At 66.7% G+C, this 114,155-nt stretch carries 102 protein-coding genes, 3 tRNA genes and 1 pseudogene (2 of these 106 only partly in view); 44 read left to right on the forward strand and 62 right to left on the reverse strand.

The annotated features are described in order from the left end of the window. On the forward strand, positions 1–147 hold the 3' portion of the coding sequence (locus ACK3BB_RS13905; RefSeq protein WP_428925243.1) for a hypothetical protein. 90 nt of this gene lie to the left of the window's left edge; the window shows 147 of its 237 coding nt (coding positions 91–237); the start codon falls outside the window, past its left edge; the stop codon is at positions 145–147. A gap of 524 nt (positions 148–671) precedes the next feature. Here ACK3BB_RS13905 and ACK3BB_RS13910 read toward each other — a convergent pair. Continuing rightward, entirely contained in the window at positions 672–1,295 is a 624-nt protein-coding gene (locus ACK3BB_RS13910; protein ID WP_428925244.1) for a helix-turn-helix domain-containing protein, read from the reverse strand. 66 nt (positions 1,296–1,361) lie between these two features. Here ACK3BB_RS13910 and ACK3BB_RS13915 point away from each other — a divergent pair, with 66 nt between their 5' ends. The 5 genes from ACK3BB_RS13915 to ACK3BB_RS13935 all read left to right on the forward strand — a co-directional run bounded on the left by ACK3BB_RS13915 (position 1,362) and on the right by ACK3BB_RS13935 (position 7,379). Further along, positions 1,362–2,879, forward strand: a complete 1,518-nt coding sequence (locus ACK3BB_RS13915) for a class I adenylate-forming enzyme family protein (RefSeq protein WP_428925245.1) — start codon at positions 1,362–1,364, stop codon at positions 2,877–2,879. Next, a complete protein-coding gene (locus tag ACK3BB_RS13920; protein WP_428925246.1) occupies positions 2,876–3,610 on the forward strand; it encodes a DsbA family oxidoreductase in 735 nt (244 codons plus the stop codon). Before ACK3BB_RS13915 ends, ACK3BB_RS13920 begins: the two co-directional genes overlap by 4 nt. Before the next feature lie 10 nt (positions 3,611–3,620). Then, positions 3,621–4,319, forward strand: a complete 699-nt coding sequence (locus ACK3BB_RS13925; RefSeq protein ID WP_428925247.1) for a potassium channel family protein — start codon at positions 3,621–3,623, stop codon at positions 4,317–4,319. Between the two features lie 104 nt (positions 4,320–4,423). Next, positions 4,424–5,632, forward strand: coding sequence for a multidrug effflux MFS transporter (locus tag ACK3BB_RS13930; protein WP_428925248.1), 1,209 nt, complete (start codon positions 4,424–4,426; stop codon positions 5,630–5,632). Positions 5,633–5,717: 85 nt separating this feature from the next. Next, positions 5,718–7,379 (forward strand): hypothetical protein, encoded by a 1,662-nt coding sequence (locus ACK3BB_RS13935; RefSeq protein WP_428925249.1) that lies wholly within the window; start codon positions 5,718–5,720, stop codon positions 7,377–7,379. A gap of 83 nt (positions 7,380–7,462) precedes the next feature. Here ACK3BB_RS13935 and mfd read toward each other — a convergent pair whose 3' ends face one another. Both mfd and ACK3BB_RS13945 read right to left on the reverse strand, forming a co-directional pair. Then, positions 7,463–10,918, reverse strand: a complete 3,456-nt coding sequence (mfd, locus tag ACK3BB_RS13940) for a transcription-repair coupling factor (protein ID WP_428925250.1) — start codon at positions 10,916–10,918, stop codon at positions 7,463–7,465. A gap of 40 nt (positions 10,919–10,958) precedes the next feature. Continuing rightward, positions 10,959–11,483, reverse strand: a complete 525-nt coding sequence (locus ACK3BB_RS13945) for a component of SufBCD complex (RefSeq protein ID WP_428925251.1) — start codon at positions 11,481–11,483, stop codon at positions 10,959–10,961. A 477-nt stretch (positions 11,484–11,960) separates the two neighbouring features. Here ACK3BB_RS13945 and hemB point away from each other — a divergent pair, with 477 nt between their 5' ends. Continuing rightward, on the forward strand, positions 11,961–12,953 hold the full coding sequence (gene hemB / locus ACK3BB_RS13950) for a porphobilinogen synthase (protein ID WP_428925252.1): 993 nt from the start codon (positions 11,961–11,963) through the stop codon (positions 12,951–12,953). 341 nt (positions 12,954–13,294) lie between these two features. After that, a complete protein-coding gene (locus tag ACK3BB_RS13955; protein ID WP_428925253.1) occupies positions 13,295–13,873 on the forward strand; it encodes a YSC84-related protein in 579 nt (192 codons plus the stop codon). 100 nt (positions 13,874–13,973) lie between these two features. Here ACK3BB_RS13955 and ACK3BB_RS13960 read toward each other — a convergent pair whose 3' ends face one another. The 12 genes from ACK3BB_RS13960 to ACK3BB_RS14015 all read right to left on the reverse strand — a co-directional run bounded on the left by ACK3BB_RS13960 (position 13,974) and on the right by ACK3BB_RS14015 (position 26,000). After that, positions 13,974–14,678: an ABC transporter ATP-binding protein gene (locus ACK3BB_RS13960; protein ID WP_428928740.1), complete on the reverse strand. Its 705-nt coding sequence runs from the start codon at positions 14,676–14,678 to the stop codon at positions 13,974–13,976. Beyond that, on the reverse strand, positions 14,675–15,433 hold the full coding sequence (locus ACK3BB_RS13965; RefSeq protein WP_428925254.1) for an ABC transporter ATP-binding protein: 759 nt from the start codon (positions 15,431–15,433) through the stop codon (positions 14,675–14,677). Before ACK3BB_RS13965 ends, ACK3BB_RS13960 begins: the two co-directional genes overlap by 4 nt. Further along, complete coding sequence (locus tag ACK3BB_RS13970) at positions 15,430–16,713, reverse strand: branched-chain amino acid ABC transporter permease (protein WP_428925255.1); 1,284 nt, start codon at positions 16,711–16,713, stop codon at positions 15,430–15,432. The genes ACK3BB_RS13965 and ACK3BB_RS13970 overlap by 4 nt, the downstream gene beginning before the upstream one ends. Continuing rightward, complete coding sequence (locus tag ACK3BB_RS13975; RefSeq protein WP_428925256.1) at positions 16,710–17,666, reverse strand: branched-chain amino acid ABC transporter permease; 957 nt, start codon at positions 17,664–17,666, stop codon at positions 16,710–16,712. The genes ACK3BB_RS13970 and ACK3BB_RS13975 overlap by 4 nt, the downstream gene beginning before the upstream one ends. A gap of 84 nt (positions 17,667–17,750) precedes the next feature. Further along, entirely contained in the window at positions 17,751–18,995 is a 1,245-nt protein-coding gene (locus ACK3BB_RS13980) for a branched-chain amino acid ABC transporter substrate-binding protein (RefSeq protein WP_428925257.1), read from the reverse strand. A gap of 413 nt (positions 18,996–19,408) precedes the next feature. Further along, positions 19,409–20,218: an IclR family transcriptional regulator gene (locus ACK3BB_RS13985; RefSeq protein ID WP_428925258.1), complete on the reverse strand. Its 810-nt coding sequence runs from the start codon at positions 20,216–20,218 to the stop codon at positions 19,409–19,411. A gap of 6 nt (positions 20,219–20,224) precedes the next feature. Next, positions 20,225–21,253 (reverse strand): phosphotransferase family protein, encoded by a 1,029-nt coding sequence (locus tag ACK3BB_RS13990; RefSeq protein ID WP_428925259.1) that lies wholly within the window; start codon positions 21,251–21,253, stop codon positions 20,225–20,227. A 9-nt stretch (positions 21,254–21,262) separates the two neighbouring features. After that, positions 21,263–21,925 (reverse strand): histidine phosphatase family protein, encoded by a 663-nt coding sequence (locus tag ACK3BB_RS13995; RefSeq protein WP_428925260.1) that lies wholly within the window; start codon positions 21,923–21,925, stop codon positions 21,263–21,265. Between the two features lies 1 nt (position 21,926). After that, positions 21,927–22,949, reverse strand: coding sequence for an NAD(P)H-dependent flavin oxidoreductase (locus tag ACK3BB_RS14000; protein WP_428925261.1), 1,023 nt, complete (start codon positions 22,947–22,949; stop codon positions 21,927–21,929). After that, entirely contained in the window at positions 22,949–24,145 is a 1,197-nt protein-coding gene (locus ACK3BB_RS14005; protein WP_428925262.1) for an acetyl-CoA C-acyltransferase, read from the reverse strand. Before ACK3BB_RS14005 ends, ACK3BB_RS14000 begins: the two co-directional genes overlap by 1 nt. Positions 24,146–24,224: 79 nt before the next feature. Then, on the reverse strand, positions 24,225–25,163 hold the full coding sequence (locus ACK3BB_RS14010) for an SDR family NAD(P)-dependent oxidoreductase (protein ID WP_428925263.1): 939 nt from the start codon (positions 25,161–25,163) through the stop codon (positions 24,225–24,227). Between the two features lie 12 nt (positions 25,164–25,175). Continuing rightward, positions 25,176–26,000, reverse strand: a complete 825-nt coding sequence (locus ACK3BB_RS14015) for an SDR family oxidoreductase (RefSeq protein WP_428925264.1) — start codon at positions 25,998–26,000, stop codon at positions 25,176–25,178. 257 nt (positions 26,001–26,257) lie between these two features. On the opposite strand from ACK3BB_RS14015, the gene ACK3BB_RS14020 reads away from it, so the two are divergent. Further along, positions 26,258–27,253, forward strand: a complete 996-nt coding sequence (locus ACK3BB_RS14020) for an NADPH:quinone oxidoreductase family protein (RefSeq protein ID WP_428925265.1) — start codon at positions 26,258–26,260, stop codon at positions 27,251–27,253. Here the strand turns inward: ACK3BB_RS14020 and ACK3BB_RS14025 are convergent, their stop codons facing one another. Continuing rightward, positions 27,254–27,919: a histidine phosphatase family protein gene (locus ACK3BB_RS14025; RefSeq protein WP_428925266.1), complete on the reverse strand. Its 666-nt coding sequence runs from the start codon at positions 27,917–27,919 to the stop codon at positions 27,254–27,256. A gap of 185 nt (positions 27,920–28,104) precedes the next feature. Between ACK3BB_RS14025 and ACK3BB_RS14030 the strand changes: the two genes are divergently transcribed. From ACK3BB_RS14030 to ACK3BB_RS14045, 4 genes are all read left to right on the forward strand, one after another. Then, on the forward strand, positions 28,105–29,103 hold the full coding sequence (locus tag ACK3BB_RS14030) for an NADP-dependent oxidoreductase (RefSeq protein ID WP_428925267.1): 999 nt from the start codon (positions 28,105–28,107) through the stop codon (positions 29,101–29,103). 44 nt (positions 29,104–29,147) lie between these two features. Further along, positions 29,148–29,627 (forward strand): MaoC family dehydratase, encoded by a 480-nt coding sequence (locus tag ACK3BB_RS14035; RefSeq protein ID WP_428925268.1) that lies wholly within the window; start codon positions 29,148–29,150, stop codon positions 29,625–29,627. 113 nt (positions 29,628–29,740) lie between these two features. Continuing rightward, positions 29,741–30,184 (forward strand): type II 3-dehydroquinate dehydratase, encoded by a 444-nt coding sequence (aroQ, locus tag ACK3BB_RS14040; protein ID WP_428925269.1) that lies wholly within the window; start codon positions 29,741–29,743, stop codon positions 30,182–30,184. 5 nt (positions 30,185–30,189) lie between these two features. Next, on the forward strand, positions 30,190–30,945 hold the full coding sequence (locus ACK3BB_RS14045) for a LuxR family transcriptional regulator (protein ID WP_428925270.1): 756 nt from the start codon (positions 30,190–30,192) through the stop codon (positions 30,943–30,945). A 655-nt stretch (positions 30,946–31,600) separates the two neighbouring features. Here ACK3BB_RS14045 and tsf read toward each other — a convergent pair. The 6 genes from tsf to ACK3BB_RS14075 form a co-directional block, all read right to left on the reverse strand. Beyond that, on the reverse strand, positions 31,601–32,476 hold the full coding sequence (gene tsf / locus ACK3BB_RS14050) for a translation elongation factor Ts (RefSeq protein ID WP_428925271.1): 876 nt from the start codon (positions 32,474–32,476) through the stop codon (positions 31,601–31,603). Positions 32,477–32,614: 138 nt separating this feature from the next. Then, positions 32,615–33,412, reverse strand: coding sequence for a 30S ribosomal protein S2 (gene rpsB / locus ACK3BB_RS14055; RefSeq protein ID WP_428925272.1), 798 nt, complete (start codon positions 33,410–33,412; stop codon positions 32,615–32,617). A gap of 414 nt (positions 33,413–33,826) precedes the next feature. Further along, entirely contained in the window at positions 33,827–35,062 is a 1,236-nt protein-coding gene (locus ACK3BB_RS14060) for a M10 family metallopeptidase C-terminal domain-containing protein (protein ID WP_428925273.1), read from the reverse strand. Positions 35,063–35,203: 141 nt separating this feature from the next. Next, on the reverse strand, positions 35,204–36,037 hold the full coding sequence (locus tag ACK3BB_RS14065) for a lysophospholipid acyltransferase family protein (RefSeq protein WP_428925274.1): 834 nt from the start codon (positions 36,035–36,037) through the stop codon (positions 35,204–35,206). Next, positions 36,034–36,813 (reverse strand): GNAT family N-acetyltransferase, encoded by a 780-nt coding sequence (locus tag ACK3BB_RS14070; protein WP_428925275.1) that lies wholly within the window; start codon positions 36,811–36,813, stop codon positions 36,034–36,036. The genes ACK3BB_RS14065 and ACK3BB_RS14070 overlap by 4 nt, the downstream gene beginning before the upstream one ends. Positions 36,814–36,971: 158 nt before the next feature. Further along, on the reverse strand, positions 36,972–37,124 hold the full coding sequence (locus ACK3BB_RS14075) for a DUF3553 domain-containing protein (RefSeq protein WP_428928741.1): 153 nt from the start codon (positions 37,122–37,124) through the stop codon (positions 36,972–36,974). Between the two features lie 58 nt (positions 37,125–37,182). Between ACK3BB_RS14075 and ACK3BB_RS14080 the strand changes: the two genes are divergently transcribed. Then, the gene (locus tag ACK3BB_RS14080; RefSeq protein ID WP_428925276.1) at positions 37,183–37,779 is read left to right on the forward strand and encodes a histidine phosphotransferase family protein; all 597 of its coding nucleotides are present in this window, start codon (positions 37,183–37,185) and stop codon (positions 37,777–37,779) included. Positions 37,780–37,884: 105 nt separating this feature from the next. Here the strand turns inward: ACK3BB_RS14080 and ACK3BB_RS14085 are convergent, their stop codons facing one another. The 8 genes and pseudogenes from ACK3BB_RS14085 to ACK3BB_RS14120 all read right to left on the reverse strand — a co-directional run bounded on the left by ACK3BB_RS14085 (position 37,885) and on the right by ACK3BB_RS14120 (position 45,077). Further along, entirely contained in the window at positions 37,885–39,150 is a 1,266-nt protein-coding gene (locus ACK3BB_RS14085) for a glutamate-5-semialdehyde dehydrogenase (protein ID WP_428925277.1), read from the reverse strand. Between the two features lie 107 nt (positions 39,151–39,257). Then, positions 39,258–40,364, reverse strand: coding sequence for a glutamate 5-kinase (gene proB, locus ACK3BB_RS14090; protein WP_428925278.1), 1,107 nt, complete (start codon positions 40,362–40,364; stop codon positions 39,258–39,260). Next, positions 40,352–41,386 (reverse strand): GTPase ObgE, encoded by a 1,035-nt coding sequence (obgE, locus tag ACK3BB_RS14095; RefSeq protein WP_428925279.1) that lies wholly within the window; start codon positions 41,384–41,386, stop codon positions 40,352–40,354. The genes proB and obgE overlap by 13 nt, the downstream gene beginning before the upstream one ends. Before the next feature lie 218 nt (positions 41,387–41,604). Further along, entirely contained in the window at positions 41,605–42,141 is a 537-nt protein-coding gene (locus tag ACK3BB_RS14100) for a GNAT family N-acetyltransferase (RefSeq protein ID WP_428925280.1), read from the reverse strand. Between the two features lie 258 nt (positions 42,142–42,399). Next, positions 42,400–42,669 carry a 50S ribosomal protein L27 gene (gene rpmA, locus ACK3BB_RS14105; RefSeq protein ID WP_428925281.1) on the reverse strand — a complete coding sequence of 90 codons (270 nt, stop codon included), beginning with the start codon at positions 42,667–42,669 and terminating at the stop codon, positions 42,400–42,402. An 18-nt stretch (positions 42,670–42,687) separates the two neighbouring features. Further along, positions 42,688–43,077: pseudogene (gene rplU, locus ACK3BB_RS14110) on the reverse strand (50S ribosomal protein L21); the annotation flags it as partial. Between the two features lie 312 nt (positions 43,078–43,389). Then, positions 43,390–44,235, reverse strand: a complete 846-nt coding sequence (locus tag ACK3BB_RS14115; protein ID WP_428925282.1) for a hypothetical protein — start codon at positions 44,233–44,235, stop codon at positions 43,390–43,392. Beyond that, entirely contained in the window at positions 44,235–45,077 is an 843-nt protein-coding gene (locus ACK3BB_RS14120) for a DUF2059 domain-containing protein (RefSeq protein ID WP_428925283.1), read from the reverse strand. Before ACK3BB_RS14120 ends, ACK3BB_RS14115 begins: the two co-directional genes overlap by 1 nt. 267 nt (positions 45,078–45,344) lie before the next feature. On the opposite strand from ACK3BB_RS14120, the gene ACK3BB_RS14125 reads away from it, so the two are divergent. The 4 genes from ACK3BB_RS14125 (at position 45,345) to ACK3BB_RS14140 (ending at position 50,298) form a co-directional block, all read left to right on the forward strand. Then, positions 45,345–46,802, forward strand: coding sequence for a calcium-binding protein (locus ACK3BB_RS14125; protein WP_428925284.1), 1,458 nt, complete (start codon positions 45,345–45,347; stop codon positions 46,800–46,802). Between the two features lie 51 nt (positions 46,803–46,853). Beyond that, on the forward strand, positions 46,854–48,308 hold the full coding sequence (locus ACK3BB_RS14130; protein WP_428925285.1) for a calcium-binding protein: 1,455 nt from the start codon (positions 46,854–46,856) through the stop codon (positions 48,306–48,308). Between the two features lie 87 nt (positions 48,309–48,395). Continuing rightward, a tRNA-Ser gene (locus ACK3BB_RS14135) sits at positions 48,396–48,485 on the forward strand. Between the two features lie 514 nt (positions 48,486–48,999). Then, entirely contained in the window at positions 49,000–50,298 is a 1,299-nt protein-coding gene (locus tag ACK3BB_RS14140) for a DEAD/DEAH box helicase (protein ID WP_428925286.1), read from the forward strand. Between the two features lie 204 nt (positions 50,299–50,502). Here ACK3BB_RS14140 and ACK3BB_RS14145 read toward each other — a convergent pair whose 3' ends face one another. The 3 genes from ACK3BB_RS14145 to ACK3BB_RS14155 form a co-directional block, all read right to left on the reverse strand. Further along, complete coding sequence (locus tag ACK3BB_RS14145) at positions 50,503–50,982, reverse strand: potassium channel family protein (protein WP_428925287.1); 480 nt, start codon at positions 50,980–50,982, stop codon at positions 50,503–50,505. Positions 50,983–51,222: 240 nt separating this feature from the next. After that, positions 51,223–53,592 (reverse strand): arylsulfatase, encoded by a 2,370-nt coding sequence (locus tag ACK3BB_RS14150; RefSeq protein ID WP_428925288.1) that lies wholly within the window; start codon positions 53,590–53,592, stop codon positions 51,223–51,225. 296 nt (positions 53,593–53,888) lie between these two features. Beyond that, positions 53,889–53,965, reverse strand: a tRNA-Arg gene (locus ACK3BB_RS14155). Positions 53,966–54,271: 306 nt separating this feature from the next. Between ACK3BB_RS14155 and ACK3BB_RS14160 the strand changes: the two genes are divergently transcribed. After that, a complete protein-coding gene (locus ACK3BB_RS14160) occupies positions 54,272–55,786 on the forward strand; it encodes a peroxidase family protein (RefSeq protein ID WP_428925289.1) in 1,515 nt (504 codons plus the stop codon). Positions 55,787–55,791: 5 nt separating this feature from the next. On the opposite strand, the gene ACK3BB_RS14165 is transcribed toward ACK3BB_RS14160, so the two are convergent. The 10 genes from ACK3BB_RS14165 to ACK3BB_RS14210 form a co-directional block, all read right to left on the reverse strand. Beyond that, positions 55,792–56,811, reverse strand: coding sequence for a methyltransferase (locus ACK3BB_RS14165; protein ID WP_428925290.1), 1,020 nt, complete (start codon positions 56,809–56,811; stop codon positions 55,792–55,794). 182 nt (positions 56,812–56,993) lie between these two features. After that, the gene (locus tag ACK3BB_RS14170; RefSeq protein ID WP_428925291.1) at positions 56,994–58,214 is read right to left on the reverse strand and encodes a cysteine desulfurase; all 1,221 of its coding nucleotides are present in this window, start codon (positions 58,212–58,214) and stop codon (positions 56,994–56,996) included. Continuing rightward, a complete protein-coding gene (locus ACK3BB_RS14175; protein WP_428925292.1) occupies positions 58,207–58,797 on the reverse strand; it encodes a Yip1 family protein in 591 nt (196 codons plus the stop codon). The genes ACK3BB_RS14170 and ACK3BB_RS14175 overlap by 8 nt, the downstream gene beginning before the upstream one ends. Further along, complete coding sequence (locus tag ACK3BB_RS14180) at positions 58,794–59,279, reverse strand: YIP1 family protein (RefSeq protein ID WP_428925293.1); 486 nt, start codon at positions 59,277–59,279, stop codon at positions 58,794–58,796. Before ACK3BB_RS14180 ends, ACK3BB_RS14175 begins: the two co-directional genes overlap by 4 nt. A gap of 1 nt (position 59,280) precedes the next feature. Beyond that, positions 59,281–60,561, reverse strand: coding sequence for a Fe-S cluster assembly protein SufD (sufD, locus tag ACK3BB_RS14185; RefSeq protein WP_428925294.1), 1,281 nt, complete (start codon positions 60,559–60,561; stop codon positions 59,281–59,283). Beyond that, positions 60,561–61,316, reverse strand: a complete 756-nt coding sequence (gene sufC / locus ACK3BB_RS14190) for a Fe-S cluster assembly ATPase SufC (RefSeq protein WP_428925295.1) — start codon at positions 61,314–61,316, stop codon at positions 60,561–60,563. Before sufC ends, sufD begins: the two co-directional genes overlap by 1 nt. Positions 61,317–61,338: 22 nt before the next feature. Beyond that, a complete protein-coding gene (locus ACK3BB_RS14195) occupies positions 61,339–61,650 on the reverse strand; it encodes a heavy metal-binding domain-containing protein (RefSeq protein ID WP_428925296.1) in 312 nt (103 codons plus the stop codon). A 75-nt stretch (positions 61,651–61,725) separates the two neighbouring features. Next, a complete protein-coding gene (gene sufB, locus ACK3BB_RS14200) occupies positions 61,726–63,258 on the reverse strand; it encodes a Fe-S cluster assembly protein SufB (protein ID WP_428925297.1) in 1,533 nt (510 codons plus the stop codon). Positions 63,259–63,299: 41 nt separating this feature from the next. Next, positions 63,300–64,346, reverse strand: a complete 1,047-nt coding sequence (locus tag ACK3BB_RS14205; RefSeq protein ID WP_428925298.1) for a cysteine desulfurase family protein — start codon at positions 64,344–64,346, stop codon at positions 63,300–63,302. 191 nt (positions 64,347–64,537) lie between these two features. Next, a complete protein-coding gene (locus ACK3BB_RS14210) occupies positions 64,538–64,999 on the reverse strand; it encodes an Rrf2 family transcriptional regulator (RefSeq protein ID WP_428925299.1) in 462 nt (153 codons plus the stop codon). A gap of 185 nt (positions 65,000–65,184) precedes the next feature. On the opposite strand from ACK3BB_RS14210, the gene ACK3BB_RS14215 reads away from it, so the two are divergent. From ACK3BB_RS14215 to ACK3BB_RS14250, 8 genes are all read left to right on the forward strand, one after another. After that, positions 65,185–65,838, forward strand: a complete 654-nt coding sequence (locus ACK3BB_RS14215; RefSeq protein ID WP_088647857.1) for an alpha/beta hydrolase — start codon at positions 65,185–65,187, stop codon at positions 65,836–65,838. Beyond that, entirely contained in the window at positions 65,838–66,083 is a 246-nt protein-coding gene (locus ACK3BB_RS14220; RefSeq protein WP_428925300.1) for a hypothetical protein, read from the forward strand. The genes ACK3BB_RS14215 and ACK3BB_RS14220 overlap by 1 nt, the downstream gene beginning before the upstream one ends. A gap of 304 nt (positions 66,084–66,387) precedes the next feature. Then, positions 66,388–67,602: an NADP-dependent isocitrate dehydrogenase gene (locus tag ACK3BB_RS14225; RefSeq protein ID WP_428925301.1), complete on the forward strand. Its 1,215-nt coding sequence runs from the start codon at positions 66,388–66,390 to the stop codon at positions 67,600–67,602. Positions 67,603–67,675: 73 nt separating this feature from the next. Further along, on the forward strand, positions 67,676–68,164 hold the full coding sequence (locus ACK3BB_RS14230) for a hypothetical protein (protein ID WP_428925302.1): 489 nt from the start codon (positions 67,676–67,678) through the stop codon (positions 68,162–68,164). A 695-nt stretch (positions 68,165–68,859) separates the two neighbouring features. Continuing rightward, positions 68,860–69,474: a YitT family protein gene (locus tag ACK3BB_RS14235; RefSeq protein WP_428925303.1), complete on the forward strand. Its 615-nt coding sequence runs from the start codon at positions 68,860–68,862 to the stop codon at positions 69,472–69,474. A 319-nt stretch (positions 69,475–69,793) separates the two neighbouring features. After that, positions 69,794–70,123: a DMT family transporter gene (locus tag ACK3BB_RS14240; RefSeq protein WP_428925304.1), complete on the forward strand. Its 330-nt coding sequence runs from the start codon at positions 69,794–69,796 to the stop codon at positions 70,121–70,123. 114 nt (positions 70,124–70,237) lie between these two features. Continuing rightward, entirely contained in the window at positions 70,238–72,058 is a 1,821-nt protein-coding gene (typA, locus tag ACK3BB_RS14245; protein ID WP_428925305.1) for a translational GTPase TypA, read from the forward strand. A gap of 116 nt (positions 72,059–72,174) precedes the next feature. After that, positions 72,175–72,756, forward strand: coding sequence for a VOC family protein (locus ACK3BB_RS14250; RefSeq protein ID WP_428925306.1), 582 nt, complete (start codon positions 72,175–72,177; stop codon positions 72,754–72,756). Between the two features lie 9 nt (positions 72,757–72,765). Here the strand turns inward: ACK3BB_RS14250 and ACK3BB_RS14255 are convergent, their stop codons facing one another. From ACK3BB_RS14255 to recA, 3 genes are all read right to left on the reverse strand, one after another. Next, the gene (locus tag ACK3BB_RS14255) at positions 72,766–73,053 is read right to left on the reverse strand and encodes a DUF1330 domain-containing protein (RefSeq protein WP_428925307.1); all 288 of its coding nucleotides are present in this window, start codon (positions 73,051–73,053) and stop codon (positions 72,766–72,768) included. Further along, entirely contained in the window at positions 73,053–75,728 is a 2,676-nt protein-coding gene (gene alaS, locus ACK3BB_RS14260) for an alanine--tRNA ligase (RefSeq protein ID WP_428925308.1), read from the reverse strand. Before alaS ends, ACK3BB_RS14255 begins: the two co-directional genes overlap by 1 nt. 102 nt (positions 75,729–75,830) lie before the next feature. Beyond that, positions 75,831–76,898, reverse strand: coding sequence for a recombinase RecA (recA, locus tag ACK3BB_RS14265; RefSeq protein WP_428925309.1), 1,068 nt, complete (start codon positions 76,896–76,898; stop codon positions 75,831–75,833). A gap of 195 nt (positions 76,899–77,093) precedes the next feature. On the opposite strand from recA, the gene ACK3BB_RS14270 reads away from it, so the two are divergent. Continuing rightward, positions 77,094–77,687, forward strand: coding sequence for a gamma-glutamyl kinase (locus ACK3BB_RS14270; protein WP_428925310.1), 594 nt, complete (start codon positions 77,094–77,096; stop codon positions 77,685–77,687). On the opposite strand, the gene ACK3BB_RS14275 is transcribed toward ACK3BB_RS14270, so the two are convergent. The 3 genes from ACK3BB_RS14275 to guaB form a co-directional block, all read right to left on the reverse strand. Then, positions 77,688–79,994: an ATP-binding protein gene (locus ACK3BB_RS14275; protein WP_428925311.1), complete on the reverse strand. Its 2,307-nt coding sequence runs from the start codon at positions 79,992–79,994 to the stop codon at positions 77,688–77,690. Positions 79,995–80,128: 134 nt separating this feature from the next. Then, positions 80,129–81,304 carry an RsmB/NOP family class I SAM-dependent RNA methyltransferase gene (locus ACK3BB_RS14280; protein ID WP_428925312.1) on the reverse strand — a complete coding sequence of 392 codons (1,176 nt, stop codon included), beginning with the start codon at positions 81,302–81,304 and terminating at the stop codon, positions 80,129–80,131. 7 nt (positions 81,305–81,311) lie between these two features. Further along, positions 81,312–82,760, reverse strand: coding sequence for an IMP dehydrogenase (gene guaB, locus ACK3BB_RS14285; RefSeq protein WP_428925313.1), 1,449 nt, complete (start codon positions 82,758–82,760; stop codon positions 81,312–81,314). Positions 82,761–83,266: 506 nt separating this feature from the next. Here guaB and ACK3BB_RS14290 point away from each other — a divergent pair. Beyond that, complete coding sequence (locus tag ACK3BB_RS14290) at positions 83,267–85,318, forward strand: ASKHA domain-containing protein (protein WP_428925314.1); 2,052 nt, start codon at positions 83,267–83,269, stop codon at positions 85,316–85,318. Between the two features lie 37 nt (positions 85,319–85,355). Here ACK3BB_RS14290 and ACK3BB_RS14295 read toward each other — a convergent pair. The 3 genes from ACK3BB_RS14295 to ACK3BB_RS14305 form a co-directional block, all read right to left on the reverse strand. Continuing rightward, a tRNA-Gly gene (locus ACK3BB_RS14295) sits at positions 85,356–85,429 on the reverse strand. Positions 85,430–85,523: 94 nt separating this feature from the next. Beyond that, positions 85,524–87,152, reverse strand: a complete 1,629-nt coding sequence (locus ACK3BB_RS14300; protein ID WP_428925315.1) for a long-chain-fatty-acid--CoA ligase — start codon at positions 87,150–87,152, stop codon at positions 85,524–85,526. A 246-nt stretch (positions 87,153–87,398) separates the two neighbouring features. Further along, on the reverse strand, positions 87,399–88,457 hold the full coding sequence (locus ACK3BB_RS14305) for a PQQ-dependent sugar dehydrogenase (RefSeq protein WP_428928742.1): 1,059 nt from the start codon (positions 88,455–88,457) through the stop codon (positions 87,399–87,401). A 324-nt stretch (positions 88,458–88,781) separates the two neighbouring features. Here ACK3BB_RS14305 and ACK3BB_RS14310 point away from each other — a divergent pair, with 324 nt between their 5' ends. The 5 genes from ACK3BB_RS14310 (at position 88,782) to ACK3BB_RS14330 (ending at position 94,367) form a co-directional block, all read left to right on the forward strand. Further along, complete coding sequence (locus ACK3BB_RS14310; RefSeq protein ID WP_428925316.1) at positions 88,782–89,963, forward strand: ABC transporter substrate-binding protein; 1,182 nt, start codon at positions 88,782–88,784, stop codon at positions 89,961–89,963. 102 nt (positions 89,964–90,065) lie between these two features. Beyond that, positions 90,066–90,851 (forward strand): ABC transporter ATP-binding protein, encoded by a 786-nt coding sequence (locus ACK3BB_RS14315; RefSeq protein ID WP_428925317.1) that lies wholly within the window; start codon positions 90,066–90,068, stop codon positions 90,849–90,851. A 48-nt stretch (positions 90,852–90,899) separates the two neighbouring features. Further along, the gene (locus ACK3BB_RS14320) at positions 90,900–91,721 is read left to right on the forward strand and encodes an ABC transporter ATP-binding protein (protein ID WP_428925318.1); all 822 of its coding nucleotides are present in this window, start codon (positions 90,900–90,902) and stop codon (positions 91,719–91,721) included. Positions 91,722–92,055: 334 nt separating this feature from the next. Further along, positions 92,056–93,066 (forward strand): branched-chain amino acid ABC transporter permease, encoded by a 1,011-nt coding sequence (locus ACK3BB_RS14325; protein ID WP_428928743.1) that lies wholly within the window; start codon positions 92,056–92,058, stop codon positions 93,064–93,066. Then, complete coding sequence (locus tag ACK3BB_RS14330; protein ID WP_428925319.1) at positions 93,063–94,367, forward strand: branched-chain amino acid ABC transporter permease; 1,305 nt, start codon at positions 93,063–93,065, stop codon at positions 94,365–94,367. Before ACK3BB_RS14325 ends, ACK3BB_RS14330 begins: the two co-directional genes overlap by 4 nt. Before the next feature lie 93 nt (positions 94,368–94,460). Here the strand turns inward: ACK3BB_RS14330 and ACK3BB_RS14335 are convergent, their stop codons facing one another. Further along, positions 94,461–96,026 carry a helicase HerA-like domain-containing protein gene (locus ACK3BB_RS14335; protein WP_428925320.1) on the reverse strand — a complete coding sequence of 522 codons (1,566 nt, stop codon included), beginning with the start codon at positions 96,024–96,026 and terminating at the stop codon, positions 94,461–94,463. 349 nt (positions 96,027–96,375) lie between these two features. On the opposite strand from ACK3BB_RS14335, the gene ACK3BB_RS14340 reads away from it, so the two are divergent. Both ACK3BB_RS14340 and ACK3BB_RS14345 read left to right on the forward strand, forming a co-directional pair. Continuing rightward, positions 96,376–96,729 carry a hypothetical protein gene (locus tag ACK3BB_RS14340; protein ID WP_428925321.1) on the forward strand — a complete coding sequence of 118 codons (354 nt, stop codon included), beginning with the start codon at positions 96,376–96,378 and terminating at the stop codon, positions 96,727–96,729. A gap of 480 nt (positions 96,730–97,209) precedes the next feature. After that, on the forward strand, positions 97,210–97,896 hold the full coding sequence (locus ACK3BB_RS14345) for an invasion associated locus B family protein (protein WP_428925322.1): 687 nt from the start codon (positions 97,210–97,212) through the stop codon (positions 97,894–97,896). Between the two features lie 31 nt (positions 97,897–97,927). Here ACK3BB_RS14345 and ACK3BB_RS14350 read toward each other — a convergent pair whose 3' ends face one another. From ACK3BB_RS14350 to ACK3BB_RS14365, 4 genes are read right to left on the reverse strand one after another with little or no spacing between them, the layout of a single operon-like run. Further along, positions 97,928–99,136: a beta-ketoacyl-[acyl-carrier-protein] synthase family protein gene (locus ACK3BB_RS14350; RefSeq protein ID WP_428925323.1), complete on the reverse strand. Its 1,209-nt coding sequence runs from the start codon at positions 99,134–99,136 to the stop codon at positions 97,928–97,930. A gap of 25 nt (positions 99,137–99,161) precedes the next feature. Beyond that, the gene (locus ACK3BB_RS14355) at positions 99,162–99,419 is read right to left on the reverse strand and encodes an acyl carrier protein (RefSeq protein ID WP_428925324.1); all 258 of its coding nucleotides are present in this window, start codon (positions 99,417–99,419) and stop codon (positions 99,162–99,164) included. A gap of 39 nt (positions 99,420–99,458) precedes the next feature. Next, positions 99,459–100,553: a UDP-3-O-(3-hydroxymyristoyl)glucosamine N-acyltransferase gene (locus ACK3BB_RS14360; RefSeq protein ID WP_428925325.1), complete on the reverse strand. Its 1,095-nt coding sequence runs from the start codon at positions 100,551–100,553 to the stop codon at positions 99,459–99,461. 38 nt (positions 100,554–100,591) lie between these two features. Next, positions 100,592–102,199, reverse strand: a complete 1,608-nt coding sequence (locus tag ACK3BB_RS14365) for a L,D-transpeptidase family protein (RefSeq protein ID WP_428925326.1) — start codon at positions 102,197–102,199, stop codon at positions 100,592–100,594. A gap of 332 nt (positions 102,200–102,531) precedes the next feature. On the opposite strand from ACK3BB_RS14365, the gene ACK3BB_RS14370 reads away from it, so the two are divergent. Beyond that, positions 102,532–103,101: a YcbK family protein gene (locus ACK3BB_RS14370; protein WP_428925327.1), complete on the forward strand. Its 570-nt coding sequence runs from the start codon at positions 102,532–102,534 to the stop codon at positions 103,099–103,101. A gap of 337 nt (positions 103,102–103,438) precedes the next feature. On the opposite strand, the gene eda is transcribed toward ACK3BB_RS14370, so the two are convergent. Together eda and edd are read right to left on the reverse strand one after the other, a co-directional pair. Beyond that, positions 103,439–104,080, reverse strand: coding sequence for a bifunctional 4-hydroxy-2-oxoglutarate aldolase/2-dehydro-3-deoxy-phosphogluconate aldolase (gene eda / locus ACK3BB_RS14375; protein WP_428925328.1), 642 nt, complete (start codon positions 104,078–104,080; stop codon positions 103,439–103,441). After that, positions 104,077–105,894, reverse strand: coding sequence for a phosphogluconate dehydratase (edd, locus tag ACK3BB_RS14380; RefSeq protein ID WP_428925329.1), 1,818 nt, complete (start codon positions 105,892–105,894; stop codon positions 104,077–104,079). Before edd ends, eda begins: the two co-directional genes overlap by 4 nt. Before the next feature lie 309 nt (positions 105,895–106,203). Here edd and ACK3BB_RS14385 point away from each other — a divergent pair, with 309 nt between their 5' ends. After that, complete coding sequence (locus ACK3BB_RS14385; protein WP_428925330.1) at positions 106,204–107,004, forward strand: metallophosphoesterase; 801 nt, start codon at positions 106,204–106,206, stop codon at positions 107,002–107,004. 2 nt (positions 107,005–107,006) lie between these two features. Here the strand turns inward: ACK3BB_RS14385 and ACK3BB_RS14390 are convergent, their stop codons facing one another. The 3 genes from ACK3BB_RS14390 to ACK3BB_RS14400 form a co-directional block, all read right to left on the reverse strand. Beyond that, positions 107,007–107,741 carry an acyl-homoserine-lactone synthase gene (locus tag ACK3BB_RS14390; RefSeq protein ID WP_428925331.1) on the reverse strand — a complete coding sequence of 245 codons (735 nt, stop codon included), beginning with the start codon at positions 107,739–107,741 and terminating at the stop codon, positions 107,007–107,009. Positions 107,742–107,946: 205 nt separating this feature from the next. After that, positions 107,947–109,335 carry a sensor histidine kinase gene (locus ACK3BB_RS14395; RefSeq protein ID WP_428925332.1) on the reverse strand — a complete coding sequence of 463 codons (1,389 nt, stop codon included), beginning with the start codon at positions 109,333–109,335 and terminating at the stop codon, positions 107,947–107,949. Between the two features lie 126 nt (positions 109,336–109,461). After that, entirely contained in the window at positions 109,462–110,514 is a 1,053-nt protein-coding gene (locus ACK3BB_RS14400; RefSeq protein WP_428925333.1) for a response regulator, read from the reverse strand. A gap of 318 nt (positions 110,515–110,832) precedes the next feature. Here ACK3BB_RS14400 and ACK3BB_RS14405 point away from each other — a divergent pair, with 318 nt between their 5' ends. The 6 genes in view from ACK3BB_RS14405 to ACK3BB_RS14430 are tightly spaced (at most 31 nt apart) and all read left to right on the forward strand, a layout consistent with a single transcriptional unit that may run on beyond the window. Next, positions 110,833–111,684 carry a hypothetical protein gene (locus tag ACK3BB_RS14405; RefSeq protein WP_428925334.1) on the forward strand — a complete coding sequence of 284 codons (852 nt, stop codon included), beginning with the start codon at positions 110,833–110,835 and terminating at the stop codon, positions 111,682–111,684. A 31-nt stretch (positions 111,685–111,715) separates the two neighbouring features. Then, positions 111,716–112,357 (forward strand): hypothetical protein, encoded by a 642-nt coding sequence (locus tag ACK3BB_RS14410; RefSeq protein WP_428925335.1) that lies wholly within the window; start codon positions 111,716–111,718, stop codon positions 112,355–112,357. A 2-nt stretch (positions 112,358–112,359) separates the two neighbouring features. Further along, a complete protein-coding gene (locus tag ACK3BB_RS14415) occupies positions 112,360–112,884 on the forward strand; it encodes a MotA/TolQ/ExbB proton channel family protein (protein WP_428925336.1) in 525 nt (174 codons plus the stop codon). Positions 112,885–112,910: 26 nt separating this feature from the next. Continuing rightward, complete coding sequence (locus ACK3BB_RS14420) at positions 112,911–113,312, forward strand: hypothetical protein (RefSeq protein WP_428925337.1); 402 nt, start codon at positions 112,911–112,913, stop codon at positions 113,310–113,312. Beyond that, complete coding sequence (locus tag ACK3BB_RS14425) at positions 113,309–113,929, forward strand: hypothetical protein (RefSeq protein WP_428925338.1); 621 nt, start codon at positions 113,309–113,311, stop codon at positions 113,927–113,929. The genes ACK3BB_RS14420 and ACK3BB_RS14425 overlap by 4 nt, the downstream gene beginning before the upstream one ends. Continuing rightward, positions 113,926–114,155 carry the 5' portion of a hypothetical protein gene (locus tag ACK3BB_RS14430; RefSeq protein ID WP_428925339.1) on the forward strand. Its footprint extends 679 nt past the window's final position, so only the first 230 of its 909 coding nucleotides appear in the window; its start codon is at positions 113,926–113,928; its stop codon lies off the right edge, out of view. The genes ACK3BB_RS14425 and ACK3BB_RS14430 overlap by 4 nt, the downstream gene beginning before the upstream one ends.

A 114,155-nucleotide genomic window follows, 5' to 3' on the forward strand; every position in this document is an offset into this window, starting at 1 on the left:
TTTCTCAAACTGGATCGGTCCCGGTTCGAGGCACACCTCGCGGAAACGCATGACATGACCCTGAACGAGGCCCGCGAGGCCGTTGACGGGTTCCTTTACATCGAAACTCTGGCGCGCGACGAACATCGCGAACGCGCCGAGGCATGACCAACTGACCAAGAGCCAGCGGTCGGCCGCACCCCGGCAAGATGGATGGCAAGGGACCATCCGGGGGACGCCCGACCACCACGCCTGACGGACCGGGATGCCCGCCAGGTGAACCAGAACGAACATCGCGCGCAACGGCCGGACGCCAGCCGGGCCAGATGGCCCCAGCCACCGGCCCGGCGCGCCTGCAATCTCCGCCCGGGTCGCCGGATGCGGGGTGCATGCTGACGGATGCATGGTGCCGGCGTTCCGCGCCGGAACCTCTGCCGGGTCCTGTTTCACGGAGGGCCGGGCAGTCGGCCTGGGCGACCGTAATTGGTTTACCGCGCTGCCGGGCAGTCTGGCTGGTTGACGGTGTTGGGGTCATCTCGCGGGCCGGCATCAGGTCAACACCCGGTCGACCAGCGGACAGATAATGACAGGAGTCCGACGCCTGTCGGTGGGATTGTCGAGTACAGCGAACAGCCTGCGCGTCGCCAGCCAGCCCGGCCATTGAACGCCACCTGGAATGCCGAAGACCAGCCTCAGGTCAGCGAGGTCACCCAGAGGATCGTTGCGTCCTCTTCGCTGACCGACACCACGTTGTGGCCCATGGTCGCATCGTAATAGGCACTGTCGCCCCGGCGCATTTCAACGGGGTTGTAGAACTCGGTGTACAGCATCACCACGCCGGTCAGCACGTAGAGGAATTCCTCGCCGTCGTGGCGCACCCAGCCGTCGAACTCGTCCATCGACCGGGCCCGCACCTGGGCGCGGTAGGGCAGCATGCGCTTCTGGGTCAGCTGTTCGGCCAGCAGTTCGTGTTCATAGGTCGCCGTCGGCGTTTGGGTGCCTTCGCCGGTCTTGGTCATGGCCATCCGGCCGTTGACCTGCTCGCGTTGCGGCGGGGTAAACAGCTGGGGCACCGAGATTTCCAACCCCACGGCCAGCTTCTTGAGCGCGTCGTAGGTCGGCGACATCTGGCCGTTCTCGATCTTCGACAGGGTCGACCGGGCCAGCCCGGCCTGCCCGGCCGCCTGTTCCAGCGTCCAGTTGCGGGCCTTGCGCAGCTCGCGCACGCGGGCGCCCAGGTCGAGCGGCTCGGCCAGGCTGTCCTCGCCGGTGCTGCGGGCGATGCGGATGATGGATTTCGGGTCGATCGGTGCCATGACATTACCCAATAGGCCGGGCACGCGGCGCTTGCAACGGCAAGGCGACCGGGCTAGCCCCGTTGCATGCTGTCGATCTTTGATCAGGGGGCCTTTGCGCCCTGCCCCGCGCCGTTCAACCTGGCGGCCCATGTGCTGGGGCGGGCGGATGCGCTGGCGGCCAAGACCGCCCTGTCGGTGCTGGGCCCTGATGGCGCGCAGGACTGGACCTATGCCGCGCTGGCTGCCGCCGTGCGGGGCACCGGCACCGGCCTGGTGCAGGCCGGGCTGAGCCCGGGTGACATCGTCCTGATGCGGCTGGGCAATACCGTCGATTTCCCCGTTGCCTATCTCGGAGCGATTGCCGCCGGGATCGTGCCGGTGCCGACCTCGTCGCAGCTGACGGAAGACGAGGTGGCGGTCATGGTGGCCGACCTGGCGCCCGCCGCCATCCTGCGCGATCCGCTCGTGGCCTCGGCACCCGGCCCGCGCGAGATCGGGCTGGACGGGCTGCGGGCCATGCGCGACCTGCCTCCCTGCGACTGGGCCATGGGCGATCCCGACCGGCTGGCCTATGTCATCTATACCTCGGGCACCTCGGGCCGGCCGCGGGCCGTGATGCATGCGCACCGGGCGATCTGGGCCCGCCAGATGATGATCCGCGGCTGGTACGAGATGACCGAAGACGACCGGCTCCTGCATGCCGGGGCGTTCAACTGGACCTATACGCTGGGCACCGGGCTGATGGATCCCTGGACCGCCGGGGCCACCGCGCTGATCCCCGCGCCGGGCACCGACATCGCCGATCTGCCCGAGCGGCTGCGCCACCACAAGGCAACCATCGCCGCCGCCGCGCCGGGGGTCTATCGGCGCATGCTGGCCGGGCGCGGGCGGCTCGACCTGCCCGACCTGCGCCATGCCCTGTCGGCCGGCGAAAAGCTGTCCGAACCGCTGCGCCAGGCCTGGGCCGATGCCACGGGCACCGCGCTCTGCGAGGCCTATGGCATGTCGGAATGTTCGACCTTCATCTCGTCGCGCCCCTCTGTGCCGGCGCCGTCGGGCGCCCTGGGCCGGCCGCAGAAAGGCCGGCGGATTGCGATCATCGGGCCCGACGGGCCGGTCGAGCTGGGCCAGCCCGGGACCATCGCCGTACACCGGGCCGATCCGGGGCTGATGCTGGGCTATCACGGCCAGCCGGGCGAGACCGCCGCGCGCTTTGCCGGCGACTGGTTCCTGACCGGCGACCAGGGCGTGATGGATGACGACGGCCACATCACCTATCTCGGCCGCGACGACGACATGATGAATGCCGGCGGCTACCGCGTGTCCCCGATGGAGGTCGAAGCCGCGCTGTCCCGGTTTCCCGGGCTGACCCAGGTTGCGGCGACCGAGATCGAGGTCAAGGCCGACACCCGCATCATCGCCGCCTTCTATACCGCGCCGGCCCCCCTTGACGAAACCGCGCTTCAGGCCTTTGCCGCCGAGCACCTGGCGCGCTACAAGCAACCCCGCGCCTATGTCCACCTGGACGCGCTGCCCACCGGAGCCAATGGCAAGGTGCAGCGGCGGGCGCTCAGGCCCCTGTTCCCGCGAAAGACCGCATGACCGATACCGACACCACCGACCAGACCCACTCCCAGGCAGGCACCGCCTCCGCCGGCCAGTCCGTCAAGCTGGACATCCTGTCCGATCCGATCTGCCCCTGGTGCTACATCGGCAAGACCCGCCTGGACGAGGCCCTGGCCCAGGTGCCCGATCATCCCTTCGTGATCGAATGGCACCCGTTCCAGCTCAACCCCGACATGCCCGCCAGTGGCATGGACCGGCGCACCTACCTGGAAACCAAGTTCGGCGGCAAGGACGGCGCCGTGCGGGCCTATGCGCCGATCGTCGAACATGCGGCCGAGGCCGGGCTGCAGATCAATTTCGAAGCCATGGAGCGCACGCCCAACACGCTGGATGCCCATCGGCTGATCCACTGGGCCGGGATCGAAGGCCGCCAGACCGCCATGGTCGACGCGCTGTTCCGGGCCTATTTCGTCGATGGCCGCGACATCGGTGACCACGACGTGCTGGCCGATATCGCCGACAGCTGCGACATGGATGCCTCGGTCGTGCGCCGGCTGCTGGGCTCGGATGCCGATGTCCAGGCGATCCGCGACCGTGACGCCCATTCCCGCGAGATGGGCATCAGCTCGGTGCCGACCTTCATCGTGGCCAATGCCCATGCCGTGCCCGGCGCCCAGCCGGCCGACCTGTGGGTCAAGGTCATCCACGAGATCATGGGCCAGATGGCCGCCCCCGAGGACAGCCCGGCCGACCCGCCGGCGCGGTGAGGCCGGGGGCGTGAAGCACATCAGCCTGCTCACCCTGGCCCTGCGCCTGGTGGCCGTCATCTTCGTCGGCACGATCTTCTTCCGCACGGTCGAAGGCTGGAGCTGGGTCGATGCCTATTTCTTCACGGTGGTCACGATTTCGACGGTGGGCTACGGCGATCCGACGCCGGTCACCGACCTGGGCAAGATCGGCTCGACCATCCTGATCTTCGTCGGGCTCGGGGTCTTTGCCCTGGCCATCCAGCAGATCGCGGCCGAACAGCTGGCCCAGAGCGACGAACATCCCGGGCGGTTGCACCGGGCCCTGCAACGCTGGAACCGGGCCCGGCGCGATCGCCAGGACCCGGGCCATGATCACGCCCGGGCCGATCACCTGCACCACGACGCCCACCACCACGCGCCGGGTGCCCATGACCCCGCCCATCACGGCCCGGCGGCCCATGGTGGTCATGGGCCCGCGCCCGATCCTGCTCAGGGCGGCCGACGTGCCACCGCCCGGCCTGTCCATGACGGCCATCCCGGCGCCACAGCCCAGCCCCAAGCCTCTGCCGCGTCCCCGCCTGGCCACGGCGGCCAAACCGCAGCCGAACCCGCCCATGACAGCCGCGACCCCGCCGCACCCGGGCCGGACCCGGCCGCCCCCCGCAGCCGGTCCCAGGTGGGCGACCACGATGTGAACACCGCTCGCCGCGACCCGGACAAGGATTGAGCGCCCCGGCGGACGGCCTGACCGCATGGCGGAAAAGCGCATCGCGCCACTGGCCCACCGGCCCCGGCTCTGCTAGCGCAGGGACAGACCGCCCCGGAGCCCCCATGTCCCTTCCCATATCCCGAACCGAACTGATCGCCCTGGTGGCGGCCATGTTCGCCTGTGTCGCCTTTTCCATCGATTCCATGCTGCCCGCCCTGCCCGAGATGGCGGCCGAGCTCAGCCCCGACGATGCCAATGCCGTGGGCATGGTGCTGACGATCTTCGTGCTGGGCCTGGGCACCGGCACCTTTGTCACCGGCCCGCTGTCGGATGCCTTTGGGCGCAAGCCGGTCATCATCATCGGCGCGCTGCTCTTCATCGGGGCTTCGGCCCTGGCCTGGCGCGCGCCGTCGCTCGAACTGGTCCTGCTGGCCCGCTTCCTGCAGGGCCTGGCCGCCGCCGCTCCGCGCATCGTCGCCCTGGCCGTGCTGCGCGATGTCTTTGCCGGGCGGGCCATGGCCCAGGTCATGTCCTTTGTCATGATGGTCTTCATGATCGTGCCGGCCCTGGCCCCGCTGCTGGGCAGCTTCATCATCAACGCCCTGGGCTGGCATGGCATCTTCCTGGCCTTCATGATCTTCATGGGCCTCATCGCCATCTGGGTGTCGATCCGCCTGCCCGAAACCCTGCCCGTCGAGAACCGCCGCCCCGTCCGCCTGCCCGTCCTGTGGTCGGCCATGCGCGAGATGCTGGCCCATCCCACCGTCCGCCTGTCGATCCTCGTCCAGGCCCTGTCGATGGGCATCCTGTTCTCGATGATCACCCTGATCCAGCCGATCTATGACCAGGTCTTCGACCGGGCGGACAGCTTTCCCTACTGGTTCGGTGGCGTGGCCGTGGTGTCGGGCTCGGCCAGCCTGGTCAATGCCGCGCTGGTCGTGCGGCTGGGCATGCGCCGCATGGTCACCTGGACCTATCTCGGCCAGATGATCGTGTCGGCCACCGTGCTGGTGCTGTTCCATCTCGACCTGGCCGCCGGGCCGACCTTTGCCGTCTTTGTCGCCTGGCAGGTCACCGTGTTCTTCATGGCCGGGCTGACCATGGGCAATCTCAACGCCATCGCCATGGAGCCGATGGGCCATATCGCCGGGCTGGCCGCGTCGATCATCGGCGGCATTGCCACCGTGTTGGCCGCGCCCATTGCCACGGCCGTCGGCCTGGCCTTCGATGGCACCGCCCGGCCGCTGGCCCTGGGCATCCTGGTTCTTTCGATCGGCGGCTTTGTCCTGATGCGCGCCATGGCCCGGACGGAAACCCGCCAGCCGGCCTGAGACCACGCCGCCCCGTGCCGCCGCCCGCTTGCCGCGCCACTGCCGCCCGGTCTAGGCTGGCCGGGCACGGCAAACAGGGGGTGCAATGGAGTATTACGATCTGGGCCACCATTCCTGGCCCATCACCTGCGATGTGCCCGAGGCCCAGACCTGGTTCGACCGGGGTCTGAACTGGACCTACGGGTTCAACCACCGCGAGGCCGTGGCCTGTTTCCGCCGCGCCGCCCAGCTGGACCCCGCCGCGCCGATGCCCTGGTGGGGCGTGGCCTATGCCGCCGGCCCGAACTACAACCTGCCGTGGGACCGCCAGGACGACCGGGGCCGCGCCAAGTCGCTGGCCGAAGCCCATGGCGCCACCCAGGAAGCCCTCGCCCGGCTCGACCGCGCCAGCCCGATCGAACGGGCGATGATCGAAGCCCTCACCGCGCGCTATCCCCAGGCCCAGCCCGTCGACGATCTGGCCGCCTGGGACCATGCCTTTGCCGATGCCATGCGCGCCGCCCTCGTGGCCTTTCCCGACAGTCTCGACCTGCGCGCGATCTGCGCGGAATCGCTGCTGACCCTGACGCCCTGGCAGATGTGGGACCTGGCCACCGGCGCCCCGGCCCCCGGCGCGGCCACGCTGGAAGCCCGCGAGATGCTTGAACAGGCGCTCGACACCCGGCCCGGGGCCATGGCCCATCCCGGGCTGCTGCATCTCTATGTCCACCTGATGGAAATGTCGCCCTGGCCGGAAAAGGCGCTCAAGGCCGCGGACGTACTGCGCACGTTGGTGCCCGATGCCGGCCACCTGGTGCATATGCCCACCCATATCGACATCCTCTGCGGCCAGTACCAGAACGTCGTGCTGTGGAACCGCAAGGCCGTCGAGGCCGATCTGAAATATTACCGCACCGAAGGGGCGTTCAACATCTACACCGGCTATCGCCAGCACGATTACCATTTTGTCATCTACGGCGCGATGTTCCTGGGCCAGCTGGCCCCGGCGCTGGAGGCCCTGAAAGGCCTGGAAGAGACCACGCCCGAGGCCATGCTGCGCATTCCTTCGCCGCCGATGGCCGATTTCTTCGAAAGCTACCTGGCGCTTGAGCCGCATGTGCTGGTGCGGTTCGGCCGCTGGGCCGAGGCCATTGCCCTGCAGCCCCCGGCCGATCCCGAGCTCTATTGCACGCGCACGGCCTTTGTTCACTATGCCCGGACCATCGCCTTTGCCGCCACCGGCCGCGTGGCCGAGGCCCAGGCCGAGGAACAGGTGTTCCTGGCCGCCTGCGACCGGGTGCCGGACACCCGGTTGATGCACAACAATCGCATCGTCGATCTGCTTGAAATCGCCAAGGAAATGGTGCGCGGCGAGATCGAGTACCGGCGCGGCGAATATGACACCGCCTTTGCCCATCTGCGCCGGTCGGTCGCCCTGGAAGACGGGCTGCCCTATGACGAGCCCTGGGGCTGGATGCAGCCCGCCCGCCATGCCCTGGGCGCGTTGCTCTTCGAACAGGGCCATGTCGCGGCGGCCGAGACGGTCTATCGCGAGGATCTGGGCCTGGGCGGCACGCTGGCCCGGGCCAGCATCCACCCGGACAATGTCTGGTCGCTCAAGGGGTTGCACGATTGCCTGAAGGCCCGGGGGGATACCGTCGAGATCGCGCAGATCCGCCAGCGGCTCGACCTGGCGCTGGCCCGGGCCGACCGGGCGGTGGGCGCGTCCTGCTTCTGCGCCCAGGCCGCGATGAAAGCCGCGCGCTGAGCTCTCCGCGCGCGATTTTCTGAGCCTCAGAAAATCGGCCCCGGCACGGCCCGCGCGCCAAGGTGTCCAGTATTTCCAGCGGCTTATCCGGCTTTCTTCTTGCGGAACGTCCCGGCCTTCTCGGCCAGGTCGCGGGCAATGGCAAAGGCGCCCTTGATCTTGTCGGCCTCGGTCGACCAATCCCGCCGCACGACGATCTTGTTGTCCTTGACCTTGGCCTTGCCCTTCTGGTCCTGGATGAATTCGACCAGCCCCTGGGGATGGGCGAACTTGTCGTTGTGGAACTGGATCGTCGCGCCCTTGGGCCCGCCGTCCAGCTTGGCAATCCCGGCCTTCTTGCACATGGCCTTGATCCGCACGACCAGCAACAAGGTATTGACCTCTTTGGGCAATTTCCCGAACCGGTCGATCAGCTCGGCGGCGAAACCCTCCAGCTCGACCTTGGTCGTCAGCCCCGACAGCCGCCGATAGAGCCCCAGCCGCACATCCAGGTCGGGCACGTAATCCTCGGGGATCAGAACCGACACACCAAGGTTGATGTTGGGCGCCCATTGGTCGTCATCCTCGGTCAGCCCTTCCATCTCGCCCGACCGGATCTTGGCAATCGCTTCCTCCAGCATCGACTGGTACAGCTCATACCCCACGTCGCGCATCTGGCCCGATTGTTCCTCGCCCAGCAGGTTGCCGGCGCCCCGGATATCAAGGTCCTGGCTGGCCAGGGTGAACCCCGCGCCCAGCGTATCCAGCGAGCCCAGCACCCTGAGCCGTTTCTCGGCCGTGGCCGTCAGTTTCACCCGGGGTTTCGTCGTCAGGTAGGCATAGGCCCGCGTCTTGGACCGGCCCACGCGTCCCCGGATCTGGTAGAGCTGCGCCAGCCCGAACATGTCGGCCCGGTGGATGACCATCGTGTTGGCCGTGGGAATATCCAGCCCGGATTCCACGATCGTCGTGGCCAGCAGCACGTCGTACTTGCCGTCGTAAAACGCGTTCATCCGGTCATCCAGCTCGCCGGCCGCCATCTGGCCATGGGCCGTCACCACCGTCACCTCGGGCACCTGGTCGCGCAGGAACGCCTCGATCTCCGGCAGGTCGGATATGCGCGGCACCACGAAGAAGCTCTGCCCGCCCCGGTAATGTTCGCGCAAGAGCGCCTCGCGGATCGTCACGCTGTCGAACTCGCTGACATAGGTGCGGATCGCCAGCCGGTCGACGGGCGGCGTGCCGATGATCGACAGGTCGCGTACGCCCGACAGCGACAGCTGCAGCGTGCGCGGGATCGGCGTGGCCGTCAGGGTCAGCACGTGGATGTCGGACCGCAGCTGTTTCAGGCGTTCCTTGTGGGTCACCCCGAAATGCTGTTCCTCGTCGATGATCAGCAGCCCGAGGTTCTGGAACCTGATCCCCTTGGCCAGCAGCGCATGGGTGCCCACGACGATGTCGACGGTGCCATCGGCCATGCCCTTGCGGGTCTCGGCCGCTTCCTTGGCCGTGACAAAGCGCGACAACTGCCTGACCTGCAACGGGAACCCCCGGAAGCGTTCCTTGAATCCGGCCGCGTGCTGGCGCGCCAGCAGGGTCGTCGGCGCGATCACCGCCACCTGCACGCCCGTCATCGCCGCCACGAAGGCCGCGCGCATGGCCACCTCGGTCTTGCCGAACCCCACGTCGCCACAGACCAGCCGGTCCATCGGCTGGCCGCTGGTCATGTCGCTGACCACGTCCTCGATGGCCCTGAGCTGGTCGTCGGTCTCCTGGTAGGGGAAGCGCGCGCAGAATTCCTCCCAGGCATGCGGCGGCGGATCGAGGATCGGCGCCTTGCGCAGGGCGCGTTCGGCGGCCACCCGGATCAGCCGGTCGGCCATCTCGCGGATGCGTTCCTTCAGCTTGGCCTTCTTGGCCTGCCACGCGCCGCCGCCCAGCTTGTCCAGCAGGCCTTCCTCGTGGCCATAGCGCGACAGCAGCTCGATATTCTCGACCGGCAGGTACAGCCGTGCGCCTTCGGCATATTCCAGCAAGAGGCATTCATGCTGCGCGCCAAGCGCCTCGACCACCTCAAGCCCCTGGTAGCGCCCGATCCCGTGATCGACATGCACCACCAGGTCGCCCGGGCTCAGCGATTGTGCCTCGGTCAAGAAATTTTCGGCCCGGCGGCGTTTCTTGGGCGCCCGGATCAGCCGGTCGCCCAGCACGTCCTGTTCCGAGATCACCGTCATCTGCGGTGTCTCGAACCCGTGTTCCAGCGCCCAGACCGCCAGGTGCAGCCCGCGCTTGCCGATCCGCGTACCGTTGGGAACCGGGATCGCCTCGGCCAGGCCCTCGTCCTCGATCAGCCCGGTCAGCCGCTCGCGCGCGCCCTCGGAATACGAGGCAATGACCACCGGCCCCTTGTCCAGCCGGTCCTTCACATGGGCCGCAAGCGCCCCGAACAGGCTGATGTTCTCCTGCTGGCGTTCGGGCGAGAAATTGCGCCCGATCCGCCCGCCCGCGTCGATCACCCCGGGGCCCGATGCCTGGGCCAGCGGGTGGAAATGCAGCACCCGGCGCCCGCCCACGGCCGCGTCCCAGGCGGCATCGTCGAGGTACAGCATCTCGGGCGGCGCGGGTTTATAGACGGAATCCCGGTGCGAGCGGTCCTGCAGGGCCAGCCGCCGGGTTTCGTATTGGTCGGCGATCGTGTCCCAGCGCGACAGCCGCGCCGCATCGCTCTGGTCGTCCAGCGTGACCGACGCCCCGGGCAGGTAATCGAACAGCGTTTCCAGCTTTTCGTGGAAGAAGCCCAGCCAATGTTCGACGCCTGCATGCTTGCGCCCGGCGCTGACGGCTTCGTAAAGCGGATCATCCGTGCCCGCCGCACCAAAGGTCAGCCGGTAATTCTGGCGAAACCGCGTGATCGCGGCCTCGTCGAGGATGATCTCTGACACCGGGGCCAGTTCGACCACGTCGAGCGCCTCGGTCGTGCGCTGGGTCGCCGGATCGAACCGCCGCGCGCCGTCCAGCACGTCACCGAACAGGTCCAGCCGCACCGGCCCGGCATCGCCCGGCGGAAAGATGTCGATGATCCCGCCGCGGATCGCGTAATCGCCCGGCTCCATGACCGTCGGGCTCTGGGTAAAGCCCATGCGCACCAGGAAGTGCCGCAGACCTTCCTCGTTGACCCGCCCGCCGACCACGGCCTTGAACGCCGCCTCGCGCAGCAATTCCCTTGCGGGCACCCGCTGGGTCGCGGCGTTCAGCGTGGTCAGCAGCACGAAACGGTCGGGCATCTGGTGGACCAGCGCCGCCAGCGTGGCCATCCGCGCAGCCGAGATATCGGGATTGGGCGACACCCGGTCATAGGGCAGGCAATCCCAGCCGGGAAAGACAAAGACCGGCATGTCGGGCGCAAAGAAGGCCAGCGCCGCGCGCATCGCGGCCAGCCGCTTGTCGTCGCGGGCCACGTGGATCACCGGCCCGTCCCGGCGCGACAGCTCGTCAAGGATCAGCCGCGCGTCGAAACCCTCGGGCGCGCCGCCCACCGAAATGTGGTCAGAGGAGTTCATCGCTTTGCTTTCCTGCCGGTCGTGGCGCGGCCGGGGCCTGTCAGCCCAGCACGCCGATGGTAAGGTTCTGATACATGCCCCAGAGCGCGGTGACAAAGATTGCCAGCGTGCCGATCATCTGGGTCTGCAGGCGGTGGCGCATCAGGCGGCGCACCAGGGCCTCGCCGGTCAGCGCCTCGCGGTCGATATGGCGCGCCGTGCGCAGGCTCAGCAGGGCCACGCCGGACATCGGCGCCATCAGCAGCACAACGGCCTGGGCGAATTCGATGCCATAGGCAAAGCCCAGCAGGGCCAGGGTCGAGAGCACGAAACAGGCCAGGCCCAGCAGCCACAGGCCCGAGACATCGGCGATATAGAGCAGCCGGTTGGCATAGACCCGGGTGATGTCCTGCAGGTCCTGCGCGGCCTGGCCGCCGACCCGGCGCGCCCGCATGACCATGTCATAGGGAATGCCCATGACCCAGTGAGAGGCCGAGGACCAGACGACCGCCAGCACGATCCAGAACCACAGGTTCGAGAACGACCGCATGTCGATCAGCTCGAAAATCGCCTTGTACCAGTCCACGGCCGCCCGTCCCCAACATCGCTCGCCCGGTCTAGCGCCTGCGCGCGGAATTTCCTACCGAAGGTAGAGGTTTCCCCTCATGCCATCGCCCCGGCACGAGTGCAAGCCGCCTGCGCCTGTCCCGACCGGTCCGGCCGCCGGCCCGTGGTTCCTGTGATTTGGTTCATGGCGCGCGAATTGGCCGATGCCCGTGGCGGGCGGTGATGGTCTTGCCCTCATAGGTCACCCAATGCCCATGCAGCTTGACCATGGCCTTCGGCACCCGGGTCGGACCGCGTCCGTCTTGTCCCCGGACACGAAGACATGCCGCAGCCGCCAAATGTGTCCACGAGGTCGCCTTCCGCACCTCCCGCGGTCCGTCACCGAGCCACCGCCCCGCCACCCGTGTTACCCCGTGCCGCAGGGCTGGCCGCCTTGCCCGTGGGCGCGTTCCGTGCCACCCATGGCCCAACCATTCCCACCCAGCCGAGGTCAGCCATGATCCCCAATGTCGCGTCCTATCCCGCCGCCCGCCTGCGCCGCACCCGCCAGTCGCCGGGTATCCGCGGGCTTGTCCGGGAAAACGCGCTGAAGGCCGAAGACCTGATCTGGCCGGTCTTCGTGCGCGACGGCGAGGGCATCGAAGAGCCGGTGCCCTCGATGCCCGGGGTCGTGCGCCGGTCGGTCGACCTGATCGCCCAGGCCGCCCGCGGGGCCTATGACAGCGGCGTGCCGGCCATCTGCATCTTTCCCTATACCGCCATCGAGGACCGCACCGAGGATTGCGCCATGGCCTGGTCGCCCGACAACCTGGCCAACCGGGCGATCCGCGCGATCAAGGCCGAGGTGCCCGAGATGGTGGTCATGACCGACGTGGCGCTCGACCCCTACAACATCAACGGCCATGACGGCTTTGTCGTCGATGGCGAGATCGTCAACGACCGCACGGTCGAGGCGCTGGTGCGCATGGCGCTGGCCCAGGCCGATGCCGGGGCCGACATCATCGGCCCGTCCGACATGATGGACGGCCGCATCGGGGCGATCCGCCAGGCGCTGGAGGCCGCCGGGCACCAGCGGGTGATGATCCTGTCCTACGCGGCGAAATATGCTTCCAGCTTCTATGGGCCGTTCCGCGATGCGGTGGGCGCCTCGGGGGCGCTGACCGGCGACAAGAATACCTACCAGATGGATCCGGCCAATTCCGACGAGGCGCTGCGGCTGGTCGCCCGCGACCTGTCCGAAGGGGCCGACATGGTGATGGTCAAGCCCGGGCTGCCCTATCTCGATATCTGCCGGCGGGTGAAGGATCAGTTCGGCGCGCCGACCTTTGCCTACCAGGTGTCGGGCGAATACGCGATGATCATGGCCGCGGCGCAGAACGGCTGGATCGACGGCGACAAGGTCATGCTGGAAAGCCTGATGGCCTTCAAGCGCGCGGGTTGTGACGGGGTGCTGACCTATTTCGCCCCCAAGGTCGCGCCGCTGCTGTGATCACCGGCGCGGCTGCTCCGGCGGCCGCGGCTTTCGGGGGCTTTCGGGGGCGCAGGCGTGGCCGTGCACTGCCCGGCTCACGCGGGCTTGACGGCGCGTGCGGACCGCGCGACGGGGCACAGGGCGCGCAGTCATGCCCGAACACCGGGTCATGCCGGCCGCCCAAGCCACTGACATCATTGCCCCGGCCCGGCCCCCCGGATGCGGGACAGCCGCAGGTGGCACCGACCGGCATGGGCTCGCCAGTCCGATTCGTCGGGTCGTGACAGCGCGGGCCGGGCGGGGTATAAACTGTGACAAGGCCGGGTAACGGCCAGATCAGGCATATCGAGGCACCAGACATGAGCAGCATCTTTCCTCCGCCCCTTTCCCGGCGCGGCTTTACCCTTGGCGCCCTGGGCGGCGGCGCGGCCCTGCTGGCCGGTTGCGGCAACGGGGTGGGTTCGACCGGGGACGTGACCATCGACGCACGGGTCGATGCCACGCTGAACGAGCTTTACAATTCCTATCCCAACACCATTGCCATCGCCGAGAAGGCCAGCGGCATGCTGGTGATGCCCCTGGTGACCGAGGCCAGCTTCTGGGTCGGTGGCGGCTATGGCCGGGGCGCGCTGCGGGTCGGCGGGGCGACGGTCGATTATTATTCGACGGCCAAGGCCAGCGCCGGCGTGCAGTTCGGGGCGCAGCAATATGCCCACGTGCTGTTCTTCATGACCGAGGACGCGCTGAACGAATTCCGCCGGGGCACCGGCTGGACCGTGGGGGCGGACGTGGAATACGTGCTGCTCGACCGCGGCGACGGGCTGAACGCCGACAGCAACACCCTGCGCTCGCCGGTTCTGGCCGCGGTCTTCGGCCGGGCGGGCCTTTTGGTCGGCGCCTCGCTCGAAGGGGCGAAATACACGCGCATCATCCCCTGATCCGCGCCCCCGGGCGGGCCGAGGAAGGGGGCGCTGCCCCCGTCCTCCGTTGGAGGACTTCCCCGGGAATACTTGGAAAGAGAAAGAAGCAGGAGGTGGTTCAGACTTCGAGCCATTCCTTGCGGATGTCCTCGCGGGCGCGCAGTTCGGCCGGGGTGCCTTCGAAGACGACCTGGCCGTGGCCCATGACATAGACCCGGTGGGCGATGTCGAGGGCGATGGCGAGCTTCTGTTCGACCAGCAGCGTGGCGATTCCGCGCCGGGCGATTTCCTGGAGCAATTCGGCCACGCGCTGGACCATCTGGGGCGACAGGCCTTCGGTCGGCTCGTCGATCATGATCAGATCGGGATCGCCCATCAGCGTGCGGCACATGGTCAGCATCTGCTGTTCGCCACCCGAGAGCACCGAGGCCTCGACATCGGCCCGGTTGGCCAGGTTTTCGAACATGTCGAACATGTCCTGCATCGACCAGCGCCCTGCCCCGTCCTTCTGGCCCGGCTTCAGCCCGAGGTTGAGGTTCTGGCGGGTGGTCAGGCCGGGAAAGATGTCGCGGTTTTCCGGTACATAGCCGATGCCCAGGTTGGCGATTTCATAGGCCTTGCGGCCGGCGATGTCCTGGCCCTTGAAGCGCACCGTGCCCTGGGGCGGGACCTCGCCCATGATGGCCTTGCAGGTGGTCGAACGGCCCACCCCGTTGCGGCCCAGCAGGGCCACGATCTCGCCCTCGGCAATGGACAGGTTCACGCCCTGCAGGATGTGGGACTTGCCGTAGAAGGCATGCATGTCGGTGACGTCGAGCATCAGTGTTCCGCCTCCAGCGCGGCGCCGAGATAGGCCTCCTGGACCCGTGGATTGGCGCGCACCTCTTCGGGCGCGCCGGTGGCGATGATCTCGCCGTAGACCAGCACCGAGATGCGATCGGCCAGGCCAAAGACCACGCCCATGTCATGTTCGACCATGACCAGGGTCTTGCCCTCGGTCACGTCTCGGATCAGCTCGACGATGTAATCGGTTTCGGAATGGCTCATGCCGGCGGTGGGCTCGTCGAGCATGATCACGTCGGCACCGCCGGCGATGGTGATGCCGATTTCCAGCGCGCGCTGTTCGGCATAGGACAGCAGGCCCGCCGGTATGTCACGCCGCCGCGCGAGGTTGATCTGGTCGAGGATGCGCTCGGCGCCTTCGTTCAGGGCGCGCGACCGGGCGACCATGTTCCAGAAGGAATAGCGATAGCCCATCGACCACAGAAGCGAGCAGCGGACATTTTCGAAGACCGTCATCTTGGGAAAGATGTTGGTGATCTGGAACGAGCGCGACAGGCCCATGCGGTTGATCTCGTAGGGGGCCTTGCCGCGCAGGTCATGGCCATGCAGGGCCACCACCCCGGCGGTCTGGGGGAAGCGGCCGGTGATCAGGTTGAACAGCGTCGACTTGCCCGCGCCGTTGGGGCCGATCACGGCATGGCGCTCGCCGGGCATGATCTGAAGGTCGACGCCGCGGATGATCTCGGCCTGGCCGAAGCTCTTGCGCAGATTGGTGATTTCGAGCGCGGCGGTCATGGGCGGGCTCCGGTGTCGGTATTGGCTTCGTGCCAGGTTTCGGCCAGTTCGGGCGCGCCGCGTTTGGCCAGCCAGAAGCCGCCCAGGGCCAATGCGCCCGAGACGATCCAGGGCAGCGGGTTCTTGTGCGAGAAGGTCATCCAGAACAACGTCATCTGGTCATCGCCGATGGCCGCATGGCGGGCGTGGAACAGGATCTCGATGAAGCCGGCCGTGGCCAGGATGCAGATGGCCGCGGGGATCAGGGTCTTGATGTAGGGTTTGACCAGCAGGTGCAGCTTACCCAGCAGCAGCGGCGGCATGTGCATCATCAGCACGCCGGCCAGCCCGCCGGGGAAGAACATCACCGTGGCCACGAAGAGCGCGCCGACATAAAGCGCCCAGAGCTCGGTCTGCAGCGACAGGACGGTCTGCAACAGGGTAAAGACGATGGCCCCGATGATCGGCCCGAAGAAGAAACCGACCCCGCCCAGGAAGGTCACCAGCAGGATCGATCCCGAGGTTGCCAGGTTGAGGTTTTCCTCGGTCAGGATCTCGTAGTTGATGGCGAATAGCCCGCCGGCGATGCCCGCGAAGAAACCTGCCGCCACGAAGGAATAGAACCGGACCCAGCGGGCCGAATAGCCCAGGAACTCGGCCCGTTCGGGATTGTCGCGCACGGCATTGGCCATGCGGCCCACCGGCGTGCGCGAGAACAGGAACATCAGCAGCGCCGACAGGACCAGCCAGAAGGCGGTGAGGTAATAGACCTCGATCTGGCTGAGGAACTCGATGCCAAAGACCGGCAGGCCGTAGGTGCGATCGCCGCTGATGCCTTCCTCGCCGCCGAAGAACACGACGATGATGACCGAACAGGCCGCGATCAGCTCGCCCACGCCAAGCGAGATCATGGCAAAGACCGTGCCCGCCCGGCGGGTCGAAAAGGCGCCGACGATCAGCGCCAGGCCCATACCGAAGAACCCGCCGAAGATCGGCAGCAGGGGCAGCGGCAGGATGCCGAAGAACTGGTCCCAGTTCATGATGTGCACGCAGAGGAACCCGCCGACCCCCATGTAGACCGCATGGCCGAAGGACAGCATGCCACCCTGCCCCAGCAGCATGTTGTAGCTGAGTGCGAAGATGATCGTGATGGCCATCTGGTTCATGATGGTGATGGCCGAATTCGAGGTGAAGACAAAGGGCATGACGGCCAGGAAGGCGGCGGCGATCAGCCAGGGCAGCGCCCGGGCCAGGGTCACGCCGGAGCGGTCGAAGGCGGCGGAATGGGTGGTCTCGGTCATGCGTCACGCTTTCCGAACAGGCCGTAGGGGCGGAAGATCAGGATCAGCACCATCAGCAGGTATGGCAGGATGTCGGCGATCTGGGGCGACGTCAGGGTCCACAGATCCTGCCAGGCGCTGTCCCAGATCGGGTCGGGCTTGGTCAGGCCCATCCAGGTGAGCAGGTCCTCCATCCGCATGTCATAGGCCTTGGCGAAGGTGGTCATCCAGCCGATGATCAGCGAGGCGACAAGCGCGCCGCCAAGGCTGCCCAGCCCGCCGATGACGATGGTGACAAAGACGATCGAGCCCAGCACGACGGCCATGCCCGGAAAGGTCGACAGCACCGGCCCGGCGATCACCCCGGCGACGCCCGCCAGCGCGGTGCCCACGCCGAAGACGCCCATGAAAACCAGCGGCACGTTGTGACCGAGCGCTTCGACCGTGCGGGGATAGCTGAGCGCGGCCTGGATGATCATGCCCACGCGGGTCCTGGTCAGCACGTAGAGCAGCCCGCCGAAGATCAGCAGCGACAGGAAGATCATGAAAACCTTGTAGAGCGGGATGGTGTTGCCGGCGATGGCAAAGGCCGCGCCTTCCAGCACCTCGGGAATGGCATAGGGCACCTGGTCCTTGCCCCAGATGAACTGCACGACCTCTTCGATCAGCAGCGCCAGGCCGAAGGTAAAGATCAGCTCGGGCACGTGGCCGTATTGGTGCACCCGCCTCAGCCCGTAGCGTTCGACCCCGGCGCCCAGCAGGCCGACGACCAGCGGCGCGACCAGCAGGCCCATCCAGAACCCCAGGTAGACCGAGATCTGGTAGGCGAAATAGGCCCCCAGCATGTAGAAACTGGCATGCGCAAAGTTCAGCACGCCCATCATCGAAAAGATCAGCGTCAGCCCGGCCGATAGCATGAAGAGCAGGAGCCCCGTCACCAGCCCGTCGATAAGGTTCACCAATACCAGGTCCATGCCCCGGTTTCCCCCCTTCACTCGTTTGTCTTGCAGGTCGATGCGGGTCCGCGCCGCGCCATGGGGCGCGGACCCCGCCGGCGATCAGGGCCGGCGCATCTTGCAGGTCGTCGGGCTGTCCTTGCCGGCCATTTCGACCCGGCTCTCCAGGTGCTGGCCAAAGCCCGAATTGTCGAGGTCGAACTGGATGTCCTCGTCGGTATGCACGGTGATCAGCACGTCCTGGATCAGCTGGTGATCCTCGGGCCGCATGTAGAGCGACCCGCCCCACATGCTGTCGAACTCCATGCCTTCCAGCGCCTCTGCCACGGCCACGACATCGGTGGCCGTGCCGGCCTCGTCGATGGCCTTGGCCAGCATCTCGATCACGTTGGTGATGCGCGTCTGGCTCATGTTGCCATCGGGATACTTGGCCTTGAACGCCGCGATGTATTCGGCGGCCGTGTCGGTGGGCGGCGGGTTTGTCTGGCCCTCGGTCACAAGGCGCAGCTTGTCCTTGCCCTGTTCGCCAAAGGCCGCGGTGATCCCGTCGGCGGCGGCGTAGTAGGTATAGATCGGCCCGTCAAAGCCGTTCTCGATCACCGACTTGCCAAGGTTCAGCATGTCGGCGCCCCAGTTGCCGGTGATGATCACATCCGCGCCCGACGACACGATCTTGCGCGAATAGGGCGTGAAATCCTTGACCTTGCCGATCGGGTGCAGCTCGTTGCCGACGATCTCGATGTCGGGCCGCTTCTCGCCCAGGAATTTCGACGCCGCGGCCGAGACCGCCTTGCCAAAGCTGTAGTCCTGGCCGATCACGTAGACCTTGGTGATGCCGTCATCCTCGGCGATGATGTCGGTCAGCGCGTCCATCTTGATGTCGGCATTGGCATCGAACCGGAAATGCCAGAAGTTGCATTTCTCGTTGGTCAGGGCCGGATCGACGGCCGAGTAGTTCAGGAACAGCACCCGGTCGTCGGGGTTGCGCCTGTTGTGCTTCTCGATGGCATCGGTCAGCGCATTGGCCACGCCCGAGCTGTTGCCCTGGACGATGTAGCGGATGCCCTGGTCGATGGCGACCTGCAGCTGGATCAGGGATTCCTTGGGGCTGATCTTGTTGTCGAACCCCACGACTTCGAACATGTCGCCACCCAGCACGCCACCCTTCTTGTTGACGAGCTCCTCGGCGGCGAATTCGTATTGATGCAACCCGTTGGTTCCGGTGCTGGCGAAAGGCCCGGACAGAGGGTCGATGAAGGCGATCTTGACGGTATCGGCCTGCACGGCAGCGGCAGACAATACACTAGCGATCACGGCCCCGAGGCCGATCCGCATGGTCTTGCGCATGATGTTTCCTCCCTTGGATGCCCTGCCGCCCTTATGGCTCCTCACGGCGGGACATGGGCAAAGCCTTGCATAACCGCTCGCAAAGTCAAGCTTTGCGCGGGTCGTGACGTAGGGTCGAAATTTAATTGCGCTGCCCTGTGCAGTGGCAGCATTTCGGCTGTTTCGAGTGCATCAGAAACAGCGCGCAAGGTATTGTTATTAGGGCTTATAGTTGTCCAGGTCGAGTGGATAACTTTGCAACGCCCGCGCGGCATTTCCCGGCCAAATCCGGCCGAAACGGGCCTGGAAACCGCCCCTGCACCGGGCGCCGAAACCATCCCGAAAGAGCGTGTCAAAATGGAACCCACCGGCCCCGACTTCACCGCATCTTCCGCAGAGCGGAACAATGTCCCGCTGGGCTCAAATGATTGATTTCACGCCGAATCGGGCGAAAAGGGTCCCAGGCTCTGGGCGGCGGCGATCAGGCGTGGTGCATAGGTGCCTTCCAGCTCTTCGGGCGAGACATGGAATGACGGCCCGCCCACGTTCAGCCCCCAGACACGCCGCCCGTCCAGCGAGGTGACGGGTACGGCAATGCCGTTCACATCGGCCCGCCATTCGCCATAGCCGGTGACATATCCCCGGCTGCGGAACTGGTCGCGTGCGGTGGCGATCTGGTCGCGCCGCTCGCCGTCGCCGTCCGGGTCCTCGTCGGCGGCCCGGGCAAAGATCCGCGCCTGTTCCTCGGCCGGCAGCGCGATCATCATCGCCCGCCCGATGGCCGAGCGAAAGAGCGGCAGGCGCGAGCCCACGTGCAGCTGCAACGAGATATCCTCGCCCGAGGCCAGCACCGCCACGTAGATCGCGTGGAACCGGTGGCGTTCGGCCAGGGCGGCGGTGGTATAGGTGTTGGGCCCCGATTGCAGGTCCTTCATCACCGCCTGGGCCCGCTTGGTCATCTCCATCCCGGCCAGCACGCCATAGCCCAGCTGCAGCACCCCGGCGCCCAGCCGATAGCCCCCGCTGCGCGGGTCGACGGCCAGGTAATCCAGCTGGCACAGCGTGTAGGTCAGCCGCGAGACGGTGGGCTTGGGCAGGCCGGTGCGCAGCGCCAGGTCGGTGTTGGTCAGCTCTGTCTCGCCCGGCTTGAAGGCCCGCAGCAGGTCCAGCCCACGCGCCAGCGCGGTGATGAAGTTGCGATCCTTCTCGGGATCGTCGGGAACTGCGGTCAGGTCGTCATCCATGGCGGATCATCCGTTCAATGCCTTCAATCCGCCCTCGGCAAAGGCCGGCACGTACTTGCCCAGCGTCATGGCGCGGTCCGGGTTCGATGCATTGCCGTCCAGCGCCCGTTTCAGGACGCCCTGCACGATGGCCGCCATGCGGAAGAAGCAGAAGGCCAGGTAGAACCCGAAATTGTCGATACCCGATATGCCCCGTCGCTCGCAATACATCGCCACGAACTCGGCATCCGACGGCAGCCCCAGCGCCACACGGTCGATCCCGGCCAGCCCGCGGCCCTCGGTGCCGGCGGGCATCTGCCATTGCATGATGACGGCGGCCAGGTCGGCATAGGGATGGCCGATGGTCGACAGCTCCCAGTCCAGCACCGCCCGGCAGACCGGCCGGTCGGCATCAAAGATCATGTTGTCGATGCGGTAATCACCATGGACCAGCCCGCGCTGGCCGTCATCGGCGGGCATCGCCCGGCCCAGCCCGTCGATCAGCGCATTCATCGCCGGCACATCCACGGTTTCCGAGGCGCGGTACTGCTTGGTCCAGCGCCCGATCTGGCGTTCGTAGTAATTGCCCGGCGGTCCATAATCGGCCAGCCCCACCGCGGCCACGTCGACATCATGCAGCGCGGCCAGCACGCGGTTCATGTCGGTGATCACCGCCGCGCGGGTGGCATTGGTCTCACCCTGCATCACCGGATCGAAGAAATTGCGCCCGGGCACGTGGTCCATCACGTAGAAGGCCGAGCCGATCACCGCGTCATCCTCGCAGAGCAGGTGCATCCGCGCGACCGGCACGTCGGACCCGGCCAGCGCCTGTTGCACGCGAAATTCGCGATCCACGGCATGGGCGGATTTCAGCAATGTTCCCGGGGGCTTGCGGCGCAGAACATAGTCATGCGCCGGGGTCTTGAGCAGGAAGGTCGGGTTGGATTGGCCGGTCTGGAACTTGCGCGCCTCGATCGGGCCTTCGAAGCCCGGCAGATGCTGGGCCAGGTAGGCCCCCACGGCCCCGGTGTCGAGCGTCTGGGTATCGGTCGTCATCGCAGCCCCTCAGCTATAGGTCATCAACGGCGCCCCATCGGGCGTCATGAAATGCGGCACGGCATTGAATTCGTTCAGAATGAACCGCCCCGATCCGGTAAAGATGAACCGGGTCACCGAGGTGTTGCGCACCTGCAGGTTCAGGGTGATCATCATCGCGTCGGGCGCGTCCAGGCAGGCGGCGACCAGCCGGCCGATCGGCCCGCCCGAACTGACCGCCAGCACGCAATCGGCCCCCGGCCGGGTGGCATGGCGGCGGGCGGCCTCGACCCTTTGGGCAAACTGCGCCCAGCTTTCACGCGCCCCGGCCAACCCGCCGGCCTGCCAGTCACCCAGCGTGTCGCGCAGGGTGCGGAAATGCGCCTTGCGGTCGCGCAGGACCATGTCGGGCACCGCCCCGCCGAAACGCTGGTGCAGCAGGTCGTGGAAATCGTATTCGTCGAAGCCGGCGTGTTCCTCGGGCGCACCGTCAAAGCCCATATGGGCCAGCGTGTCCTTTTGCCGGGTCAGGCTGCCGGTGATCAGCCGGTCGGGCCGCAGCCCGGCCCGGCGCAGCACCTCGCCCAGCAGGCGCGACTGGGCCACGCCCTGGTCGGACAGCTGATCATAGCCCCCGGCCCCGGCGCTGCCGAACCGGGCCTGCCCATGGCGCACGACGATCAGCTCGGCCATCTCAGCCCCCGTCGGCCCCGGTGCCACCGGCAAATTCGGCGGCCAGCCGCGCCCCGGCGGCACGGTATTCGGCCCCGATGCGCTCGGCCAGCTCGCCTGCGCCGGTCACGGCGCGCACGTCGCCGATCCCCTGGCCCGACCCCCAGATCGTCTTCCAGGCCTTGGGCTTGGAGGAACCGTCGCCGAAATTCATCGACGAGGCATCGGCCGATGGCAGGTCATCGGGATCCAGCCCGGCATTGCGCACCGACCCCTTGAGGTAATTGCCATGCACCCCGGTGAAGAGCGAGGAATAGACGATATCCTCGGCCCCGCTGTCGACGATCATCTGCTTGTAGGCCGCATCGGCATTGGCCTCGTGCGTGGCGATGAAGGGCGATCCGGCATAGCCGAAATCGGCCCCCACGGCCCGGGCGGCCAGCAGGGCCGCGCCGCTGGCAATGGCCCCCGACAGCAGCAGCGGGCCGTCGAACCAGTCGCGGATCTCGCGCACCAGGGCAAAGGGCGATTGCATCCCGGCATGACCGCCCGCGCCGGCGGCCACGGCGATCAGCCCGTCGGCGCCCTTGTCGATGGCCTTGCGGGCAAAGGTGTCGTTGATCACGTCATGCAGGGTGATCCCCCCGCAGGAATGCGCGGCCTCGTTGACCTCGACCCGCGCGCCAAGCGAGGTGATCCAGATCGGCACCTCGTGCTTCACGCAGATCTCGATGTCGCGTTCCAGCCGGGCGTTCGACCGGTGCACGATCTGGTTGACGGCATAAGGCGCGGCGGGCCGGTCGGGGTTGGCCTGGTTGTGGCGGTCCAGCTCTTCCTTGATCCGCGTCAGCCAGGCATCCAGCAGCGGCGGCTCGCCCTCGCCCTCGCGGGCATTCAGCGCGGGAAAGGACCCCACGATGCCCGCCTTGCACTGGGATATGACCAGCTCGGGGCCCGAGATGATGAACATGGGCGAGCCGACAAGCGGGGTGCGCAGCCCCCGCAATTGCGCCGGCAGGTGGCTTTCGTCGCGGGACCAGCCCATCAGAGCACCTCGAAGAGGCCGGCCGCCCCCATGCCGCCGCCGACGCACATGGTGCAGACCACGTATTTCGCCCCGCGCCGCTTGCCTTCGATCAGCGCCGTGCCGACCATGCGCGCGCCCGACATGCCATAGGGATGGCCGATGGAAATCGCCCCGCCGTTGACGTTCAGCAGCTCGTCCGGGATGCCCAGCGTGTCGCGGCAATAGAGCACCTGCACGGCAAAGGCCTCGTTCAACTCCCACAGGCCGATGTCGTCCATCTTCAGCCCATGCGCCTCAAGCAGACGGGGCACGGCAAAGACCGGGCCGATGCCCATCTCGTCGGGTTCGCACCCGGCGGCCATGACCCCGATGTAGCGGCCCAGCGGCTCCAGCCCCTGCCGCTCGGCCAGGCTGGCCTCCATCACCACGGCGGCCGAAGCCCCGTCGGACAATTGCGAGGCATTGCCGGCGGTGATGAAGCCGCCTTCCTTGATGTGGAGGCCGTCCTTGAACACCGGTTGCAGCCCGGCCAGGCTGTCGGCCGTGGTGCCGGGGCGGTTGCCCTCGTCCTTGGCCAGCGTGACCTCGTGTTCGGTGATCTCGCCGGTCTCGCGGTTCTGCATCTTCATGACCGTGGTCATCGGCACGATCTCGTCATCCAGCCGGCCGGCCTGCTGGGCCTCGTGGGTGCGGGCCTGCGACTGGGCGGCATAGGCGTCCTGGGCCTCGCGGCTGATGCCATAGCGCGCGGCGACGGTTTCGGCCGTCTCCAGCATGGTCATGTAGATCTCGGGCTTGGTGGCCACCAGCCCCGGGTCGCGGCTGACCCGCATGTCGGGGGTCTGGACCAGCGAGATGCTTTCCACCCCGCCGCCAACGGCCACGTCCATGCCATCGGTCACCACCTGCTTGGCCGCGGTGGCAATGGCCATCATGCCGCTGGCGCATTGGCGGTCCAGAGACATGCCCGCCACGGTGACCGGCAGCCCGGCGGCCAGCGCGCCCTGGCGGGCGATGTTGCCCCCCTGATGGCCCTGCTGCAGGGCCGAGCCCACGATGCAATCCTGCACTGCGCCCGGCTCGATCCCCGCGCGTTGCACGGCATGGGACACGGCATGGCCCAGCAACGCCTGGGGCGTGGTGGCATTGAATGCCCCGCGGTAGGCCTTGCCGATGGGGGTGCGGGCGGTAGACACGATAACGGCGTCACGCATGAAAGATCCTCCCTAAGATCCTGTGGTCCCTGTCAATTCACCGGCCCGGGCGTCGGCCCGGCCGGCGTCGTCGATCCGGTCAGTCCTCGCCCCAGGGCAGCACGAGGCCACGGGCCTCGGCCGCCTTGCGGGCAAATTTGCGGGTCTGGGCAAAGGCATCGGGCAATTCCCGCTGGCCCGTCCCGTCGTGGATGGCCCCGAAGGATGCGGCCACGCCCTCGGGCGTGTTGTCCGCGCCTTCCAGCAGCACACCCGGCGTCTCGTAGATGCGGCTCTGGGCAAAGACCCCGGCACCGGCGCCCAGGATCACCCGGGTCGGCGCATCGTCGGACACCAGGTAAAGCAGCCCCGGGGTGATCGTCTCGGGCTGAAGCACCTCTAGCGCCTCGGGCGGCAGCAGGTCCTCGGTCATGCGCGTGGCGGCCGTGGGCGCCAGGGTGTTGACCCGGATGTTGTCCCGCGCGCCTTCCAGAGCCAGCACGTTCATCAGCCCGACAACGCCCATCTTGGCCGCACCATAGTTCGACTGGCCGAAATTGCCGTAGATGCCCGAGGCCGACGAGGTCATCACGATGCGCCCGTACTTCTGTTCGCGCATGATCGGCCAGACCGTGTGGGCGACCGTGGCCGAGCCCATCAGGTGGACCTCGACGACCTTGCGGAAATCCGACAGGTCCATCTTGGCAAAGGTCTTGTCGCGCAGGATGCCGGCATTGTTGACCAGGATGTCGATGCGGCCCCAGGCCTCCATCGTGCGGGCGACCATGTCGGCCACCTGCCCGGCATCGGCCACGTCGGCCCCGTGGGCCATGGCCTGGCCGCCCATGGCCCGGATCTCGTCGACCACCTGTTCGGCGGCCGAACCCGATCCGCCCTGGCCATCGGTCGACACGCCCAGGTCGTTGACCACCACCCGCGCGCCGCGGGCCGCCAGCCCCAGCGCATGCGACCGGCCCAGCCCCACGCCCGCGCCGGTGACAATCGCCACCCGGCCGTCAAAGCGGATCTCCTCCCCCATGGTCCCTGCTCCCTAATCCATTGCCTTTTCAAAGATATTGCTGCCGACCTGCACGTTGATGCCGCCCGACACCGGGATCACCGCCCCGGTCACATAACCGCCGCCAGGCCCGCAGAGGAACAGCATGCAGCCACCGATGTCTTCCTTGCGGCCCAGCCGTTTCAGGGGCACGTCTCCGGCCACCTTGGCCGCCTTGTCCTCTTCGCCCACGGCAAAGGCCGTCATCTTCGACAGGAACGGCCCCGGGGCCAGGGCGTTGACCGTGATGAATTCGCCGGCCAGTTCGACGGCCAGGATCTTGGTCATGTGGATCACCGCCGCCTTGGAGGCCGAATAGGAATAGGCCCCGTCGCCGATCGGCACCTCGCCCATGACCGAGGCCAGGTTGACCACCCGCGCCGGGTCATCCATCGACGCCGTCTTGCGCAGCAGCGGCAGCAGCGCCTGGGTCAGGTGAAACACGCCGGTCACGTTCAGCGACATGACCTTGTTCCAGGCCAGGTAGGGGAACCGCCCTAGCGGCGCGCCCCAGGTCCGCCCGGCATTGTTCATCAGGATATGCAGTCCGTCCGGGCAGCGCGCCTCGATCTCGCCGGCCAGCGCGTCGATGCCTTCCTGCGAGCCGACATCGCCGGAAAAGCCCTCGGCCGTGCCGGGATGCTGCAGGCGGTTGATCTCCTCCGCGGCGGCGGCACAGGCATCCCCCTTGCGCGATACGATCAGCACCCGGGCGCCGGCGGACACCAGCGCCTCGGCGGCCATGCGGCCGATGCCCGTCGCCCCGCCGGTCACCAAAGCGGTCTTGCCTTCGAGCGAAAACAGGGAATCCGGTGTCATGAAAATCCTTTCCAGAGACGTCAGATATGGGAATATGGCGCAGGGTGTGGTCCGTGCCGACCCGCAGCGGCCCGCCCGTCATGCATCCGCCGCGCCTTGTCCTCCCGTAGCGGCATGATGAGTTTCGCAGTGCAGAATTGCATTTCGAATTTACGTTGACAACCCGGATATGCCGCAGGATCACTGGGACGGCGCGTCACGGGACCAGGGCCCGGGAGGCAGCAGCAGGCCCAGGGGGAGGCCAGGGAGAGGACAGAATGAAGTGCATGCTGAGCACCGCCGTCGGCGGTCCCGAAACATTGGAACTGGCCGACATGCCGGTGCCCGAACCCGGCCCGGGCGAGGTGCGCATCGCGGTGCGCGCCGCCGGGGTGAACTTTCCCGACACGCTGATGATCCGCGATCTCTACCAGATGAAACCGCCCCGGCCCTTTGCCCCGGGCGGCGAGGTGGCCGGGGTGATCGACGCGGTGGGCGCCGGGGTCAAGGGGCTGGCACCGGGCGACCGGGTGCTGGCGCTGACCGGCCATGGGGGCTTTGCCGAACAGGTCTGTGCCGAGGCCGGCAAGGTCACGCGCATCCCCGATGACATGCCCTTCGACGAGGCCGCCTGTTTCGTCTTTACCTATGGCACGTCTTATCACGCGCTCAAGGACCGGGGATACCTGCGGCCCGGCGACACGCTGTTCATCCTGGGCGCCTCGGGCGGCGTGGGCGCGGCGGCGATCGAGCTGGGCAAGGCCATGGGCGCAAGGGTCATCGCCGGGGTGTCCTCGGACGACAAGGCCGCCTTCTGCCGCAAGATCGGGGCCGACCAGACGGTGGTCTATCCGCGCGAGATGGACCGCGACGCGCAAAAGGCCCTGTCGGCCCGGCTGAAGGAACTGGCCGGCCCCAAGGGCGTGACCGTGGCCTATGACGCGGTGGGCGGCGACTATGCCGAGCCGGTGATCCGCTCGATGGGCTGGGACGGGCGGTACCTGGTGGTGGGCTTTCCGGCCGGCATCCCGCGAATTCCGCTCAACCTGACCCTGCTGAAATCCTGCCAGATCGTCGGCGTGTTCTGGGGCGCATCGGTCATGCGCGACCCCAAGGGTCACGGGCGCAATGTCTACGAGCTGTTCGCGCTCTACAGCGACGGCAAGATCCGCCCGCGCATCACCGCCCGCTACCCGCTCGACCGCGCCGGCGAGGCGCTGGAGGCCATGGCCGACCGGCGGGTGACGGGCAAGGTCGTGATCACCTTCGACTGATCAGCCGTCGAGATGCGCGCAATCGTTGAACCCCCGGATGATCCAGCGCCCGTCCGCGATGACCAGGCGCGAGATCGAGCCATTGTCGGCCCCGGTAAAGGTAAAGGCCCCGGCCCCCGCCGCCAGGGCCAACGCCATGGCAATGGTGCCGCCATGGGCCACGACGGCCACGGTCTGGCCACCGTGACGAGCGGCGATCCGTTCGATCCCGGCGCGCACCCGGGCCCCGAAGATCGCCGCGCTTTCGGCCCCGGGGATGACGCCCCAATCCTGGGTTTCATGCATGCGCTGGATGACCGGGTGATTGTCGGCCACCATCTTGCGGTAGATCCCGGCATCCCACTCGCCCAGGCACACCTCGCGCAGGTCCGGCTCGACCTCCGGCGTCAGGCCAAGCGCCCGGGCCAGCGGCGCGGCGGTCTGGTGGGTGCGCCGCAGGGTGGTGACATAGAGCGCGTCGATCGGATGGCCGCCAAGCCGGGACGCCACCTGTTGCGCCTGGGCCTGGCCTTCGGGCGCAAGCGCCGGGTCACCATGGCCGTCCTTGAGCGGAAAGGGCCGGTCGGGATGGGCCGGCTCCGACGCGCCGTGCCGGATCAGCAGCATGTCGCAGGCCCCTGCCGGCGGACGATAGCGCCTTTGCGGATAGGTTCCGGTTTCGGTCATCTGCTCTGTCCCCTGCCCCTTTGGTGCCTCTGCGCGCCCGTCTTGCCGGCCCGGCTGTCATCTTGCCGGCCCTGTGCCCGTCGTGCCGGCGCCAGTCTCGTCATACCGGCCGCGCTCTCGTCTTGCCGGCCCCGCCCGTCTTACCGGCCCCGACCCGGGCCGCGCCACCGCAAAAGGAACATCGCATGAAACAGATCGTCGTGGCCGCGCTGCCCCGGGGCCCGCTGGGCGCCGAGCATTTCCGCCTCGAAGAGGTGCCCGCTCCTGTGCCGGGCCCGGGCCAGGTGCACCTGCGCGTGATCCTGATGTCGATCGACGCAGCCAACCGGTCCTGGCTGCAGGGCGCGACCTATCGCGCGGCGGTGCAGGCCGGGGATGTCATGCCGACCTATGCCATCTGCGAGGTCATCGACAGCCGGGCCGACGGCCTGGCCCCGGGCGACATCGTCGCCGCCGAGGCCGGCTGGTGCGAGGAACTCTGTCTGCCCGCCGGGGATGTGCAGAAGATGCCCGACCTGCGCCCGCTCAGCCACCTGCTGTCGGTCTATGGCATCGCCGGCAAGACGGCCTGGCACGGGCTGGTCGGCGTCGGCCGGCTGGTCGCCGGCGAAACGGTGCTGGTTTCGGCCGCCGCCGGGTCCGTGGGCGGCTATGTCGGCCAGATCGCCCGGGCCATGGGTTGCCGGGCCGTGGGCATCGCCGGAGGGCCCGAGAAATGCCGCTGGGTGGTCGAGGAGCTGGGCTTTGACGCCTGCCTCGATTACCGCGACCCGGGCTTTGCCAAGGCCCTGCGGGCGGCCTGCCCGGACGGGGTGGACGTCTATTTCGACAATGTCGGCGGCCGGGTGCTGGAAACCGCGCTCTTCCTGATGAACCTGCGCGGCCGCGTGGTCTGTTGCGGGGCGATCAGCCAGTATGACGGCGAGGCCCCCAGCGGCCCGCGCAACCTGCCCGGCCTGGTCGTGGTCAAGCGGCTGCGGATGGAAGGGTTCATCGTGATGGACCATGCGGCCGACGACCCCAAGGCCCTGCGCGACCTGACCCGCTGGGTCGACGACGGCCGCATCAAGGTGGTCGAGGATATCGCCGAAGGGCTGGACCAGGCCCCCGCCGCGCTGATCGGCCTGCTGGCCGGCGACAACCGGGGCAAGCGCATGGTGCGCCTGGCGCCCGATCCGGCCTGACATCCGCGGCCTTGCCCGCCACCCAGCAAAGGAGCACATCCCCCATGACATCCCCCATCGACGCGGCCCTGGCCGCCACCGAGGCCAAGATCGGCCTGGAAATCGGCGTGTCCAACTGGATCACCGTCGACCAGGCCATGATTGACAGCTTTGCCGAGACCACCCATGACGACCAGTGGATCCATGTCGACCCTGCCCGGGCCGCCAGCGAAAGCCCCTTTGGCGGGACCATCGCCCATGGTTTCCTGACGCTCTCGCTGGCCAGCCGATTTGCCTATGATTGCTTTCCGCCGCTGCCCGGCCAGGTCATGGCCATCAACTACGGGTTCAACAAGCTGCGCTTTCTCACCCCGGTGCCCGCCGGATGCCGCCTGCGCGGCCGTTTCACCGTCAAATCGGCCAAAAAACGCTCGGCGACCGAGTTGTTGCGGGAAAACGTCTTGACCGTCGAAATCGACGGCCGCGACACGCCCGCTCTGGTCGCGGACTGGCTCGGAATGGTTGTATTCCCCGCGCCGTCATGAGAACGACGTACCGCAGGGATCGCACCATCTGACCGCCGGCGGGGCCAAGGCCCCAGGCCTTGCGCGGTCGTGTCCCTTCCTGCCTGAACACATACCGCAAGGAGTGACGCAAGATGTCATCGGTACTGGTCATGAACGGGCCCAACCTCAACCTGCTGGGCACACGTCAACCCGAGGTCTACGGGCGCACGACGCTCGCCATGATCGAGGCCGATTGCCGGGCCCATGCCGATTCTCTGGGCATGGAGCTGGAATTCGTGCAGTCCAACCATGAAGGCGTTCTGATCGACGCGATTCACGCGGCCCGCGGCGTCCGGGATGGTATCATCCTCAATGCGGGGGCCCTGACCCATACATCCGTGGCCATCCGCGACGCGCTTTCTTCTGTCGAATTGCCGGTTGTCGAGCTACATTTGTCGAACATACACGCCCGGGAATCCTTTCGACACGTGTCGCACATCGCACCTGTTGCCCTGGGACAAATTTGCGGTTTCGGTCCGCAGGGCTATATTCTGGCCCTCGACGCGTTGCACGGGCACCTGACGAAGGAGGATTAGGGACCATGACATTGCGCGACTACCTGTTTTACCTGACCAACGCCCCTTCGTTGGAAGACCTGTGGTCTGCGCATACGCAGAAGATGGCGGAATTCGGCTTTGACCGGCTGATCTACGGGTTCACCCGCTACCGCACGGAAACCTCGCTGGGCGATCCCGAGGATTTCATCGTCCTGACCAACCACAGCCGCGATTACATTCGCGGCTTCATGGACGAGGGGCGCTATTTCCACGCCCCGATGACCCAATGGGCGCTGAACAACGAAGGCGCCTGCAGCTGGCAGGTCATCCAGCAGATGTTCAAATCCGACAAGATGTCCAAGGAAGAGCTGAAGGTTTACGAGTTCAATTCCAGGTTCGACGTGACCGCCGGCTATACCGTCAGCTTCAAATCGGTCTCGGGCCGGTCGAAGGGGGCCATTTCGCTGGCCGCCAAGCCGGGCCTGACCCAGGCCGAGGTCGACAAGATCTGGAAGAAGAGCGGCGAGGACATCCAGCTGATGAACAACATCGCCCATCTCAAGATCCTCACCCTGCCCTATTCCACGCCCACCCGGTCGCTGACCAAGCGCCAGCGCGAGGCGCTGGAATGGGTGGGCGACGGCAAGACGACCCAGGACATCGCGCTGCTGATGGGCCTGACCTCGGCCACGGTCGAGAAACACCTGCGACTCGCCCGCGAGGCGCTGGCCGTCGAAACCACGGCCCAGGCCGTGCTGAAGGCCGCGCTGCACAACCAGATGTTCGTGATGGAAGCCTGACACGCCGGCTTCCTGGCGCTGATTGGCGTCATTCAACCGTGGAAAATGCTTCAAAAGTTACGAAAATATTTTCCGCGCGTTAACAACCGCATGAATTCATTGATGTTTTGCCGCCACAGTCGCGGGAATTAACCAATGGTAAGGAATCCCGGACTACCGTTTAACGAACAAAAACAGCAATTTGGGCGTGTTCCGTGAGTGGTGGCTTTGGCCATGGAACTTTTGGGTCAAGATCCCCGAGATTGCGGGGCTCTCTGGCTCTTCCGGCTTAGCCGGACCGGTTTGGGCGCATATTAGTCGCGTTCGGATCGGGTCTGGACGGCCCCGCCCCATCCCCATTGTCACACGGGGCCGCGCAGACAACTGGGGCCGCGCTTTTTGCGCGGCTCCAGTTCCCCAGTAACCAGTACCGCGTTCTTTTGCGGAGGCCGGGCGATGCAGGCGCATCGTCCGGTTCTGGTTTTGGGGGCTGATTTTCGGGGCGTATGTTGCCGCGACCGGCCTTTTCGGCGGCCCGCATCCCATTGCCCGGGCGCGCTTCCCCTTCACCACCCTTGACCGATCCCACACGAAAAACCCGGGCGCCGCAGCACCCGGGTTTCCTGATCTTGCAGAGGTTTTGCAGCGCCGGACGCCAGGCGCCCGGCCGGGGCCATCAGCCCTGGGCTGCCTTGGCGACCTCGGCTGCAAAGTCCTCTTCCTTCTTCTCGATGCCTTCGCCGACTTCGAGACGGACAAAACCGGTGATCTCGGCGCCGGCTTCCTTGGCTGCGGCACCGACGGTCAGGTCGGGGTTCACGACGAAGGACTGGTTCACCAGCGTCACTTCGGCCATGTACTTCTTCATCCGGCCGACGATCATCTTCTCGATGACGGCTTCCGGCTTGCCGCTCTCGCGGGCGATGTCCATCTGGACCTGCTTTTCCTTCTCGACAACGTCGGGGTCCAGCGAGTCTTCGTTCAGCGCGGCCGGGTTCACGGCGGCGATGTGCATCGCAACCTGCTTGCCAAAGGCCTCGTCGCCACCGGTCATGGCAACCAGCACGCCGATCTTGCCCATGCCGGGTGCGGCGGCGTTGTGCACGTAGGACACGACGGTTTCGCCTTCGATCGACGACATGCGGCGCACCGACATGTTCTCGCCGATGGTGGCGATGGCGTCTGTGATCATGGTCGACACGGCCTTGCCGCCCACTTCCACGTTGTTCAGCGCGTCAACGTCGCTGACCGTCAGCGCCACGTCGGCGATCTTCTGAACCATGGATTGGAAATCGGCGTTCTTGGCGACGAAATCAGTTTCCGAGTTCACCTCGACCGCGACACCCTTGCCACCGTCGATGGCCACGGCCACCAGGCCTTCGGCTGCGGTGCGGCCGGATTTCTTGGCCGCCTTGGCCAGACCCTTGGTGCGGAGCCAGTCAACGGCGGCTTCCATGTTGCCGTCGTTTTCCGTCAGGGCCTTCTTGGCGTCCATCATGCCTGCGCCGGTGCTGTCGCGCAGTTCCTTGACCATTGCTGCGGTGATTGCCATCTGGCGCTCTCCTCACGTTCAGTTTGCGTTTGGGGCGGGAATACCCCGCCCCGCATGTCATTTCCGTGACAGCGCCCGGTTCGCGGCAGAGCCGGACCGGGCCGCCATCCCTGCGGATCGCGATCCGCGGGCCGGGGCTCAGGCCTCGGCCGGGGTCTCTTCGGCCGGAGCAGCCTCTTCGCCTTCGACGGCCAGCTCTTCGCCCAGGCCTTCTTCCAGCTCGCCCAGGTCGACGCCGGCGGCGCCCAGCTGTGCCGACATGCCTTCCAGCGCGGCGTTGGCGGCCAGTTCGCAATAGAGCGTGATGGCGCGAGCGGCGTCATCGTTGCCCGGGATCACGTAATCGACGCCTTCGGGGTTGCAGTTGGTGTCGACGACGGCCACGACCGGGATACCCAGCTTGTTGGCTTCGGCGATGGCCAGGGCTTCTTTCTTGACGTCGATGACGAACAGCAGGTCCGGCACGCCGCCCATTTCACGGATCCCGCCCAGCGAAGCCTGCAGCTTCTCCTGGTCGCGTTCCATGCCCAGGCGCTCTTTCTTGGTCAGGCCCGAGAAACCCGCATCCATGGCTTCATCGATGGATTTCAGGCGCGCGATCGACTGGGACACGGTCTTCCAGTTGGTCAGCGTGCCACCCAGCCAGCGGTGGTTCATGTAATACTGGGCCGACTTCTCGGCCGCATCGGCGATGGCTGCCGACGCCTGGCGCTTGGTGCCGACGAAAAGCACCCGGCCGCCGCGCGAAACGGTGTCGCGGATGACCTGCAGGGCCTGGTCCAGCATCGGGACGGTCTGTGTCAGGTCGAGGATGTGGATGCCGTTGCGCGAGCCGTAGATATAGGGGCTCATGCGCGGGTTCCAGCGCTGCGTCTGGTGACCGAAGTGCACGCCAGCTTCCAGCAGCTGACGCATGGTGAAGTCAGTAAGAGCCATTGCTCGTCCTTTCCGGTTTCATGCCTCGGCGGGGGTCAGAGCAGATGCTCAACCGGCGGACCGTCGGGGATGTCTCCCCCGAACCGGGCCCAATCCCCGCCAGCGGGATCGATGGCGGCGGACATAGCCCAAGCCTCCCCCCCGCGCAACCCCAAAAGACCGGTCATCGCACGGCCTGAAAATCCCGGCCGCGCCTCCTCCCTTGCACCCATGCAAATTCAACAGCTTGCCGCCCGGCCGTCCTCCCCCTGCCGCCGCGCCAACCTCCGAATTCCGGGCGCGCGCCCCTGCTTCTTCTTGGCCCAAATACCCGACACAGCCCCCTCCACCGGCCTATGCTCCCCAAGGTCAGACTCCACACGGGCCACGGGCGGGGCGGCGGTCTCTCCACCGCCCCGCCGGTCGGGCAATGGCTCAGACCAGGAACAGGTCCTCGACCGGCACCACCGCATCCAGCACCCCGGCATCGGCATCGCGCAGCACGATCCGGTCCTGTTCGCCCCCGGTGAGGATCAGCGTCACGTCATCGCCGCGTTCGACCACCCGCGCGATCTCCGCCCCGGCTTCCAGCACGATCACATCCTCGCTGGCATCGAAATCCAGGATGATGTCGCGTTGGCGGGTGCCGTCGCCGGTCTCGGCCCCAAAGACAAAGCTGTCCGCCCCGTCGCCCCCGGTCAGCCGGTCGTTGCCGGCCCCGCCGATCAGCACCTCGTCGGCGGCACTGCCCACCAGCCGGTCATCCCCCGCCGTGCCTTCGATCAGCACGACCACCGGGTCCGGCCCGGGCGCCGGCGGTACCTCCTCGCCCGGCACATCGCCACCCGGTGCAGTATCACCGGCGGCAAAACCGATGTCGTCATAGGTCAGGTCATGGCTGGCAAAGGTCTCGAACGCGGCCCCGGTCACGTCGTCCAGCGTCTGGCCCGCCGCCGCAACGGCCGCAACGTCGATCGCATAGGCCCGGGTGTCGATGGTCTGGTTGTTCACGAAATCGACCGAGCCGGTCTGATAGGCCTCGACCCCGGAAATCGAACTGCCATCGGCAAAGCTCACCGTCACCAGCACCTCGGCGTTGAACGGGTTGATCTCGGTGCTGGCCCCGGGGTTGAACGGCGTGTCGTCGGTGTCGATCACCACCCGCGTCGTGCCCAGCCCCGGCGCGTCGATCGCCCCGCTGCCAAAGACCAGCCCCTCGTAGGCCGTGGCCCCCGGTGGCAACAGGCCGAAATCCAGCTGGTCGAATGCCACGTCATTGGCCCGGATCGTGCTGTCGCCGGTCACCGTCGTGACCCCGCTGGCGTCGAAATCGTTGCGCGGCAGGAAATAGGTATCACCGCCGGCCGAAAACGTGATGCCAAAGACCTGGCCCACATCGGTGGTCAGGCTGACGAATTCATAGGTCGGCGATTGCGTCGCGATCACGATGTCATCGGCGATGAAGGTGATCTCTTCGGCCTGGAAAAGCACGGTCTCGTTGGGCGTGCCTTCAAAGATCACCGACGGCGGGGTGACCTGGAAGTCATTGGCATCGGGATCGACGCTCTGGAAGGTCACGGCGGTCAGCGTGGTGCCGGCCGGAATCGTGTCACCGGCGCCATAGGCGATATCGTCGATGCGGTAGGCAGTACCAATTAGGGTGGTGGACATGGGAACATCCTGTCTGATGGCAAGGCGCGGCAGGATCCGCCGCCCGACAAGATGTAACGGCAGAACCGCCGCCAAGGCATTGACAAGTCATCACAAACCGGTGGCGCTTCGCGATCTGGCGTGGCCCGGTTTGCGGGCAGATCACCCCGGCTCGCCGGCTTGTGAATGAGCGTGGCGCACGGCCTCCTCGGCGGCCGCCGCCAGCGCCTTGCGATCGGTGAAATCCGCTACACGCAGCGGCGGGCAAAAGACCATCTCGACCCGGCCCTGCGGCCGCTGGGCCAGCACCTTGACCAGCCCGGCGCCGAAATCCATGTCGCCCCACCAGCCGTAGAACCGCGCCGGCGCGCCCTCGGGCGGCAGGTAGCGCAGGGCAACGGGCTGGATCCAGCTGGTCGCGGCCAGGTCACCGTCGAAGAAGGCCGCAAACAGCGTCGTTCGGAAGGGCAGCACGCGCAGCCCGTCGGTCGATGTGCCCTCGGGAAAGAACAGCAGCCGGTGGCCGGCGTCCAGCCGGGCGCGCAGCAGGCGGTTGTGGTCGCGGGCCTGGCGGCGGTCACGCTCGATGAACACCGTGCCGGTGGCCCGGGCCAGCCAGCCGATCCCCGGCCAGCCCGCGACCTCGGCCTTGGACACGAAATAGATCGGCTGGCCGGCATTCAGCGTGAAGATATCCAGCCAGGACGAATGGTTGGCCACCAGCGCCCCGGGATGATCCATCGCCTGGCCATGGCAGATCAGCGGCAGGCCGATCAGGCGCAGGGCGTTGCGGCAGACGAAACAGGTGATCGCCGGGGTCCAGGGCCGGTCGGCGCCGTGCAGCGGCCGTTCGACCAGGCGCAAGGCCAGGTGCAGGGCCAGCCCGCCGAAGACCAGCAGCGCCAGGGGCAGCCCCCGCGCCACCACCCGCAGCCAGCCCGCCGGGGTGATGCGCAGCGGATCGGGCGGCGTGTCCGACTGCCAGGTGGCGCTCATCGCGTGCCGGCCTGGGGCCCGGTGTAAAGCCGCTTCTGACGCTCGTTCATCCGGGCGGTATCCATCACCAGGCAGACATCGGTGGTGTTGAAGGCATGATCGACAAAGGCACCCTCGCCCACCGTGCCGCCCAGGCGCAGGTAGGCCTTGATCAGCGCCGGCACGGCCAGCATGGCCCGCCGGCGGTCGAGCTGGTCGGCGGGCACCAGGTCCATGGGCTGGAAATGCCCGGGCAAGGCCCGCACGCGCAGATCCGGCGGGGCGAGGTGATTGTGATGCAGCATCGACAGCGGTTCGGCCAGGGCGGTCACATCGGTGCCGTGAAAGCTGGCCGTGCCAAAGAGCACTTCGATCTCGTGGCGGGCGACGTAATCGGCCAGCCCGGTCCACAGGTGGAACATGGCCGCCCCGCCGCGGTAATCGGGATGCAGGCAGGACCGGCCCAGTTCCAGCAACCGCCGGCCGGATTGGCGCAGCGGGGCCAGGTCGTATTCATCCTCGGAATAGAACTGGCCGGCCTTGTCGGCCATGTCGCCGCGCAACAGGCGATAGACACCGACCACCGCGCCGGTCGTGTCGTCGCGCACGATCATGTGGTCGAAGAACGGGTCGAAGGCATCTCGCTCCAGCCCGTTTTCGTGGTCGACCATCTCTCCGCCGCCGCCCAGCTCGCGCACGAAGACATCATAGCGCAGGGCCTGGGCCGCGCGCAGCTCGGCCTGGGTCTCGGCGATGGAAACGGTAAAGGACGGGCCCGGGACTGGCGTGTCAGGCATGATGGGTCGGCGGGCCTCTGTGACGTGTTGGGCGCTGATACCCCGGCGCCGGGCCCGGTTGCAACCGGCCCCCGGGCGCTGGGTCGCTGCGATGGCAAGGGCCTGCCGTTAACGCCCGGGCCCAGGCGGCCCCGCCGGCGTTAACCTTTAAGTAACCATCATCCGTCATCAAAGACGGGCAGCAGTCCGATCCGGGTGCCGTCGATCACCACCTTGCCCGCATCGGGAAAGTTCACGGTGACCTTGCCGCCGATGTTGGACTGGACCTGGCCTGTGCCCCAGTCCGGATGATCGGGATGGCGCACGCGCATGCCGGGTGAGAGTATGGAGTTGAAGTTGGTCACGCAATTCTCCGGAAGCGGAAGGCATATGGGACAAGGTAACGACAATCTGGCGGCGCTGATAGGGTCGCGCATCTGCCACGACCTGATCAGCCCGATCGGGGCGATCCACAACGGGCTGGAACTGCTGGACATGGCCGGGGCGGTCGAAGGGCCGGAAATGGGCCTGATCGCCGACAGTGTCAGCAATGCCGAGGCGCGGATCCGGTTCTTCCGGCTGGCCTATGGCGCGGCGGGCGATCAGCAGATCGCCCGGTCCGAAGTGGTGGCCGTGCTGCGCGACATGGGCAAGGCCGGGCGGCTGAGCCTGGAGTGGATGCCGCTGGACCCGCAACCGCGCTGCGACGTGCGGCTGGCGCTGCTGGCGGTGCAATGCCTGGAAACGGCGATGCCCTATGGCGGCACGATCCGGGTCGACCGGCCGGGCCCGGGCTGGTCGGTGACGGGCGAGGCCGAGCGGCTGGTGCTGGATCCGGCGCTGTGGTCGGGGCTGACCGATCCGGACATCCAGGCCGAGATTACCCCGGCGCTGGTGCAATTCGGGCTGATGCCCATGGCCGTGGTCGATGCCGGGCGCCATCTTGAGGTCACGACATCCGGCCAGCGGATCGAGATGACATTCTGACCCGCGCGGGCCGCGCACCGGGACAGGATCCCGGTGCTTGTCCCGGCCAACGGGCATGTGCCGGCCCGGTCAGACCATGGGCCGGCCGGTCACCCAGCCCGAGGATCAGCCGCGCACCGTGCCGTCGCCAGTCACGAGATACTTGAAGCTGGTCAGCTGGGCCGCGCCCACCGGGCCGCGGGCATGCATCTTGCCGGTGGCAATGCCGATCTCGGCGCCCATGCCGAATTCACCGCCATCGGCGAACTGGGTCGAGGCATTGCGCATCAGGATCGCGCTGTCGAGCCGCTGGAAGAACCGCGCGGCGGCGGCGTCATCCTCGGTGACGATGCAATCGGTGTGCTGGCTGCCGAACTCGCGGATATGGGCGATGGCCCCGTCGATATCGTCGACCACGCGGGCGGCGATGATCGTGTCGAGATATTCGCGCCCCCAATCCTCGGCCCCGGCCGGCCGGGTGCCGTCGATCTTCTGCAGCGCCGCATCGGCGCGCACCTCGATGCCGGCGTCGATCAGCGCGCGGATGACCCCCTGGCCGATCGTGTCGACCAGCGCGCGGTGGATCAGCAGGCATTCGGCCGCCCCGCAGATCCCGGTGCGCCGGGTCTTGGCGTTCAGCACGACCTTCAGCGCCTTTTCCGGGTCGGCCGCAGCATCGAGATAGATGTGCACGATGCCTTCGAGATGGGCAAAGACCGGCACCCGCGCTTCGCGCTGCACCAGCCCGACCAGCCCCTTGCCCCCGCGCGGCACGATGACGTCGATCGTGTCGGTCATGGTCAGCATTTCACTGACGGCCGCACGGTCGCGGGTCGGCACCAGCTGGATGGCGTCTTCGGGCAGGCCCGCGGCGCGCAAGCCGTCGACCAGGCAGGCATGGATTGCGGTCGAGGAATGAAAGCTCTCCGAGCCGCCGCGCAGCACCACCGCATTGCCCGATTTCAGGCAGAGCGCCCCGGCATCGGCGGTGACGTTGGGCCGGCTTTCATAGATCACGCCGATCACGCCGAGCGGCGTGCGCACGCGCTGGATGTGCAGCCCGCTGTCCATGTCCCATTCGGTGAGGATCTCGCCGACGGGATCGTCCTGGCCGGCCACGGCGCGCAGCCCGGCCACGATGCCCTGGATCCGGGCCTCGTCCAGCTTGAGCCGGTCCATCATGGCCGGGCTCAGCCCCTTGTCGGCGCCAAAGGCCATGTCCTTGTCGTTGGCGGCAAGGATCTCTTCCCGCCGGGCCCAGACCGCATCGGCGGCAGCGGTCAGCGCCCGGGCCTTGGCCTCGGATGGGGCAAAGGCCAGCTCGGCTGCGGCGGCCTTGGCGCGCGTTCCGATATTGGCCATCAGGGCCTGGATGTCGTCATGGTCTTTCATCGGCCTGTCCCCTGTTTGCGTCTACGTCCGAAGTCTGTGCCCGCTGTCGGGCGGTATCGAGTGGTATTTATACCAAGAAGAAGCAGCCGTCAGGCGGAAATGCCCGGTCACAGCGCCATGTCGTCGCGATGGATCAGCGCGGCGCGGCCGGGGTAGCCCAGCAGGTCCTCGATCTCGGTGCTCTGATGGCCGCGGATGGCCTGGGCCTCGTCGGCGGTGTAGCGCGTCAGGCCCTGGCCCAGGCGCATGCCGCTGTCATCCTCGATGGCCACCGGGTCGCCCCGGCCGAAGGCGCCGCGCACGTCGGTCACCCCGGCGGGCAGCAGCGACCGGCCGCGGCCCAGGGCCCGGGCGGCGCCGGCGTCGATGACAAGGATGCCCCGTGGTTTCATCGCGGCGATCCAGCGCTTGCGCGCGGCCTGGGGATCGAGCTGGGCGGTGAACCAGGTGGCATTGGCCCCGTTTTCCAGGGCGGTCAGCGGGTTCAGCCCCGAGCCTTCGGTGATGGCCATGGCACAGCCCGCCGCCGTGGCCATGCGCGCGGCCATCAGCTTGGTCTTCATCCCGCCCTTGGACAGGCCCGAGCCGGCATCGCCGGCCATGGCCTCGATCTCGGGGGTGATACGATCGATCCGGTCAAAGCGCGTGGCGGTCGGGTCCTGGGCCGGGTTGGCCGTGTAGAGCCCGTCGATATCCGACAAGAGCACCAGCACGTCGGCGCCGACGGTCACGGCCACCTGGGCGGCCAGCCGGTCGTTGTCGCCATAGCGGATCTCGTCGGTGGCAATGGTGTCGTTCTCGTTGACGATGGGCACCACGCCCAGGCCCAGCAGGGTTTCCAGCGTGGCCCGCGAATTGAGATAGCGCCGGCGGTCGGCGCTGTCTTCCAGCGTGACCAGCACCTGGGCGGCGGTGATCCGGTGCGGGGCCAGCGCCTCTTCATAGGCCCGGGCCAGGCGGATCTGGCCGACGGCCGCCGCGGCCTGCGATTGTTCCAGCGCAAGGGTCGTCGGCGGCAGGCCCAGGGCGCCCCGGCCCAGGGCGATCGAGCCCGAGGAGACCAGGATCACGTCGGCGCCCGCGGCCTTCAACCGGGCGACATCACCGGCCAGGGCGGTCAGCCAGTCGCCGCGCAACAGCCCGCTGACCCGGTCGACCAGCAGGGCCGACCCGATCTTGACGACAATCCGCCGCGCCGCGGTCAGGGATGCCACGGGGCCTCGTCCTCGACGGGTTTCTGGCGCAGCCGGTCCTCGGCGATCTCGCCCTTCAACGCGCGCAGCACGTCGGTCACGCCTTCGCGAGCCACGCCGGACATCATGAAGACCGGTCCGCCGCTGGCCTCTTCCAGCGCGGCCCTGGCCTCGGCCCGCTGTTCCTCGTCCAGCGCGTCGATCTTGTTCAGCGCGGTGACCCGGGGCTTGTCGGCCAGGTGGCCGCCATAGGCCTCAAGCTCGGCGATGATCGTCCGGTAATCCTCGGCGATCGTCTCGGACGTGCCGTCGACCAGGTGCAGCAGGACGGAACAGCGCTCAACATGGCCCAGGAAGCGGTCGCCGATCCCCCGGCCCTCGTGGGCGCCTTCGATCAGGCCGGGAATGTCGGCAATGACAAACTCGGCATTGTCCACGCCCACCACGCCCAGGTTGGGATGCAGCGTGGTGAACGGGTAATCGGCGATCTTGGGCCGGGCGTTCGACGTCGCGGCCAGGAAGGTCGACTTGCCCGCGTTGGGCAGGCCCAGCAGCCCGGCATCTGCGATCAGCTTCAACCGCAGCCACAGGGTCCGGTCGACGCCCGGCTGGCCCGGGTTGGCCCGGCGCGGAGCCTGGTTGGTCGAGGTCTTGAAATGCAGGTTGCCGAACCCGCCGTTGCCGCCCCGGGCCAGTTCGACCGTTGCGCCCAGCGTGTCGAGATCGGCAATCACCGTCTCTTCGTCCTCGTCGAGGATCTCGGTGCCCACCGGCACCTTCAGCACGATGTCGTCGCCGGTCTTGCCCGTGCGCTGCTGGCCCATCCCGGGCCGGCCGTTCTCGGCAAAGAAATGCTGCTGGTACCGGAAATCGATCAGCGTGTTCAGCCCGTCCACGGCCTCGGCAATGACCGACCCGCCGCGCCCGCCGTCGCCGCCATCCGGCCCGCCGTATTCGATGAACTTCTCACGGCGAAAACTCACCGCGCCACCACCACCGCTACCCGAGCGGATATAGACCTTGCAGAGATCGAGAAACTTCATGCCCGCGTTCCTACAGCAAGGCGCGCCCGACCAAAAGCCGCCATGCGCATGCCTTGCCTTTTGCCTGTCCCGGATCGCGTCCGCCCATCGGCCGCGCCCTGCAGGGGGCCATTGCCGGCCCCCTGCTTCTTTCTCTTCGTAAATATTCCCGGGGGAGTCCTCCATCGGAGGACGGGGGCAGCGCCCCCACAGACCCCGCCGGTCAGCCCGCCCCGCGCTCAGAGCTTGCGCGCATAGGTCCAGGTCGGCACCAATGCCCCGCGCGCCACCGAGAAACTCTCGGCATCACCCAGGTAGTCGAACCCGCAATGGCTCAGCACCCGAGCCGAGGCCGGGTTGTCCTGGAAGACCGAGGCAAAGAGCGACCGGTCGCCCAGCGGGTTTTCCCGCACCAATGCCTGCAGCGCCTCCGAGGCCAGGCCCGTGTTCCAGAACAAAGGCGCGATCCAGAAGCCCACCTCGGCGCCGCCCTCGTCCAGCCGCTTGAGCGAGATCACGCCCTTCAGCTCAGGCCCCCCGTCGCGGGTGCCGTCGATCGCCCAGATGAATTCCTCGCGGTCCTCGGCCATGGCCCGGTCGACATAGGCCTCGGTCGCCCCGGGGGGCAGCGGATGAGGAATGGCCGATGTCATGCGCGCCACGCGCTCGTCGCCGGCCCATTGCGCGATCAGCCCGCAATCCGAGCGGCGCAGCGGGCGCAGGTCGAACCTTGCGCATTCGATCGTGGCCTGGTTGACGATCCTGTCCAGTTTCATCGTCTCACTCCCTGCTGGAGCCCCCGGGGCGCCCCTGTCTACTCATCCATATCGGCACGTCCATCGTGCCCGGCAAGGCGGCGAACCGTCGCCCTCGGGGCCCTGCGCCCCAACCTTGCCCAACCCTGACCCGCCCGCCTGTCGCGGGCCGGTCGCAGCCTGTCATTGCCCCGGCCGCCTTTCCGCCGGGTAAACGAAAAGGGGACCGGCGGTTCCGCCGATCCCCTGAGTGTTTTTCCAACCTCTGTAAGGTTCGGCTTACTCGGCGGCCTCCGCGGCTGGCAGCACCGAAATGAAGGTTCGACCCTTCAGACCCTTGTGGAAGGTCACGGCGCCTTCGGCGGTGGCAAAGATGGTGTGGTCCTTGCCCATGCCAACGCCTTCGCCCGGCCAGAACTTGGTGCCGCGCTGACGCACGATGATGTTGCCCGCGACGGCCGCCTGGCCCCCGTAGAGCTTCACGCCAAGACGGCGGCCTGCGGAATCGCGACCGTTACGGGACGAACCGCCTGCTTTTTTATGTGCCATGCTGGTCTCTCCTTACGCTTCGGCGGCTTCGGCAGCCGGGGCGTCCTTGACGGAGCCCGCGCCCACTGCGGCCTTGACACCGGTCGCATCGGCGCCCGAGGTCAGGATTTCGGTGATACGCACGACGGTCAGTTGCTGACGGTGACCGCGGGTACGCTTGGAGGAATGCTTGCGGCGGCGTTTCACGAAGGTGATGACCTTGTCGGCCTTCACGTCTTCCACCACCTCGGCCTGCACGGCCGCGCCTTCGATCGTCGGCGCGCCGACGACGGTGGTGTCACCGCCCAGCATCAGCACGTCGTTGAACTGCACGGTTTCGCCGGCAATGGCGGCCAGTTTCTCGATCCGGAGCTCGTCGCCCGAGCGGACCTTGTACTGCTTGCCACCGGTCTTAAGGACCGCAAACATGTCTGTCTTCCTTCTTTCTGCCGCGTCCTGTGGTCCCCTTTCGGGCGTTTCCGCAGGGCCTGACCGATGCCTGCGCCCCCAAGGGGCGAAAGAACCGGCAGTGTCAGACCCGAACAACCTCGGACGGCGCGCCCCCTTCGGGGCTTGAATGACTGCAAAACCCGGCGCGGATCATCCGGCCGGGGATGCGCGCTTATGCACTTGCCTCCCGGCCCTGTCAACCGCCCCCGCCCGGACAATGGCGCGGAACGGCCCCGATTTCCCCGGAAAACGGCGTTTTCCGCCCCCGGCGGTGGTGCAAGCGGGCCGGGGTCACAGGTCCTGCGCCTGCGTGGCGCGCCCGGCCACCAGCCCCAGCCCATGGGAGATCCGGCCATAGGTGACCTCGAATCCCTCGAACAGCGCGGCATTCACGGCCTGGCCTGCCGGTGTTTCGGAAAAGGCGACATAGGCGTCAAGATCGGCGGGATCGGCCGGCCCGTAGGCCAGCAGCAGGTAGCCCATCAGCCAGCCCTCGGTATCAGCCCGGATCGCGCCCTCCTGCGCCCAGACCCGCGACAGGATCTCGCCGTCATCGGCCGGCTGGCCCGCGCCGGCAGCCAGCCCGCGCAGGAACTGGAACCGGGCGGTCATGGTGCTGGTCGTGTTGCGCTCGACCAGGTCGTTGACCTCGGCAAAGCGGCGCAGGGAGGCAATCGGCTCGCCGGACTCGTCCCGGCGGGCGGCCCATTCGCCGCGCGCGATGGCCTCGATATCGGGATCGGAAATCGCCGCCCGCGCCACCAGCTCCAGCTCGACCAGCGCCCGGCCCGCCGGGCTGTCGAAAAAGGCCACGGCCGCCCCCAGGTCACCGGCCGACAGCGCCCCGAAGGCGCCGGTCAGCTCTGCGCGGATCAGCCCGGGGTCAAAGACCTCTTCCAGCTGGGCCATGGCCACCGGCGACACCTGTCCGGTGGCATCGGCGGGCAGCAGGTCGCGGGCATCGTCCAGCCCCTCGTCACGCATCAGAACGGCCAGGTCCTGCAACCGAAGTGCCTCACCCAGCCGGTCGACCATGTCGTCGCCGGGCCCGGCCAGCGCCCGCAGCGGCAGGACCAGCACCAGAAGGACCAGCGCCACCCCTGCCCGCAGTCCCGGAAAGCCCCGCAACGCGGGCATCAGATGTCCTGGCCCGGGTCAAGCTCGGACATGCGCGAGGCCAGGACCTCGAACCGGTTGGCCATGATCTCGTATTGCACGGCATTCATCAGCTCGTAGACCTCGATCATCTCGGGCTCTTCCAGCGCGGCGGTATAGGTTTCCAGATCGTCATCCGAGATATCGCGATAGACATAGGCCGACGAGGCCAGCGCGCTCTGGGCAATCGCCATGCGCAGCTGCGGCTCCTGCGCCTGCATCATCGCGGCCAGTTCCTCGGGATCGAGCTGCAGCTCGATCACCCCGGCGGCGCTGGCCGCCAGCAGAAAGCGCATCTGGATCTGCTGCATCGCCCGCACCGCGCTGCCCGAGGCGTCGATCGCTGCGCCCATGCGCTTGAACATGTCCAGCCGGGGCGAGCCGTCTTCGACCATCTCGGCCACCAGAGCCACGCCCTGCTCCTGCTTGGCCGTGTCATCGGGATCGAGATGCGAGGCATTCTCGATCTCGACCAGCCGCTGGCCCAGATCGGTGGCATAGAACCCCGCGGCATGGGCCAGCTTGTCGTCTTCAAGGGTCTGCTCCAGCATGTCGACGGCCATGTCGTACATCAGGTCGACGTCAAAGACCTCCGAGCTGAGGCGCTTCCAGCTGTAGCCGAAGACCCCGGCATCGATGCCCAGCATGACCGGCGCATCTTCGGCGGAATATTTCAGGCTCTCCAGCGCGGCATCAAAGCCGGTGACCTGCAAGAAAGCCTCGACCTTGTCGCGATTGGCGGCAGCGGCGGGCAGGACGAAGAGGGTCAGCGCGACAAGCGCGGCGCCGGCCACCCGGGCGGGGATGCGGATGAAAGCGATCATGGCCCCAAGATAAGGCGCCCGCCGGCCCGCGCCAATGGTCGCGCGCAGATGGGCGGGCCCGCGCCACGGTCATTTTATCGCGATGCTGTCGATTATGGCCATGGCAGGATGTGCATGGGACCGCAGGGCCCCAGACGCGGGATCATGAAACCGGCCCGGGCCGAAACCAGGGCCGCTCAATTCGCCGAAAAAGTCGACAGAAACGGTTTCCTGAATGGGAATTCACGTTTAACCTGTTGAAGACTCGTTTTAATAGGTAAAACAATTATGACAACGTATACCATCGGCGCGACCTACACGTCTTATAGCTGGTCCGATTTTGACGGCGAATATTCAGAGGCCGACAGTTACGGCCAGACCACCGCAACCATCACGTCGCTGGACAATGACGACGGTACCTTCACCATGGTCGACGGCATTCCCACGATGGATGGTGTGGACTGGGCCGAGGCGTTCTTTCCCGAATCCGATCCGTTCTATTACGACTTCTCTTTCCGCACGTACGAATTCACCTGGTCGGGCGGCACGACCTATCTCTTTGTCGCCGCCGAATCCTACTACTACCTCGATTACTTCGACCTCAGCTCATACAGCACGGACGCCTATGTCTACCTCACGCTGGGCGGGGCCGAATTGCCCGATTTCTCGCATATCGCCGAAGAGGACCAATACGAGGCCTTCAACGAATTCCTGGCCACGGGCACAATGTCCACGCCGACAACCGGGTTCACCGACGGCACGACCTTCAACCTGGACGATCTCGATATCGTGGCCGTCGACGAGGACGACTGGATCGCCGGGACCAGCGAAATCGATACCAGCTTTGCCGGTGACGGCGACGATTACTTCTACGAATACTACAACAAGAAGGGCGACACGCTGGACGGCGGCGCGGGGATCGACACGGTGGAATACCGGCCCGAGAAAGGGCTCGACTATGTAATCGTCGACCTGGAGGACTTCACCGCCAACGGCGGAGCGGCCCAGAGGGACCGGCTGTACAACATCGAGAATGTCATCACCTGGCGGGGCGATGACCATGTCGCGGGCTCGGAAGCCGACAACGTGATCGAGACAGACCGTGGCGATGATACCCTGATCGGGCGTGGCGGCGACGACATGCTGTTTGGCGGCCAGGGCAAGGACCTGCTGATCGGCGGCGCCGGAGCCGACCTGCTCGACGGCGGCAACAGCCGCGACATGGTCCTCTATTCGTACTCGACCCACGGGCTGGCCATCGACATGTTGCCCGGCGGCCAGGGCTCGGGCGACGCCCTGGGCGACACGTTTATCGATATCGAGATCGTCGAGGCCACCGATTACGTCGACATCCTGCGTGGCGACCACGCCGACAACCGCCTGCACGGAATGCGCGGCGACGACACCCTGCGCGGACGCGGGGGCAATGACGAGCTTTTCGGCCAGGGCGGCGACGACCTGCTGAACGGCGATGCGGGCGACGATCACATGTTCGGCGGCAAGGGCGCCGACACGTTCCAGTTCACTGCAGGCCATGACGTGATCGAAGACCTGGAACAGGGCATCGACACGCTGCAGATCTCCAACCGGTTCGCCTCGGGCGCCACCCTGTCCCAGGACGACCTGCGCGATGCGGCCCAACTGATCGACGGCACGCTGACGCTGGTCTTCTCCGACGCCCATTCGCTGACCCTGCTGGGCCATACCGACATCGACACCGTTCTGGCCGACATCACCGGCTTCTAGGCCGGGGCCAACGGCCTCTGGGCCGGAACGCGTTCAAGGAAAGAGTTCAGGATGACCACCTACAGTTATTCCTACATCGAAACCTACGAGTGGGAGAGCGAGTACAATTATTTCGGCGACGGCTGGGAAAGCGCCTCGGGCAACGATATCGCGACAAAGACCGGCGACGTCCGGGCCGATGACGGCACCGATTTCACCGTGAGCGATGGCGAGCTGGCCAATGACACCGTCGACTGGCTGAGCGGGTTCAGCTTTGGCGACGGGCCGCAGAACTATGCCGCCGCCCAACGGACATTGTCCTACGACCTGTTCAACCTCGACTGGGCGGGCGGCACGACGCTGATCTACCGGGTGACCTATGATTTCGTGATCGACGATTTCGATCTCTACACCGAGGGCACATACGAGGCCTGGGTCATGCTGGACGGACCCGCCCTGCCCGATTTCGACACGCTGGAGGCGTTCCGCACCTTCGTCGACGGGGCCGCACTGACCGACCCGGGGCCGGGCTATGGTGAAGGCGATACCGTCGACCTGGGCGGTCTTCCGGGTGTCGACGTCACCGAAAGCGACGTGATCTATGGCTCGAACGGTCCGGGCGAATATTACGGCGGGGCCGGCAACGACCAGTTCTACGAATACGGCGATGACAGCGCCGATCTCTGGGACGGCGGCGCCGGGCGCGACACGATCAGCTATGAACAGGCCTATTCCAACGAGGCCTCGGTCATCAACCTGACCAATCCGGCGCGCAACTCCGGCGTGGCCGAAGGCGACATGCTGGTGTCGATCGAAAACGTCATCGGCAGCATGTCCGCCGACTGGATCACCGGCAATGCCGAGGACAACAAGCTGCGCGGCGAATCGGGCGACGACACGCTGATGGGCGTGCATGGCGATGACACCCTGCGCGGCGGCGCGGGCGATGACACGCTGATCGGCGGCGGCGGGGCCGATGTGCTGGATGGCGGTGCGGGTCGCGACCGGGCCAGCTATGCCGATGCCACCCGCAAGCTGAGCATCGACATGCTCGACACCGGCGGGTCGAGCGGCATCGCCGCGGGTGATACCTTTGTCGACGTCGAGATCGTCGAGGCCGGCTCGGGCAACGACATCCTGCGCGGCGACGGCACGGGCAACCGGCTGCTGGGCGGGGATGGCCATGATGTCATCCGCGGCCGTTCGGGCGACGATGCGCTGTTCGGCCAGGCCGGCGACGACGAGCTGAACGGCGATGCGGGCAACGACCGGCTGCATGGCGGCGCGGGGGCCGACACCTTTGTCTACAACGGCGGCCATGACGTGATCGAAGACCTGACCGACATCGATATGCTGCTGATCGCCGACCGGTTCGGCGCCGGCCCCACCCTGACCCAGGCCGATATCGAAGCGGCCGCACAACTGGTCGATGGCACGCTGGTCCTGGACTTTGGCGACAGCCATTCGCTGACCCTGGCGGGCCACGTGGCCGTCGAGGATATCCTTGGCCAGGTGGCCGGATACTGAAGCTTCCGCAAGGGCCGGTGAAAAATCGGCAAATCGGCCCTTGCGCCCCTCGGAAAACCCACGTACATGCAGCGCCCAGACCCCCGCGGAGAGGTGCCGGAGTGGTCGAACGGGGCGGTCTCGAAAACCGTTGTGGGTGCAAGCCCACCCAGGGTTCGAATCCCTGTCTCTCCGCCACTATCCCTCGTGATAGTCGCCCCGATCAGTTGACCACATTCCGAAGACGCATAGCGAAAAGACGGCCCTGGCCTCACCCCCGTCGGATTGCGTCCGCCCGTGCCGCGCCTGCCCATGCCGACCGGCCGGCTGTCCCTTCCGCCTCGACTGTCGCGTCGCCCAAACCGGCCGCCGGCTGGCCCGAACGGCCTGCAGGCTGAGCGCAACGTGACCGGCCGCCGGCAACAGAGCGTCAACCCTGCGGATCGCGGCGGCTTGACATGTCACGGCCAATGCCCCACATGAGGCCTGTCGCTGCGCTGCCGCGTGAGCAGCCGCGCCGCCGGACCGATCCGGGGGCCATCAGCGCAAACTCTCCAGGTTCCCCATCACGCAGGGTTCTTCATGCGACGGCCGGATGCCGCAGGATCCCCCTGCCCGTCCAGAGGCCGCGCAGCACCCTCGTGCGCCGCGTTACCCGCGGCCCGCAATACGCCTTGGGGCCGATGCCCCAAGGTATTGAAAAGGATGTCACTTGTTCGATTTCGACATGCTCGGCCTGACGCCCGAGCTGAACGACGCGCTTGAACGTATCGGATTTTCCCAACCCACGCCGATCCAGAACCAGGCCATTCCCCTGGCGCTGGAAGGCCATGACGTTCTGGGCCTGGCCCAGACCGGCACCGGCAAGACCCTGGCCTTTGGCCTGCCGCTGATCGACCACCTGCTGGCCCAGCCGGGCAAACCCGCGCCCAAGACGGCCAAGGCCCTGGTGCTGGCGCCCACCCGCGAGCTGGTCAACCAGATCGCCGACAGCCTGCGCACCCTGACCGAAAAGACCCGGATCCGCGTGTCGACCGTTGTCGGCGGCCAGTCGATCGGGCGCCAGATCAACATGCTGTCGCGGGGCACCGACATTCTTGTCGCCACGCCCGGCCGGCTGATCGACCTGATGGAACGCGGCGCCGTCGACCTGGGCCAGGTGCGCCACCTGGTGCTGGACGAGGCCGACCAGATGCTCGACCTGGGCTTCATCCACGCCCTGCGCAAGATCGCCCCCCAGCTGGGCACGCCGCGCCAGACCATGCTGTTCTCGGCCACCATGCCCAAGCAGATGGAAGAACTGTCGCGCGCCTATCTCGACAACCCCAAGCGGGTGCAGGTCTCGCCCCCGGGCAAGGCTGCCGACAAGATCACCCAATCGGTGCATTTCCTCGACAAGGCCGCGAAACCGTCCAAGCTGCGCGAGATCCTGTCCCGCGACATGGACGCCCTGACGCTGGTCTTCGCCCGCACCAAGCACGGGGCCGAACGGCTGATGAAGGGCCTGGTGGCCGACGGCTACGACGCCGCGTCAATCCATGGCAACAAGAGCCAGGGCCAGCGTGACCGGGCGATCAAGGCGTTCCGCGAAGGCACCATCAAGGTGCTGGTGGCCACCGATGTCGCCGCCCGGGGCATCGACATCCCCGGCGTGGCCTACGTGATCAACTTTGACCTGCCGGAAGTGCCCGACAATTACGTGCACCGCATCGGCCGGACGGCCCGCGCCGGCCGCGAGGGCGAGGCGATTGCCTTCTGCGCCCCGGACGAGGCCGACCAGCTGCGCCAGATCCAGAAGCTTATGAAGATCGAGATCCCCGTCGCTTCGGGCGAAAGCCCGCTGGGTGCGCTGGGTGACAGCCAGGGCGACCGGAGCTCGCGCGGCGGCCCGCGCCGCCGGGGGGGCAAGCCGGGCGGCCAAGGACATGGACAGGGTCAGGGCCACGGCGCCAAGGGCAAGCCCGGTGGCAGCAGCAACAAGCGCCGTCGCCGGCCCCGCCGCGCGGCCTGATCCCGCCATCCGGCGATGAGATATCGGGGCGGTCCTTCGGGGCCGCCCCTTTTTCATGGGCCCCGGCGCGTTCAGGCTGCATTGCGCCTTCGTGGGGCCGTTGCGTTCATGCGCCGCCAAGCGGTCATCGCATCGTTCGCCACGCGTTGATGCCCCCTCCCGCCCGTTCAGGGGCATCCGTCCGATCGCCCTCACGTGCCCCGGCTAATGATCCGGCCCGCCCCGGCGCATGTCGTCCAGCGGCCCGCCCGAGGTGTCAAAGGCCTCGGGCAACAGGCGCACGACCATGCCCAGCAGAAACGCCGTGCTGATCCCGAAGGTCAAAAGCCCGGTGATCGCCGCAAAGATCGCAAAGATCCGGTTCTCCGGCCCGGGCACCACGTCGCCATAACCCAGCGTCGTATAGGTCACCGTGGCCAGATAGAACGCCTCTTCAAACGTGCCCAGCACGCCGAGATAGAGATAGGCCGCAGCCCAGGTCCAGATCTGCACCGTGTGCGCCAGCACGATCATCGCCACACCCAGGAACAGCGTGCCCGCGATGCGCAGGCGCGGCAGGCGGATGTCGAGGAACCGCCCGGCCCGCGACAGGTGCGGCACACCCATCGACAGCACCAGCACATGCATGAAGGCGCAGATCCCCAGAAAGATCGTGCCCCAGGTCAATTGCGTCAGGATGGTCATGTCGCGGCTCTGCTCCCCTGGCCCGTGGCGGCCAGATTAACAAAGACCACGGCCCGGGCCAGCCCCGCCCCCGCAGGGCACGCGGCCGGTGTCACATCATCGCCCCGGCCGGGACCTTTCCATGCCTGCGGCGCACGCCCATTCCCCCCGACACGTCGGGAAAACATCACCACCGCGCCGCCAGTCCCCTCACCGCCACCGCGCCAGGCCCGCCGGCCCGACCGGCGCGGGGCCAGGCGCTCAGCGGTGCAACTCGACCACGACTTCGGCCAGCCGGCCCTCGAAATCCAGCGGGGCCTGGTAATCATAGGTCACCGGCGTGCCGGTATCCGACCCGATGTCCTGGTTCTCTGACAGCGAATACTTGAACGGCGTGGTCCGCGGGATCTCGGCCCGGGCGACCTCGACCCCGTCGACCGACAGCGCCAGCGTGCCGGCCCCGCCCATCTCTTCGCCCCCGCCATAGACAAAATCCATCACCAGCTCATGCGGGCCGGCCGTCACCGGCGTGGCCCCTTCCACGGCGTAGATCTCGACATCGATGTAATTATGCGCGGCCTTCAGGACGCCGTCCTTGAGATAGAAGGCCCAGCCACCGGTATTGCCGCCCTGGGTAAAGATCATGCCGCTGGCGTCGTTGTCGATCTCGACCTGGGCCGTCACGGTGAAGGACTTGTTCTTGAGATCGGGCGCCGAGGCCTCGGGCAGACCGGACAGCCGGCCGGGATAGACAAAGGTCGTGCGATCCCCGGCCAGGTTCGGCTTGCCGGTGAATTCGGCGCTGAACCGTTCGGCCCCCCGCCAATCCAGCGGCAGGGCCTTGTTGGCCGAGGCCTCGGCCCACCACAGCGCCTTGAGGCTTTCCAGGATCTCGGGCCGTTCGGCGGCCAGGTCATTGGCCTGGGTGAAATCCTCGTCGAGGTTGTACAGCTCCCAGGCTGCGGTCATCGGGTCAAAGGCCCCGCGCACCGGATCCCAGGGCTCGAAGGCCAGCGAACCGGCCCACCAGCCGTCCTTGTACATGCCCCGGTTCACGAACATCTCGAAATACTGGCTCGTCCGCGTCTCGTCGGCCCCGGCATCGGCCAGCGTGGTCAGAAAGCTCTTGCCCTGGATCGGCACCTGGGTGGTGCCGTTGACACTGCGCGGCTGGGCCACGCCTGCCGCCTCCAGGATTGTCGGTGCGATGTCGATGACATGCAGGAACTGGGTGCGCGTCTCGCCCCCCGCCTGCTGGCGCGCCGGCCATTTCACGATCATCGGGTTGCGCACGCCGCCCAGGTGGCTGGCCACCTGCTTGGTCCATTGGAACGGGCTGTTCACCCCCCAGGCCCAGCCGGCCGGGAAATGGTTGAAATGCAGCTCGGTGCCGATCTCGTCGATCCGTGGCAGCATGTCCTCGACGGTCATCAGGTAGGTGTTGAAAAATGCGTTCTCGTTCAGCGTGCCGTCAAAGCCGCCCTCGGCCGACGCGCCGTTGTCACCGATGATGTAGAGGATCAGCGTGTTGTCCGCATCGGGCAGCCCGGCCACGTAATCCAGCACCCGGCCGACCTCTTGATCGACCTGGGCGCCGAAGGCCGCAAAGACCTCCATCATCCGCGTGTAAAGCCGCTTCTGGTCGTCATCCAGGCTGTCCCAGGCCGGCAGGCTGTCGGGCCGCGCGGTCAGCTCGGCCGATTGCGGCACCAGGCCCATGGATTTCTGCCGTTCAAGGGTCTGGGCGCGATAGGCGTCCCAGCCCATGTCGAACTGGCCGGCAAAGCTGTTGATCAGCTCCTGCGGGGCCTGGTGCGGCGCATGGGTGGCCGCCGGCGCCAGGTAGGCAAACCAGGGCTTGGCCGGCTGAATGGCCTCCATCGTGCCCAGCCAGCGGATCGTGCGGTCGGCCAGGTCGACGCTGACATAATAATCCGGGTCCTGCGGCGTGCCGATGGCCGTCTGGTTCTCGTAGAGATAGGGCCGCAGCTGGTTGGTGTCGCCGGCCATGAACCCATAGAAATGATCGAATCCCAGCCCGTTGGGCCAATGGTCATAAGGCCCCACCGCGCTGGTCTCGTAGATCGGCGTGTTGTGGTTCTTGCCGAACCAGGCCGTGGCATAGCCGTTCTGGCGCAGGATCTCGGCCACCGTTGCCGTGTCCTTGGGGATGATCCCGGTATAGCCGTCATAGCCCGTGGCCAGTTCGGTGATCACACCGGTCCCCGAGACATTGTGATTGCGCCCGGTCAGCAGCGCGGCCCGGGTCGGCGAACACAGCGCCGTGGTGTGGAACCGGGTGTAAAGCAGCCCTTCCTGGGCCAGCTTGTCCATCGCCGGCGAGGGCACGCCACCGCCCGACACGCCGAACTGGCCAAAGCCCACGTCGTCGAGCAGGATCAGCAACACGTTCGGTGCGCCTTCGGGCGCGGTGACGGGTGCGGGGAACTGGGGCGGATCGGAATTCAGGTAGGTCGTGCCCAGGCTGCCGGTGAATTTCTGCTCGGCATAGGGCAGCGTGACCTGCCCGTCCCGCGCGGCGACCGGGGCGTCGCCCTGGGCCCAGGCAAGGGGCGCAAGCAACAGGGCCGGCAGGGACAGGACAAGACGGCGAACAACGGGCGTTGGCATGGCGGCCTCCGGACACGGGGAACTGGTAAACGTCTGTGGCCCGAGCCTAGCCATAGTGCTGTCACCGGACAATAGCCAAGCCCCGGGGCCGGTCCGCCGCGCCCGGCCATCACGTGGCGCACGACGATCCACAACCCGGTCCATCGGGCCAGTCAAGACCGTGACAGATCACGCCGGGCAGCGATCGCGCCTGCCGGCACCGTCTGGCAAACGATGCAGCGGACCACATGCACCCCGGCGACAACGATCAGCGCCGGACCCGTAAGCCATTGATGTCTATGATGTTTGTGAGATCATGGCGCACCCGAGAGGATTCGAACCTCTGGCCTCTGCCTTCGGAGGGCAGCGCTCTATCCAGCTGAGCTACGGGTGCTTGCCGAGCGCTTCTAGCGAATGTCGCAACAGGGTGCAATCGCAGAACCGCGCCCAGGGACAACTTTCTGCGCCCCACCGGCCCTGCCCTCGCGTCAGCGCCGCGGCGTCGGAACGCGGGCGCAGTTTCAGGACAAACAATTAGCATTGATAAACGTCAAGTCAGGAATTCAAATAGCAATTCAATTGCAATAATAAATGCATTTCAAGACAACATGAATTAAAATGAATGCGGGGCAGGTGATTTTCCCACCCCCTTGGAATACCGACCAAGAATTGAATATCTATTTCTTTCCAGGAGCTTGTTATGGCCAAGATGCCGCACGGGATGTCCCGTTACGATATTTTCCTCAAGGAATGCCTTCACAACCCCGAAGCCGGCGGCCCACCCCTGCCCCAGACCTTCGGCTATCTCCTCGATCGCAACCCGATCACCGGCAATCTCGACCGGCAGGCCATCGTCGATGCCTTTGTCTGCCTCGTCGACAGCATGAAGACCGAAGAGCTGACCCCCGGGCCGGCAGAGGCCGGACAGACCTTCTTTGGCCAGTTCATCGACCATGACATCACGCTGGATGCCACCAGCGCCATCGGCACCCATACCGACCCGGCCACCATCCGCAACGTGCGCACGCCGAACCTCGATCTGGATTGTGTCTATGGCGATGGGCCCGAGGCCACGCCGCATCTCTATTCGCCGGACTTCGAGGGCTATCTGCTGTTCGGGCGCGAGGACAACCCGAACGACCTGGCGCGCAATTGCAAGGGCCGCGCGCTGATCGGCGATCCGCGCAACGACGAGAACGTGCTGGTCAGCCAGATCCAGGGCGCGTTCATCAAGCTGCACAACATCCTGATGTCCAAGGTCGACACCGACATGGACGTGCGCAAGGCCATCGAACATTGCGCCGAGGATGGCATCCGGGCCGATGTCTGGGCCGAGATGATCCCCGAGGGGCTGGAGCGCTTTGAAAAGGTCCGCCGGTTCATCCGCCTGCATTATCAATGGCTTGTGCTCTGCGACTTCCTGCCGTCCTTCGTCGACCAGGCCTGTATCGACGCCGCCCTGGCCGGCGATCCCTTTGGGTCCGACGCGCCGATCATGCCGGCGGAATTCTCGGTGGCCGCCTATCGGTTCGGCCATGCCACGGTGCAGCCGGTCTATGGCATCAGCGCCCAGATCCCCGAGGCCAAGCTTTTCGACATGGCCGGTTTCGGCCCGCGCAGCGCCGATTGGAACATGGACATGACCCTGTTCTTCGGCCCCGAGGCACAGCGCGCCCTGCCCGTCGGACCCAACATGGCCGCCTCGCTCTTTGCCCTGCCGCCCAATATCGTGGGCAAGGGCCTGACCTGGGGTGACATCGACATCCCGCTGCCCCAGGCCGCCAAGCTGGGCCTGCGCAACATCCTGCGCGACCGCACGGCGATCCAGATCCCCTCCGGCCAACAGGTCGCCCGGGCCCTGGGCCTGGCCGAACTGCCCGCGCCCCAGGCCCTGCAGGACGCCCATATCACCAAGACCCCGCTGTGGTTCTACTGCCTGCAGGAAGCCGGGGAAAAAGGCCAGGGCAAGCTGACCGGCGTCGGCGGCACCATCGTCGCCTCGGTCATTGCCCGCCTGCTCAAGCTCGACCCCGAGAGCATGCTGCACATCCACGGCTTCCAGCCCTGGCCGGGCTTCGGCGATCATTTCTCGATGGCCAGCCTGATGGCCTATGTCGATGCCCATGCCGGGGACGTCGAATGCGCGCCCGCCCTCTACTGCGGGCCCGCCCACCTGGCCGATGACGCCGGCGCGCCTCCCATCGCCGCGGAATAGGCCTGTCAGCTGGCCCGGGGTTTCACGCCCTGGGCCAGCATGGTCATCTCGGGGATCATCGTGCGGATGCCCACCTCGCCGAAGCCCCCGGCCTCCATGGCCCCGGTCAGCCAGCCTGCATCCAGCGATCGCGCCTCGGGCGTGAAGGCCGTGTGCTGCAATTGCCAAAGCGCCGCCAGCGGCGGGCCCGACCGGTCGGCCTCGACCACAAAATCATGGATCAGGATCAGCCCGCCCGGGTTCAGCACGTCATAGGCCTGGGCGATCAGCCGGTCATGGGTGTCGCCCGGCACGCCCGAGAACAGGTAGGACATCAACACGATATCCTGGCCGCCGGGCCAGTCGGCCTCCAGCGCATTGCCCTCCTGGTAGGTGATCCGCTCCGACAACCCCGCCTCGGCCACGTATTCGCGCCCCAGCGCCGCGACATTCGGGAACTCCAGCACCGTCGCCTGCAGCTCCAGGTTGGCCTTGCACAGGGTGATGTCAAAGGCCGCCGTCCCCCCGCCCACGTCCAGCAGCCGCCGCTTGTCGCCCAGGTCCAGCGACCGGGCCAGCTGACGCGCCGGGCCCAGCGACCCGGCATGCTGGCTCTCGGAATACAGCCGCGCTTCCTCGGGATCGGAAAACCACTGGGCATAGGATTTCGTGTCCGCCTCATCCAGCTTGCCGGTCAGCGCGCCTTCGATCTGGTCCAGCAGCGGATACATCTGCTTGCCCACCTGCAGCCGCAGGTAATCCGAGAAATCGTATTTCGCCCCCTTCACCAGGAACGCCTCGGCCGCCGGCGAATTGGCAAACCGCCCGTCCCGGACCGACACCAGCCCCAGCCCCGCCAGCGAGGTCAGCAGCGTCATCGCCCGGTCAGGATGGATCTCGGCCCGCTCGGCCAGCGCATCCGAGGTCATCGCCCCCTCGGCCAGGGTCGAGAACACCTCGAGCTCCAGCGCCGCAAACAGCGCCTTCGACCCCATGAACCCGAATGCGATGTTGGAAATCTCGTCGGCCTCGGTGAGCAGGGACATGGGCACTCCTTGGATGATTGCACTGCCCCCACCCTAACGCCCCGCCTCCAAAGCACCACCCGTCCTGTCCCAAAAACGACATCGCCCGCGTCGCAAATGCACAAAGGCCGGGCATATGGCGCCCAGCCCTGTCTTCTTCTTGGTGAAAATACCGCCGCCGCAGGCGACGACCGCCAGGTCGTTCAGGCGAAAAGCTCGTGGGCCAGCTCCAGCGCATCGACCAGCGCGTCCACCTCACCTTCGGTGTTGTACAGCCCAAAGGACGCCCGGCAGGTCGCCGTGACCCCAAGGTGATCCATCAGCGGCCCGGCGCAGTGATGGCCCGCCCGCACCGCCACGCCCTTCTTGTCCAGGATCGTCGACACGTCATGGGCATGGCCCGCCCCGTCCAGCGTGAACGAAAAGATCGCCGCCTTGTCACGCGTCGTGCCCTGCACCTGCAGCCAGTTCAGCCCGTCCAGCCTCTGGCGCGCGTAATCGCGCAGCCTGTCCTCGTGGGCCGCGACATTCTCCATGCCCAGCTCCATCAGGTAATCCAGCGCCACGCCCAGCCCGATCATCTGCACGATGCCCGGCGTGCCGGCCTCGAATTTCATCGGCGGATCGGCATAGCTCACAGCCTCCTTGGACACGTCGCGGATCATGTCGCCACCGCCCATGAAGGGCCGCATCTCGGCCATCCGCTCCTTGCGGATATAGATCGCCCCCGAGCCCGACGGGCCATAGAGCTTGTGCCCCGTGATCGCATAGAAATCACAGCCAATGTCCTGCACGTCGACCGGCATGTGCACCGCGCCCTGGCTGCCGTCGACCAGCACCGCCACGCCCTTTTCCCGGGCCGCCGCGCAGATCGCCTTGACGTCCACCCGCGTGCCCAGAACGTTCGACAGCTGGGTGATCGCCACCAGCCTGGTGCGCGGCCCGATCGCCTCGATCACCTTCTGCGGGTCCAGATGGCCGGTGGCATCCGTATCGACCCATTTCAGAACCACGCCCTGGCGTTCGCGCAGGAAATGCCAGGGCACGATATTGGCATGGTGCTCCATCACCGACAGCACGATCTCGTCGCCCGGCTCCATCCGCGGCATGGCCCAGCCATAGGCCACCGTGTTGATGCCCTCGGTCGTGCCCGAGTTCATCACGATCTCGTCCTCGGACCCGGCGTTCAGGAACCGCGCGATGATGCCCCGCACGCCTTCGTATTTCTCGGTCGCCAGGTTCGACAGGAAATGCAGGCCCCGGTGGACATTGGCATATTCCATCTCGTAGGCCCGGGTCACCGCGTCGATGACCACCTTGGGCTTCTGGGCCGAGGCGCCATTGTCCAGGTAGACCAGCGGCTTGCCGTTCACCTCGCGGGCGAGGATCGGGAAATCTTGGCGGATGCGCGCGACATCATACATTGGGTATCGGGTCTCCCATCGGGCCGCCGACCAGCGTCAGCAGCAGGGTCATGGCCAGGGCCAGCGCCAGGATCGACGCGATCAGCACGCCGGCCGACCGGGCCAGCGACCCCAGCCGCAGGGCCTGGTCGATGAAATGCAGAAGGATGAACAGGCTGTAGACGCCCACGACCACCGACAGCACGAGGGCAAAGAACGGGAAGAGGAACTGCAGCACCACCGACACCAGCTGCACGGCCACCCGCAGGGCCTGCATCCAGATCATCACCGCGGCCACGTCGTCGAACGACCCGCTGCCGCCCATCTTGGTGCCGATCCAGTGCAGCACCCAGATCATCACCGCCAGGCCCACGGCCACCAGCAGGAAATAGGGCACCGGCTGGGCCAGCGCGCCGGGCAGCAGCACCGGCAGGCCGGCCAGCACGGCCGGGCCGAACAGCAGGATCGTGTTCAGCGCCGAGATCACCGCCAGCACCAGCCACAGCGCCTCGCGCGGGATGCCCAGGCCCATCACCTGCCGGGCCGCCTGGGCCGGGTCTTTCACCGTCACAAGGGCCAGTGCCCCCCAATCCTGTCCGTTCATTGTACCCTACGCTCCGCCAGTGCCAGCCCCGTGAACCAGAACCAGCCCAGAACGGCAAGCCACAGGATGCCGACAAGCGTCTGCGCCGCACCCGGGCCGATGAACCCGGCCACCAGCCCATGCAACAGCATGACCGGCGCCGAGGCCAGCAGCGCCCAGAACAGCACGACCCGCGCGCCATGCCAGCCACCCTTGCCGCCAAAGATCCGCGCCACCAGGTGCGACAGCGCCGCGACCGCATAAAAGACCAGCGGCGCGATGAAGATCCAGCCCAGCAGCGCCCCGCTCATCAGCATGTTCAGCTCCTGGTCGCCCAGGAAGGCCTCGCGCGACAGGCGCGGCAGCTGGGCCACGAAGGCCAGCACGCAGAACAGCATGAGAAACACCAGCGCCCGGTCCTCGCGCGGCCCCATGTCCAGGAGCCGCGCAATCACCGGGCGCGGGCGGCGATACATGGCCGCGATGTCCGTTGTCACCGCCATCTCAGCCGCGCCGCGACAGCCACCCTTCCAGGCGCGCAACGATCTGCTCGCCCAGTGCCTCGTCCTCGATCTCTTCCACGGCCTCGGCCAGGAAGGCGAGCGTCAGCAGGTTGGTCGCCTCGCGTTCGGGCACCCCGCGCGAGCGCAGGTAGAACAGCCCTTCCTCGTCGATCGCCCCCGAGGTCGAGCCATGCGAACAGGCCACGTCATCGGCATAGATCTCAAGCTCCGGCTTGGCCAGGAACTGGCTGTCCCCGTCCAGCAGCAGCGATTGGCTGATCTGGTAGCCATCCGTCTTCTGGGCCCCGGGCTGGACCAGGATCTTGCCCTGGAACACGCCGGTCGCACCGTTGCGCAGCACCTTCTTGAAGACCTGCCGGCTTTCGCAATCCACCGCGTCATGGGTGATGAACACCGTGTCGTCATGGTGGAAATCACCGTCACCGACACAGGCGCCGGCCACGTGGGCCACGGCCTCGTCACCGGTCAGCTCGACCACCTGCTCGTTGCGCGTCAGCACGCCGTTCACCGTCAGGGTGAAGGACTTGTAGACCGAGCTCTCGCCCAGCCGGGTGAACATATGCGTTGCCGCCCGGCGTTCGTGATCGCGGCCCTGCATGCGCACGTGGTGCAGCGTGGCGCCATCGGCGATGTCGATCTCGGTGCAGCCGTTGAACCGCGCCGCGGCCGGGCCGCTTTCCAGGATCGTGGCCTCGGCCCCGGCATCGACCTTGATCACGTTGTGCAGGATCGCATCCGACGCATCGTCGCCATGGATATGCACCAGGTGGATCGGCTTGGCCGGCTTGCCGGTCACATGGATCAGCAGGCCGTCGGTCGCAAAGGCCGTGTTCAGCGCCGCCAGCGGGCGTTGCACCGGGGTCTGGCCCTTGGCTTCCAGCGTGCCGTAAAGCTCGGTGGCCCAGTGGATATCGGCCCCGGCCGCATCGGCCAGGCGTTCGATCGTCACACCGTCCAGCGCCAGGTCATCGGACGCCGCGGCATCGAAGACACCATCGACAAAGACCACCTTGATCCGGTCCAGGTCATCGAAGATCGGCGTGTCCGAGCTGTCAAAGACCGCGGCGGCAGGCGCCGCGGGCTGGGTCAGCGTTTCGGGCCGGGTGAATTTCCAGTATTCGTCCCGCGCCGTCGGCAGGCCCATCTGGCGCAGCCGCGCCAGGGCATCGCGCCGGGCCGCGCCGGTCCAGCCGGTCTCGGTCAGCGTCAGCCCGGCCAGCCGGGCTTCGGTCAGGTCGGCTTTGGGTTGCGGCAATGCCATCAGGCCACCTCCGCCAGGATGTCCGCATAGCCGTTGTTCTCGACCTCGAGCGCCAGCTCGGGGCCACCGGTCTTGACGATGCGGCCGTCGGCCATGATGTGCACGACGTCGGGTTTGATGTGGTCCAGCAGCCGCTGGTAATGGGTGATCACCAGAAAGCCCCGGCCCGCGTCGCGCAGCGCGTTCACGCCGTCCGACACCAGTTTCATCGCGTCCACGTCCAGGCCGGAATCGGTTTCGTCCAGGATGCACATCTTGGGCTCAAGCACGGCCATCTGCAGGATCTCGTTGCGCTTCTTCTCGCCGCCCGAAAAGCCCACGTTGACCGGGCGCTTGAGCATCTCGGCGTCGATCTGCAGATCCTTGGCCTTCTCGCGCACCATCTTCAGGAAGTCGGTCGCGCTCATTTCCTCTTCGCCACGGGCCTTGCGCTGCGCGTTCACGGCCGTGCGCAGGAAGGTCATGTTGCCCACGCCGGGGATCTCGACCGGGTACTGGAACGCCAGGAAGAGACCGGCGGCCGCGCGTTCCTCGGGTTCCAGTTCCAGCAGGTCCTCGCCGTCGAGCGACGCCGCGCCATCGGTCACCTCATAGCCGTCGCGACCCGACAGCACGTAAGACAGGGTCGATTTGCCCGACCCGTTCGGCCCCATGATCGCATGCACCTTGCCGGCTTCGACGCTCAGGTTGACGCCCTTGAGGATCTGCTTGTCCTCTTCTTCAAGTTTGACGTGCAGGTTCTTGATTTCCAGCATGTTTTTACCCTTCCTTGGGGCCTCAGCCCAGCACGACGGCCGTGCCCGAGGCACTGACCATCAGCATGTTGTTGATGACTTCGTAATCCAGGTCGACGCCGACAACGGCATTGGCGCCCAACCCGATCGCGCGTTCTTCCAGCTCGGCCAGCGCAACCTCGCGCGCCCGGCCCAGCTCTTTTTCATAGGCGCCCGAGCGCCCCCCGATGATGTCGGTGATCCCGGCAAAGAGATCCCGGAACACATTGGCCCCCAGGATCGCCTCGCCGGCCACGATGCCCTTGTACTCGGCGATCTGGTAGCCCTCGACCGACGGCGTGGTGGTCACGATCATGACGCGTCTCCCTCGACATCCGGCGCCCAAATTTCTTCGAAGAAATTTGACAAAAATCTTCGAAGATTTTTGGCCTTACCCGACAGACCCTTCCAGCGAGATGGCAACCAGCTGCTGGGCTTCCATGGCAAATTCCATCGGCAGCGCCTGCAGCACTTCCTTGGCAAAGCCGTTGACGATCAGGGCCACGGCCTCTTCCTCGTCCATGCCCCGCTGGCGGCAATAGAACATCTGGTCATCGTCGACCTTCGACGTCGTGGCCTCGTGCTCGACGCGCGACGAATTGTTCTTCACCTCGATATAGGGCACCGTGTGGGCCCCGCATTTGTCACCGATCAGCAGGCTGTCGCACTGGGTGTAATTGCGCGAATTCTTGGCCTTGGGATGCATAGACACCAGCCCCCGATAGGTGTTCTGGGCAAAGCCCGCGCTGATGCCCTTGGACACGATGCGCGACTTGGTGTTCTTGCCCAGGTGCACCATCTTGGTGCCCGTATCGGCCTGCTGGTGGTTGTTGGTGATGGCGATCGAATAGAACTCGCCCTGGCTGTCATCGCCGCGCAGGATGCAGGACGGGTATTTCCAGGTCACGGCCGAGCCGGTTTCCACCTGCGTCCACATCACCTTGGCCCGGTCGCCCCGGCAATCGGCGCGCTTGGTGACAAAGTTGTAGATGCCGCCCTTGCCTTCCTCGTCGCCCGGGAACCAGTTCTGCACCGTGGAATATTTCACCTCGGCGTCTTCCTCGATGATGATCTCGACAACGGCCGCATGCAGCTGGGCCGTGTCGCGCTGGGGCGCGGTGCAGCCTTCCAGGTAGGACACGTAAGAGCCCTTGTCGGCGATGATCAGCGTGCGTTCGAACTGGCCCGTGTTCTCGGCGTTGATCCGGAAATAGGTCGACAGCTCCATCGGGCAGCGCACGCCCGGCGGCACGTAGACAAACGACCCGTCCGAGAAGACGGCCGAATTCAGCGTCGCATAGAAGTTGTCCGACACCGGCACGACCGAGCCGAGGTATTTTTTCACCAGCTCGGGATGCTCGCGGATCGCTTCCGAGATCGAGCAGAAGATCACGCCGGCCTTCTGCAGTTCCTTCTGGAAGGTCGTGCCCACGGAAACCGAATCGAACACCGCGTCCACGGCCACCTTGCGGCCCTCCGCCGGCGCGTCCTCGGCGCCTTCGACGCCCGCCAGGATCATCTGTTCCTTCAGCGGGATGCCCAGCTTTTCATAGGTCGCCAGCAGCTTGGGATCGACCTCGTCCAGCGATTTGGGCTTGGTTTCCATGCTCTTGGGGCGGGCATAGTAATACTGGTCCTGGAAATCGATCCGGGGATAGTTGACCATCGCCCAGTCCGGCTCTTTCAGCTGGACCCAGCGTTCATAGGCCGCCAGCCGCCAGTCGGTCATCCATTCCGGTTCACCGTTCTTCTCCGAGATCAGGCGCACGATGTCGGGGCTCAGCCCCTTCGGCGCATATTCCATCTCGATATCGGTATCCCAGCCGTACTTGTAGGTGCTGACCTCGCGGACGGCATCCACCGTATCCTGGTCGACCCCGTCCTTGACCTTTGTTTCCATCGGCTTCTGGTCCAATGCGGCCATACTACCCTCCGATCTGGCGCCATCCCGGCGCATCGTCTGCCTTACGCACCCCGCGAGAGGTGCCGTTCATATCCGCGGCACCACGCTTCGGCGAAGCGCAGCACCTGGTCTTCCGTCGTGTCGGGCCCGATGCTGATGCGCACCGCGGCCCCCGCCAGTTCGGCGTCGTATCCCATCGCGGTCAGCACCTGGCTGGCCCGCACCTTGCCGCTGGAACAGGCCGAGCCCGCCGAAATCGCGAAACCGGCAAGGTCCATGGCCATCACCTGGGTCTCGCCCTTCCATCCCGGTGCAATCATGCAGGACGTGTTGGGCAGTCGCTCGGCGTCTTTCCCGACAAAAATAGTTGATTTGGCGCGGGCCTCAATAGCTTTTTCTAGAATATTTCTAATTCCAGAAACACGGTCCCAGACACCCCCGGCCAGATCCCGCGCAGCAGCTTCAGCTGCGGCCCCGAACCCCGCGATTCCAATGACATTTTCGGTTCCCGACCGGCGGCCCATCTCTTGCCCGCCACCCAGGATGCGCGCCTTCAGATCGGTGCCACGGGGCATGACCAGAGCGCCGATGCCCTTGGGTCCGCCCAGCTTGTGGGCCGAAATCAGGGCCATGCCGGCGCCCAGCCAGTTGAAGGCCACGGGCAGCTTGCCGAATCCCTGGGTGGCATCCGTCACGGCCAGGCCCTGGGGCAGATGCTGCACGATGCCGGTTTCCGAATTGGCCAGCTGCAGAACCGAGCGGCCAGGATCATCGACCGCCACCTGGCCATCCGCCCCCACGGCCAGCGTGTCGCTGACCCAGGCCCGCACGGCATCATGTTCGACCGGCGCGCCCATCAGCTCGCGCCCCGCACAGGCCAGCGCGGCGGCCTCCGTTGCGCCCGAGGTAAAGACCACGTCAGCCCCGTCGGCGCCAAAGGCCGTGGCCACCTGGGCCCGGGCCCGTTCGACCAGGCCCTTGGCCGCCCGGCCCTCGGCATGGACAGAGGACGGATTGCCGGCCAGGTCCATCGCCGCGATCATGGCATCGCGCGCCTCGGGCCGCAGCGGCGCCGTGGCATTCCAGTCGAGATAGACCCGGGGTTTCACGAAGCTTGTCCTTTCCTGGCCGAGCCAGTCCTGATGCGGCGTGTCCCGATCCGACTGGGTCCTTTCCGACCCTGCCCCGATCACGCCCCCGCCTGTCGCCCCGGCCGCCACCTGGCGCCAGGACCCCGGCCGCATCGGCCGGGCGCTCCATGTACCCGTCACGGCGCCGGGGTCAAACCGGCAATCGGCCCTCAGTCGGCGTCGACCACGTCAAAGAGATTGGGCACCGCCGGGCAAGGTGCAAGGTCATTGGCGATCACATCCGACAGCCGGGTCTGGTGCAGGAACACGTAGACATGGGCCGACAGCCCTTCCCACAGCCGGTTGGTCAGCGATTGCGCCCGGCTGCCCGACGACCCGCCCGAGGCGCCCGCGCCCTTGTGCATCGCATCGACCGTCTCGTCGACGGCGCTGAGCACATCGACCACGCGGATGTCCGAAGCCGACCGCGCCAAGCGATAGCCCCCGCCCGGCCCGCGCACGGATTCGACCAGGTCGGCCCGCCGCAGCTTGACGAACAGCTGTTCCAGATATGGCAGCGAGATCTTCTGGCGCTGCGCGATCGCGCTCAGCGTCACCAGGTCCTCGGCCGGTTGCAGGGCAATATCCGCCAGCGCCACCATTGCATAGCGCCCCTTTGTCGACAGCTTCACCTTGAATACCCTCCGCTCCGGTCTGGACAACAGCAAGATTGACGCGCGGCGTCCGAACGCATAAGTGCAGGCAAAGCCAGCGCCGCGACGTTCGCCCGAGTCAGACAGCCTCTTAATGCCCTGAGCGATTCCGTCAACAAATTGTCGGCACAAGAAGAAGCATAAGTCAGGAGACGCCGCACTTTATGCCCGAGGTCATTTTTCCCGGACCCGAAGGCCGCCTGGAAGGCCGCTACCACCCGCAGAAAGAAAAAGACGCCCCCATCGCGATCGTGCTGCACCCGCATCCGCAGTTCGGCGGCACGATGAACAACAAGGTCGTCTACAACCTGCATTACGCGTTCTACAACATGGGGTTCACCGTGCTGCGGTTCAACTTCCGCGGCGTGGGGCGCAGCCAGGGCGAGTATGACCAGGGCATCGGCGAATTGTCCGATGCCGCTTCGGCGCTCGACTACCTGCAGTCGATGAACAACAATTCCAAGCATTGCTGGGTCGCCGGGTTCTCCTTCGGCGCCTGGATCGGCATGCAGCTGCTGATGCGCCGGCCCGAGATCACCGGGTTCATCTCGGTCTCGCCGCCGGCCAACATGTACGATTTCTCGTTCCTCGCGCCCTGCCCGTCCTCGGGCCTGATCATCAACGGCACCGCCGACCGTGTCGCGCCGCCGGCCGATACCACGTCGCTCGTCGGTAAGCTGCACGAGCAGAAGGGTATCACGATCACCCATACCGAGGTTGAGGGTGCGGATCACTTCTTCAAGGAACCGCACATGGACACGCTGATGACCAACGTGACCGATTACGTCAAGCGGCGCCTGACGGAGACCACCCGCTGATGTCCGACACGCTCGTCCGCCTCGCCTCGCAGCTGGCCGACGACGTGGTCAAGGCCATGACGGAAATGGGCGACGACCGGTTCTTCACCGAAGTCGCCCAGGTCATCTCGGCCTCGTCCCAGTCGCTGGAAGAGGCCTTTCTCACCGAGGTCCGCATCCGCCTGACCGAACGCCAGGCGCGGGTCTTTCTCGACCGTCGCCTGGCCGAATACCGCGCGGGGCAAGGCACGGCGCCCCAGGGCTAGCGGCCCGCCCGTGTGGGCCGGCCGCCTGGATATTTGGAAAGAGAAAGAAGCCACAACTGCTGCTTCTTTCTCTTCTCAAGTATCCCTCCATGACCTCACCGCCGGCGGCCCGTTTCAGAAAAGGGCGCCCGGGTGATGTCACATCACGGGCGCATCGGCGGCCCCCTGCCCAAATTCAAGCCGAAACCCGCGATCACACCTGCGACAAATCAGTATACAACCGTATACATTACCGCATGGTCATGATTACTGCGCTACACCGCCCACACCCCATGATTCCCCAAAAGCCGAAGGGACCAGGCTCATGACCAAGATCAAGGTGGATAACCCCGTCGTCGAGATGGACGGGGACGAGATGACGCGCATCATCTGGCAGTTCATCAAGGACAAGCTGATCCTGCCGTATCTCGACCTCGACCTGCTGTATTACGACCTCGGCATCGAGGAACGCGACCGCACCAACGACCAGATCACCATCGACGCCGCCGAAAAGATCAAGGAGATCGGCGTCGGCGTGAAATGCGCCACGATCACCCCCGACGAGGCCCGGGTCGAGGAATTCGGCCTGAAACAGATGTGGCGCAGCCCCAATGGCACGATCCGCAACATCCTGGGCGGCGTGGTTTTTCGCCAGCCGATCATCTGCAAGAACGTGCCCCGTCTTGTCCCGGGCTGGACCCAGCCCATCGTCGTCGGCCGCCATGCCTTTGGCGACCAGTACAAGGCCACCGATTTCCACTTCCCCGGCAAGGGCCAGCTGACGATGAAATTCGAAGGCGAGGATGGCACGGTGATCGAGAAGGTCGTCTATGACGCGCCGTCCGCCGGGGTCTACCAGGCCATGTACAACCTCGACCAGTCGATCATCGATTTCGCCCGGGCCTCGCTGAACTATGGCCTGTCGCTGGGCTGGCCGGTCTACCTGTCGACCAAGAACACCATCCTCAAGGCTTATGACGGCCGTTTCAAGGACCTGTTCCAGAAGGTCTACGAGGAAGAGTTCGAAGAGCAGTTCAAGGCCAAGGGCATCTGGTACGAGCACCGGCTGATCGACGACATGGTCGCCTGTGCGCTGAAATGGAACGGCAAGTTCGTCTGGGCCTGCAAGAACTACGATGGCGACGTGCAATCCGACACCGTGGCCCAGGGCTTTGGCTCGCTCGGCCTGATGACCTCGCAGCTGATGACGCCGGATGGCAAGATCGTCGAGGCCGAGGCCGCCCATGGCACCGTGACCCGCCATTACCGCCAGCACCAGGAAGGCAAATCGACATCGACCAACTCGATCGCCTCGATCTACGCCTGGACCGGCGCGCTCAAGCACCGGGCCAAGCTGGATGAGAACATCGCGCTGATGTCCTTTGCCAAGACGCTGGAAACCACCGTGGTCAACACGGTCGAGGACGGGTTCATGACCAAGGATCTCGCCCTGCTGGTCGGCCCCGACCAGGGCTGGCTGACGACCATGGGCTTCCTGGAAAAGGTCGACGAGAACCTCAACAAGGCGCTTGGTGGCTGAGTGATCTGCATCACTGACGGTATCCGCGGGACGGGGCAGAATTGGCCCCGATATCAACCCCGTGGATACCATCATGACCTTCAGACCCTCCAAGCTGACCAAGAGCTGGCCCAAGGATTCGGCCGAATACGGCAAGCTGAACCCCAAGTCGCAAAAGATCATCGACACGCTGGCCCAGACCGCCAGCTGGGCCGGGCCCCTGCTGAAACGGGTCCGGGCAGAGCTGGCCGATGGCGAGGATGGGCTGAAGAAGCTGACCGACATCAACAAGGCACTGCCCAAGCTGCAGAAGGCCATGAATGACGAGATCGACAAGACCGGCCGGCTGGTGGCCGAGCTGATGGCCCTGGAACTCGACATCGCGGCCAAGCAAAAGGAACTGGCCGCCGCGCCCAAGGACAAGGCCTTGAAAAAGCAGCTGGACGCGCTGATCAAGCAGCACAGGTCCAAGGACCAGGTGGCCAACATCTGCGTCAACGGGATCGCCATGATGAAGGCCAATTTCAACGCCGTCACGCTGACCGCCTACCTGGAAAAGGCCAAGCTGGACGTGTTTGCCTGACGCTGTGTGATCCGGGGGCCGACCCGGCCGAGTATTGTCCCGGGGTCCGAGTTCGCTGCCGTGCCGCCTGGCGCACGGGCCCCCACCACCCGGGCGCCGCGCGATCAGGGGCCGATTTTGGCGAGCAATGTCTGACCAAGGTCCGTTTTTGTTACATGGCCGGAGTCCGTGTTTGCCTCGGCGCTGCCTGCCCGATGGACGAACTTGTCCCCGTGTCGAGTGACCCAATGGCGAACAATTATACTGGGGCCGCTTGCCATCCACAGGGCGGCGCTGTTGGACACATTGCCCCCCGGTGAGGCCGGACACAGGCAAGCTCTCTACGCCTGCGCTGCCTGCCCATGATCTCCTTTCGCCACCGCGACAGCGGCGCCACGGACCAAGCCCCCCCACGGCGAGGCCCGACGCGTGTGTTCATCGCCGCCCCAGCGCCGCGTGACCAACAGCTTGCCTCCACCCCACGGCGCCCCGATCGCGGGCCTTGTCTGCCCGAACCATGCCTGATGCACGGGTCCTGGCCGCGTCCGAAATGCCTGATCCAAGGGCGTGCCCGCCATGGTCACTCCGCAGTTGCATGCCCCGACCGCCCGGACGTTGCGGCCGTTACCCAACCGACGCCCCACCACGCCGGCCCTTGACGCCCGGGCGTCACGGCAGGGCTTGACAGGTCAGCAATCCTGCCCAATCTTCTGCGCATGCACAATGACCGCCCCGCCACCGTCGACCATTCCCTGCTGGACGATTTCCAAGGGCTGGGTATCGGCCTGTTCCTGTGCTCGCTGGGCATGCAATTCCTGACCACGGCCGGGCTGATCACCGGCCAGACCGCCGGCGTGGCCGTCATAATCAGCTATCTGACCGGCTATTCCTTCGGCACGGTCTTCTTTGTCATCAACCTGCCGTTCTACTTCTTTGCCTGGAAACGCCTGGGCCTGGAATTCACCGTCAAGTCGCTGATTTCCGTCACGCTCCTGTCGGTCCTGACCGATGTCATGCCGCTGGGCCTGGGCTTTGACCGGCTCGATCCGCTGCTGGCCGTCCTGGCCTTCGGCACCACCGTCGGCATCGGGCTGCTCGCCATGTTCCGCCACAACGGCTCGCTTGGCGGGCTGGGCGTGGTCGCGCTTTATGTCCAGGATAGCACGGGCTTCAAGGCCGGTTACGTCCAGCTGATGGTTGATGGCGTGATCTTTGCCGTCGCCGCCCTGCTCTTCCCGCTCGACGTCGTCGGCTGGTCGCTGCTGGGCGCCGTGGTGCTGAACCTGGTCATCACCTTCAACCACCGCCGCGACCGTTACATCGCCACCTGACGCGAAAAGGGGGGCGCCCGAAAGCGCCCCCAAGTCCGTGAGTACAGTTTTGGGTCAGTCGACCAGGGACCGGGCCGGCCCCGCCGCGGACAGGCGGCAGCGGCGCAGGGCCGGAGCGACGAGGCGGTCTTCTCCGTCCGGCAGGCGTACGCCCGGGCCGCAGGGGCCGTGACGACGCCGGGCCGATCCGCTCCCTTGTCTTCGGCCTGATTTTCACGGAAGACAAAGCCAGGTCTTGCCCCGACAGGACAGTTTGTTGCCCATCGCCGCCACGCCCCGCCCTGACGTGGCGACAGTTCCACCCTCGCCCGAGCGCCCCATGCATTACATCCATCTCTTCATTGCCGTCCTGTGCGAAACCATCGGCACCAGCGCCCTGCAGGCCAGCCAGCAATTCACCCGCCTCGGCCCGTCGATCCTGGTCGTGCTGGGCTATGCCGGGGCGTTCTACTTCATGGCACTGACCCTGCGCGTGATGCCCGTGGGCATCGTCTATGCCATCTGGTCGGGCCTGGGCATCGTGCTGATCGCCGGCATCGGCTATGTCGTCTTCGGACAAAAGCTCGACCTCCCGGCCCTGGCCGGGCTGGGCCTGATCATCGCCGGCATCCTCGTCATCCACCTGTTTTCGGCCAGCACCGGCCATTGAACCCAGCGCCCGGGCCCTGACGGAGGGTCCTCCGGCCCGGCAGGGCGAATTAACACTGGCCTTCTGCGCTGCGGCGGGCTATGGGCGCGGCAACTCCCGGACAGAGGTACCCTCATGGACCTGCGAAATATCGCAATCATTGCACACGTCGACCATGGCAAGACCACGCTTGTCGACGAACTGCTCAAGCAATCCGGCGCCTTCCGCGAAAACCAGGCGGTGGCCGAGCGGGCGATGGATTCCAACGATCTCGAACGTGAACGCGGCATCACCATTCTGGCCAAGGCCACGTCGGTCGAATGGAAGGACAAGCGGATCAACATCGTCGACACCCCCGGCCACGCCGATTTCGGCGGCGAGGTCGAGCGGATCCTGTCGATGGTCGACGGCGTCGTCCTGCTGGTCGACGCGGCCGAAGGGCCGATGCCCCAGACCAAGTTCGTGACCTCCAAGGCGCTGGCCCTGGGCCTGCGCCCGATCGTCGTGCTGAACAAGGTCGACAAGCCCGATGCCGAGCCCGACCGCGCGCTCGACGAGGTCTTTGATCTCTTTGCCAACCTGGGCGCCGATGACGACCAGCTGGATTTCCCGGTGCTCTACGCCTCGGGCCGGTCGGGCTGGGCCGTGGCCGACCTGGACGATCCGCATGAGAACCTCGACGCGCTTTTCGACCTGGTCGTGCGCCATGTCCCCGAGCCGAAACAGGCCGCCCGCAAAGCCGACCCGTTCCGCATGCTGGCCACGACCCTGGGCGCCGACCCGTTCCTGGGCCGCATCCTGACCGGCCGTGTCGAAAGCGGCACGCTCAAGACCGGCGACACGGTCAAGGCCCTGTCGCGCGACGGCACCCAGATCGAGACCTTCCGGGCCTCGAAGATCCTGGCCTTCCGCGGCCTGTCGCAACAGCCCATCGACGTGGCCGAAGCCGGTGACATCGTTTCGCTGGCCGGCATGGCCAAGGCCACCGTGGCCGACAGCATCGTGTCGCCCGACGTGTCCGACGCCCTGCCCTCGCAGCCGATCGACCCGCCGACCATCACCGTGACCTTCGGCATCAACGACAGCCCGCTGGCCGGGCGTGACGGCAAGAAGGTCCAAAGCCGGGTCATCCGCGACCGGCTGATGAAGGAAGCCGAGCAGAACGTGGCCATCCGCGTCACCGACACCCCCGGCGGCGAGGCCTTCGAGGTTGCCGGCCGTGGCGAACTGCAGATGGGCGTTCTGGTCGAGAACATGCGCCGCGAAGGCTTTGAACTGTCGATCTCGCGCCCGCAGGTTCTGCTGCGCGAGGAAGACGGCCAGCGGCTGGAGCCCATCGAGGAAGTCACCGTCGACGTCGACGACGAATATTCCGGCACTGTCATCGAAAAGCTGACCGGCGTACGCAAGGGTGAGCTGGTCGAAATGCGCCCCGCCGGCGCGGGCAAGACCCGGATCATCGCCCATGTGCCCTCGCGCGGGCTGATCGGCTATCACGGCGAATTCCTGACCGACACCCGCGGCACCGGCGTGCTGAACCGCGTGTTCCACGACTGGGCCCCGCACAAGGGCGCCATCCCGGGCCGCCGCGCAGGCGTTCTGATCTCGATGGAAAACGGCCAGTCCGTGGCCTATGCCCTGTGGAACCTCGAAGAACGCGGCAAGATGTTCATCGGCGCGCAGGCCGACGTCTACACCGGCATGATCATCGGCGAGCATTCGCGCGACAACGACCTGGAAGTGAACCCGCTCAAGGGCAAGAAGCTGACCAACGTGCGGGCCTCGGGCACCGATGACGCCGTGCGCCTGACCACGCCCGTGACCATGTCGCTGGAAGAAGCCATCGCCTATATCGACGATGACGAGCTGGTCGAGGTCACGCCGAACGCCGTGCGCCTGCGCAAGCGCTACCTCGACCCTCATGAGCGCAAGCGCGCGGCCAAGGCCGCCAGCTAAGGCGCCATGACAGGGTCAGACATTCGGGGGCCGGTGCCGCGCAAGCGGGCCGGCCCTCGCCTTTTCGGCAGGGGCTGCTAGATTTCCCGGGCGACACGACCGAGGAGACGATCAGGATGCGCAAGCTGCAGGTGCAGGGGGTTCACCACATCACGCTGACCGGCGCCGACCGGCAGACGTCGATCGATTTCTGGGAAGGCGTTCTGGGCATGCCCTTTGTCTTTGACCAGCCCAACCTGGATGATCCCGACGAAGGCCACCTGTATTTCGATCCCGGTGACGGCCGGCTGATCACCGTGTTCACCAACGAAAGCCGCCGGCCCGACCGGCGCCGCACGCCGACCGAACCAGGCTGCGTGCATCACCTGGCCTTCAACGTCTCGCGGGCCACGTTTTCCCAGGCCGTCGAACGGCTGGAAGAACGCGGCATCGGCCATTCCGGGCCCAAGGACCGCGGGTTCATGGATTCGATCTATTTCAAGGATCCGATGGGCCTGCTGATCGAGCTGGCCTGCTATCGCTTCGAGCCGCCGGTGGGCTGCACCCATGCCGATGTCATGATCGAGGCGCATCGCCTGCGCGTGGCGCGGGGGGATTACAACATCGCCGAGGTTCACCTGGCCGATGCGATCGAGGCGCTGGTCACCCGCAGCCAATCCACCCTGTCGGAGTCCCGCGATCCGCGGAACCCCTATTGAGTCAAAGACTTACTCGGTGATCTCGATCACCATCAGGTCGCGCTCGGACGCCCCGCGGGCATGGTCCAGCGCGGCCTGGTACTCGGCCGAATTGTAACAATCGACCGCCGCTTCCAGCGTGGGAAAGCGGGCGACCACGTTGCGCGGCCGCTCGTTGCCTTCCAACTGGACGAAACGCGCGCCCCGGGCCAGGAAGCTGCCCCCGTGCTGGGCGATGGCCGGTCCGGCCAGCTCGGCATAGCGGCCATAGGCCTCTGCGTCGCTGACCGTCACATGTGCAATCCAGAGTGCGGGCATTATCCCTCCAGTACCTTTTCGGCGGCCGCGATGGCGGCCTCGGCGTTGTCGGCGCTGGGGCCACCGCCCTGCGCCATGTCGGGGCGGCCACCGCCGCCCTTGCCACCCAGCTCGGCCACGGCAGCCCGCACCAGGTCGACGGCCGACACCGTGCCGGCCAGGTCAGCCGTCACACCGGCCGCCACGGCGGCCTTGCCCCCGGTATCGGCAATCAGCAGAACCGCGGCCTTGTCGCCCAGCTGGGCCTTGTGCTCGTCGATCAGCGCCGGCAGGTCCTTGCCCGTCACGCCGCTGAGCACCTGGGCCACCAGCCTCACGCCGTTGATCTCGCGCGCCTCGGGGGCCGCCCCACCGCCGCCACCGGCCATGGCCAGTTCACGCCGCAGCTGAGCCACCTCGTTCGACAGGGCCCGGCGTTCGTCCAGCAGCGCCTGAACCCGCGCCGGCACATCCGCCGCGCTGGTCTTGAGCGTTGCGGCGGTTTCGGCCAGCCGGTTGCCCAGCCCGTCCATGTGGCTCAGCGCCGCCTGCCCGGTCAGTGCCTCGATCCGGCGCACGCCCGAACTGGACGCGCTGTCGCCCAGCAGGACAAACAGCCCGATGTCGCCGGTCTGGCGCACATGGGTGCCACCGCACAGCTCGATCGAATAGGTCGTGCCATTGCCGCCCTTGCCGCTTTCGGGGTCGCGGCCCATCGACACCACGCGCACCTCGTCGCCGTATTTCTCGCCGAACAGGGCCTGCGCCCCGATCCCGCGAGCGTCGTCGGGCGTCATGATCCGGGTTTCCACCGAGGTGTTCTGGCGGATGAAGCCGTTCACCTCGTCCTGCACCTGCGCCAGCTCATCGCCGCTCAGCGCCTTGGCATGGCTGAAATCGAACCGCAGGCGATCCGGCGCGTTCAGCGAGCCCCTCTGGGCCACGTGATCGCCAAGCGCCCGGCGCAGGGCCTCGTGCAACAGGTGGGTGGCCGAATGGTTGGCCCGGATCGCGCTGCGCCTCTGGTGATCGACCTCCAGCGCCACGGCATCCCCCTTGGTCAGCGCGCCGTTCGACACGCGCACCTTGTGGGCCGTGATCTTGCCGTCGGCAAACTTCCGGGTGTCTTCGACCACGGTCACGTCATCGCGGTCGTCCAGGCGCCGGATCAGCCCGGTGTCCCCCACCTGGCCGCCGGATTCGCCGTAGAACGGGCTCTGGTTGGTCACAACCCAGCCTTCCTGGCCCTGCTGCAGCGCCTCGACCGTCGTGCCATCGGCGACCAGCGCCAGCACCTGGGCCTCGGCCAACTCGGTGTCGTAGCCCAGGAAATCGGTGGCGCCCTGGCTGTCCAGGATATCGAACCAGACGGCATTGTCCGCCGCCTCGCCCGAGCCGGACCAGGCCGCCCGGGCCTTGGCCTTCTGTTCGTCCATCGCCGCGTCGAACCCGGCCACGTCGACCTCGCGGCCCTTCTCGCGCAGCGCGTCCTGCGTCAGGTCGAGCGGGAAGCCATAGGTGTCATACAGCCGGAACGCCGCCGCACCCGGCAGCGCCGCGCCGTCGTCCAGCGTGCCCAGTTCGTCGTCCAGCAGCTTGAGCCCGCGGTCGAGCGTCTGCTTGAACCGGGTTTCCTCCAGCTTCAGCGTTTCCTCGATCATCGGCTGCGCCCGGCTCAGTTCCGGATAGGCCGCGCCCATCTGGTGCACCAGCGCCGGCACCAGCCGGTGCATCAGCGGATCCTGCGCGCCCAGCAGGTGGGCGTGGCGCATGGCGCGGCGCATGATCCGGCGCAGCACGTAACCGCGCCCGTCATTCGAAGGCATCACCCCGTCGGCAATCAGGAAAGAGGTCGAGCGCAGATGATCGGCGATCACCCGGTGATGCATCTTGCCCGGCCCGTCGGGATCGGCGCTGGTGGCATCAGCGCTGGCCTCGATCAGGGCGCGCATCAGATCGGTGTCGTAATTGTCGTGCTTGCCCTGCAGCAGCGCGCCGATCCGCTCCAACCCCATGCCGGTGTCGATCGACTGCATGTCCAGCGGCCGCATCGAGCCGTCCTCGAACTGCTCGTTCTGCATGAAAACGACGTTCCAGATCTCGATGAACCGGTCGCCATCTTCCTCGGGGCTGCCCGGAGGGCCACCCCAGATGTGATCGCCGTGATCATAAAAGATCTCGGTGCAAGGGCCGCAGGGGCCGGTCGGGCCCATCTGCCAGAAATTGTCGGACGTGGCGATCCTAATGATCCGGTCCTCGGGCACGCCGACCTTCTTCCAGATCTCGAAGGCCTCGTCATCGGTATGGTAAACGGTGGTGTAGAGCCGCTTGGCGTCGATGCCGAAGTCCTTGGTCACCAGCTCCCAGGCAAAGGGGATCGCCTCTTCCTTGAAGTAATTGCCAAAGGAAAAATTCCCCAGCATTTCAAAGAAGGTATGGTGACGGGCGGTATAACCGACGTTGTCCAGGTCATTGTGCTTGCCGCCGGCACGCACGCATTTCTGGGCGGTGGTGGCGCGGTTGTAATCGCGCGTTTCGACCCCTGTGAAGAGGTTCTTGAACTGCACCATCCCGGAATTGACGAACATCAGCGTCGGGTCATTGCGCGGCACGAGCGGGCTGCTCGCGACAATCTCATGCCCGTTGCGTTCGAAGAAATTCAGGAAGGTGGACCGGATGTCGTTGAGTGTGGCCATGGATCTGGTTCGCTGGGGCAGAAGTTACGTCTCGCGACGGTTTATCTGCCCCGCCTCCCCAAGTCCATGGCGCTTGCGCCCCGGTTGACGCCCGGGCGGGTTTCAGGCCTCGAGGATGTCCTCGTCATCGCCGCCGCCGGGGCTGTCGAACTCCAGCCCGTGGGACGCGCGGATCTTGTCCTCGATCTCAAGCGCCATGGCGGTGTTCTCGCGCAGGAACTGCTTGGCGTTCTCGCGCCCCTGCCCGATCCGCTCGTCGCCATAGCTGAACCACGAACCGGATTTGTTCACCACGCCGGCCTTCACGCCCAGGTCCAGAAGCTCGCCCATCTTGGAGATGCCTTCGCCATACATGATGTCGAATTCGACCTCGCGGAACGGCGGCGCGACCTTGTTTTTCACGACCTTCACGCGGGTGGCGTTGCCGACCACCTCGTCACGGTCCTTGATCGACCCGATGCGGCGGATGTCCAGACGGACCGAGGAATAGAATTTCAGCGCGTTGCCGCCGGTCGTCGTTTCCGGGCTGCCGAACATGACGCCGATCTTCATCCGAATCTGGTTGATGAAGATCACCATGCAGTTCGAGCGGCTGATCGAGCCGGTCAGTTTCCGCATCGCCTGGCTCATCAGGCGGGCCTGCACGCCGACGCTGCTGTCGCCCATGTCGCCTTCCAGCTCGGATTTCGGCGTCAGCGCCGCAACCGAGTCGACCACCACCAGGTTGACCGCGCCCGAGCGCACCAGCGTGTCGGTGATTTCCAGCGCCTGTTCCCCGGTGTCGGGCTGCGAGATCAGCAGCTCGTCCAGGTCGACACCCAGCTTGCGGGCATATTGCGGGTCCAGCGCATGTTCCGCGTCGACAAAGGCACAGACCCCGCCGCGTTTCTGCTGCTCGGCCACGCAATGCAGGGTCAGCGTGGTTTTCCCCGAAGATTCAGGGCCATAGATCTCGACGATGCGGCCCATCGGCAGCCCGCCGATGCCCAGGGCGATGTCCAGCCCCAGCGATCCGGTCGAGCTTGCCTCGATCTCCTGCACGGCGCCCTCGTCGCCCAGTTTCATGATCGAACCCTTGCCGAACTGCCGCTCGATCTGGGCCAGGGCGCTATCCAGCGCCTTTTGCTTGTCCGCGCTTTTCTTGCCGCTCATCGTGAGAAGATCCGCCATTGTCGTCTTGTCCTCGCCTTTCTTGTCACACGCGCCGGCGTGCGGCAATCGCTGCTTTGTTCGCCTCTTGTTCTGTATGGGATCAAAAGGGGAACATTTCAATAGAATTTTCCGCGTGCCTACTTTTTCCGAAACCGGTTAAAGAGTAGTTTACGGCCGTCACATTTGATCAACCCGGTCCGCAGGAGGCGCCAAGTGCTTGTTTTCTTTAAAGAGCGTCTGGTCTTTCTGTCCGTGCCCAAGACCGGGACAACGGCCTATGAAACGGCGCTGCGCGATCGGGCCGACATGGTGATCTCGGATCCGCCCGAGCTGAAACATGCGCCGGTCTACCGCTACAACCGATTCATTCACCCGATGTTCCAGAAGGTCTGCAACGCCGAGATGGAGACCCTGGCCGTCATGCGCGAGCCGATTTCCTGGCTGGGCAGCTGGTATCGCTATCGCCGGCGCGATTTCATGCGGGGCAAGCCCAATGCCACCCATGATGTCGATTTCGACGGTTTCGTGAACGGCTATCTCAAGGGGCACACCCCCGATTTTGCCAATGTCGGCCGCCAGAGCAAGTTCCTGGAGCCCCGGCCCAACGGCGTGGCCGTGACCCACATGTTCCGCTACGAACAGCCCGACCGATTGGATGCCTTCCTGCGCGACAGGCTGAGACAGGACATCGTGACCCGCCGCGAAAACGTATCGCCCGAGATGGATCTGCAGTTGTCGCCCGGGGTCGAACGGCGGTTGCGGCAGAAGTTCCACGAAGAATTCGACCTCTACGACAGCATCCCGTGATCAATGAAGTTGCCTGTGAACTGTTTCCGCCAACTCACTAAGCGAAAACGGTTTTGGCAGGAAAACGGAGTTCGGGATCGGGCTGTCGGATTCGCCAAGAGCCCCCTCGGCATAGCCCGAGACAAAGACCACGCGCACGCCGGGCCGGTCCAGCAACGCCTTGCGCACCCAGCTGGGCCCGTCCATGCCCGGCATGACCACGTCGGTCACGAAAAGATCGACGGTGACATTGGGATCGGCCAGCGTCTTCAGCGCATCTTCGGCCGAGGCGGCCTCGAGCACGGTATAGCCGCGCAGGCGCAGGGCACGGGAGGCAAAGGCACGCACCGGGGCCTCGTCCTCGACCAGCAGGACAACGCCTTCGCCATGTTTGGGCGCGGCGGCAACCGGATCGGCCCGCCGCGGCGCCGGTGCGGCGACTACCTCTTCGTGAACCGGCAAATAGATCGTAAAGACCGAGCCTTCGCCCGGCGCGCTGTCGACAAAGATGTAACCGCCGGTCTGCTTGATGATGCCATAGACCGTGGACAGGCCCAGCCCGGTGCCCTCGCCGGTGCGCTTGGTCGTGAAGAACGGTTCAAAGATCTTCTGCAACTTGTCCGGCGGGATGCCGACGCCGGCATCGCTGACCTTCAGCGTCACGTAATCGCCCGGCGGCACCGTGGCCCGGTCGCGATCCAGCGGCGTGGCCAGGCTTGTGCTTTCGGTTTCGATGCGGATCTCGCCGCCGTCGGGCATGGCATCGCGGGCATTGACGACAAGGTTCATCAACACCTGTTCCAGCTGGCGCTTGTCGGCCCGGATCGAGCGCAACACCGGATCGTGGCTGAGCGTCAGGGTGATCTTTTCTCCGACCAGGCGGTTGAGCAGATGGGTCAGGTCGGACAGCGTGTCGCGCAGATCCAGCACCTCGGGACGCAGGGTCTGCTTGCGCGAAAAGGCCAGAAGCTGGCTGACCAGCGCCGCGGCGCGATTGGCGTTCTGGTGGATCTGGACCAGGTCGCCATAGTCCTGGTCGCCCTGGTCGTGGCGCAGCAACAACAGGTCGCAATGCCCTGAAATTGCGGTCAAAAGATTGTTGAAATCATGCGCCACGCCACCGGCCAGCTGACCGATGGCCTGCATCTTCTGGCTTTGCACGAATTGCGCTTCCAGCGTCTTCAGCTCGGTCGCATCGTTCAGCACGGCCATCAATGCCGCCTCGCCACCGCCGCGCACCGGGTTCAGCGTGACCTGCACAAAGACCTCGCGATCGGACCGCGACAGGCGCAGGAATTCCGACGACCCGCTGACCCCGCTGTTCAAGGTCTCGCGCAGCCAGTCGTGGATCGGCCGGCCCAGCCCCTGCATCACCTCGTTGATGCTCGTGGCCTCGGCCGCTTCGGCCCCCAGCAGGCGCATGGCGTCGCGGTTGCAGGCCAGGATCGTGCCATCGCGGGCCAGTTTCATCAGCGCCACGGGCATGGTTTCGAACACCGCTTCCTGGGCTTCGTCGGCCAGGTCCTTGAGGCAGGACAGGTAGATCTCGCGCCGGCCGACATGGCCTTCGAATTCCGAGACCACGACCTGCACGGGCCCCGATTTCGTCGTGATTCCATTCACTTCGCCCGGCCGGATCGGCATGTGGTCAAAGAGCCGGTCCAGCGATTTGACCCGTTCGCCCACCAGCTGGCGGGCCGCCTCGTTCATGTAGAGCACGGTATTGTTGCGCCCCACCGTCAGCACCGGCAGCGGCAGGGCATCGGCGCTGCGCCCGGAATTCGGCCGATCGGGCATATCCTCGATCCGCCAGAGGAAGCGTTTGTTTTCAAGCTGATGCACGGACATCCTGAAGACGCCCGTGCGGGTGGCAATGTCTTCGCGGGCGGACCCGTCTTCGAGCGCGCGGCTTTGCAGGCGGAACAGCACGGCCGTGGGATTGGCAAAGGTCGCCCGCAGGGTCGCGGCAAAGGTCTGGGCGGTCAGATCGGGAAACCGGCGCGAGGCGGCGGGGTTGCGCGACACGACATCTCCGTCTTCGCCGACAATGAAACTGGGCGTGGTATCTTGCGACATGAAGCTGTCGAGCATCGCAAAGGCCAGCCTGCGCGCCCGCCGGCGCACCCAGCCAAACAGCGCGACCACCCCGGCCGTCAGCGCCAGCGTGCCCCCCGCAGCCAGCGCCGCCCGGGTCAACCCGGGCGATGGCGCGGCCATCAGCCCGTAGGCCAGGAAGCCGGCCGCCAGGACCAGCAGCACCGCCGAGCGCCCGCCTTCGGGCACAAGCCGGTCAAGGGTTGTCGAGGTCGCCGTTTCGCGACTGAACACGCAGCTGCCTCCTGAACAGGGAATCGCATCCCGATCTTTCTGAGGCACGGGCCATTAAATGCGCCTTAACGACGCTGACGACAGACGGTTGACCGCACTCCCGCGACCCGAAACCACCTATGATTGTAAAGTAGCTACGTGTTTCGCGTCAATATCGACAGGTGAAACCCGTCCGTGCCCTCGGGTCCGCCGGTGATCGGCCAGGTGCGCGACGTGGTCAGCGACCAGCCCGGCCCCGCCCCGACAAAGCGCGCGACCTGGTCTTCGTTCTCGGCGCGCAGGACGGAACAGGTGGCATAGGCCAGCGTGCCACCGGGCGCGACAAGCGGCGCGGCGGCGGACAGGATCTCCCCCTGGATGGCGCAGAGCGCATCCAGCCGCTCGGGCGTCAGCGCCCATTTGCCATCGGGCGCCCGCCGCCAGGACCCGCTGCCCGAACAGGGCACGTCGCAGAGCACCGTGTCAAAGGGCGCCAGGCCGGCAAGTTCCCCGGTGCGGGCGATCTGGACAGGCTGGCCGGCGCGGGCGGCCCGGGCGGGCAGATCGCGCATGCGTTCGGGCGCGGCATCATGGGCGACAATGCGCCCGAGGCCGCGGGCGGCCAGGGCCAGCGTCTTGCCACCTCCCCCGGCACAGTAATCCAGCACCCGGGCCGTTGCACTCAGCGGCACGGCCAGCGACAGGGCCTGGCTGGCGGCGTCCTGCAGTTCGACCAGGCCGGTGTCAAAGGCCCGGGCCTGGCGGATGCGGCGCTGGCCATCGGTCACGGTCAGGGCGGTGTCGGCGGCGGGATGGGCAATGGCGGTGATACCCTCGTCGGCCAGGGCGGCAATGGCCCCGGGTCGGTCGATGCGGGCGGTATTGACGCGCAGGTGCACGCCGGCCCGATCGCGCAGGGCCAGGGCGGCGGGCGCGGCCTCCTGGCCCAGGGCATCGCGGAAGAGCGGCCAGAGCCAATCGGGCAGATCCATGGCCTCGGCGCCCTGGGGTGTGCGCCCGGCGGCGGCCTCGGCGGCGGTCAGGGTCGCCGGGGCATGGGGTTGGCCGGTGAAGAGCGTGCCGGCATCGATGCCGGCGTCGCGCAGGGCGCCCAGCATGATCGCGCGGCCATCATCCCCGCCTCCAAGCGCGGCCAGGCTGCGCCGGCCGCGGATGGCGGTGAACACGTGGTCGCGCACGGCGGCCCGGTCCTTGGACCCGGCATACCTGGCACCCCGGGCCCAGCCGGTCAGCGCCTGTTCGGTCGCTGCCCCGGCATTGATCCGGTCGAGGATCTCGATCGCGGCCTGGACCCGCGCGGCCGGTGTCACCGGCGCCTCACATGGCCCGGTAGTTGGGCGCTTCGCGGGTGATCTGCACGTCGTGGACGTGGCTTTCCTTGAGCCCCGCGCCGGTGATCTTCACGAATTGGCAGTTCTTTCGCATCTCTTCGACGGTGGCGCAGCCGGTATAGCCCATGGCCGCGCGCAGGCCGCCGACCAGCTGGTGGATCACCGCGCCGGCCGAGCCCTTGTAGGCGACCTGGCCTTCGATGCCCTCGGGCACCAGCTTGTCGCTGGCGGCGTCCTTCTGGAAATAGCGGTCCGCCGAGCCGCGGGCCATGGCGCCCAGCGAGCCCATGCCACGGTAGGATTTGAACGACCGGCCCTGGTAGAGGATGACCTCGCCCGGGCTTTCGTCGGTGCCGGCGATCATCGAGCCGACCATGGCGCACGACGCCCCGGCGGCGATGGCCTTGGCGAAATCGCCCGAGAACTTGATGCCGCCATCGGCGATGACCGGCACGTCGCCGGCGGCCGAGGCGCAATCGATGATGGCCGTCAGCTGGGGGACGCCGACACCGGCGACCATGCGGGTGGTGCAGATCGAGCCCGGCCCGATGCCGACCTTGATGGCATCCGCCCCGGCATCGATCAGCGCGCGGGTGCCTTCGGCGGTGGCCACGTTGCCGGCCACGACCTGGACCTCGTTGGACAGGGTCTTGGCCCGGCGCACGGCCTCGGCCACGCCGGCGGAATGGCCATGGGCGGTGTCGATGACGATCATGTCGACACCGGCATCGACCAGCGCTTCGGACCGGGCGAAACCGGCGTCGCCGACGGTGGATGCGGCGGCAACGCGCAGGCGGCCCAGGTGGTCCTTGCAGGCGGTGGGGTTGAGCACCGATTGCTCGGTGTCCTTCAGGGTCAGCAGGCCGGTCAGCTTGCCGGCGCCATCGGTGATCAGCAGCTTTTCGATGCGCCGGGCCTTCATCAGGCTGATGGCCTCGTCGCGGTCGGCCGGTTCCTGCAGGATGGCCAGGTCCTTCGACGTCATCATGACGCTGACCGGGGTGCGTTCGTCCGAGGCGAAGCGCATGTCGCGGTTGGTGACGATGCCGACGACACGGCCGTCGCCGTCGACCACCGGAAAGCCCGAGACGTTGTAGCGTTCGCGCAGGGCCTGGGCATCGGCCAGGGTCTGGTCGGCCCCGAGGGTGATCGGGTTGTAGACGATGCCGCTTTCGAAGCGCTTGACCCGGCGGATCTCGTCGGCCTGGGCCTCGATCCCGAGGTTGCGGTGGACCACGCCGATGCCGCCGGCCTGGGCCATGGCAATGGCCATGCGGCTTTCCGTGACCGTGTCCATGGCGCTGGACAGCAACGGAATGTTCATCCGGATATCCCGGGTCACCCGCGTGGAGGTGTCGGCGTCAGCCGGCAGCACGGAGGAGGCCGCAGGAACCAGGAGCACGTCGTCAAAGGTGAGGGCCTCGCGAATCTGCATCTTGTCGTCCCATGCAATAGCTCGTTTGGCGGCGACCCTATGGCACGATTTGGAGGAAGGGAAAAGAGGCGGGGCAAGATATTGTCACCAAGGACGGGTTTGGCATGGCGGGTATGTGCGGAATGACGGGCCAGGACCGGGTGGACGTTCCCCCTGCGATACGCCCGGTCGGACCGGCGTGTCGGGTATTTGGGCCAAGAAGAAGCCAGGGTGTTGGCGCGGGGCGGCTGGCCGTGTGCGGTGTGCGGTGTGCGGTGTGCGGTGAAGGGTTGGGCCTGGCGGGGGCGTGGCAATCAAGCGGACGTCGGGACAATGGTGCGGCTCGGTTGGTGGCGTGGCGGGTTGGGCGTGACGGGTTTGGCGTGACGGGGCGGAAAAATGCCGCTAGGGGGCCGGAAAGTGGCGGTGGGCGACGTTTTGTCAGGACCTTTGGCTGTAGGATCAGCGCCACGATGCGTGCGACGGCACGGGTTGTGCGGCACGACAGGACGAATATCGGGGCGGACATGACGGATGATGTGAGGCGGGACCAGGACCCGCTGGTGGTCTTCACGCCATCGGGGCGGCGCGGGCATTTCCCGGCCGGCACGCCGGTGCTGACGGCGGCGCGGCAGCTGGGCGTGGATCTCGATTCGGTCTGCGGCGGGCGGGGCATCTGTTCGAAATGCCAGGTCACCCCGTCCTATGGCGATTTCCCCAAGCACGGGGTCAGCGTCGGGCCGGATGCGCTGTCGGACTGGAACGCGGTGGAACAGCGGTACCAGGAAAAGCGCGGGCTGAAACCGGGGCGGCGGCTGGGCTGCCAGGCGGTGATCCGGGGCGACGTGGTGATCGACGTGCCGCCCGAAAGCCAGGTCCACCGGCAGGTCGTGCGCAAGGCGGCCAGCGAGCGGGTGATCGCGATGGACCCGGCGACGCGGCTTTACCTGGTCAGCGTCGATGCCCCCGACATGCACGAACCGTCCGGCGACCTGGAACGCCTGCAGGCCGCGCTGGAGGCGCAATGGGGGGTCAAAGGCGCACGGGCGGACCTGTCGCTGCTGGGCCGGTTGCAGGGCGCGCTGCGCAAGGGCGACTGGCAGGTCAGCGTGGCGGTTTTCGACGACCATACCCCCGACCCGCCGCGCATCATCGAGATCTGGCCCGGCCTGCATGAAGGCGGGCTGTTCGGGCTGGCCATCGACCTGGGCTCGACGACCATCGCCGCCAATCTGACCGATCTGGACGGCGGTGCCGTCGTGGCCTCGGCCGGGGTGATGAACCCGCAGATCCGGTTCGGCGAAGACCTGATGAGCCGGGTGTCCTATGCGATGATGAACCCCGGCGGCGCGGCCGAGATGACCGCCGCCGTGCGCGGCGCGCTGAACGACCTGGCCGGAGCGATTGCCGGCGAGGCCGGGATCGACCCGGCGCTGATCGTCGAGGCGGTGCTGGTCTGCAACCCGGTGATGCATCACCTGGCGCTGGGGATCGACCCGGTGGAACTGGGCCAGGCGCCCTTTGCCCTGGCCATGTCCGGTGCCCTGGCCCTGCCCGCCGCGCAACTTGAACTGTCGGCCGTAAACCCCCGTGCCCGCGTCTATATCCTGCCCTGCATCGCCGGCCATGTCGGGGCCGATGCAGCGGCCGTCGCGCTGTCGGAAGAGCCGGGCAAATCCGACGACCTGGTGCTGATCGTCGACGTGGGCACTAATGCCGAGCTGTTGCTGGGCGACCGCAGCCGGGTGCTGGCCTGTTCCTCGCCCACCGGCCCGGCCTTTGAAGGCGCCCAGATCAGCTCGGGCCAGCGCGCCGCGCCCGGGGCCATCGAACGGGTGCAGATCGATCCGCTCACCAAGGCGCCGCGCGTGCAGGTCATCGGCTGTGACCTGTGGTCGGACGACCCGGGCTTTGCCGCGGCCACGGCCACCACCGGGATCACCGGGATCTGCGGTTCGGGCATCATCGAGGCCGTGGCCGAAATGCGCATGGCCGGGCTGCTGGATGCCGGCGGGCTGATCGGCGGGCCGGACCAGACCGGCACGCCGCGCTGCGAGCCTGACGGGCGAACCCATGCCTACCTGCTGCACGACGGCAGCGCCGAGGGCGGCCCGCGCATCACCGTGACCCAGGGCGACATCCGCGCGATCCAGCTGGCCAAGTCGGCGCTTTATGCCGGGGCGCGGCTGCTGATGGACGAGATGGGCGTCGACCGCGTCGACCGGGTGGTGCTGGCCGGAGCTTTCGGTGCCCATATCTCGCCGCGCCATGCCATGGTCCTGGGCATGATCCCCGACGCACCGCTGGACAAGGTGACCAGCGCGGGCAATGCCGCGGGCACCGGCGCGCGCATCGCCCTGTGCAACCGCGCCGCCCGGGCCGAGATCGAGGCCACGGTGCACCGGATCACCAAGGTCGAAACGGCGATCGAGCCGCGCTTCCAGGAGCATTTCGTCAATGCCAATGCCATCCCCCATGCGGTGGACGGCTTTCCCGAATTGTCAAAGCTGGTCACCCTGCCCGATGTCCGATTCAACACCGGCGGCGATCGCGAGGGCCGGCGCCGGCGGAGACGCTGAGCGGGCCGTCGATCAGGGCGTACCAAGGAAGGGAAACTGGAGCGGGTAGCGGGAATCGAACCCGCGCGTTCAGCTTGGGAAGCTGACAGGCTACCATTACATCATACCCGCCGCGGCGCTCTGTCTAGCCCGGCCCGCAGGCGGGCGCAACTGGAAAGAACGCGGCTGTCCCGGGGTCCCGCAGGCCCCCGGGACAACACCCGGTTCAGGCGTCCTGACCGGCCAGGATCGCGGCAAACTGCTCGCGCAGGTTGCGCTTGAGCACCTTGCCCGTGGCATTGCGCGGCAGCGCATCGACAAAGACCACCCGGTCGGGGATCTGCCAGCGCGCGATCTTGCCCTCGTAATAGCCGCGCAGCTCGTCTTCGGTGGGCTCGGCGCCCTCGGCCTTGACGCCCACCAGGATCGGCCGCTCGTCCCACTTGTCGTGATGCACGCCGACCACCGCCGCATCGGCCAGCATGGGATGGCCGATGGCAATGTTCTCCAGCTCGACCGAGGAAATCCATTCGCCGCCCGACTTGATGATGTCCTTGGACCGGTCGCGGATCGTCAGGTAGCCGTCGGCATCGATCGAGGCCACGTCACCGGTGTCGAACCAGCCGTTGGTCAGGGTCTCGTCGCGGGTCTTGTGGAAATAGCTGTCCAGCACCCAATGGCCGCTGACATGCAGCTCGCCGGTGGCCTGGCCGTCGCGGGGCATCTCGTGGCCGGCATCGTCGACGATCTTCAGGTCGATGCCAAAGGGCGGCCGGCCCTGGCTTTCGCGCAGGCTGTGCAATTCGTCCTCGGGCAGGTCGAGATGCTTGGCCAGGGGCTGGTTGATCGACCCCAGCGGGCTGGTTTCCGACATGCCCCAGGCATGGATCGTGTCGACCCCGTAATCGTCGCGGAAGGTGGCGATCATCGACGGCGGACAGGCCGATCCGCCGACCACCGTGCGCTGCAGGCTGTCCAGCGTCGAACCCACGGCCTTGGCATGACCCAGCAGGCCCAGCCAGATCGTCGGCACGCCCAGGGCCAGGGTGACCTTCCAGCGGTCGATCAGCCCGACCAGCGCCTCGCCATGCAGATCCTGCCCCGGCAGCACCAGCCGCGAGCCCGACATGGCACAGGAATAGACCGAGCCCCAGGCATTGACATGGAACATCGGCACCACCGGCATCACCACGTCCATGGCCGAAAAGCCGATGCTGTCGGGCGTGTTGGCGGCATAGGCGTGCAGCAGGGTCGACCGGTGGGAATAGAGCACGCCCTTGGGATGACCCGTCGTGCCCGAGGTGTAACACAGGCTCGACGCGGTGTTCTCGTCGAACTGGGGCCAGTCGAAATCGGCATCCCCGCCGTCGATGAACTCGTCGTAGAACATCAGCCCCTCGACCATCGCCGCGGCCTCGTCGTCGCGCGGGCCCATCAGCACGATGTGCTTCAACCCGGGCAGCTGGTCACGCAGCTTGGCAATCAGCGGCAGGAAGGTCCGGTCGATGAACAGGACCTGGTCCTCGGCATGGTCGATGATATAGACCAGCTGCTCCGGGAACAGCCGCGGGTTGATCGTGTGGCAGACGAACCCCGCCCCCGATACCCCGAAATAGATCTCCAGGTGGCGCCGGTTGTTCCAGGCGATCGTCGCGCAGCGCGCCTGCGGGTCCAGCCCCAGCCGGGTCAGCGCCGAGCCCAGCTTGCGGGCATTGCGCGCCACCCCGCCCCAGGTCGTGACCTCGGTGCCGTCCATGGTGTTGACCGACACGATCTCGGTCTCGTTGTGATAGCGGTCCGCATGGCGGATCAGCGCCGAGATCAGCAACGGCTGGGTCATCATCTGCCCGAGCATGGGTTGTCCTCCCGTTTCGGCCGGCCCGCCTGCCCCCTCGGCACGCGCCCGCCGGCTCCTTCCCCTAGGTATGCGCCCGAGACTGCCAATCGCCACAGCCCTTTGCAACCGCGGCCCCGCGCCCGGAACCCAGCGTCACGGCCGCCGATGTCCCGACGTCCCTGCTTCTTCTTGGTCCAAATACCCTTCGGTGCACAATTCCTCCGCGCCGCCGCCCGGCAAGGGCGCGCCCGGGGCCGCCGGCTGTCACCCGGGCACCATCCGATAGACCGCCCCGTCAAAGACCGACAGGAACCAGATCGCCCCGTCCGGCCCCTCGGCAATGTCGCGCACCCGTCCGGTGCTCTCGCCCTCGATCCGCTCGCCCTCCGCCAGCGGACGGCCTTCCAGCCGGGCGATATGGTCGAATTTCAGCGAGCCCACAAAGAGGTCTCCCCGCCATTCGGGCCACAGCCGGCCCGAATAGACCAGCAATCCCGACGGCGCGATGGACGGATCCCAGTAGAATTCCGGTTGCTCCATCCCCGCGCGTTGCGTGCCCTCGCCGATGGCCGAGCCGTTGTAATTCACCCCGTAGGAAATTACCGGCCAGCCGTAATTCGCCCCCTTCTCGATCCGGTTCACCTCGTCGCCCCCGCGCGCCCCGTGTTCGGCCGTCCAGAGCCGCCCCTCCAGGTCCAGCGCCGCGCCCTGCGCGTTGCGGTGGCCATAGCTCCAGATCTCGGGCCGCGCGCCGGGCTGGCCGACAAAGGGGTTGTCGCCGGGCACCGTGCCATCGCGGTTGATCCGCACCACCGACCCGTTATGGGCGCCCAGGTCCTGGGCTTGTTGCGCATCGCCCCGGTCGCCGATGGTCAGGAACAGCGTGCCGTCGCCGGCCTCGACCACCCGCGAACCGAAATGGCGGGTTGTGGAGCCGCCGGGCGTCATCTCGAAGATCTCGCGCAGGTTCTCCAGCCGCGTGCCGTCAGCGCTCAGCCGGGCCACGGCCAGCGCCGTGCCCGCCCCGCCGCCCTGGGGCTTGGCATAGGTCAGAAAGATCTCGCGGCTCTGCGCGAAATCGCGGGCGACGGTGACATCCAGCAACCCGCCCTGCCCGTTCGCCCAGACCTGCGGCGTGCCCGACACCCGCTGGCTGCGGCCATCGGCAACATGGATCAGATCGCCCTCGCGTTCGGTCACCAGCAGCCCGCCACCGGGCAGCAGGCCGATGGCCCAGGGCGTGTCCAGCCCCTGAACCACCGCATCCACCCGGACCGGGCCGGCTGATGTGGCGATTGTCTCGGCCACCCCCGGCCCGGCCATGGTGACCGCCCATCCCAGCGCAACGGCGAGCCGCCGCAGGGCCGCGCCGGTCGGGCTGCGGGCCGCGTGGCGCCGGGGGTGCGGCATCGAGGCGGTGGCGGGATCGGCAGATGTGGCGGTCGGGGCGGTCATGGGCGGCAGGCTCCTGCTGGGCGCATCTAGGGGCAAATGCTTACCCTTCGGACAATAGCGGTGCGCCCGGCGCCGTGCAGGGGCCTCGCGGCATTGTCATCGCGTCAGCCTCTTGCGGGCGGGCTTTTCTTTTCCAACGGGCTTGCTACGGTCGGCGGCGAACCTTGAGTTCCAACACGGGAGACAACCACAATGAAGAAGCTGCTTGCCGCAACGGCGGCGATCGCCCTGGGGGCCGGCATGGCCAGCGCCGAGGACATCAAGATCGGCGTCATCCTGGGCTTTACCGGGCCCATCGAATCCCTGACGCCCTCGATGGCTGCCGGGGCCGAGCTGGCGATCAAGGAAGTGTCGGACAGCGGCCTGCTGCTGGACGGCTCGACGGTGACCCCGGTGCGCGCGGATTCGACCTGTGTCGATGCCGGTGCGGCCACCGCCGCGGCCGAACGGCTGGTCACGTCCGAAGGCGTGGCCGGCATCATGGGCGCCGATTGCTCGGGCGTGACCGGCGCGATCCTGTCCAATGTCGCCCTGCCCAACGGCGTGGTCATGATCTCGCCCTCGGCCACCTCGCCGGCCCTGTCGACGGCCGAGGACAACGGGTTGTTCTTCCGCACCGCCCCGTCGGATGCCCGCCAGGGTGTCGTCATGACCGAAGTGCTGATGGAAAACGGCATCGAGGAAGTGGCCGTCACCTATACCAACAACGATTACGGCAAGGGCCTGGCCGACAGCTTCCAGGCCGCCTACGAGGCCGCCGGCGGCACCGTGACGATCAACGCCGCCCACGAGGACGGCAAGGCCGATTACTCGGCCGAGGTCGGTGCGCTGGCCGCGGCCGGCGGTGACCGGCTGGTGGTTGCGGGCTATGTCGACCAGGGTGGGTCGGGCGTGGTGCGTGCCGCGCTCGACAGCGGCGCCTTCGACACGTTCCACTTCCCCGACGGCATGATCAGCGCCCAGCTCGAAGCCAATTTCGGCGACGAGATCGAAGGCTCGACCGGCCAGCACCCGGGCACCGACAGCGAAGGCGCGACGATCTTTGCTGAGCTGGTGGGCGATGCCTTTGACAGCACCTCGCCGTTCACGCCCGAAAGCTATGACGCCGCGGCGCTGATGCTGCTGGCCATGCAGGCGGCCGGCTCTTCGGATCCGTCGGTCTACAAGGACAAGGTCATGGAGGTCGCCAATGCCCCCGGCGAGCCGATCCTGCCCGGCGAACTGGCCAAGGCGCTCGAGATCCTGGCCCAGGGCGGCGACGTCGATTACATCGGCGCCACGGCCGTCGAGCTGATCGGCGGCGGCGAGAGCGCCGGCAATTACCGCCAGATCGAGGTCAAGGACGGCGCCATTTCCACCGTGAAATACCGCTGACCTGTCGTCATCGCGCAAATCAGGGGTCCGGGCCTTGCGCCCGGGCCGCTTCGACGCATAGACGCCGGAAAACGGCGCATTGGGGGATGCGGGGATGGTGACATGATCGTTGTCGAGGATCTGCACAAGCATTTCGGGGGCTTTCATGCCGTGGACGGGGCGGACCTGACCATCGGCAAGGGCACGATCACCGGTCTGATCGGGCCCAATGGCGCGGGCAAGACCACGCTGTTCAACGTCATTGCCGGGGTGTTGGAACCGACCAGCGGACGGGTGACGATGGACGGCGAGGACATCACCGGCCTGCCGCCGCACGACCTGTTCCACAAGGGGCTGCTGCGGACCTTCCAGATCGCCCATGAATTCCATTCGATGACCTGCCGCGAGAACCTGATGATGGTGCCCGGCGGGCAGAGCGGCGAGACGCTGTGGAACACCTGGTTCGGGCGCAAGCGCATCGCCGACGAGGAACGCGCGCTGCGGGCCAAGGCCGACGAGGTGCTGGAATTCCTGACCATCGAACACCTGGCCGATCACAAGGCGGGCCAGGTTTCGGGCGGGCAGAAGAAGCTGCTGGAGCTGGGGCGGACGATGATGGTGGATGCCCGGATCGTGTTCCTCGACGAGGTCGGCGCGGGGGTGAACCGGACGCTTTTGAACACCATCGGGGACGCAATCCTGCGGCTGAATGCCGAGCGGGGATATACCTTCGTGGTGATCGAACACGACATGGATTTCATCGGCCGGCTTTGCGACCCGGTGATCTGCATGGCCGAGGGCAAGGTGCTGGCCGAGGGCACGCTGGACGAGATCAAGGCCAACGAGCAGGTGATCGAGGCCTATCTTGGCACCGGGCTCAAGAACAAGGCCGCCGTAGGCGCGGGCTGAGGGGGCGGGATTGGGTATTTTTGCCAAGAAGAAGACAGGGGCGCGGCCATGAGCGGCGGGCCCTATGACGATCGGGGCAACAAGGACCGGTCGATTGCCAACCCCAGGGGCGCCGGCACGCTGGTCGCCCGGCCGGGGACCGGGGCGGCGCGCAACAGCGGCGAGGCCTTCCTGATCGGTGACACGATGACCGGGGGCTATGGCGCCGGGCCGGACATCCTGCACGATTGCACGGTGGCGGTGAACCGGGGCGAGATCGCGGTGATCGTCGGGCCCAACGGCGCGGGCAAGTCGACGGCGATGAAGGCGATCTTTGGCATGCTGGACGTGCGGTCGGGGTCGGTGCGGCTGGATGGGCAGGACATCACCGATCTCAGCCCGCAGGACCGGGTGGTGCATGGCATGGGTTTCGTGCCGCAGACGTCGAACATCTTTACCTCGCTGACCGTCGAGGAGAACCTGGAGATGGGGGCCTTTATCCGGCGGGACGATTTCGCGGGGACGATGGCGCAGGTCTATGACCTGTTCCCGATCCTGAAGGAAAAGCGCAACCAGCCGGCGGGCGAATTGTCGGGCGGGCAGCGCCAGCAGGTGGCCGTGGGCCGGGCGCTGATGACCGAGCCCAAGGTGCTGATGCTGGACGAGCCGACAGCCGGGGTCAGCCCGATCGTGATGGACGAATTGTTCGACCGGATCATCGAGGTGGCGCGGACCGGCATTCCGATCCTGATGGTCGAGCAGAACGCGCGCCAGGCGCTGGAGATCGCCGACCGGGGATACGTGCTGGTGCAGGGGCGCAATGCCTATACCGGGACGGGCAAGGAATTGCTGGAGGATGACGAGGTGCGGCGGAGTTTCCTGGGCGGATGATCGGACGGTTGCAGAGGAGCGGCGGGGTCAACCCCGCCCTACGCGCCCCGCTGGCGAGACAGGACAGGCCGGGCCAGGTGTTTGGCGGCGGGGTTCGTGCCTGCGGCCCAGGCGGGGGCATTTGCCGGGCGGCGCCGGTGGTGGCGCAGGGGCCAGGCGGGCGCCGGGGGCCAAGGGCCCGTGAGGCGGCCGAGAGCCTGGGGCGGCTGGACGCGCCGGGCGTCGGTGGCGGGGAACGCCGGCGTGACGACGGGAGGATGTTCGGGAAAATGCGAAGCCCTGGAATGATGGCGCCATTGAAGCCGATGGCCGGCGACCTGTGGGGGCGGTGATGGTGGATTTTCTCAATGCCCTGGTGGCCTTTGCCAATTTCGTGTTCATCCCGGCCATGGCCTATGGCTCGCAGCTGGCGCTTGGCGCGCTGGGGGTGACGCTGATCTATGGCATCCTGCGGTTTTCCAACTTTGCCCATGGCGACACAATGGCCTTTGGCACGATGGTCACGATCCTGGTCACCTGGTGGCTGCAATCGCTGGGTGTCAGTTTCGGCCCCCTGCCCACCGCCCTCTTGGCCCTGCCCCTGGGCATCCTGGGCTGCATGGGACTGGTCCTGCTGACCGATCGCATGGTCTATCGGTTCTACCGCGAACAACGGGCCAAGCCGGTCATCCTGGTCATCGTGTCGATGGGCGTGATGTTCATCTACAACGGCCTGGTGCGCTTCATCATCGGCCCCGATGACCAGCGCTTTGCCGATGGCGAGCGGTTCATCATCTCGGCCCGGACCTTCAAGGAGATGACCGGCCTGCGCGAGGGCCTGGCCTTCAAGACCACCCAGGGCATCACCATCGTCACGGCCGTCATCGTCGTGGCCCTGCTGTTCTGGTTCCTCAACCGCACGCGGACGGGCAAGTCGATGCGGGCCTATTCCGACAACGAGGACCTGGCCCTGCTGTCGGGCATCAACCCCGAGCGGGTGGTGACCTATACCTGGATGATCGTCGCGGCCCTGGCCACGGTGGCCGGCGTGCTGTACGGGCTCGACAAGTCCTACAAGCCCTTCGTCTATTTCCAGCTGCTGTTGCCGATCTTTGCCTCGGCCATCGTCGGCGGGCTGGGATCGCCGCTGGGGGCCATTGCCGGGGGCTTCATCATCGCCTTTTCCGAGGTGACCATCACCTATGCCTGGAAGAAGGTGCTGACCTACCTGATGCCCGGTCCGCTGGATCCCGACGGGTTGGTCCAGCTGCTGAGCACCGATTACAAGTTCGCCGTGAGCTTCATGATCCTGCTGATCGTGCTGCTGTTCCGGCCGACGGGTCTATTCCGGGGGAAATCGGTATGAACGGACCGGTCAAGAACGTGCTGCTCTTTGCCATGGTCGGGGCGATGATCCTGCTGACCGGGGTGACCCAGAGCTGGAACTCGGCCCTGCTGATCCTGAACATGGGGCTGGTGTCGGCCGTGATGGCCATTGGCGTGAACCTGCAATGGGGCTTTGCCGGGCTGTTCAACGTGGGTGTCATGGGTTTTGTCGCGCTCGGCGGGCTGGCCACGGTGCTGGTGTCGATGCCCCCGGTGGGCCCGGCCTGGTCGGCCGGCGGGCTGGGTGTGCTGGCCGCCTTTGCGCTGGGGGCGGCGACCATCGTCGCCGCGATCCAGGCCTGGCGCCGGCTGGACGGCGGGCGCATGCGCGCGCTGGTCGTGGCGGCCGTTCTGGTAGTCGGGTTCTTCCTGTTCCGGGCGGTCTTTGATCCGGCCGTCGGCGCCGTCGAGGCGGTCAACCCGGCGGCCACGGGCTATCTCGGCGGCCTGGGCCTGCCGGTGCTGCTGGCCTGGCCGGTGGGCGGACTGCTGGCGGCCGGGGCGGCCTGGCTGATCGGCAAGACGGCCCTGGGCTTGCGGTCGGATTACCTGGCCATTGCCACGCTGGGCATCGCCGAGATCATCATTTCCGTGATGAAGAACGAGGACTGGCTGGCCCGAGGCGTCAAGAACGTCGTCGGCCTGCCCCGGCCAGTGCCCTACGAGATCGACCTGCAGAACGATGCGGGCTTTGTCGAAGGCGCCGCCGGGCTGGGGCTGGACCCGGTCACCGCCTCGACGCTTTATGTCAAGTTGGGCTATACCGGGCTGTTCCTGGTGGTGCTGGTCGTGCTGCTGACCCTGGCGCAGCTGGCGCTCAAGAGCCCCTGGGGCCGGATGATGCGCGCGATCCGCGACAACGAGGTCGCGGCCGAGGCCATGGGCAAGGATGTCACCCGGCGCCACCTGCAGATCTTTGTTCTGGGCTCGGCCATCTGCGGGCTGGCCGGGGCGATGATGACCACGCTGGACGGCCAGCTGACCCCGGGCACCTACCAGCCCCTGCGGTTCACCTTCCTGATCTGGGTGATGGTCATCGTCGGCGGGTCGGGCAACAATTTCGGGGCCGTGCTGGGCGGGTTGCTGATCTGGTTCCTCTGGGTCCAGGTCGAGCCGATCGGGCTGTTCGTGCTGCAGGTGCTGACCTCGGGCATGGCCGAGGACAATGCCCTGCGCATCCATCTGCTGGACAGCGCGGCGCATATGCGGCTGCTGTCGATGGGCGTGATCCTCCTGGTCGTGCTGCGGTTCAGCCCGCGCGGGCTGATGCCCGAACGCTAGGATCCGGGGGGAACCAGGTTGCGGATGGCCATGCGGCGCACAAGATTATTCGACGAATAATCTCGTGCCCGCACCGCGTGTTCGCCGGGCCGGTCAGCGCCCGCGAAAGAGCCCGCCCAGGACGCCGCGCACGATGCGCCGGCCGGTGGTTCCGGTCAGCTCCTTGCGCACCATGCGGATCATCTCGTCGCCGAAACTGTCCGGCGCGCGCATGGACCGCGACGTCGACCGCCCCACCCGGGACCCGCTGTAGCGCCGCGCGGCGTTGAATTCCCGTGCCGCGCTGGCCGCACCCGCGGCCTGTTCGCCAGCCGGCTCCTCCGCCGCCCGTTCGGCCGCCTCAGCCGCGCCGGCCGCGGCCTCGGCCCTCTCCTGCAAGACCTCGTAGGCCGAGCGGCGGTCCACCGCCGTGGCATATTTCGCGCCCAGGTCCGACGCCGCCAGGATGGCCGCCCGGGCCGCCGCGTCCAGCGGGCCCAGCTGCGACGACGGCGGCCGGATCAGCGTGCGCTCGACGATCCCCGGCACGCCCTTCTTCTGCAGCATCGAGGTCACCGCCTCGCCGGTGCCCACGTCGCGGATCGCCTCTTCGGTGGAAAACCGCGGGTTCTCGCGATAGGTCTCGGCCGCCAGTTTCAGCGCCTTGCGATCCCGCGCGGTAAAGGCCCGCAGCGCGTGCTGCACCCGGTTGCCCAGCTGGCCCAGCACGTCCTCGGGCACGTCGGCCGGGTTCTGGGTGATGAAATAGACGCCCACCCCCTTGGACCGGATCAGGCGGGCGACCTGTTCAACCTTGTCCACCAGCGCCTTGGGCGCATCGTCGAACAGCAGATGCGCCTCGTCGAAGAAGAACACCAGCCGCGGCTTGTCGGGGTCGCCCACCTCGGGCAGCTCTTCGAACAATTCACTCAGCAGCCACAACAGGAAGGTTGCATAGAGCCGGGGCGATCCCATCAACCGGTCGGCCGCCAGGATGTTGACCTGGCCGCGCCCATCCGGCGCCCTGCGCATCAGGTCGCCCAGGTCCAGCGCCGGTTCCCCGAAGAACTGCGCGCCGCCCTGGTTTTCCAGCACCATCAGCCGGCGCTGGATCGCGCCGATCGAGGCCGTCGAGATATTGCCGTAGCGCAGCGACAGGTCGGCCCGGTTCTCGCCCAGCCAGACCAGCAGGGCCTGCAGATCCTTGAGATCCAGCAGCGCCATGCCGCCCTCGTCGGCCAGCCGGAAGGCAATGTTCAGGATGCCCTCCTGAGCCTCGGTCAATTCGAGCAGGCGCGCCAGCAGCAGCGGGCCCATCTCGGCCAGGGTGGTGCGCACCGGATGGCCCTGTTCGCCGAAGAGATCCCAGAAACAGACCGGGAAGGCGCTGTAGGCGAAATCGTCAAAGCCGATGGTCGCCGCGCGTTCGGTGAAGGGCCCGTGCAGCTTGGCTGCCGCAGATCCCGCCGCCGCCAGGCCCGACAGGTCGCCCTTGACGTCCGACACCACCACCGGCACGCCCGCGGCCGAAAAGCCCTCGGCCAGGATCTGCAGCGTGACGGTCTTGCCCGTGCCCGTGGCCCCGGCAATCAGCCCGTGCCGATTGGCGTATTTCAGAGCAAGATGTTGTTTTTCCTTATATTCCGGGCCACCGCCGCCCAGAAAGATCGCTTGGTCCATGAGTGTCGTCCGAGGCTTGCCAGAGGGTACGGCCCCAACCATACAAAGTTAACCTTTGCCTGCGATAGTCTCATCTGTTCGCCGGTGCATGCCGGCGGATGAACTTCCTCCCTGTCAGACTGGCCGTGCCTTCGGGCACGGCTTTTTTTGTCGGCGCCCCTGAAGCCGCCGAAAATCCCGTTTCCGCACGCCCAGGTGCCCCGATGTCGGGGGCACGTTTTTTGCGGCCCTGATTTTTGTGGCCCGGCAACGACGCTTGCGGCGATGGGCTGCCGAAATCCCGCGCGATGCCTTTCGCCCGCCGGCCGGACCGCCTACATCGGAGGAAACAGCAAGGTAGGGCGTGATCATGACCATGGAACACGGCGATCCCGGATTTGGCCGCCTGGCGCGGAACGGCTGCCTGGGCTTGGCGGCCCTGAACGGCGCGGCGCTGATCGCCGTGCTCAGCGCGATGCCGGCCTATTCGGGCGACAATTACATCGACGGGGTGACCTGCGCCATCAAGGACTGGACCGCCGGCGCCGGGCTGGCCCTGCTGGCCTGGGCCGCGACGCTGGCCGCCGGCTACATGCGCCAGACCGGGGCCGCGGCCCGCCACCGCCCGGCGATCCTGGCGGCAATCGTGCTGGGCGTCGGCGCGCTCGGCTGCTTTGTCTGGGGCGGTTTCACGCTGGCCGGGGCCATCGACGCCAGCGGGTGACCGCCGTCGCCTCTTCCCCGTGGCGACCCGTCCGACATCGCGCCCGAAATCCGGGCGCTGCATCTGCGTAACCGGCGTGCCGCAGAGCAGCGGGCTTTAGCTATTGACGCTTGTCACAGGCTTTCGTAACGTTCCGGCATAACTAAGTCGGCCGGTCCGACGGGGAGAAAACATAATGAAAAGGGGACCTTCGTGGTCCTCTTTTCACATTCTGGCCGCCGCCCCATCCTACCGCCCCCGCCCGGCCCTTGCGCCCTGCCCCGATTGGCCACACGGCTCGTGCCGGCGCCGGAAACGGCCCGCGCCGCCCGCCCCCACCACGCCAGCCCGCAGGGCCAGCCACCCCCGATTTCCGCCCGCCCCGGCGGCCGTCGGACAGGCCCGGCGAAACCGGGGAAAAATCCAGCGACGGCCGCTGACACCGGGTCACGGCCATGCTAGATCACCACCAAACCGACAACAGACATTCACGAGGCTTGCATGTCGAGATCCCTGACCGCGCTGTCGCTGACAGCCCTGATCCTGATGGCCGGTTCGGCCATGGCCCAGGACACGGACACGGCCACCGAAACCGCCGAACCCCCGGCGACCGAGGTCCCCGCCACCGACGCGCCGGCCACCGACGCGGCACCGGCCACCGAGGCCCCGGCCGATGCCCCCGCCGCCCAGGACCCGGGTCTGGACATGGGCCAGCCCGTCCAGGAAGGACCGGCCCCGGGCCAGCGCTATGTCAAGGACAGCTTTGGCGACTGGAACCTGGCCTGCATCAAGACCGATGCGGAAACCGACCCCTGCTCGCTGGTGCAGGTCCTGGTCGATGAAACCGACAACCCGGTGGCCGAGGTCTCGCTGTTCCGGCTGGCCGGTGGCCAGGCCGCAGCCGGTGCCACGGTCATCGTGCCGCTGGAAACCTTCCTGCCGGGCCAGCTGACCATCGCCGTCGATGGCGGCAATGCCAAGCGCTACAACTACCAGTTCTGCAACCAGATTGGCTGTGTCGCCCAGATCGGCCTGACCCAGGCGGATGTCGATGCCTTCAAGGCCGGCCGCGAAGCCACCGTGCGCATCGTGCCCGCCCCGGCGCCCGACCGGCCGATCACGCTGACCATGTCGCTGTCGGGCTTCACCGCCGGCTATGACGTGGTCGACGTGGTGACCAACCAGTAACCACTGGCAAGACAAAAGGCGGTGGGCCGGATCAGATCCGGCGCACCGCCAGCACGGCGTTCAGCCCGCCGAAGGCAAAGGCATTGGACAGGGCATATTCGACACGGGCCTCGCGGGCCTCGTTCGGCACCACGTCCAGCGCGCATTCGGGATCGGCCTCTTCATAGCCGATCGTTGGCGCGATCACCCCATCCCGCACCGCCATGATACAGGCCAGCAGCTCGACGGCACCGGTGCCGCCGATCAGGTGGCCGTGCATCGACTTGGTCGACGAGATCATCAGGTTGTCGGCATGCGGCCCGAAGACATCGGCCACGGCGGCGCATTCGGTCTTGTCATTGGCCGCCGTGCCGGTGCCGTGGGCGTTGACATACCCCACCATGTCGCCGTCGATCCCGGCATCCTTGAGCGCTCCGGCCATCGCCCGCGACGCGCCCTGTTTCGAGGGCATGACGATATCGGCCGCATCCGAGGACATGGCCTGGCCCACGACTTCGCACAGGATCTCGGCGCCCCGCGCCCGGGCGTGGTCATAGTCTTCGAAGACGAAGATCCCCGCGCCCTCGCCCTGGACCATGCCGTTGCGATTGGCACTGAACGGGCGGCAGGCATCCTTGGACATGACCCGCAGGCCTTCCCAGGCCTTGACGCCGCCGAAGCACAACATGCTTTCCGCCCCGCCGGTGATCATCGCCGGAGCCATGCCCCGGCGGACCATGTCAAAGGCCAGGGCCATGGCATGGTTCGACGAGGCGCAGGCCGTCGACACGGTGAACGACGGGCCCTTGAGGTTGTATTCCATCGACACGTGGCTGGCCGCCGCGTTGTTCATCAGCTTGGGCACGACAAAGGGATGCACCCGGTTCTTGCCGTCCTCGTAGACCGAGCGGTAATTGTCGTCCCAGGTGCTGACCCCGCCGCCGGCTGTGCCCAGCACGACCCCCGACCGCGCGGCATCGTCGCCGACAAAGGTCATGCCCGACTGGGCAATCGCCTCTTGCGCCGCAAAGAGCGTGAACTGGGTGAACCGGTCATACAGCGCCATCTGCTGGCGGTTGAACCGGCCCTCGGCCTCAAAGCCGCGCACCTGGCCGCCGATCTGGATGGCCAGGCGCTCGACATCACGAAACTCCAGCTGGCCGATGCCGCAGCGCCCCTCCCGCATGGCCTCCAGCGTTTCGTCGACCGAATGCCCCAGCGCGTTGATGGTGCCGGCGCCGGTGATCACGACCCGTTTCATGCGTTCCTACCCGTCATGGCCAAGGTTACGACTGGTCGGCGATCAGCGCCTGGACGCCGGCGACGATGGCAGCCACGTTGGAAATGTCGAAATCGCTCTGCGTCGGCTCGTTGGCGTTGAACGGCACCGAGATGTCGAATTCCTCCTCGATGGCGAAGATGCTTTCGACCAGGCCCAGGCTGTCGATGCCCAGGTCGTCCAGCGTGCTTTCGGGCGTGACGTCCGACGGTTCCAGAACCGCCTGTTCCGCAATGATGCGGATGACCCGATCCTCGATGCTCATGCCTGCCCCCCGTTCGGTCCGGCCCACTTCGGGGCTGACTTAATCCTTCGAGGACGGCTTGAAAACCGCCTTTTGCAGTTCGGCGAAATCGGTCATCAGCCGGGGCAGCCGGCGCAGGGCCTTGTACATGGCCACCTGGGTATCCATGCGCGTGGCCGGATAGCCCATCACGACCCGGCCCGCCGGGATGTTGCCGGTGATTTTGGTCGCCCCGGCGGCCACGACGCCATCGCCGATGAAGATGTTGTCGGCGGCGCCGACCTGGCCGCCCAGCACGACATTGTTGCCCACCCGGCAGGACCCGGCCAGCCCGACCTGGCCGCACAGCAGCGTGTCATGGCCGACCGTCACGTTGTGGCCGACCTGCACGAGGTTATCCAGCTTGGTGCCGTTGCCGATCCGCGTGGGCCGGATGGTGCCGCTGTCGACGGAGGTGTTGCTGCCGACCTCGACGTCATCGCCGATCTCGACCCCGCCCAGGGAATGGATGCGCAGATAGGCCTGTTCGGCGGCCTGGGCCTCGCCCGCGCCGAATTCCTCGCGGGCCGCTTCGACGGCCGATTTCTCGGGCGTGACGAAGGAAAAGCCGTCGCCGCCGATCCGCGCGCCCGGCTGGGCGACGAAGCGTGCGCCGATCCGCACCCGCGCGCCCAGGCTGACCTGTTCGCGCAGCAGGGCATCCGGGCCCAGCTGGGCATCGGTGCCGATGTAACATTGCGGGCCGATGACCGACCGCGCGCCGATCCGGGCCCCTGCGGCCACCACGGTGAACGGCCCGATGGACACGTCCTCGCCGATCTCGGCGGTGGGATCGACCAGCGCCTGGGGATGGATGCCCGGTGCAAAGCCCTGGCCCGGGTCGAACACCCGGGTCAGCCCGGCCATGGCCACCCGCGCCCGGGGCGGCAGGATCGCGGCCTTCAGGCCCATGGCCTGCCAGTCGGCGCCGGGCCACAGGATCGCGGCCTGCGCCGCGCTGCCGTCCAGTGCTTCGGCATATTTGGGCGACATGGCCAGGGCCAGCGCATCCGCGCCGGCCGCGCCCGGTTCGGCCGCATGGGTGATTTCAACGCTCGCGTCGCCCTCGATGGGCAGCCCCAGCGCCGCCGCGATGTCTCCGACCTTGTGTGCCATGTGCCACCCGTTCCGAATTGCTGAATTCGTCTTGGGTCTTAGCTGCCTTGGGCCTGCAGAACCACCCCCTGTGCCGCAAGCGCATCCCAGATCCGCCCGTCGCGGCCATACATGTCGCGGCGGTATTCGATCACCCCGCGGTCATTGGCAAAGGCAGTACGGTAGACGATATGCACCGGGATCTTCTGTTCGAGCACGACCTTGGTTTCGCGCCCGGTGTCCAGGATCGCGTGGAACGCGCCTTCGGGGTCGGCCTCTTGCCGGGCCAGAAGCGTATAGGCGAAATCGAACGGCTGGGCCAGGCGGATGCAGCCATGGGAAAAGGCCCGCACCTCGCGGTCGAACAGGGCCTTTTGCGGCGTGTCGTGCAGGTAGATGTTGTACTTGTTGGGGAACATGAACTTGACCAGCCCCAGCGCATTGCTCTTGGACGGCGGCTGGCGCATCGAGAACGGGAAGGACCGGGCCGAATAGGCCGCGAAGTTCACCGCCCCGCGGTTGACCTTGCGCCCGCGGCTGTCGGTGATTTCCAGGTGCCGCACGGCGTTGGGATTGCGTTGCAGCGCCGGCAGGTATTCCTTGGTGATGATCGACCGCGGGACGTACCAGCTGGGGTTGATCACCATGTGCTCCATCTCGTCCGAGAATTCGGGGCTGCGGCGATCGCCGGAATTGGCCCCGATGACCGAGCGGGTGACAAAGGTCAGCTTGCCGTCGTCAATCACCTTGGCCGTGAAATCGGTCAGGTTCACCCAGATGTGGCGCTGGCCCCGGGGCATGTTGGTCCAGCGTTCGCGTTCCATCGCGACCACCACCGATTGCAGCCGGTCTTCCATCGACACGTTGATCTCGCGGATCGTGTCGCCCCCGGCCACGCCGTCTTCGGTCAGCCCATGGGCCGCCTGGAACTGCTGCACGGCGGCTTTCATCCGCGCGTCGTAATCGCGCGAGAGCGAGCGGTCGAGGTAGCCCATGCGCACCAGCCGGTCGCGCAATGCGACAACGGCCGTACCCGACTGGCCCGGTTCAAGCTTGCCGGACGGCACGGTCGCCCCCCAGCCGCCGGCGTCGATCTGCTGTTCATAGATCAGTTTCTGTTTCATCAGCGCGCGGTATTCCGGCGTGTCCGGCGCCAGCGTGCGGAAAAAGGCCGCCGGATCCATCTGCACGAATTGCGTCAGATAGGTCATACGGTCGCGATAGGGCACGACGCGCTTGATCTCGCTGTCCACCCGCCCCGGTTCCAGCACGCCGAATTCCAGGTTGGCGGCATATTCGACCAGAACGGCGCTGAGCTCGGCCTCGACCCGGGCGATATCGGCCATGGTCCGCGCCGCGCCCATCCGCGCCTTGAGCCCGATCGTGTCGTACCGCCCGGCCGGCAGCCCGTGCAGCGGCGCGCGGGCCAGCGCATCGAACAGGGCAGCCCGACGCGCACGGTCGGATTCGGCCGATCCGGTCCAGATCGGCTGGTAGCCATTCGACCGATAGAACGCCCCGACGCCATCTTCCTCGGCGGAAGCCGCGGCCAGCACCTGTTGGAAAGCGGTCACTTGCTGGGCCGACACAGAGGCCGGAGCAAGGCAGACAGCAAGGGCGGCGGCGGCGCAGAGGCTGCGGATTGCGGGGATCAATGGCTTTGGCATCATGTCGAGGACCTGACCTGAAACGTATGAATTAACTGTGAAAAGCGTGGGAATGCGCGGCACTCTTGTCCATTCACATATTGGTAAGGTTAATCTGCGTCTCATGATCGCCACGAATTTCGGTGATTCTGTGGCCAACCGGCAACAGTGCCCAGGTGTTGCGCGAGAACTTGCCGAAAAACCGTGACACATAAAGTTCAAACCACTCGCGGCTTGGTCGCAACGCGCAAGCGTGGCATAAGTTCCCCGTCACTTGTGGGGATGAGTGAAAACAGAGAATGCCTGCGTAACATCGCAGGCGGGCAGAAAAAGCGTACGGGACGACGCAGGACATGAATCAATCGAGCTCAGCGGGTATCTCCCGCCGTGCCCTTCTTGGGGCATTCGCAGCTACGGCCATAACGGCCGCACCGACTTACGCAAACGCAGCAGGCTTCCTTCGTGGCGGCGGAGACATCCGAAGGCTTCAGATGTATTCCGGGCGCACCGGTGAGCGGATCGACATGATCTACTGGATCGAAGGCACCTACATCAAGGACGCGCTCACCGAGATCACGCATTTCATGCGCGACTGGCGGAACGACAAGCACCTGACCATCGACAGCCGGACTGTCGACATCATGGCCGCCGCACATAACCTGATGGACATCAACGAACCCTACATGCTGCTCTCGGGCTATCGCAGCCCCGAGACCAACGCGATGCTGCGCCGCCGGTCGTCCGGTGTCGCCAAGAACTCGCTGCACATGAAGGGCCAGGCCGCCGATCTGCGGCTGAGCTCGCGCTCGGTCAGCCAGATGGCCCGTGCCGCCCAGGCCTGCCATGGCGGCGGGGTCGGCCGGTACTCGCGGTCGGATTTCGTGCACATGGATTGCGGCCCGGTCCGCACCTGGGGCGGCTGAGCCCCGGGGCCCTCTCGGGCCCTACCCCTGTCAGTCATACGGGCGCCCGGCGCCCTGTCTTACAACGTGATCAGGCGGCACCGGCCGCCTGGGTGGATACGTTTTGAACGACACCATCGGGGCCACCCTTCGTCCCGTGGTGAGACTTGGCCCTGGCATGTGACGCGCTCTGTCCCGATTGCGCAAATGTCAGGGCCTGTTTTTTTCACGATCATCGGGACAACAGCCACAGGGCGGACCGGAAGGCCCGCCCTTTTTGCTTGTTGGCTCTGGCCGCCCGCAAGGCGGACCGCATGTCACCGTGTTGGCTCTGGCCGCCCGCAACGCAGGCCGCGTGTCAGGCCGCCAGTTCGACGGCGGCCCGGGCCAGTTTCTCGATCTCGTCCCATTGGCCGGCCTCGACCATCGCCGCCGGCGCAACCCAGCTGCCACCGGCGCACAGCACGTTGGACAGGCCCAGGTAATCATTGAGGTTTCCGGTCGACACGCCGCCTGTCGGGCAGAAGGAAATCTGCGGCAGCGGCCCGCCGATGGCCTTCAGCGCCTTGGCTCCGCCCGAAGCTTCGGCGGGGAAGAACTTCATCACATCATAGCCCCGCTCAAGCAGGCGCATCGCCTCGGACGCTGTGGCAGCCCCCGGCAGCAACGGCAGGTCTTCGTCCTCGCAGGCCTGCAACAGCGCATCCGTCGCGCCGGGCGACACGCCGAACTTGGCCCCGGCCGCCTTGGCCGCGCGCACATCGGCCGGCGTCACAAGCGTGCCGGCGCCAACCACGCCGCCTTCGACCTCGGCCATGGCCCGGATCGCGTCCAGCGCGGCGGGCGTGCGCAGCGTGACCTCGAGCGCGGGCAGCCCGCCGGCGACCAGCGCCCGGGCCAGCGACGCGGCCGAGCCCGCATCGTCGATCACCAGAACGGGGACAACGGGGGCGAGCAGGCAGATCTCGCGGCTTTTCTTGCTGGCGTCCTGTGGGGTCATGCAGTGATCTCCGAGAAAATGGTGGCCCCGGTCGAGGCGGTGCCGACAGTATTGCGGAACATGGCGAAAAGTTCACGCCCCGTCCCCGATTGAACGCCGGACAGATCGGCCTCGGCATTGGGGCGGTCCAGCACGCCGTCGGTCAGGATTTCCAGCGTGCCGGCCTTGGCATCGACGCGTACGAGGTCGCCGTCGGCCAGCTTGGCAATCGGCCCGCCGTCCAGCGCCTCGGGCGAGACATGGATCGCGGCCGGCACCTTGCCCGAAGCGCCGGACATCCGACCATCGGTGACCAGCGCGACCTTCTGGCCCCGGCCCTGCAGGATCGACAGCAGCGGGGTCAGCGAATGCAGCTCGGGCATGCCATTGGCCTTGGGCCCCTGGAACCGCACGACGACAATGACATCGCCGGTGAACTCGCCGGCCTTGAACGCGGTCTTGACCTCTTCCTGGTCGTGGAAGACGCGCACAGGTGCTTCGACCACCTGGTGTTCCTCGGCCACGGCCGAGACCTTCATCACCCCAACGCCCATCGACCCGGTCAGGCGGCGCAGACCGCCGGTGGCCTGGAACGGCTCGGAGGCGGGGCGCAGGATCTTGTCGTTGAGGCTTTCGCCCGAGCCCGGCTGCCAGGTCAGCGCGCCGTCGATCAGCTTGGGCTCGGCGGTATAATGGTTCAGCCCGTCACCGGCCACCGTGCGGGTATCATCATGCAACAGGCCTTCGGTCAGCAGCGAGCCGATCATGTAGCCCAGCCCGCCGGCCGCATGGAAATGGTTCACGTCGGCCAGGCCGTTGGGATAGACCCGGGCCATCAGCGGGATTTCTTCGGAGAGTTCGGCGAAATCCTCCCAATCCAGCACGATGCCCCCGGCCCGCGCCATGGCCACCATGTGGATGACCAGGTTGGTCGACCCGCCCGTGGCATGCAGCCCGACGATGCCGTTGACATAGGCCCGCTCGTCCAGGACCTCGCCGACCGGGGTGTAATTGTTGCCAAGCGCCGACAGCGACAGGGCCCGGCGCGCGCCTTCGCGGGTCAGCGCATCGCGCAGCTCGGTGTTGGGATTGACAAAGCTGGCGCCCGGCAGGTGCAGCCCCATGAATTCCATCAGCATCTGGTTGGTATTGGCCGTGCCATAAAAGGTGCAGGTGCCCGGCCCGTGATAAGCGGCCATCTCCGAGGCCATCAGCTCGGCCCGCGTGGCCTCTCCGGCGGCAAATTTCTTGCGCACCTCGGCCTTTTCGTCGTTCGAGATGCCCGAGGTCATCGGCCCGGCCGGCAGGAACACCGCCGGCAGGTGGCCAAAGGCCTGGGCGCCGATCACCAGCCCCGGCACGATCTTGTCGCAGACCCCCAGGTAGACGGCGGCATCGAAGGTGTTGTGCGACAGCGCAACCCCGGTGGCCAAGGCGATCACGTCGCGGGAAAACAGCGACAGCTCCATCCCCGCCTCGCCCTGGGTCACCCCGTCGCACATGGCGGGCACGCCGCCGGCGACCTGGGCCGTGCCGCCGGCCTCGCGTGCGGCCTGGCGGATCAGCTCGGGGAACCGTTCGAACGGCTGGTGAGCCGACAGCATGTCGTTATAGGCGGTGACGATGCCAAGGTTGCCGGCATCGCGGGTGGCCAGCGCGTCCTGGTCGCTGCCCGCCCCGGCATAGGCATGGGCCTGACCCGAGCAGGACAGGTGCGCCCGCGCCGGGCCCTTGTCCCGCGCCGCGCCGATCCGCGCCAGGTAGGCCTCGCGGCTCGGACGGCTGCGCGTCCTGATCCGGTCTGTCACCTTGTCGATCGTGGAATTGAGTGTCATCGTCCGGTTCCTTTCCGCTTCCCTCGCAAGCCGTCGGTTCCTGGGGACTGGCAGCCCTCGCGTTTGCGCTAACATTCTTTTCTCGGCATTTCCAGAGGAAACCGCCCCGACCTCTATGGACGACCGGGTCGGACCGCCGCAGGATGCAGGAAAGAAACCGCGCTGTCATGGTCCTGTTCCATGGCGATGCGATGGAACAGGACCGCCGCTGGCACTATGGCACGGCGGCGCGCCGGAAGACAGGTCGCGTTTCCCGGCCGCCCGATCGCGACACCAGACCACAAACCGCCCCCAGGAAAGGACGCCCCGATGACCCGCATCGTGCAATTGACCGACAGCCACATCACCGCCCGGGGCACCCTGTGGAAGGACCAGGTCGACAATGCCGCGCGGTTGCGCTTGCAGGTCTCGGCGGTCAATGCCCTGGCCCCCGACCTGGTGGTGCATTCGGGCGACCTGGTCGAGATGGGGCCCTTTGCCGAGGGCCCGGCCGAATATGACCATGCCGCCGAGATCCTCGCCGACCTCTCCGCGCCGCTGCGGTTGCTGCCCGGGAACCATGACGGCCGGGCGGCCATGCGCGCGGCCTTTCCCGAGCAGGAATGGCAGGGCGCGCCCTACCTGAATTTCTCGGCGGATCTCGACGGGCTGCACCTTGTCGGGCTGGACAGCGTGGTCGAACGCCAGACCGAAGGCGATTTCCCCCCGGCGCAGGCGGCGTGGCTGGGCGGGGCGCTGGACGACCGGCCGACGCTGATCGTGCTGCACCATCCGCCCTGCCCCATGGGCCTGCCCTTCATGGATGGCTTTCGCTTCGACAACGGCCCGGCGCTGGCCTGCACGATCGCGGGCCACAACGTGCTGCGGCTGGCCTGTGGCCATGTCCATGCGGATGTGGCGGTGCATTGGGCCGGCACGGTCGTCGCCGCGGCGGATGCGGGCAGCGTGCATATCCCGCCCGACATGCCGGCCTTTGACGCCCTGCCCCCCGAAGAGGACCGCCGCGCCGGGATCGAGCCGCTGCGCCTGCGTGTCTTTGACTGGCAGGACGGGCAATTGTCGGTCAAGACGCTGGCCGCCGAACCGCCGGCGGCCTTTGCCGTGATCTGAGCCTAGTCGAGGTAGCGCGCGACGTTGAACAGCGCGGCCTGGCTGGTGGTGCCGTCGATGGTGAACCGCGGCCCCACCGGCAGCGCGGCCAGCCCCAGCCGGCGCAGCCAACGCGAGAACACCCAGGGCACGATGCCGATGACATACCGCGCCCCGGCATCGGCCGCCGTGCGGGCCATCACCTGCATCAGCAGCCCCTGCACATCGTTGCGCCGGCGCGACGGCACGGCATCGGTGATGAACAGGCGCGAGGCCTCCCAGACCAGCGGCAGCACCGGCGCATCCAGAAACAGAACGTCGGACGGAATGCTGTCCAGCAGCCCCCGCTGGGCGTCGCGCAGCATGTAGGAATAGATGCCACAACCGGCCGTCGTCGGCAGCAGGCGCACCCCGCCCATGATCTCGCCGTATTCATGCACGATGATCCAGCGGCATTGCGGCGTGTCGTATTGGTCGAATTCCATGCCGTCCGTGTTGGGCAGATCCCAGTGCAGACGGTCGATGAAGGTCTCCTTGCGGGCCCGAAGGTACTTGACCAGCAGGTTGCCATGGTCGCCGACGGTCTCGAAAGACAGCGTCGTGGCCTTGAGCTGACCCTGAGATTGTCGGTCCTGGAGACGGGCCAGCGAGGGGGTCGGGGCCTGTTCGGCCAGGGGGCCGGACTCGTCAGCGGGGGCGAGTTCGGGAAATGCACGCGTCGCGGAATCGGACGCCAGGGTCGAACGGGTGTGTTTCACTGCCGTCTCTCATTTCACGTATTTGAAACGACACTGCCGCCAGAGCGAACTCCATGTCCACCCGTTTTCGGCACAAACCCGCTGCAATCCAGACGATTGTTAATAAAACGTGCACCGGAAGACACAACTTCAGGTTCGGCGGTTTCCGGACCGCCGAAGGTTTTGCCATTGCACCAAGACACTTGGCGAAGCTTTTGACCTTACGTCACAATTCGTCCTCGTAGTTGGGCGTCAGGTCGAGATCTACGAAGAAGGTCGTGCCCTCGCCCAGCTTGCTCACATAGTCGATGCTGCCGCCGTGGTGGTGTACGATCTGGCGCGAGATGTTCATGCCAAGCCCGGTTCCGCCGACACTGCGTTGATCGGAACTGTCGACCTGGGTGAACTTGTCGAAAACCTTGCCCCGTGCGCCTTCGGGAATGCCGACGCCACGGTCCTGGACAAAGATTCGCACGCGATTCTTCATCCGGTGGCAGCCGATGCGGACCTCGCCATCCTGGTTCGAGAACTTGATCGCGTTGGACAGGATGTTGGTCAGCACCTGGATCAGGCGCACCTCGTCGCCGCGCACCGGGAATGCGTCATCCTCGGGCACTTCGGCATGCACCGTCACACCGTAATTGTCGGCAAAGCCCTGGTTGGACGCGGCCGCTTCCAGCACCAGCTCGCCCACATCCAGCGTCTTGAACCGGTAGGTCATCTCGCCGGATTCGATGCGCTGCAGGTCGAGGATGTCGTTGATCAGGTCGGCCAGCCGCCCCGAGTTGCGCCCGGCGATGGCCAGGATCGGCTCCATCTTCTCGGGCAGCTTGCCCAGCATCCCCGAATTGATCAGGTCGAGCGAGCCCTTGATCGAGGTCAGCGGCGTGCGCAGCTCGTGGCTGACCGTCGACACGAATTCCGATTTGACCTTGTAGGCCGCCTTGGTCCGGCGGTGTTCCTCGGTCAGCCGATCCAGCTGGCGCAGGTTGGCGCGATAGAGCTGCACGAAGACATAAGAGCAGTCGATGATGAAATAGAGCACAAAGAGCGTGGTGAAGAAATGCAGCCACAGCACGGAATCGAGCGGCGGCCGCACGCGGATGATGTCGAGCAAGGCGATCGACAGGAAGGTCACGCCGTAGATGATCAGCCGCAGGATCAGCGCCTGGATCACCTGGTGATTGTTCATCGCGGCAAAGAGCGCGGCGGCAAAGAGGAAGAACAGCGGGGTGAAATGCTCGCCGACCGGCTGTTGCAGGGCCAGCCCGAAGACAAAGGCGCAGATGGCCGTGGCGCTGAGCACCGTGTTGGCCATGGTCCACCACAGGTAGCGCCGGGCCCGGTCGGGCTGGGCGTTGGTCGTGTCCCAGTTCGAGACGCGAAAGGCCATGACATGGTCGACCACCTCGGTCGCCAGCACGGCCGCATAGGTCGAAAAGGCAATCGAGGCATTGTAATAGGACGCGGCCAGCACGGTCGCGGCAAAGAAGATCGCCTGCCGCTGCCAGACCAGCTTGCGGGTGATCGTCACGTAGTCGCGCAACTGCTTTTCAAGCCGGCGCGTCCGACCCAGGAGCGCCGGGTCGATGTTCATGTGCTCGATTACGGCCATGTCAGCCTCGTATTGTTTATCGTTACTTGCCGGTCAGTGTGCCCGACCGGCGCGGTGTAAGTTCGCCGCCTTTGTGGCGAATCTTCGGCAAATTCAACAATACGCTGCCGGCGCGGAGCTGCCGTGTCAGTAGCGGTTGAGGGATGGCTCCTCGGTCAGCAGGTCCTTCAGGATCGCCTCGTAGGCCAGCCGGTCGCTGCGCTTGGCATCGGCGCTGCGCGCCCCGCCCCGGCCGAACTTCCTGGCCGTGGTGTTGTCGCCATGCAGCGTGTCCAGCGCGGCGGTTGCCCGGTTCAGGGCAAACAACGCACCCGACCGCGACGTCAGCCGCATCGACACCGGCCCGCCGATTTCCAGCTCGAACGCCACGTCGAAGCGGCGGCTGGCCATCATGGTTGCCAGCATCTGGTTCAGCGAAGGCGCCTTTTCCGGCGTCAGCAGCGCGGCCTTGCCATGGCAGACACTGAGAAAGACACCGTTGCCGCGATAGGACAGGATGTTCTCGGTCTTGCGCGTGAATTTCGACAGAGCCCGCCCGGCTTCCTGCAGCGCCTCGCGGAAATCGGCATTGCTCAGCTCGGCGTGATGGCGTTCGGCATCGACCACCCGGATGGCAACCACATGCGACGTGAACCGCTTGGTCCGGCTCAGCTGCATGACATAGTTGTCGAATTCCGAATAGCCCAGCATGCGCTCGATATCGGGCATGGCCACCGGATCGGACAGCGCGATCATCAGGTTGGAATCGAGTTCCTTCTTCAGCTTGCGTGCCACTTCGACACTGTCCGACGCCCGGGCATGTTCCTGCAGGATCCGCTGGGCCGCCGACAGGCGCGAACGCAGTTCGAAGAAATCGAACGGCTTGGTGACGTAATCCGTGGCGCCGGCGACGAAGCTCTCGTCGATATACTTGCGCTCGGACATGGCCGTCAGCATGACGATGGGAGTCTTGTGATAGCTGCGCAGCCCGCGGATCTCGCGGCACAGCTCGATCCCGTTCATGTGCGGCATCTGGATGTCGAGAAGGAAACAGTCGAACGGCTTCTCCGCCCGTTCGATCTGGCGCAATGCTTCTTCACCCGAATCCGCGATGCTGACCTCGAACAGGCCCAATGCGGACAGGGCCGTCTGAAGCAAGGCCAGGATGTTCTGGTCATCATCCACGGCAAGGATGCGCATTTTCGGCGCGTTGCGGCGCGGCCTTCTGACCCTCTGGTTCGGTATCTGAGCCGACATATCATCGGTTAACGACATGATTCCTGCTAACCCCTATTCTCTGCAGGATCAGACTAGTTAACGATTGCGACCGGAAATGGGCGGGAAATCGACCACCATTCGACCATTGTTGGTAAATGATGTGTTAACGAGCCGCGAAAATTCTTAACGCACGCCCTATATGAAAGCCCGGGATCGGGCGGCGGCAGGCCGCCCGGCACGGTCATCAGGCCTTGACCGGATCGGCGCTTGGGCGTCACCTGTGGGTCACGGGAGAAACGCATGCGCGCCATTGCCACGGTCCTTTTCGCAACGCTCGCCGGCGGGTTTGTCCCCGGCCTTTCGCGCGCCGACGTGCCTGCGGCCTGCGGCGATCCCGCGCTGCGCGATGCCTGCCTGGCCTCCTGTGCCGCGGCCTGCGAGGATGCCGGATTTCTTAAGGAAAACGTGGGATATTGTCTCGATAACGGGATGATCGGGCGCACCGCCGACATGCCCCCGCTGACCGATGCGCCGCAATGCGCCGGCCATTTCGACACCACCGCCATCCCCTCCGACGGGGCCCAAACACCCCCCGATCCGGCCCCGGCCGAGGGCACCGATTGTGCGACGCTCGACCGGTTGTCCGACCGCCGGCGGTGCGAGCTGGCCAAGGTCGCGCCGGCCTGTTCGCCCTCGGTCTCGCAGCTGGTCGGCGAGGCGCAATTGCTGGTCCGGGTCATCGATGACGAGGTCTCGCAATATGGCGATTTGTTGACACGCGACTGGACGGACGTGACGAATCAAGAGCTGCTCTGCGGTTTCACGATCGACGAGCTGGACCAGAATTACGTGGTCGCCACCGAGAACCCAGCCAAGCTGTTGTCGCTCAAGGGCCAGGCCACCGATATCCAGGCCTGCCAGACCCAATGGGAGGTCTTTGTGCGCGACAATGCGGCGACCACCGGGTCGGACCGGCTGGTCGACCAGGTCACCCGCGATGCCGAGGCGCGGCTGGACGCGCTGAAGGGCCAGATCGAGACGATTTCCACCTCGGTCGACACGCTGGAAAACGCGGCCGAGATCATCGTCGGCATCGTCGACCTGCACATCATCTATTGCAACTCTGACGGGCCCCAGGGCGCCGCAGATTAATTCCCCCGCAACCAGACGGAGAGAGACCCAGATGGGCCACCGCTTCCTTCCCCGCCTTCTTGCCAGCCTGGCCATCGGCCTGTGGGGCCTTGGCACCCTGGCGCCCGCCCCGGCCGGCGCCCAGCCTTCGCCCAGCGAAAAGGCCCGCGTGGCCGAGATGGCCGGCGCCATTGCCGAACTGATGTCCTCGCTGGAACAGCGGGCCGCCGATTACCCGGCCTTCCTCGACCAGCTCGACCAGGGGCTGGTCGACATCGAACAGGCCGATGCCAAGGTGGCCGAGCTGATCGAGCAGCTGCAGATGGCCACCCGGCAGATGGAAGACGGGTCGGATTTCGACACGGCCATCGACGATTACAAGCAGCAGACCACCGCGCTGATCGCCGAGGCCGAGGCGTCGAACAACCAGATCATCAAGGCCGAGGTGCCCAACCTGCAGGCCGTGCTGGACGGGCTGGACAGCGATGACGAGGCCCGGGCGCGCACGGTGATCGAGGCGCGCAACCTGATCCGCACGCTCGAGGAAAACCGCGAGGCAATCGCCTTTTTCATCAAGGCCGACAATGTGCAGCGCGCGGCCGATCTGATCCGGGCCAACGTGGTCGATTTCTCCGAGGTCATCGACGCCGGCAAGACCGTGGCCAGCCGCCTGCTGGACGAGACCTCGCCCTGACCATGGCCCGCCCCGTCACCGAAGCACGGCTGGCCGTGGCCGGGCTGGGCGCGCTGCTGATCGCCGGCGGCGGGCTGGGCCTTGTCGTTGCGCTTGGGCTGGTGCCGGCGGCGCCGACCGATCCGACATCGGGCGCGGTTTACCTGCCCGGCCTGCTGGCGCGCAGCCTGGCCGCGCCTTATCCCTTTGCGCTGCTGTCCGGCCTGCTGGCGGTGCCGCTGCACGCGCTCTGGGTGGCCCTGCGCCACGGTGGCCGGGCGGCGGGGGCGGCCTATGACGGTTTTGCCCTCTGGGCCCAGACGCTCTTCACCTCGCTGGGCTTCCTGGGCACGATCATCGGCATATCGCGCGCCGTGGCCGGCCTGGCCCCGGCCATGGCCGCCGGCGCGCCGGACGCGCTGATCGCCGGGCTGTCGACGGCCTTTGACACGACTTTCCTGGGCCTGACCGCGGCCATCCTGCTGCTGGTCTTCCGCAAGCTCCTGTCGCTGGGCGCCGAGGCGCCGGCCCGCCGGGCCGGGCGATGATCCGGCCGGGCGCCATGGGGATCGCGATGACCGATCTCTTCATCTCGGCCAGCGCGGCGCTGATGCTGGTGCTGGCCGTGCTGCGCCCGGACCCGCCCGTCGCCCCGCCGATCCAGGCCGATATCACCGCCTGGTGCACGACCGCCGGCCAACGCCCGGCGCTGCTGGTCGAGACCGACCCGCCGATCCTGGTGCAGGGCCCGGCCGACCTGGCCGCCCTGCCCGGGCGCATGGGCCTTGATCCGCGACTCTTCTATACACTTGCCCTGGCCGGATCGCCCGACCGGCCGCTGCCCGCAAGCTGCCTGGCCTGGGCCACGCGCGACCTGGTCCGCGCCCTGAATGCCGATATCGCCCGGCCCGACCACACCGGGCCGGCGGCGATCTTTTCGCTGGCACCCCTGGCCATAAGCCCGGACGCGCCATGACCGACGAAGACGACACCGCCGCGCTCGACCTGTCGATCGCCTTTTTCAGCGCGGTGCTGATGCTTTTTGCCTTCGTGGCCTTCCAGATGGCCCGCACCCCGCGCCCCGATCCGCCCGCCACGCTGGCCCAGCCCGACATCGCCCGCCCCGTCCAGCCGCCGACCTGGAGCGCCCTGCCCGAGCGCGGATCCTGGGCGGTTTATGACGGCACGCGGCTGACCCTGCTGGATCTCGACGCCATCGCCCGGGGCATGCGCGATCCGCTCGACGCCCATGACAGCGACGACGGGTATCAATCGCTCACCCTGCATGACGGGGCCGATCCCCGGTCGTTCTCGCTGCGCCTGTCCTTCCGGCCCGATGCCCTGCCGGTGCCCTGGCAGCGCGAGGTGGTACAGCCCGGCCCCGATGCGCCCTGTCCGCAAGGTGGCCGGCGCATCCTGCGCAGCTACGTGGCCGCCGACGTGGCCGACGTGACCCCGCTGGCCGCTTATCTCGACCGCTGCGGCCACCAGTTCGCGCCGCTGGTCCTGGCCGAGCCGGGCGACAGCGGGCGGGTGACCGTGCAGATCGGGCTTGGCCCCGGGTCCTATGCCGCCGAGGCGATCTTTCGGTGAGACGGGCGCGGCATCTCCTGGCCCCGCTGGCCGCTTTGACCATGGTTGCCCTGCCCGGCCTGGCCGCGGCGCAATGGGTCCGCACGGGGCTGGAATTCCACGCCCCCGCGCCGCCGCCCGAGCCGGTGGTGGACCGGGCGCGTGTGGCCGAACAACAGGCCCAACGCTGCGAGACCGGGCCGATCCGCTTCGGCGATACGGCGGCCATGCGTGGCCTGCGGGATGG

This window comes from Marinibacterium sp. SX1 (genome assembly GCF_050389775.1).
Lineage (GTDB): Bacteria > Pseudomonadota > Alphaproteobacteria > Rhodobacterales > Rhodobacteraceae > Marinibacterium.

Excerpts from the sequence above, each read along its gene's own strand:
- ACK3BB_RS14305 (WP_428928742.1), bottom strand. The coding sequence starts at position 88,457 with ATGGCCGGGCCGGGGGTGGCCGAGACAATCGCCACATCAGCCGGCCCG.
- eda (WP_428925328.1), bottom strand. The coding sequence starts at position 104,080 with ATGACCCCACAGGACGCCAGCAAGAAAAGCCGCGAGATCTGCCTGCTC.
- ACK3BB_RS13970 (WP_428925255.1), bottom strand. The coding sequence starts at position 16,713 with ATGACCGAGACCACCCATTCCGCCGCCTTCGACCGCTCCGGCGTGACC.
- sufB (WP_428925297.1), bottom strand. The coding sequence starts at position 63,258 with ATGGCCGCATTGGACCAGAAGCCGATGGAAACAAAGGTCAAGGACGGG.
- ACK3BB_RS14225 (WP_428925301.1), top strand. The coding sequence starts at position 66,388 with ATGACCAAGATCAAGGTGGATAACCCCGTCGTCGAGATGGACGGGGAC.
- ACK3BB_RS13915 (WP_428925245.1), top strand. The coding sequence starts at position 1,362 with ATGCTGTCGATCTTTGATCAGGGGGCCTTTGCGCCCTGCCCCGCGCCG.
- ACK3BB_RS14125 (WP_428925284.1), top strand. The coding sequence starts at position 45,345 with ATGACAACGTATACCATCGGCGCGACCTACACGTCTTATAGCTGGTCC.
- ACK3BB_RS13990 (WP_428925259.1), bottom strand. The coding sequence starts at position 21,253 with ATGACGACCGATACCCAGACGCTCGACACCGGGGCCGTGGGGGCCTAC.
- ACK3BB_RS14170 (WP_428925291.1), bottom strand. The coding sequence starts at position 58,214 with ATGTATGATGTCGCGCGCATCCGCCAAGATTTCCCGATCCTCGCCCGC.
- ACK3BB_RS14025 (WP_428925266.1), bottom strand. The coding sequence starts at position 27,919 with ATGACCGAAACCGGAACCTATCCGCAAAGGCGCTATCGTCCGCCGGCA.
- ACK3BB_RS14370 (WP_428925327.1), top strand. The coding sequence starts at position 102,532 with ATGAATCAATCGAGCTCAGCGGGTATCTCCCGCCGTGCCCTTCTTGGG.
- ACK3BB_RS14405 (WP_428925334.1), top strand. The coding sequence starts at position 110,833 with ATGCGCGCCATTGCCACGGTCCTTTTCGCAACGCTCGCCGGCGGGTTT.
- ACK3BB_RS14340 (WP_428925321.1), top strand. The coding sequence starts at position 96,376 with ATGACCATGGAACACGGCGATCCCGGATTTGGCCGCCTGGCGCGGAAC.
- ACK3BB_RS14010 (WP_428925263.1), bottom strand. The coding sequence starts at position 25,163 with ATGGGGGAGGAGATCCGCTTTGACGGCCGGGTGGCGATTGTCACCGGC.
- ACK3BB_RS14310 (WP_428925316.1), top strand. The coding sequence starts at position 88,782 with ATGAAGAAGCTGCTTGCCGCAACGGCGGCGATCGCCCTGGGGGCCGGC.
- ACK3BB_RS14015 (WP_428925264.1), bottom strand. The coding sequence starts at position 26,000 with ATGACACCGGATTCCCTGTTTTCGCTCGAAGGCAAGACCGCTTTGGTG.
- tsf (WP_428925271.1), bottom strand. The coding sequence starts at position 32,476 with ATGGCAATCACCGCAGCAATGGTCAAGGAACTGCGCGACAGCACCGGC.
- ACK3BB_RS14360 (WP_428925325.1), bottom strand. The coding sequence starts at position 100,553 with ATGGCACACAAGGTCGGAGACATCGCGGCGGCGCTGGGGCTGCCCATC.
- ACK3BB_RS14235 (WP_428925303.1), top strand. The coding sequence starts at position 68,860 with ATGCACAATGACCGCCCCGCCACCGTCGACCATTCCCTGCTGGACGAT.
- ACK3BB_RS14365 (WP_428925326.1), bottom strand. The coding sequence starts at position 102,199 with ATGCCAAAGCCATTGATCCCCGCAATCCGCAGCCTCTGCGCCGCCGCC.
- ACK3BB_RS13910 (WP_428925244.1), bottom strand. The coding sequence starts at position 1,295 with ATGGCACCGATCGACCCGAAATCCATCATCCGCATCGCCCGCAGCACC.
- rpmA (WP_428925281.1), bottom strand. The coding sequence starts at position 42,669 with ATGGCACATAAAAAAGCAGGCGGTTCGTCCCGTAACGGTCGCGATTCC.
- ACK3BB_RS14030 (WP_428925267.1), top strand. The coding sequence starts at position 28,105 with ATGAAACAGATCGTCGTGGCCGCGCTGCCCCGGGGCCCGCTGGGCGCC.
- ACK3BB_RS14150 (WP_428925288.1), bottom strand. The coding sequence starts at position 53,592 with ATGCCAACGCCCGTTGTTCGCCGTCTTGTCCTGTCCCTGCCGGCCCTG.
- ACK3BB_RS14240 (WP_428925304.1), top strand. The coding sequence starts at position 69,794 with ATGCATTACATCCATCTCTTCATTGCCGTCCTGTGCGAAACCATCGGC.
- ACK3BB_RS14420 (WP_428925337.1), top strand. The coding sequence starts at position 112,911 with ATGACCGATCTCTTCATCTCGGCCAGCGCGGCGCTGATGCTGGTGCTG.
- ACK3BB_RS14195 (WP_428925296.1), bottom strand. The coding sequence starts at position 61,650 with ATGATCGTGACCACCACGCCGTCGGTCGAGGGCTACCAGATCGCCGAG.
- ACK3BB_RS14065 (WP_428925274.1), bottom strand. The coding sequence starts at position 36,037 with ATGAGCGCCACCTGGCAGTCGGACACGCCGCCCGATCCGCTGCGCATC.
- ACK3BB_RS14180 (WP_428925293.1), bottom strand. The coding sequence starts at position 59,279 with ATGGCGGTGACAACGGACATCGCGGCCATGTATCGCCGCCCGCGCCCG.
- ACK3BB_RS14230 (WP_428925302.1), top strand. The coding sequence starts at position 67,676 with ATGACCTTCAGACCCTCCAAGCTGACCAAGAGCTGGCCCAAGGATTCG.
- ACK3BB_RS14320 (WP_428925318.1), top strand. The coding sequence starts at position 90,900 with ATGAGCGGCGGGCCCTATGACGATCGGGGCAACAAGGACCGGTCGATT.
- ACK3BB_RS14100 (WP_428925280.1), bottom strand. The coding sequence starts at position 42,141 with ATGAAACTGGACAGGATCGTCAACCAGGCCACGATCGAATGCGCAAGG.
- ACK3BB_RS14330 (WP_428925319.1), top strand. The coding sequence starts at position 93,063 with ATGAACGGACCGGTCAAGAACGTGCTGCTCTTTGCCATGGTCGGGGCG.
- ACK3BB_RS14400 (WP_428925333.1), bottom strand. The coding sequence starts at position 110,514 with ATGCGCATCCTTGCCGTGGATGATGACCAGAACATCCTGGCCTTGCTT.
- ACK3BB_RS14005 (WP_428925262.1), bottom strand. The coding sequence starts at position 24,145 with ATGCGTGACGCCGTTATCGTGTCTACCGCCCGCACCCCCATCGGCAAG.
- ACK3BB_RS14385 (WP_428925330.1), top strand. The coding sequence starts at position 106,204 with ATGACCCGCATCGTGCAATTGACCGACAGCCACATCACCGCCCGGGGC.
- ACK3BB_RS13930 (WP_428925248.1), top strand. The coding sequence starts at position 4,424 with ATGTCCCTTCCCATATCCCGAACCGAACTGATCGCCCTGGTGGCGGCC.
- typA (WP_428925305.1), top strand. The coding sequence starts at position 70,238 with ATGGACCTGCGAAATATCGCAATCATTGCACACGTCGACCATGGCAAG.
- sufC (WP_428925295.1), bottom strand. The coding sequence starts at position 61,316 with ATGCTGGAAATCAAGAACCTGCACGTCAAACTTGAAGAAGAGGACAAG.
- ACK3BB_RS14130 (WP_428925285.1), top strand. The coding sequence starts at position 46,854 with ATGACCACCTACAGTTATTCCTACATCGAAACCTACGAGTGGGAGAGC.
- sufD (WP_428925294.1), bottom strand. The coding sequence starts at position 60,561 with ATGGCATTGCCGCAACCCAAAGCCGACCTGACCGAAGCCCGGCTGGCC.
- ACK3BB_RS14035 (WP_428925268.1), top strand. The coding sequence starts at position 29,148 with ATGACATCCCCCATCGACGCGGCCCTGGCCGCCACCGAGGCCAAGATC.
- ACK3BB_RS14345 (WP_428925322.1), top strand. The coding sequence starts at position 97,210 with ATGTCGAGATCCCTGACCGCGCTGTCGCTGACAGCCCTGATCCTGATG.
- ACK3BB_RS14020 (WP_428925265.1), top strand. The coding sequence starts at position 26,258 with ATGAAGTGCATGCTGAGCACCGCCGTCGGCGGTCCCGAAACATTGGAA.
- ACK3BB_RS14145 (WP_428925287.1), bottom strand. The coding sequence starts at position 50,982 with ATGACCATCCTGACGCAATTGACCTGGGGCACGATCTTTCTGGGGATC.
- ACK3BB_RS14425 (WP_428925338.1), top strand. The coding sequence starts at position 113,309 with ATGACCGACGAAGACGACACCGCCGCGCTCGACCTGTCGATCGCCTTT.
- ACK3BB_RS14165 (WP_428925290.1), bottom strand. The coding sequence starts at position 56,811 with ATGTCCCTGCTCACCGAGGCCGACGAGATTTCCAACATCGCATTCGGG.
- ACK3BB_RS14080 (WP_428925276.1), top strand. The coding sequence starts at position 37,183 with ATGGGACAAGGTAACGACAATCTGGCGGCGCTGATAGGGTCGCGCATC.
- ACK3BB_RS14060 (WP_428925273.1), bottom strand. The coding sequence starts at position 35,062 with ATGTCCACCACCCTAATTGGTACTGCCTACCGCATCGACGATATCGCC.
- ACK3BB_RS14220 (WP_428925300.1), top strand. The coding sequence starts at position 65,838 with ATGTCCGACACGCTCGTCCGCCTCGCCTCGCAGCTGGCCGACGACGTG.
- ACK3BB_RS14335 (WP_428925320.1), bottom strand. The coding sequence starts at position 96,026 with ATGGACCAAGCGATCTTTCTGGGCGGCGGTGGCCCGGAATATAAGGAA.
- ACK3BB_RS14070 (WP_428925275.1), bottom strand. The coding sequence starts at position 36,813 with ATGCCTGACACGCCAGTCCCGGGCCCGTCCTTTACCGTTTCCATCGCC.
- rpsB (WP_428925272.1), bottom strand. The coding sequence starts at position 33,412 with ATGGCTCTTACTGACTTCACCATGCGTCAGCTGCTGGAAGCTGGCGTG.
- ACK3BB_RS14115 (WP_428925282.1), bottom strand. The coding sequence starts at position 44,235 with ATGCCCGCGTTGCGGGGCTTTCCGGGACTGCGGGCAGGGGTGGCGCTG.
- ACK3BB_RS14045 (WP_428925270.1), top strand. The coding sequence starts at position 30,190 with ATGACATTGCGCGACTACCTGTTTTACCTGACCAACGCCCCTTCGTTG.
- hemB (WP_428925252.1), top strand. The coding sequence starts at position 11,961 with ATGATCCCCAATGTCGCGTCCTATCCCGCCGCCCGCCTGCGCCGCACC.
- ACK3BB_RS14085 (WP_428925277.1), bottom strand. The coding sequence starts at position 39,150 with ATGAAAGACCATGACGACATCCAGGCCCTGATGGCCAATATCGGAACG.
- ACK3BB_RS14250 (WP_428925306.1), top strand. The coding sequence starts at position 72,175 with ATGCGCAAGCTGCAGGTGCAGGGGGTTCACCACATCACGCTGACCGGC.
- ACK3BB_RS14000 (WP_428925261.1), bottom strand. The coding sequence starts at position 22,949 with ATGGGCTGGTCCCGCGACGAAAGCCACCTGCCGGCGCAATTGCGGGGG.
- guaB (WP_428925313.1), bottom strand. The coding sequence starts at position 82,760 with ATGCAGATTCGCGAGGCCCTCACCTTTGACGACGTGCTCCTGGTTCCT.
- ACK3BB_RS14160 (WP_428925289.1), top strand. The coding sequence starts at position 54,272 with ATGGCCAAGATGCCGCACGGGATGTCCCGTTACGATATTTTCCTCAAG.
- ACK3BB_RS13965 (WP_428925254.1), bottom strand. The coding sequence starts at position 15,433 with ATGACCGCCGCGCTCGAAATCACCAATCTGCGCAAGAGCTTCGGCCAG.
- ACK3BB_RS14410 (WP_428925335.1), top strand. The coding sequence starts at position 111,716 with ATGGGCCACCGCTTCCTTCCCCGCCTTCTTGCCAGCCTGGCCATCGGC.
- ACK3BB_RS13955 (WP_428925253.1), top strand. The coding sequence starts at position 13,295 with ATGAGCAGCATCTTTCCTCCGCCCCTTTCCCGGCGCGGCTTTACCCTT.
- ACK3BB_RS13935 (WP_428925249.1), top strand. The coding sequence starts at position 5,718 with ATGGAGTATTACGATCTGGGCCACCATTCCTGGCCCATCACCTGCGAT.
- ACK3BB_RS13920 (WP_428925246.1), top strand. The coding sequence starts at position 2,876 with ATGACCGATACCGACACCACCGACCAGACCCACTCCCAGGCAGGCACC.
- mfd (WP_428925250.1), bottom strand. The coding sequence starts at position 10,918 with ATGAACTCCTCTGACCACATTTCGGTGGGCGGCGCGCCCGAGGGTTTC.
- ACK3BB_RS13975 (WP_428925256.1), bottom strand. The coding sequence starts at position 17,666 with ATGGACCTGGTATTGGTGAACCTTATCGACGGGCTGGTGACGGGGCTC.
- ACK3BB_RS13985 (WP_428925258.1), bottom strand. The coding sequence starts at position 20,218 with ATGGATGACGACCTGACCGCAGTTCCCGACGATCCCGAGAAGGATCGC.
- ACK3BB_RS13980 (WP_428925257.1), bottom strand. The coding sequence starts at position 18,995 with ATGCGCAAGACCATGCGGATCGGCCTCGGGGCCGTGATCGCTAGTGTA.
- ACK3BB_RS14075 (WP_428928741.1), bottom strand. The coding sequence starts at position 37,124 with ATGCGCGTGCGCCATCCCGATCATCCGGACTGGGGCACAGGCCAGGTC.
- ACK3BB_RS14395 (WP_428925332.1), bottom strand. The coding sequence starts at position 109,335 with ATGGCCGTAATCGAGCACATGAACATCGACCCGGCGCTCCTGGGTCGG.
- ACK3BB_RS14290 (WP_428925314.1), top strand. The coding sequence starts at position 83,267 with ATGACGGATGATGTGAGGCGGGACCAGGACCCGCTGGTGGTCTTCACG.
- ACK3BB_RS14255 (WP_428925307.1), bottom strand. The coding sequence starts at position 73,053 with ATGCCCGCACTCTGGATTGCACATGTGACGGTCAGCGACGCAGAGGCC.
- edd (WP_428925329.1), bottom strand. The coding sequence starts at position 105,894 with ATGACACTCAATTCCACGATCGACAAGGTGACAGACCGGATCAGGACG.
- ACK3BB_RS14355 (WP_428925324.1), bottom strand. The coding sequence starts at position 99,419 with ATGAGCATCGAGGATCGGGTCATCCGCATCATTGCGGAACAGGCGGTT.
- ACK3BB_RS14350 (WP_428925323.1), bottom strand. The coding sequence starts at position 99,136 with ATGAAACGGGTCGTGATCACCGGCGCCGGCACCATCAACGCGCTGGGG.
- ACK3BB_RS14300 (WP_428925315.1), bottom strand. The coding sequence starts at position 87,152 with ATGCTCGGGCAGATGATGACCCAGCCGTTGCTGATCTCGGCGCTGATC.
- ACK3BB_RS14175 (WP_428925292.1), bottom strand. The coding sequence starts at position 58,797 with ATGAACGGACAGGATTGGGGGGCACTGGCCCTTGTGACGGTGAAAGAC.
- ACK3BB_RS14415 (WP_428925336.1), top strand. The coding sequence starts at position 112,360 with ATGGCCCGCCCCGTCACCGAAGCACGGCTGGCCGTGGCCGGGCTGGGC.
- ACK3BB_RS14215 (WP_088647857.1), top strand. The coding sequence starts at position 65,185 with ATGCCCGAGGTCATTTTTCCCGGACCCGAAGGCCGCCTGGAAGGCCGC.
- aroQ (WP_428925269.1), top strand. The coding sequence starts at position 29,741 with ATGTCATCGGTACTGGTCATGAACGGGCCCAACCTCAACCTGCTGGGC.
- obgE (WP_428925279.1), bottom strand. The coding sequence starts at position 41,386 with ATGAAGTTTCTCGATCTCTGCAAGGTCTATATCCGCTCGGGTAGCGGT.
- ACK3BB_RS14315 (WP_428925317.1), top strand. The coding sequence starts at position 90,066 with ATGATCGTTGTCGAGGATCTGCACAAGCATTTCGGGGGCTTTCATGCC.
- alaS (WP_428925308.1), bottom strand. The coding sequence starts at position 75,728 with ATGGCCACACTCAACGACATCCGGTCCACCTTCCTGAATTTCTTCGAA.
- ACK3BB_RS14120 (WP_428925283.1), bottom strand. The coding sequence starts at position 45,077 with ATGATCGCTTTCATCCGCATCCCCGCCCGGGTGGCCGGCGCCGCGCTT.
- recA (WP_428925309.1), bottom strand. The coding sequence starts at position 76,898 with ATGGCGGATCTTCTCACGATGAGCGGCAAGAAAAGCGCGGACAAGCAA.
- ACK3BB_RS13995 (WP_428925260.1), bottom strand. The coding sequence starts at position 21,925 with ATGGCCGAGCTGATCGTCGTGCGCCATGGGCAGGCCCGGTTCGGCAGC.